Genomic DNA, 113460 nt, shown 5'->3' on the forward strand with positions numbered 1-113460 from the left:
ATGCAAAGCTAATATCACCCGGATTGGCTTCGGCGTAGGCAATGTACTCTTCGGTCGTATCAAAGGGGGCGCCGCTGTATGCTGCCAGGACGAGTGGGGTGTCGCTGATCATCGTGATCGGACGAAAGTCGGTGGCCGGGTCGTAGGGGGCGTCGTCGAACAAGTAGGGGTTGATGACGTTGACACCCATGTCGGCAACGAAGAGGGTGTGGCCGTCGGGGGCGGCCCTTGCGACCGCAGTCGCCGCGACGAAACCTGCCCCGCCGGTGCGATTGTCCACGATGACTTCCTGGCCCCAGATCGGTGTCATGGCTTCTGCCACGGTGCGTGCTGCTATATCGGCAATTCCCCCAGGTGCGTAGGGTACGACGATAGTAACGGTCTGATCAGGCCAAGCGTGTGCGGATAGCGGAACGGTGGCGAGTGCAATAGCACCGATGGCGCTGGCGAGAACCTTCTTATTATTCATGTTGTATTCCTCATTATCGTTCTAACGGTGTGCTAGGCGTGTGTCTCGGGCTTCTCATCGCGCCTGAATCGGCATGCCTGCCTCGGCGGCGTTGAGAGGCATTCTTGTCTTGCCCTCCGGTGGCTGGCCAAGAGCCAATAGGTCCTGTCTTGAGATTTGACCAATTTCCCTGATAGGTCAAGAAATGGTTGCCCAATTTTTTTTCGCCAACTAAAGTTGGGTAAGGTCGCTGTTCATGCGAGGAGATGTTATGGAAGAGCATCACGCGACGCTGGTGCAGCTGCGCGCCTATCTGTCGCAGAGTGGGAAGCGGCCCAATGATCGCCTGCCCCCCGAGCGCGAGCTGGCGGAGTATGTGGGTGTCACGCGTGGTGAGCTACGCAAGGCGCTCGCGATACTCGAGAAAGAGGGCCTGGTGTGGAGGCATGTGGGTAAAGGTACCTTCGTGGGTGATCGCTCCCCCCTCAAGGCGTTTGACCCTGCGAGCCTCCTTCATCATTGCAGTCCGTCTGATATCGTGCGGGCGCGCATGACATTTGAGCCAGGCTTGGCTGCCGAGGCCGCACTTCAGGCTACGCCTAGAGACATCGAGGCGATGTACGACGTGGCCAGGCGCAGTCGCGAAGCATCAACCTGGCGCGAGTACGAGGCGTGCGACAACCAGTTCCATAAGCTGATCGCCGACTCCACGCAGAATCTGATTACGGCCTCAATGTTCGACATGTTGTCGGGTGTAAGGCGGGCAATGGTGTGGGGACGGCGGCGCACCAACACCCTGCGCCCTGAGCCTGACCATCATTCGTTCGATGAGCACGAGAGCATTATTCACGCGATTGCCGACCGTGATCCTGCCGCGGCCTCTGCGCAGATGTTGCAGCACCTGTTGAGCGTAGAGCGCCAGTTGCTCACACCGCACACGCGCCTGGAGCTGGGCCAACCCTCTCAGCCACAAGAAGAAAAAACAGACCAATTTGACCAATATAACCAATAGTGCGCCGCTAACTGGTACGGCGCGGGAGATGCCTGCTATGACGAACCAACGATTGGATGGCAAAACCCTTGAGCGCTGCCGCGCTCTTTCGACGTCAAGCTTGAGCGATGCGCTTGATAAGCATGGCCTACCCGGGGCGGTAGAGGGGCTGAAGCCATTGATGCCAGAGGCATCCATCGCCGGGCAGGCGTTTACGCTGGCCTATATGCCCGTCGGGGCCGAGGGTGGCACCGTGGGAGACTTCCTCGATGATCTGGGCCCGGGGGATGTGGTGGTGATTGATAACCGCGGCCGCACGGACTGTACCGTCTGGGGCAATATCATGACCGAGGTGGCCAAGCGCAATAAGGTCGAGGGCACTGTGGTCGACGGGGTAAACCGTGACCTGCAGGAGAGCCTGGCGCTGACCTACCCAATCTGGTCAAGACAGGGGCATATGAGAACGGGGAAGGATCGCGTGATGCTACAAGCGATTAACGTTCCGGTCTGTCTTGGCACGGTGCGCGTTGAGCCGGGTGATCTGATCTGCGCAGACGGCAATGGCGTCGTAGTCGTGCCGCTGTCGCGAGTGGAGGCTGTACTCGCCACCGCCGAAAGCATCGAGGACAAGGAGGACGCTATTCTGGGTGACGTCCGCAATGGCCTATCCCTCGGAGAGGCGCGTGCTCGCCACGGCTACCACGCTCTACAGACTCGAGAAACTACCTGATAAGCACCATTGATCGAAGAGGTGTCGTGATGACGAGTTCATGGGTCATACCAGCCCCCGAGCTGGCGAGTGTTCCAGTGGCGGATAGCGAGCAGCGTTTTCCTGTGCATCGCATCTATTGCGTTGGCCGTAATTTTGCGGCACATGCGGTTGAGATGGGGCACGATCCAGACAAGGAGCCACCGTTCTTCTTTCAAAAGAGTGGGACGACGCTGATCACTGATGGCGGCGATTTCAGCTATCCGCCGGCGACGCAGGAAGTGCATCATGAAATTGAGCTGGTGGTTGCTCTGGCCAAAGGGGGAGAGAATATTCCTGTCGAGCAGGCGTTGGAGCATATCTACGGGTATGCGGTTGGCCTAGATATGACACGCCGGGACATCCAGGCTGAGATGAAGAAAATGGGGCGTCCATGGGACACCGCCAAGAGCTTCGAAGGTGCTGCTCCGTGCAGTGCCATCGTGCCGGCGGCGAAGATTGGCCATCCTGATAAAGCGGCGATCTGGTTGAACATCAATGGTGAAGTGCGCCAACAGGGTAATCTCGATCAGATGATCTGGAAAGTGCCTGAAATCGTTTCCCAGCTGTCACGTCTATTCCGCCTGCGTGCGGGTGACCTAATTATGACAGGCACCCCCTCTGGGGTTGGCTCGGTGTCGATCGGTGACGACTTGCAGGGAGGAATCGAGGGTGTTGGAGAGCTGCACACTCGGGTGGTGGCTGGCTAGGCCCCGGCTGCCATGCTGATACTGCTGTCAATCTTGACGCTGGTGCTGGCAGGGTTCGTCAAAGGCGCCATTGGTTCTGGAGTCCCCCTGATCGTGGTGCCCATCTTCACGGTGCTCTACGATATCCAGACCGCCATCGTCGTCCTGCTGGTGCCCAACCTGCTGAGCAATATGTTGCAGGTCTGGCGCTACCGTCGCCATCTGCTGCCGCTGCGCTTTCTGGTGTGGTTTGCCGTGGCGGGCGGGGTGGGCGTCCTGCTGGGCACCTGGGCGCTGGTGAGTATCAACGAGAAGCTGCTGTCGATCACCGTCGCGGTGACTATGCTGGCCTACCTAGGGTTGCGCGTGCTGCGCCGCGATGCCGAGCTGGGGCACGCGCTAGCCAATAAGCTGGTCATTCCTGCTGGCCTATGCGGGGGCGTGCTGCAAGGCGCGGTGGGAATGTCGGCGCCGGTGTCGGTGGCGTTTCTCAACTTCATGCGCCTGGAGCGACGGGTTTTCATTGGCTCGATTTCGACGTTCTTTGCCGCCATCACGGTGGTTCAGCTTCCTGCGCTGCTATCCGTTGGGCTCGTCACCTGGCCGCTCGCCATGGCCAGCGTGGCGGCATTCCTGGTGATCTGGCTGGCCATGCCGCTGGGAGGGCGGCTAGGCCAGTACCTGGCGCGTGACGTCTTCGACAAGGTCATCATGGCGCTGCTGTTCCTGATCGCCATGCGCATCTTGCTGGATGCCTTGCTGACCTCGGTGAACGGGTAGCCGGCAGGGTGCGGCGCTACCATTGAGTAGCACCCGCGCCAAAAAAAGCTGACCACACCATGCCAAAAACAGACCAAATCATGCCCTATGAAACGAAAAAAGCACCCGTAGGTGCTTGATTCGTATGCTTGATTGGTGGAGGCGGCGGGAATTGAACCCGCGTCCGCCGGCACTCGCTCTTCGGCTCTACATGCTTAGGTCCGTCTTTTGATTTAACGCTGCTGGCTCCGACGGGCAGGATCCAGCTACGCGATTCCTCTAAGGTTTAGCGATTGGCGAGAGGACACCACCAACCGCGATCCCATCAGTTTGCGCTCATATCCCCGCCGTGATGAATGGGCACATCACTTTGGGGCCGGACTAGAAGCTAACAGCTATTAAGCTGCCAGCGCGCCCTGAGCGTAGTTGTCGTCGTTTGCGACTATTTAATCGTGATGTTGTATTTACGAGATACATCACGCTCTCGGCATGCACCTAGGAGGTTGTCACCGGCGTCGAAGCCATGTCGCCCCCGTGGAACCTCATCATTCTATCAGGTGGGGACGGCGCGACGCCAGTTCAAGCGTGCGCCGTTCAGTGGTCGCGCATGATCCGCGCCTTCTGGCGGTTCCAGTCGCGCTCCTTCTCGGTGGCGCGCTTGTCGTGCTGCTTCTTGCCGGTCACCAGTGCCAGCTCGCACTTGATCAGGTTCTTCTTCCAGTACAGCTTGAGCGGCACGCAGGTGTGGCCCTTGTCCTGGGTGCGCGAGAAGATCTTGGCGATCTCCTTGCGATGCAGCAGCAGCTTGCGGGTGCGCGTCGGATCGGCGATCTCGTGGGTGCTGGCGGTATTGAGCGGGGTGATATGGCTGCCCAGCAGCCAGGCCTCGCCGTTCTTGATCAGGATATAGGTGTCGGTGAGCTGGGCCTTGCCGGCACGCAGGCTCTTGACCTCCCACCCGGCCAGCGCGAGGCCCGCTTCGAAGGTCTCGTCGATGTGGTACTCGAAGCGGGCCTTCTTGTTCTGGGCGATGACGGAACTGGACGGGCCTTTGCCCTTGCCTTTCTTGTTGGCCATGGAACCTCGTGTGTCGATATGCCTTGGCAGCCCCGTTCGAGATGGGGGGAAGCGTGATAAGATTCAAGGCTTGACGAAATAGCCGACCATGATACGCGTACGGCCCAGCAAAGTCAGCGGAGAGGTAAATGCCTACGGTCAATCGGTCCGCCCTGGTGCGGCACTCCCCCCAGGCGATGTTCGACCTGGTCAACGATTTCGAGCGCTATCCGGAGTTCCTGCCGGGCTGCCGGCGGGCACGCCTGATCGAGCGCGACGAGGAGCACCTGATCGGCGAGATGACCCTGGGCAGGGCGGGTATCGAGCACAGCATCATGACCCGCAACGACCTGGTCGAGCCGGAGCGTATCGAGCTATCGCTAGTCAAGGGGCCTTTCAAGCGCCTGCGCGGTCGCTGGCTGTTCACACCGATGGGCGAGGATGCCTGCAAGGTGAGCCTGGAGATGGAGTTCGAGTTCGCCAACCGGCTGCTGGGCATGGCCTTCGGCAAGCTGTTCCAGCAGGTCGCCGGGCAGCTGGTGGAGTCGTTCACGCGCCGCGCCGACGACCTCTATGGGCGCTGACGTGAAGGAGGGCGTGCCGCGATGAGCGCGACGATTGAGGTTGAAGTGGCCTTCGCGCTGCCGGAGCGGCAGCGGCTGGTGACGCTGACACTACCCGCGGGGACGACGGCCCGCCAGGCGGTGCTGCAGGCCGGGATGGCTCAGGCGTTCCCCGAGCAGGGCGAGGCGTTCTTCCGCGAAGCGCCGCTAGGCATCTTCGGCACGCTGCTCAAGCGCGACGACCTGCCTCTCAGCGAGGGCGACCGGGTCGAGGTCTACCGCCCGCTGCAGATCGATCCCAAGCAGGCGCGCAAGCGGCGCGCCTCGCAGGGCCAGGCGCGCTGAGCGAACGTCAGGCCGAGGTCAGAGCGACGGGTCCTGCTGGATCGGCTCCTGCTCGCTGGGTTCGGGCTGGCTGGGCTCCGGTGCACGCTCGGCGGGGGCGCCGCCGGCCGGCGCCGTGCCACCGCCCTGCTGTGGCTCGGGTTGGGCGTCCGGCTGCGGGCCCATGCCGTCGTCCGGGCCGACGCCCTCCGGGGCCGGGCCGGGGCCATCCTCGGGCATCAGGTCGATGTCGCGGGACAGGTCGCCGTCGCGGCTGATGTCGACCAGGCGGTCGCCGTCGAAGGTCAGGGTGACGCGCCGCTGGTCCACGCCGCCGTAGGCCTCGTCGAGGCGGAACAGATAGTCCCACTGGCTGGCGTCGAAGGGCCCCTCGAGCAGCGGGGTGCCCATTACGCCGCGCACCTGGTCGCGGCTCATGCCCGGCTGAAGCTGCCCGACCATGTCCTGGGTCACCAGATTGCCCTGGGCCAGGTCGCGCTTGTAGACGCCGAAGTAGCTGCAACCGCTGACCAGCGTGGTGAGGGCAACGGAAAGGGTGACGGTTTTGATCAGCTTTTGCATTTGAGCCTGTTCTTCACTATCGTTGAGTCGGTCGATCATACCCGACCCTACACGTTACTGCGAAGAGCGACCATGGCCGATCAGAACCATGAACTGCGCAAGGCGGGTCTGAAGGTGACCCTGCCCCGCGTGAAGATCCTGCAGATCCTGGAAAATGCCCCGGGTCAGCACCACTTGAGCGCCGAGGATGTCTACAAGGCACTGCTGGAGGCCGGCGAAGACGTGGGCCTGGCCACCGTCTATCGCGTGCTGACCCAATTCGAGTCCGCCGGCCTGGTGATCCGCCACAACTTTGACGGCGGCCACGCGCTGTTCGAGCTGTCTCAGGACGAGCATCACGACCATATGGTGTGCCTCGAGAGTGGCGAGATCATCGAGTTCTTCGATGAGACCATCGAACGTCGCCAGCAGGAGATCGCCGAAGAGCACGGCTTCGAACTGGTGGACCATGCGCTGGTGCTGTACGTGCGCCCCAAGGGCTCCAAGGCCACGCGCCAGGAAGGCATCCAGAAGAAGTAGACGCTAGCGTTGCCCGCGATAAGACTCGGCCCCGATCATGGATCGGGGCCGAGTGCGTTGTGGGGCCGCGCTACGTCATCGCGACAGCTTAGTGATGGGCGTGCTGGCTGGCGTCGAGCATCTCGCGGGCATGCGCCAGGGTCCGTTCCGATAGCTTGACCCCGCCGAGCATGCGCGCCAGTTCACGTACCCGGCCGGCACCGTCGAGCAGCACCATCTGGGTCAGAGTGGTGTCGGCCTCGGCCTGCTTCTCGATATGCAGATGCTGGTGGGCCTGGGCGGCGACCTGGGGCAGGTGGGTCACGGTCATCACCTGGCCGCCCTCGCCGAGGCGCTTGAGCAGCTGGCCGACGATCTCCGCGGTGGCACCGGAGATCCCCACGTCGACCTCGTCGAATACCAGGCTGGGAATGGTCGAGTGGCTGGCCGCTACCACCTGGATCGCCAGGCTGATCCGCGACAGTTCGCCGCCGGAGGCGACCTTGGTCAGCGGCCGCGGCGGCTGGCCGGGGTTGGCGCTGATCAGGAAGCGCACCGCGTCCATGCCGTCTGCGGCTGGCGTATCGCGGGCCTCGACCTGCACCGCGAAACTCGCTTTGCCCATGGCCAGGAAGCCCAGCTGTGCCTGCACTTCGTCGGCGAAGCGCGTGGCCGCCTTGTGGCGCGCCGCGCTGATCGCCTTGGCTTGCTGGCGCCAGGCGTCGCGTAGCTGCTCGACCTCTTGGCTGAGCGCCTCGAGGTCGTGTTCGCCGCCGTCGAGTTCGGCCAGCTCATGGTGCAGGCGCTGGTGCAGCGCGACCAGCTCGTCGGGCAGCACATGATGCTTGCGGGCGATGCGATGCACGGCACCGAGCCGCTCGTCGACCTCGGCCAGACGTGCCGGGTCGAGCTCGGTGGTGTCGACGAAGCGCTGCAGCTCGCGGCTGGCTTCCTCGACCTGGATGCGCGCCTCTTCGAGCATGCCGAGGGCCTCGGCGAGGCTGCCGCGGTCGCTGCCGGGCAGCGCGCCCAGGCGGCCGACCGCCTGGGCCAGCAACGACTGGGCGCCGCCGTCTTCGTGGTCGCAGCAGTCGGCGGCGGCCTGCGCCTCGCGCAGGGTCTCCTCGGCGTGGGCGAGGCGCGTCTGCTCCTCCTCCAGGGCGTCGAGTTCGCCCTCGGCCAGTGCCAACTGGTCGAGCTCATCGACCTGATAGCGCAGCAGCTGGCGGCGTGCCGCCAGTTCGTCGCCGTCTTCGCTCAGGCGCTTGAGGTTGCGCCGCGCCTGCTGCCAGCGACGGTGGGTCTCGCCCAGGGTGGCGACCGCCTCGCGCTGGCCGGCGTAGTCGTCGAGCAGGCGCAGGTGGGTGTCTTCGCGTAGCAGCGCCTGATGGGCGTGCTGGCCGTGAATCTCGATCAGGTGCTCACCCAGTGCCTTGAGGTCGGCGATGGTCGCCGGCTGACCGTTGATCCACGCCTTGGAGCGGCCCGCGGCGGTGATTACCCGACGCAGCAGGCAGTCGTCGCTGGGCAGCTCGCGGCTCTCCAGCCAGGCCCGCGCCTCGGGCAGGGCGGCGATATCGAAGCGTGCCGAGAGGTCGGCGCGCTCGCCGCCGTGGCGTACGCTGCCGGCGTCGGCGCGCTCGCCGAGGCACAGCCCCAAGGCGCCAAGCAGGATCGACTTGCCGGCCCCGGTCTCGCCGGTGATGGCGGTCATGCCGCCGTGAAGCTCCAGGTCGAGGCTATCGACGATGGCGTAATCACGAATCGCGAGCTGTACCAGCATGGCCGCCTGTCTCCTTGCAGTAGTCATTACTCTCTGTGCGTTTATACAGTAGTCGATTGTCGCCGACAATGCTCGCGCAGACGCCGCGCGCCTGCATGCCTTGAGATTGTCGCGGGCATCCCCATATAGGCTGCAATTCGATGCACTTAAGTCTTGCAGATACTGCATGTCGTGAAATGTTCTGGCGGCCGCGCGCCGCCTTTGGATGTCAGGAGACACTCATGGCCAAACAACCGCAGACGCCGCTGGACGATGAGCTGGCGCGTGCCGAGCAGGATGCCGAGCCGCAGAAGACACCGCTGGATGGCGATCTCGAAGAGGCCATCGAGGCCGCCGCCGACCAGGGTGAGAGCGAGCCGCTCGAAGAGCCAGCAGCCAGCGACGCCGATGTCGATGCACTCAACGCGCGCATCGAGGAGCTCGAGCAGAGCGCCGCCGAGGCCAAGGACCAGGCGCTGCGCGCCGCCGCCGAGGCGCAGAACGTGCGCCGCCGCGCCGAGCAGGAAGCCGACAAGGCGCGCAAGTTCGCGCTGGAGAAGTTCGTCAAGGAGCTGCTGCCGGTGATCGACAGCCTCGAGAAGGCGCTGGAGGCCATGGAGGACGGCGCCAGCGACGCCCACCGCGAGGGCGTATCGATGACCCTCAAGCTGCAGCTCGACGTGCTCGGCAAGTTCGGCGTCGAGGCGGTGGAGCCCCACGGCGAGCCGTTCGACCCGCAGTACCACGAAGCCATGGCGATGGTGCCCAATCCCGAGCTCGACCCCAATACCGTGATGGACGTGATGCAGAAGGGGTACCTGCTCAATGGGCGCCTGGTGCGTCCGGCCATGGTGGTGGTCAGCCAGGCGGCGAACTGACCAAACGCCGACGCGATTGGGGGCGCGGGTCTTGAAAAGCGCCAGGCGGCCCCCAGATAGACGACAACCCCGCGGCGAAGGCCGCGACGTACGAATCAAGTAACAACTTTCGAGGATTTCCTATGGGACGCATCATCGGTATTGACCTGGGGACGACCAACTCCTGTGTCGCCGTTCTCGACGGCGACAGCGCCAAAGTCATCGAGAACGCCGAAGGTGGCCGCACCACGCCGTCCATCATCGCCTACACCGATGATGGCGAGACGCTGGTCGGCCAGGCAGCCAAGCGCCAGGCGGTCACCAACCCGCACAACACCCTCTACGCCATCAAGCGCCTGATCGGTCGTCGCTTCAAGGACGACGTGGTGCAGAAGGACATCAAGATGGTGCCCTACGCCATCACCGAGGCCGACAACGGCGACGCCTGGGTGGAAGTGAAGGGCAAGAAGCTGGCCCCGCCGCAGGTCAGCGCTGAAGTGCTCAAGAAGATGAAGAAGACCGCCGAGGACTACCTGGGTGAAGAAGTCACCGAGGCGGTGATCACCGTGCCGGCCTACTTCAACGACAGCCAGCGTCAGGCCACCAAGGACGCCGGGCGCATCGCCGGCCTCGAGGTCAAGCGCATCATCAACGAGCCCACTGCGGCGGCGCTGGCCTACGGCATGGACAAGTCGCGCGGCGACAAGACCATCGCGGTCTACGACCTGGGCGGCGGTACCTTCGATATCTCGATCATCGAAGTGGCCGACGTCGACGGCGAGACCCAGTTCGAGGTGCTGGCCACCAACGGCGACACCTTCCTGGGTGGCGAAGACTTCGACATGCACCTGATCAACTACCTGGTCGATCAGTTCAAGTCTGACTCCGGCATCGATCTGTCCGGCGACAACCTGGCCATGCAGCGCCTCAAGGAAGCCGCCGAGAAGGCCAAGATCGAGCTCTCCAGCGCCCAGCAGACCGACGTCAATCTGCCCTACATCACCGCCGACAACACCGGGCCCAAGCACCTCAACGTCAAGGTCACCCGGGCCAAGCTCGAGTCGCTGGTGGAGGACCTGGTGCAGCGCTCGCTGGCGCCGTGCAAGACCGCATTGGCCGATGCCGGCCTGTCGGCCTCGGAGATCGACGACGTGATCCTGGTCGGCGGCCAGACGCGCATGCCGATGGTGCAGAAGAAGGTCGCCGAGTTCTTCGGCAAGGACGCCCGCAAGGACGTCAACCCGGACGAAGCCGTGGCCGTGGGTGCCGCCATCCAGGGCGGCGTGCTGGGCGGCGACGTCAAGGACGTGCTGCTGCTCGACGTCACCCCGCTGACCCTGGGCATCGAGACCCTGGGTGGCGTGATGACGCCGCTGATCGAGAAGAACACCACCATCCCGACCAAGAAGACCCAGACCTTCTCGACCGCGGATGACAACCAGACTGCGGTGACCATCCACGTGCTGCAGGGCGAGCGCAAGCAGTCAAGCGGCAACAAGTCGCTGGGCCGCTTCGACCTGGCCGACATTCCGCCGGCGCCGCGCGGCGTGCCGCAGATCGAGGTCGCCTTCGATCTCGACGCCAACGGCATCCTGCACGTGTCGGCCAAGGACAAGGCCACCAACAAGGAGCAGTCGATCGTCATCAAGGCCTCCAGCGGCCTGTCCGACGACGAGATCGAGCAGATGGTCCGTGATGCCGAGGCGCATGCCGACGAAGACAAGAAGTTCGAGGAGCTGGTGGCGCTGCGCAACCAGGCCGACGGCATGATCCACGCCACCCGCAAGACCCTCGAAGACGCCGGCGACAAGGCCAGCGACGAGGAGAAGCAGGCCATCGAGAGCGCCATCGGCGAACTCGAGGAGGCGTTGAAGGGCGACGACAAGGACGCCATCGAGCAGAAGCTCAGCGCCCTCACCGAAGCCTCCGGCAACCTGGCCCAGAAGATGTACGCCGAGCAGGCCGAGGCCGCTCAAGGTGAGGCTGGCGGCGAGCAGGACGCTGGCGCCAAGCCGGAAGATGACGTGGTCGACGCCGAGTACGAAGAAGTCAACGACGACCAGAAAAAGCAGTAACCACGACATCTGAGCTTCGGATGACGCCAGCGCGGGGGCCTGACTCCCGCGTTGGTGTTTCCGCAGTGTCGCTACGGAGGCGGACAGACCCATGTCCAAACGTGACTATTACGAGGTGCTCGGCGTCGAGCGCGGGGCCGATCAGAAAGAGATCAAGAAGGCCTACCGGCGCCTGGCCCAGAAATTTCATCCGGATCGCAATCCGGACGACGACAGCGCGGCGGAGAAATTCCGCGAGGTCTCCGAGGCCTACGAGGTCCTGACCGACAGCGAGAAGCGCGCCGCCTATGACCAGTTCGGCCATGCCGGCGTCGACGGCCAGGGCGGCGGCTTCGGCGGCGGCGGTTTCGGCGGTGGCGCCGGGGCCGGCGGCTTCAGCGACATCTTCGGCGACGTGTTCGGCGATATCTTCGGCGGTGGCGGCGGACGTCGCCATCCCAACGCCCCGCAGCGCGGCAGCGACCTGCGCTACAACCTCGAGCTCGACCTCGAGGATGCGGTGGCCGGCACCAGCGTCGACATCCGCGTGCCGCGCCACATCGACTGCGAGCGCTGCGACGGCGAGGGTGCCGAGCCGGGCTCCACCAAGGAGACCTGCCCGACCTGCGCCGGCCACGGCCAGGTGCGCATGCAGCAGGGCTTCTTCGCCGTGCAGCAGACCTGCCCCACCTGCCACGGCAGCGGCCAGCACATCAAGGTGCCGTGCCACAAGTGCAACGGCGAAGGCCGCGTGCGCGAGACCCGTACCCTGTCGGTGAAGATTCCTGCCGGCGTGGACACCGGCGACCGCATTCGCCTCAACGGCGAAGGCGAGAGCGGCATCAACGGCGGCCCGCCCGGTGACCTCTATGTGCAGGTGGCGATCAAGCCGCACCGCATCTTCCAGCGCGACGGCCGTCACCTGCAGTGCGAGGTGCCGATCAACTTCGTCGACGCCGCCCTGGGTGGTGAACTCGAAGTGCCGACCCTGGATGGCCGGGTCAAGCTCAAGATCCCCGCCGAGACCCAGACCGGCAAGCTGTTCCGGCTCAAGGGCAAGGGCGTAAAGCCGGTGCGCGGCGGCCCCGCCGGCGACCTGCTGTGCAAGGTCGTGCTCGAGACCCCGGTCAAGCTCAGCGAGCACCAGAAGGAGCTGCTGCGCCAGTTCCAGGACAGCCTCGGCGAGAGCAACAGCCACTCGCCCAAGAAGAGCGGCTTCTTCGACGGCGTGAAGAAGTTCTTCGAGGACATGAAGCCGTAAGGTTTCCAAGCCTCCTCGAGATGACAAGGCCCTGGCATCCCGGATGCCGGGGCCTTGCGCGTCTGGCCAAACGTACCTCGCCACGTGCGAAACGTCTCGCATTCTTGATAAGCTGCCGAGAGGGCAGAATGTGCTGCCTGGCCGTGAGCAAGGACTACCCACATGACCCGCGAGACCCTGGTGCTAGGCGCCGGCATGGTTGGCACTTCGATTGCGTACCACCTGGCGCGGCGCGGGCGCGCGGTGACGCTGCTCGACCGCTGCGGGCCGGGGGAGGAGACCTCCTTCGGCAATGCCGGGATCATCCAGCGCGAGGCGGTCAAGCCGTACCCCTTTCCCCGCGACCTGGCGACCCTGCTGCGGGTGCTGCCCAACCGCCAGATCGATATCCGTTACCGCCCCCGCGGGCTGCTCGCCGCGGCCGGGCCGCTGCTGCAGTACTGGCGGCACTCCACGCCGGCGCGCCACGCACAGGCGGTGCCGGCCTACGCCTCATTGACGGTGCGCTGCACCGAGGAGCACCAGGCGCTGATCGCCGCCGCCGGCGCCGAGTCGCTGGTGTGCAAGCAGGGCTGGCTGGACGGCTTTCGTGAGCAGGCCTCCTTGGAGGCTCAGGTCGCCAACGCCGAGGCCATCGCCGCGGCGTACGGCGTGACCCATGAGGTGCTCGACGCCGCCGCGCTCAAGGCCCGCGAGCCCCACCTGCGCGGCGGCTTGCTGGGCGCGGTGCACTGGACCAACGGCTGGACGGTGCGCGACCCCGGGGCGCTGGTCAAAGCCTATGCCGCGGCCTTTGAGGCCGCCGGCGGGCGCGTCGAGCAGGCCGAAGCCCGGCGCCTGGAGCAGACCGCCAGCGGTTGGCGGCTGCACACCGCGGCCGGCGTGCACGAGGCCGAGGAGCTGGTGCTGGCCACCGGGCCCTGGTCGTCGCGCTGGCTGGCCGCGCTTGGCTATCGCGTGCCGCTGTTTCCCAAGCGCGGCTACCATATGCACTATGCGATGCAGGACGATACCCGGCTCCACCACTGGCTGCGCGACGCCGATGCCGGCTACCTGCTGGCGCCGATGCGCGCCGGGGTGCGCCTCACCACCGGTGCCGAGCTGACCACCCTGGACGCCGCGCCGCGCTACGGCCAGCTCGACGCCGCCGAGCGCGTCGCCCGCGAGCTGCTGCCGCTCGGCGAGCGATGCGACGCCGAGCCGTGGATGGGCAGCCGCCCCTGCGTGGCCGACATGCTGCCGGTGATCGGTGCCGCACCGCGGCACGATGGGCTGTGGCTCGCTTTCGGCCACGGCCATCAGGGTTTTACGCTGGGCCCTGTCACCGGCCGCGTGCTGGCAGAGCAGATGTGTGGCGAAACGCCGGCGGTGGATCTCGCGCCCTTTCAGCTGGCGCGTTTCGCGTCGTGACGCTTTCTTACCCTGCGTTGGGCGCTATGCCCGACGCCCAACGGAGGACCCATGCCTATTTCGCGTACTGAGATCGCTACCGCCGACGGCAGCAAGCTGATCAACCGCCTGTGCAAGCACTGGGCCCATAAGCTCGAGGTCGAGCACGACGCCGAGCAGGGCCGGGTGGCGTTTGCCGATGGCACCTGCCTGATGCATGCCACGGCGGATCGCCTGACGGTGGCCATCGAGGCGCTGGATGAGCCGACCCTCGACCGCCTCGAGGGCGTGGTGAGCAGCCACCTGGATCGCATGGCCGGCGAACCGCTCGATATCGTCTGGGAAAATTGAGCTTTGCCAGTGTGCGCCGTGCCCACCTGGGCATGCTGCTATGGGCGCTGCTGGTAGGGCTGTCGTTCCCCGCCGTGGGGGTAATGAGCGAGGGCCTGCCGCCACTGCAGCTGACCGCGCTGCGCTTTGCCATCGCCTCGCTGGCGCTGTGGCCGCTGGCGCGCCGCGCCGCCGACTGGTGGCCTGCGCGGCGCGGACTGCTGCTGTACGCGCTGATGGGGCTGTGCCTGGCGGGCTTCTTCGGCGCCATGTTCTGGGCCGCGCATCGCGCCACGGCGCTGTCGATGGCCACCCTCTACGTGGTGGTGCCGCTGCTGGCGTTCAGCTTCGGCGTAGTGGCAAGCGTCGAGCGGCTGGCCTGGCGGCTGCCGCTGATCCTGGCGCTGGGCGCCTGCGGGGCGCTGGGGTTGGCGTTTGCCGAGGCGCGCAACGGCGGTGACGGGCTGCAGTTCGGCAGCGGCGAGCTGGTGTTCTTCGGCGGTTGTTTATCCACCGCGCTGTATCCGGTGCTCAGCAAGTGGGGGCTCAATCGCGGCTGGCTGTCGGGGTCGGCGGCGGCGCGCACCTTCTGGAGCCTGGCGCTGGGCGGCGCGCTGATCGGCCTGGCCGGCAGCCTGGTCGAGCCGCTGGCCGGCCTGGCGCGGATGACGGCATTCGACCTGCTGCTAGTGGTCTACCTGGGGCTGTGCTCCAGCGCCATGACCTTCTGGCTGATGCAGCGCGCCACCGCGGCGCTGACCCCGGGGGCGGTCACCGCCTATAGCTACCTGGTGCCGTTCGTCTCGATGCTGCTGCTGTTCGCCAGCGACCCGGCGCAGATCGGCTGGGCCTGGCTGCCCGGCAGCGTGCTGATCGTGGTCGCCATGGTGTTGCTGCTGCGCGGCGATCGGGCCAGCGCCTAGGCGTCTTTGCTATACTTCGCCGCCACCTTCATTGAATTGCAGGAGTCCGCATGACCCGTATCGCTATCGTCGGTGTCGCCGGCCGCATGGGCCGCACTCTGGTCGCCGCCGTGGAGCAGGATGCCGAGGCTACCCTGGCGGGTGGCCTAGTCGAGCCGGGCAGCTCGCTTGCCGGTGTGGATATCGGCGAGCTGGCCGGGCTTGGCAAGTGTGGTGTCGCGGCGGCGGCGACGCTCGACGATATCGTCGACGACTTCGATGTGCTGATCGACTTCACCGCGCCGGAGGTAACGCTGGCCAACCTGGCGTTCTGCGCCGCGCACGGCAAGCGCATCGTGATCGGCACCACCGGCCTGGATGACGCCCAGCTGGCGGAGCTCGACGGCTACCGCGACAAGCTGGCGATGGTCTTCGCGCCGAACATGAGCGTGGGGGTGAACCTCACGCTGAAGCTGCTCGAGACTGCCGCCAGGGCGCTGGGCGACGAGGGCTACGATATCGAGGTGATCGAGGCCCACCATCGCCACAAGGTGGATGCCCCCTCCGGCACGGCGCTGAAGATGGGCGAGGTGGTGGCCGATTCCCTGGGTCGCACGCTCATGGAGCACGGCGTCTTCGAGCGGGTCGGCCAGTGCGGGCCGCGGGATGCCAAGGAGATCGGCTTTGCCACCGTGCGCGCCGGCGATATCGTCGGCGAGCACACCGTAATGTTCGCCACCGAGGGCGAGCGCATCGAGATCACTCACAAGGCCTCGAGCCGCATGACCTTTGCCAAGGGCGCGGTGCGTGCCGCGCGCTGGGTGGCCGAGCAGGGTAAGGGGCGGTATAGCATGCAGGATGTGCTGGGGCTATAGGCGCTCAAATGTCCCGGGTGGCGGGGCTGATCCGGGGGCAAGCCTACGAGGTGGCGCTGTGAACCCATCCCTGGGCGCTATCTTGCGCCCTGCTGCGCTCTCGCATCCTGCTCCGCTTGCAGGACCGGTGCTGGCCATCCGTGGCCAGCCCGTTCGGAGACATGCTCCTCACCCATGGCGCAAACCACCTCTGCGGCTTGCCCCCGGCGCCCCTCGGTCGCGGCGTTAGCTGGTCTCTTCATGCGATCAGGGAGGACTAGCCGTTGGGCGGAGATTCCTGTAACATTCCAAAAATTTTGGCCGGGCGCCGGATGCTGCATCCACCATAGCGCTTGTTGAGTCGGCCACGGGCACACCGAGCAATGACAACAAGCGGGATGAAACCGGTTTTTCAGGTTTCGTCCCGCTTTTTTACGGCTCGCCTGCCGCGTGACCCAGCCTGGCGCCCGCCCTTGAAACATCTGTCGGATGAGCGTGACTCGTCGGCGGTCTCTTAAGAGCATGGGAGGAAGTTGCGTTGAACAGACCCGCGATATTGGCCTTGGAAGATGGCAGCGTATTCCACGGCACCGCGATCGGCGCCGATGGGCAAACCAGCGGTGAGGTGGTGTTCAATACGGCCATGACCGGCTATCAGGAGATTCTCACCGACCCCTCCTACACACGACAGATCGTCACTCTCACCTATCCGCATATCGGCAACACCGGCGTCAACGCTGAGGACGTCGAGTCCGACGCCATCGCCGCCGCCGGCCTGGTGATCCGCGACCTGCCGCTGCTGGCCAGCAGCTTCCGCTCCGAGCAGTCGCTCTCCGACTACCTCAAGAGCCAGAACGTGCTCGGCATCGCCGACATCGACACCCGCCGACTGACCCGCATCCTGCGCGACAAGGGCTCGCAGAACGGCGCGATCCTGGCCGGCGTTGATGCCGAAGGCGACGACGCCGTCGAGCGTGCCCTGGCCGCCGCCCGCGCCTTCCCCGGCCTCAAGGGCATGGACCTAGCCAAGGTGGTCTCCTGCCAGACGCCCTACGAGTGGAGCGAGGGCGAATGGACCCTGGGTGAGGGCTATGCCGATACCACGCAGGGCGAGCGCCCCTTCCACGTGGTGGCCTACGACTACGGCGTCAAGCGCAACATCCTGCGCATGCTGGCCAGCCGCGGCTGCCGGCTCACGGTGGTGCCGGCCCAGACCCCGGCCAGCGAGGTGCTGGCGATGAAGCCGGACGGCGTGTTCCTGGCCAACGGTCCCGGCGACCCCGAGCCCTGCGACTATGCCATCAAGGCCATCGGCGAGATCCTCGAGACCCAGCTGCCGGTGTTCGGCATCTGCCTGGGCCACCAGCTGCTGGCGCTGGCCAGCGGCGCCAAGACGCTGAAGATGAGCCACGGCCACCACGGCGCCAACCACCCGGTGCAGGACCTCGACAGCGGCCAGGTGATGATCACTAGCCAGAACCATGGCTTCGCCGCCGACGAGGCGAGCCTGCCGGCCAATCTGCGTGCCACGCACCGTTCGCTGTTCGACGGCACCCTGCAGGGGATCGAGCGTACCGACCGGCCGGCGTTCAGCTTCCAGGGCCACCCCGAGGCGAGCCCCGGGCCGCGCGATGTGTCGCCGCTGTTCGACCGCTTCGTCGAGATGATGAAGGCGCGCCGCTGAGCGCCGGCCCTCACCACCGAGTCCGTTCTTTCACCGATTTGCCGCGGGAACCGTCATGCCCAAGCGTACCGACATCAACAGCATCCTGATCATTGGCGCAGGCCCCATCGTCATCGGCCAGGCCTGCGAATTCGACTACTCCGGCGCCCAGGCCTGCAAGGCGCTGCGCGAGGAGGGTTACCGGGTCATTCTGGTCAACTCCAACCCCGCCACCATCATGACCGATCCGGCCATGGCCGACGCCACCTATATCGAGCCGATCACCTGGCAGGCGGTGGAGAAGATCATCGAGGCCGAGCGCCCCGACGCCATCCTGCCCACCATGGGCGGCCAGACCGCGCTCAACTGTGCGCTGGAACTCGACAAGCACGGCGTGCTGGAGAAGTACGGCGTGGAGATGATCGGTGCCAACGCCGATGCCATCAACAAGGCCGAAGACCGCGACCTGTTCGACCAGGCCATGCGCCGCATCGGCCTCGAGTGCCCCAAGGCCGAGGTCGCCCACAGCATGGACGAGGCCTGGCGCATCCAGGCGTCGCTGGGTTTCCCGGTGATCATTCGTCCCTCCTACACCATGGGCGGCTCCGGCGGCGGCGTAGCCTACAACAAGGAGGAGTTCGAGGAGATCTGTACCCGCGGCTTCGAGCTCTCCAACAACCATGAGCTGCTGATCGATGAGTCGCTGCTGGGCTGGAAGGAGTACGAGATGGAGGTCGTGCGCGACAAGCACGACAACTGCATCATCGTCTGCGCCATCGAGAACTTCGACCCCATGGGCGTGCACACCGGCGACTCCATCACCGTGGCCCCGGCCCAGACGCTGACCGACAAGGAGTACCAGATCATGCGCGACGCATCGCTTGCGGTGCTGCGCGAGATCGGCGTCGAGACCGGCGGCTCCAACGTGCAGTTCGGCGTCGACCCCACCACCGGGCGCATGGTGGTGATCGAGATGAACCCGCGGGTGTCGCGCTCCTCGGCGCTGGCCTCCAAGGCCACCGGCTTCCCGATCGCCAAGATCGCCGCCAAGCTGGCGATCGGCTACAGCCTGGACGAGCTGCAGAACGACATCACCGGCGGGCGCACCCCGGCCTCGTTCGAGCCGTCCATCGACTACGTAGTCACCAAGATTCCGCGCTTCACCTTCGAGAAGTTTCCCCAGGCCAACGACCGCCTGACCACCCAGATGAAGTCGGTGGGCGAGGTGATGGCCATCGGCCGCACCTTCCAGGAGTCGCTGCAGAAAGCGCTGCGCGGCATGGAGACCGGCAACGACGGCCTCGACCCCATCGTCACCGACTTCACTCCCGAGGCCATGGCGCATATCAAGGGCGAGCTGCAGGCCGCCGGCGCCGAGCGCATCTTCTTCATCGCCGATGCCATGCGCGCCGGCATGAGCGTCGACGAGATCTTCACGCTGACCAACATCGACCGCTGGTTCCTGGTCCAGCTCGAGGACCTGATCAAGAGCGAGGCCGCGGTCGCCAAGCGCTCTCTCTCCGAGTTCTCGCCCCGCGAGCTGTTCGGCCTCAAGCGCAAGGGCTTCTCCGATGCGCGCCTGGCCAGGCTGCTGGGTGTCTCCGAGAAGGAGTTCCGCAAGACCCGTCAGCGGGCCGGCATCCGCCCGGTCTACAAGCGCGTCGACACCTGTGCGGCGGAGTTCGCCTCGGATACCGCCTACATGTACTCCACCTACGAGGAGGAGTGCGAGGCCGAGGTTTCCGACCGCCAGAAGATCATGGTGCTGGGCGGCGGACCCAACCGTATCGGCCAGGGCATCGAGTTCGACTACTGCTGCGTCCATGCCGCCTTCGCCATGCGCGACGACGGCTATGAGACGATCATGGTCAACTGCAACCCGGAGACCGTCTCCACCGACTACGACACCAGCGACCGCCTCTACTTCGAGCCGGTGACCCTGGAGGACGTGCTGGAGATCGCCGACAAGGAGCAGCCGGTCGGGGTGATCGTGCAGTTCGGCGGCCAGACGCCGCTCAAGCTGGCCCGCGAACTGGAGGCCGCCGGGGTGCCGATCATCGGCACCACCCCGGACGCCATCGACCGCGCCGAGGACCGCGAGCGCTTCCAGCAGATGATCGACAAGCTGGGCCTCAAGCAGCCGCCCAACGCCACCGCGCGCAGCTTCGAGGAGGCCTTTGCCAAGGCCGAGGCGATCGGCTACCCGCTGGTGGTGCGCCCCAGCTACGTGCTCGGCGGCCGCGCCATGGAAATCGTCTACGACGCCTCGGAGCTGGAGAACTACATGACCCATGCGGTCAAGGTCTCCAACGACTCGCCGGTGCTGCTCGACCACTTCCTCAACGCCGCCATCGAGATCGATATCGACGCGGTCAGCGACGGCCACGAGGTGGTGATCGGCGGCATCATGCAGCACATCGAGCAGGCCGGGGTTCACTCCGGCGACTCGGCCTGTGCGCTACCGCCCTATTCGCTGCCCGCCGAGGTGCAGGACGAGATGCGCGAGCAGGTCAAGCGCATGGCGGTGGAGCTCGGCGTCAAGGGGCTGATGAACGTGCAGCTGGCCTGGCAGGATGGCGAGATCTACGTCATCGAGGTCAACCCGCGCGCCTCGCGCACCGTGCCCTTCGTCTCCAAGTGCATCGGCACCTCGCTGGCGCAGGTGGCGGCGCGCTGCATGGCCGGCACCACCCTCGAGGAGCAGGGCTTCACCCGCGAGATCGTGCCGCACTTCTATAGCGTCAAGGAGGCGGTGTTCCCGTTCAACAAGTTCCCCGGCGTCGACCCGATCCTGTCGCCGGAGATGAAGTCCACCGGCGAAGTGATGGGTTCCGGCGACACCTTCGCCGAGGCCTTCTACAAGGCGCAGCTCGGCGCCGGCGAGGCGATCCCGGCGCTGAGCGGCGAGCGCAAGGCGTTTCTCTCGGTGCGCGAGCCGGACAAGCCCGGCGTTATCGAGGTGGCCAAAACTCTGCTAGGATTGGGCTTTACCCTTTGTGCGACGCGCGGCACCGCCGCCGCCCTCGAGGCTGCCGGGCTCCCCGTCGAGGCCGTCAACAAGGTCTTCGAAGGTCGTCCGCATATCGTCGATATGCTCAAGAACGACGAAGTGGCCTATATCGTCAATACCACCGAGGGCCGTCAGGCCATCAATGACTCCTCGGTGATCCGCCGCACCGCTCTCGCCCGCAAGGTGCCCTACGCAACGACCCTGGCAGGGGCCAGGGCCGTGTGCATGGCATTGGAATACGGTAACGAGATCACCGTGCGGCGGCTCCAGGAACTGCATGCAGGAGCACCACAATGAACAAGGTCCCGATGACCGTCGCAGGCGAGCAGCGCCTGCGTGAAGAGCTCGAACAGCTCAAGGGCGTCGAACGGCCCAAGGTGATCAATGCCATCGCCGAGGCGCGCGAGCATGGCGATCTCAAGGAGAACGCCGAGTATCATGCCGCCCGCGAGCAGCAGGGTTTTATCGAGGGGCGTATTCAGGAGATCGAGGGCAAGCTCTCCACCGCCCAGGTGATCGACGTCACCAAGCTGCCCAAGACCGGCAAGGTGATCTTCGGCGTGACCGTGGCGCTACTCAATCTGGATACCGACGATGAGGTGACCTACCGCATCGTTGGCGAGGACGAGGCCGACATCAAGTCGGGGCGGATCTCGGTGACCTCACCCATCGCCCGCGCGCTGATCGGCAAGGAGCAGGGCGACGCGGTGGTGGTCAACACCCCGGGCGGCGAGGTCGAGTACGAGATCCTCAGCGTCGAGCACCTGTAAGCTCCGAGCGCCCAGCAGAAAGCGCCATGCCGCTCGGTGACGGGCGGCAGGTGTCGAGGCAGTAAACAGAACCCCCGCCGGATTGAATCGGGCGGGGGTTCTCGTTGTTTCCTGCCTGTCGTTGGGCATCATCCTTGCCCGGCGCTCGGCGCTTTAATGCCGCCCGTGATGCTCGGCGAAGCGCTTGACGTTGGAGAGCTTGGGGTTGGCCTTGGGGTTGTGGCGGTAGAGCAGGGCCATCTTGCCGATGGTCTGGATGCGTTCGGCGCCGCTCTGGGCCACCAGCTCCTCGAGCATGGCGGCGCGGTCGTCGCGCTCCGGCAGGGCCAGCTTGATCTTGATCAGCTCGTGGTCGTTGAGCGCCCGCTCGAGCTCGGCGATCACGCCCTCGGAGATGCCGTTCTCGGACACCGTGACCACCGGGTTGAGGTGGTGGCCGATGCTGCGGAATGCTTTCTTTTGTGCCTGTGACAAGCTCATGGTATCTTGAGGGTCCAAAGTTGCGCTGAACCCGCCATGTTACGGCGAAAGCGGCGCGTGCGAAAGCCTCCCTCCGCTACTCTTCGAACCGACATCAGATTCAGGTGATGCCGTGGGCCGCTCTACCCGTTCTAGCAAGTCCTCTTCGCCCGCTGCGGGTGCCGCGCGCAGCCCCAGCAAGACCAGCAAGGGTTGGTTGAAAGAGCACTTCGACGACCAGTACGTACAGCGCAGCTGGCAGGACGGCTACCGTAGCCGGGCCAGCTACAAGCTGCTCGAGCTGGACGCCAAGGATGCGCTGCTGCGTCCGGGCATGGCGGTGATCGACCTTGGGGCGGCGCCCGGGGGCTGGAGCCAGATCGCCGCCGAGAAGGTCGGCCCGGAGGGCGTGGTGATCGCTTCGGACATCCTCGAGATGGATGCCTTGGCCGGGGTCGACTTCGTGCACGGTGATTTCACCGAGGACGCGGTGCTCGAGGCGATACTAGCGGCACTCGACGGTCGCCCGGTCGACCTTGTGATGTCCGACATGGCCCCCAATATGAGTGGTATGGCCGCCATCGATCAGCCCCAGGCGATGTACCTCGTCGAGCTGGCGCTGGATCTGGCACAGCAGACCCTGAGACCGGGCGGCCGATTCGTGGCCAAGGTCTTTCAGGGCGAAGGATTCGATGACTACCTCAAGGCGCTGCGTGGCAGCTTCAGCAAGGTGGTCACCCGCAAGCCGGATGCCTCTCGGGCACGTTCCCGTGAAGTCTACCTGCTGGCGGAGGGATTTCGTGGTTGAGCGGATAGCGTCAGGCTACCGCCACGATAGACAGACACCCGCCGGCAAATGTGGCAGTGTCGCTCGATGCGCATGGATGTGGTTGAACGCCCGCATCTGCTGTAGTGTCGAAGGCCTATGCCCGCTTGGCAGTTCGTTTTCAGCAATGAGGGTACTCCCTTGAATGATATGGCGAAGAACCTGATTCTGTGGTTGGTCATCGCAGCAGTCCTGCTGACGGTGTTCAACAACTTCAGCGTCGACAGCTCACCCCAGGCGATGAACTATTCGCAGTTCGTCCAGCAGGTGCAGAATCAGCAGATCCGAAGCGTGACCATCGATGGCTACACCATCAATGGTGAGCGTACCGATGGTTCGCAGTTCCAGACCATCCGTCCGGCAGCGGAAGACCCGCAGCTGATCAACGACCTGCTCTCCAACGATGTCACCGTGGTGGGCCGCGAGCCCCAGGAGCAGAGCCTGTGGACGCGGCTGCTGATCGCCAGCTTCCCGATCCTGATCATCCTGGCGATCTTCCTGTTCTTCATGCGCCAGATGCAGGGCGGTGCCGGCGGCAAGGGCGGGCCGATGAGCTTCGGCAAGTCCAAGGCCAAGCTGCTCTCCCAGGATCAGATCAAGACCACCTTCGCCGACGTGGCGGGCTGTGACGAGGCCAAGGAGGAGGTCGAGGAACTGGTCGACTTCCTGCGCGACCCCTCCAAGTTCCAGCGCCTGGGCGGCACCATTCCGCGCGGCGTGCTGATGGTGGGTCCGCCGGGTACCGGTAAGACGCTGCTCGCCAAGTCGATCGCCGGCGAGGCCAAGGTGCCGTTCTTCTCGATCTCCGGTTCCGACTTCGTCGAGATGTTCGTCGGCGTGGGCGCCTCGCGGGTTCGCGATATGTTCGAGCAGGCCAAGAAGCAGGCGCCGTGCATCATCTTCATCGATGAGATCGACGCCGTGGGCCGTTCGCGCGGCGCCGGCATGGGCGGCGGCAACGACGAGCGCGAGCAGACCCTCAACCAGCTGCTGGTCGAGATGGACGGCTTCGAGGCCAACGAGGGCATCATCGTGATCGCCGCCACCAACCGGCCCGATGTGCTCGACCCGGCGCTGATGCGCCCCGGCCGCTTCGACCGCCAGGTGGTGGTCGGCCTGCCCGATATCCGCGGTCGCGAGCACATTCTCGGCGTGCACCTGCGCAAGGTGCCGCTGGCCGAGGACGTCAAGCCGTCGCTGATCGCTCGCGGCACGCCGGGCTTCTCCGGCGCCGACCTGGCCAACCTGGTCAACGAGGCAGCGCTGTTTGCGGCGCGTCGCAACAAGCGCCTGGTGAGCATGGAGGAGCTGGAGCTGGCCAAGGACAAGATCATGATGGGCGCCGAGCGCAAGTCGATGGTCATGACCGACAAGGAGAAGCTCAACACCGCCTATCACGAGTCGGGCCATGCCATCATCGGCCTGGTGATGCCGGAGCACGACCCGGTCTACAAGGTCACCATCATTCCGCGCGGCCGCGCCCTGGGTGTGACCATGTTCCTGCCCGAGCAGGATCGCTACAGCCTGTCGCGCCAGCAGATCCTCAGCCAGATCTGCTCGCTGTTCGGCGGCCGCATCGCCGAGGAGATGACGCTGGGGCCGAACGGGGTCACCACCGGGGCGTCGAACGATATCAAGCGTGCCACCGAGCTTGCCCACAACATGGTCGCCAAGTGGGGGCTGTCCGACGAGATGGGCCCGATCATGTATGACGAGGACGAGTCGCACCAGTTCATGGGAGGTCCCGGCCAGGGCGGCAAGCTCAAGTCCGGCGAGACCACCACGCGTCTCGACAAGGAAGTGCGCAAGATCATCGACGAGTGCTATGCCGAGGCCCAGCGCATTCTCGAGGAGAATCGCGACAAGCTAGACGCCATGGCCGAGGCGCTGATGCAGTACGAGACCATCGATGCCACGCAGCTCAAGGACATCATGGAAGGCCGTCCGCCGAAGCCGCCGGAAGGTTGGGAAGATCCCAGCAGCCCCAGCGGCGGTGCGCCCTCCGGCGATGCGCCAGAGGCTGAGGCCAAGCCTGAAGCCCCCGCCGATGACGTCGACGACGGTGATGAAGAGGATGACGACGAGCCGCGTCGTCGCCCCTCGGACCCGCTGGGTGGTCCGGCCGGGCACTGAGCGGTGGCTAGCCAAGCAACGAGGCGCCGTGAGGCGCCTCGTTGCGTTGTGGCTGGCTTGCGCCTTGCCGAGGGGCTGATTAGAGTGAACGCCTTTGCCTGGCCCGAATGCGGCGCCGGGGCACGAACAGCATCGGGATCACTTCATGAGCGATAGCAGCGCCGTACTGCACTGTGGGCGGCACCGTCTCGACCTCTCCTACCCCCGCGTGATGGGGATCCTCAATGTCACCCCGGACTCCTTCTCCGACGGCGGGCGCCATATCGTGGTCGACGACGCGCTGCGTCACGCCGAGCGGATGCTGGCCGAAGGCGCGGCAATCATCGACGTTGGCGGTGAGTCGACCCGGCCGGGGTCGCAGTCGATTCCCGCCCAGCAGGAGCTGGATCGGGTGGCGCCGGTGGTCGAGCGGCTGGTGCGCGAACTCGACGCACTGGTCTCGGTAGACACCAGCTGTCCTGAGGTGATGCGCGAGGCCTCGGCCCTGGGTGCCGGCATGCTCAACGACGTTCGCGCGCTGCAGCGTGATGGCGCCTTGCATGCCGCGGCGCGCAGCGGCCTGCCGGTGTGCTTGATGCACATGCAGGGTGAGCCCCGCGACATGCAGCAGGCGCCGCACTATGCTGGCCCCATAGAGGAGGCGGTGGCGGACTTTCTGGCCGAACGCATTGCCGCCTGTGAGGCGGCAGGGCTCAAGCGCGAGCGGTTGATCCTCGACCCCGGCTTCGGCTTCGGCAAGAGCGTCGAGCACAATCTCCGCCTGCTGCGGCGCATGCAACACCTCGACACCCTTGGCCTGCCGCTGCTGGTGGGCATGTCGCGCAAGAGCATGATCGGCAAGGTGCTCGAGCGGCCGGTGGAGGAGCGCCTGCCGGGCGGTCTGGCGCTGGCGGCGCTGGCCGTCGAGCGCGGCGCGCGACTCCTGCGCGTCCACGATGTGGGGCCCAGCGTGGACGCCGTCAACATGACATGGGCTGTGCTACAGGAAGGCTTGGAACCATGAGCAAACGCTATTTCGGAACCGACGGGATTCGCGGCACCGTGGGGGAGTACCCCATCACCGCCGACTTCATGCTCAAGCTCGGCTGGGCGATGGGGCGGGTGCTGACCGAGAAGGGCAGCGCCAAGGTGCTGATCGGCAAGGACACACGCATCTCTGGCTATATGTTCGAGTCGGCGCTGGAGGCCGGCCTCTCGGCGGCGGGGGTGGACGTGTCGCTGCTCGGCCCGATGCCGACGCCGGGCATCGCCTATCTGACGCGCACCTTCCGCGCCGATGCGGGGATCGTCATCTCGGCGTCGCACAACGCCTTTGCCGACAACGGCATCAAGTTCTTCTCCGCCGAGGGTACCAAGCTGCCGGACGCGGTGGAGTCACGCATCGAGGCGATGCTCGAAGAGCCGCTGACCACGGTGGACGCCGCCGAGCTCGGCAAGGCGGTGCGCATCAACGATGCCCCGGGGCGCTACATCGAGTTCTGCAAGTCGACCATCCCCGACCGCCTCAGCCTGCATGGGCTGAAGATCGTGCTCGACTGTGCCCACGGGGCCACCTACCACATCGCGCCCAGTGTGTTCCGCGAACTGGGGGCCGAGGTCAGCCTGGTCGGCGCCAGCCCCGATGGCCTGAACATCAATCAGCAGGTCGGCTCGACGCACCCGGCGGCGCTGCGTGCGGCGGTGATTCAGCAGAGCGCCGATCTGGGCATCGCCTTCGATGGCGACGGTGACCGGGTGCTGCTGGTCGACGCCGATGGTCGCGAGATCGACGGCGACGATATCCTCTACCTGATCGCCCGCGACCGTCACGCCCGTGGCGAGCTGGGTGGCGGCGTGGTCGGCACCTTGATGTCGAACTTCGGCCTGGCCGCGGCGCTGGAGTCGATGGGGGTGCCCTTCGAACGCGCCAAGGTCGGCGACCGCTACGTGATCGAGCGGCTCAATGCCAACGGTTGGCAGCTGGGCGGCGAGTCGTCCGGGCATATCGTCTGCGGCCATGTGCAGACCACCGGCGACGGCATCGTCTCGGCGCTGCAGGTGGTGGCGATCATGGTGCGCGAGGGCGTGCCGCTGGCGCGGCTGCTGGCCGGCCTGGAAAAGGCGCCCCAGGCGCTGATCAATGTGCGTTTGACGCCGGGCACCGATGCCAAGGCGATAATGGCGACCTCGGCGCTGCAGGAAGCGGTCAGTGCGGTCGAGGCTGCCCTGGGTGACGAGGGCCGGGTGCTGCTGCGGCCGTCGGGCACCGAGCCGCTGATCCGGGTGATGGTCGAGGGCCGCCCGCACCTGGACGTGGAGGGGCTGGCGCGGCGCCTGGCCGGCGACGTCGAGGCGCTGCTGGCCTGATCGGTGCCTCGGGTTGTCAAGCCGCGGTTGTCATGCTAGGGCCGCTCCTATACCATTTCGCTCCACCTTGAGGGAGGACTGCAGATGCGTTCGCCGCTGATTGCTGGCAACTGGAAGATGAACGGTTCCACTGAACTGGTCGAGGCCTTTGGTCGCGCCTTCGCCGAGGCGCGGTTGCCGGCAGGCGTCGAGGTGGTGATTCATCCGCCGTTCCCCTACCTCGAGGCGGCGCGCCGGGCGTTTGCCGCGACCCCGCTGGGGCTCGGTGCGCAGACCCTCAATCCGCTGGAGAGCGGGGCGCGCACCGGTGAGGTCAGCGGGGCGATGCTCAAGGAGTTCGACGTCGGCTATGTGCTGGTGGGGCACTCCGAACGTCGCCAGCTGTTCGGCGAGAGTGATGACGACGTCTACGATCGCCTGATCGCTGCCCTCAGCGCCGACATCCGGCCGATCCTGTGCGTCGGCGAGACCCTCGAGGAGCGCGATGACGGGCGTACCGAAGAGGTGGTGCTGCGTCAGGTCGGGCATGCCATGGCACGGCTCGAGCCGGCCCAGCGCGCACGGCTGGTGATCGCCTACGAGCCGGTCTGGGCGATCGGTACCGGGCGCACCGCGACTCCGCAGCAGGCCCAGGAGGTCATGGCGGCGATCCGTGAGTACCAAGCGGGCTATGACCGTGACCTCGCCGCGCGCCTACCGCTGCTCTACGGCGGCAGCATGAATGCCAGTAACGCGGCTGAGCTGTTGGCTCAGCCGGACATCGACGGCGGCCTGGTGGGCGGTGCTTCGCTCAAGGTCGACGATTTTCTAGCCATTTGCCAGTCAGCAGGTTGAACCCATGCAAGTTGCCATTCTCATGATTCACGTGGTGATCGCCATCACCCTGGTCGTTCTTATCCTGCTGCAGCAGGGCAAGGGCGCCGAAGCGGGGGCTGCCTTCGGTGGCGGTGCCTCCCAGACCGTATTCGGCTCGCGCGGCTCTGGAAGCTTTCTCGCCAAGTTCACCGCACTGCTTGCCTTCTCATTCTTCGTGACCTCGATGGCGCTGGCCTACTTCGCTACCCAGGCCAGCCAGGCGCCGGAAGCGGGCATTCCCGATTCGCGCTTGATCGAGCAGCAGCAGGGCGTGCCGACGCTTGACGACGAGGCCGCGGATATGGATAATACCGCGCCAGTGCTCGAGGAAAGCAGCGACTGACGCTGCCTGAATCGGTACTCCCCTGTTGCCGAAGTGGTGGAATTGGTAGACACGCTATCTTGAGGGGGTAGTGACCTTACGGTCGTGCGGGTTCAAGTCCCGCCTTCGGCACCAACCTGAAGCACATGTCCGGCATGGGTTTCAGTAGCAAGAGTGGCATCGGCGATAGCGGCCGGCCAGAGGCGAGCCAAGCATGCGCTGCCTTGACGCTGATTTGTCCGCTAGCTATACTCGCCGACCTGTGATGCGGGGTGGAGCAGTCTGGTAGCTCGTCGGGCTCATAACCCGAAGGTCATCGGTTCAAATCCGGTCCCCGCTACCATCTTGGGTCTGACGTGATCAGAGGCCGAGTTGGTATGAAAGGTTTCTTGTAAAAGGCCCCTTCCAGTGAAGGGGCTTTTTGTTAGCAGCTCATCTGTTGACCGTTCATTTGTTAACAGCCCGTGCTGATAGCACGCCAATCAGCCACCTAGCTGTCTCTTCATCTCCTGGCCAGGTGCCTGACGCAACGGCTGTAGGAGTCTTCGTCTGTGGCAATCAAGGACGCCGCGCTACATGCGCTAATCGAGCCGGTGGTGACCGCCATGGGCTTCGAGCTCTGGGGAATCGACTATCTTTCTCAGGGCAAGCACTCCCGGCTGGTGATCTATATCGACGGCCCCGATGGGGTGACGGTCGATGACTGTGCCGACATCAGCCGGCAGGTCAGCGCCGTGTTCGACGTCGAAGATCCGATCGCTGGCGAATATCGTCTCGAGGTGTCATCGCCCGGCATGGATCGGCCGCTGTTCTCCCTCGACCATTTCGAGCGCTATGCCGGGCACGTCGTGGCGCTCAAGCTGCGCGCCCCGTATGAGGGGCGGCGCAAGTACCAGGGCTTGCTGGCCGGCATCGAAGGCGATGACGTGCTGCTGCAGCTAGACGGTGAAGAGTACTGCTTTCCCATCGACGGCATCGATCAGGCACGTGTCGTGCCTCAGTTCGAGGAGTGAGGCCGATGACGATGAATAAGGACAGGTTTTCTGGCGAGGCAAAGGCATGAGCAAAGAGATTCTGACGGTCGTAGACGCGATCTCGAACGAAAAGGGCGTGCCCCGTGACGTGATCTTCGAAGCGGTGGAAGCGGCCCTGGCCAGCGCGTCGCGCAAGCGCTTCGAGCAGGAAGAGGCCACGGTGCGGGTCAAGATCGACCGCTCCACCGGGGACTACGAGACGTTCCGTTTCTGGACCGTGGTCGAGGACGACGAGTTCGAGACCCCGGACCATGAGATCAAGCAGAGCATCGCCGAGCAGCGCGATCCGCCGCTGGCGCTGGGCGACGTGGTCGAAGAGAAGATCGACAACGCCGCCTTCGGGCGCATCGCGGCACAGACCGCCAAGCAGGTCATCGTGCAGAAGGTGCGTGAAGCCGAGCGTGCCGAAGTGGTGCGGCAGTACGCGGATCGCGAGGGCGAGCTGGTCGCCGGTATCGTCAAGAAGACCACCCGCGATGGCCTGATCATTGACCTGGGTGACAATGCCGAGGCCTTCCTGCCGCGCAGCGAGATGATCCCCGGCGAGCGCTACCGCATGAACGAGCGGGTGCGTGCGCTGCTGGTCAAGGTGGACCCGGAGGCGCGCGGCTCGCAGTTGATCCTGTCGCGTACCTGCCCGGAGTTGATCATCGAGCTGTTCAAGATCGAGGTGCCGGAGATCGCCGAGCAGCTGATCGAGATCAAGGGCGCGGCGCGCGATCCGGGCTCGCGGGCCAAGATCGCGGTCAAGACCAATGACCGGCGCATCGATCCGGTCGGCGCCTGTGTCGGCATGCGCGGCTCGCGGGTGCAGGCGGTGTCCACCGAGCTGCAGAATGAGCGGGTCGACATCATCCTGTGGGACGACAATCCCGCGCAGCTGGTGATCAACGCCATGGCGCCCGCCGACGTCGGCTCGATTCTGGTCGACGAGGACAGCCACGCGATGGATGTCGCGGTGGCCGAAGACAACCTCGCTCAGGCCATCGGCCGCAGCGGTCAGAACGTACGCCTGGCGTCCGAGCTGACCGGCTGGCGGCTCAATGTGATGACCGAAGAAGAAGCCGAGGGCAAGCGCGAGCAGGAGATCGACAGCCTGGTCGAGCACTTTATCAACCACCTCGAAATCGACGAAGAGCTGGCACGCATCCTGGTCGAGGAGGGCTTCACCTCACTAGAGGAGATCGCCTATGTGCCGCTCGAGGAAATGCTCGAGATCGAGGAGTTCGACGAGGATCTCGTCGAAGAGCTGCGCGCACGCGCCAAGGACGAGTTGTTGAACCTGGCCATCGCCTCCGAAGAGCAGCTCGACGGCGCCCAGCCGGCCGATGACTTGCTCGAGATGGACGGCATGGAGCGTCACCTGGCCTTTATCCTGGCCAGCCGGGGCATCGTCACGATGGAGGACCTTGCCGAGCAATCCGTCGATGATCTCAAGGACATCGAGGGTGTGGACGAGGAGCGCGCCGCGGCACTGATCATGACTGCCCGTGCGCCTTGGTTCGAGAGCGAACAGTAATCAGGTCACGGGCTCAGGAGGGTCGTAATGTCAGAAATGACCGTTAAAGATTTCGCAGTCAAGGTGGGGCGCGACGTGCCTCGCCTGCTGGAGCAAATGAAAGAAGCCGGGCTGCCGCACAAGTCCGAGGGCGACGCCGTGTCCGAAGAGGACAAGCAGCGCCTACTCGACTACCTGACCAAGAGCCACGGCGGCAGCAGCGCCGGGGCGCGCAACCGCATCACCCTGACGCGTCAGACCAAGAGTCGCATCAGAAGCGGTGAGCGCGGCAAGACCATCGAGGTGCAGGTGCGCAAGAAGCGTACCTACGTCAAGCGCGAAGAGCCCGCCGCCGAGGAGCCCAAGGCCGAGGAAAGCGGTCCGCGTCAGCTGGTCGGCGACATGGCGGATTCCCGTCAGCAGGCCGAAGAGCAGGCCAAGGCGGCAGAGGTGGCCGAGGCTGAGCAGTCGCGTAAGGCCGCGGCGGAGGCTGAGCAGGCCAGCGCCGTCGAGGCCAAGGCTGCCGAGCCGGTCAGCGAACCGCAGATTCCGGTGCCCGATCTGAGCAGCGCAGCTGGCGACCCCGAGCAGCCGCCGGCACCGCCCAAAGAGGGCCGCGAACAGCGTCGGGTGCCCAAGAAGGCGGCCGCCAAGAAGGGCCGCGGTGGGCGCGACGAGGAAGATCGCGGTGACCGCGAGGAGCGTCGTCGCGGCGGCGGTGCCAAGAAGGTCAAGCGCGCCGAGCGTCGCGGTACGCGTCGCGGCGGTCGCGACAGCGGCGGCGGCAAGCACGGTTTCCAGAAGCCGACCCAGCCGATCGTACGCGAAGTCTCGATCCCTGAGTCGATCAGCGTGGCCGACCTGGCCGACAAGATGTCGATCAAGGCCAACGAAGTGATCAAGGCGATGTTCACCATGGGCGCCGCGGTGACCATCAACCAGACCATCGACCAGGACACCGCGGCGATCGTCGTCGAGGAGATGGGCCACACGCCCAAGCTGGTCAAGGACGATGCGCTGGAGACAGAGGTGCTTGCGGGCATCTCCTATGAAGGCGACGAGATCACCCGTGCGCCGGTGGTGACCGTGATGGGTCACGTCGACCACGGCAAGACCTCGCTGCTCGACTATATTCGCAAGGCCAAGGTCGCCACCGGCGAAGCCGGCGGCATCACCCAGCACATCGGCGCTTACCATGTGGAAGACAAGCATGGCGGCGTGACCTTCCTGGATACCCCGGGCCACGCGGCGTTTACCGCCATGCGTGCTCGCGGTGCCAAGGCCACCGACGTGGTCATCCTGGTGGTAGCCGCCGACGACGGCGTGATGCCCCAGACCATCGAGGCGATCGAGCACTCCAAGGCAGCGGAAGTGCCGATCGTGGTGGCGGTCAACAAGATCGACAAGGAAGGCGCCGACTTCGACCGGATTCGCAACGAGCTGTCGCAGCACGGGGTGATTTCCGAGGAGTGGGGCGGCGACACCCAGTTCGTCAACGTCTCGGCCAAGACCGGTGAGGGCATCGATGCGCTGCTCGAAGCGGTGCTGCTGGTCTCCGAGGTGCTCGAACTCACCGCCGTGCCGGAAGCGCCGGGCAAGGGCGTGGTGGTCGAGTCGCGTCTCGACAAGGGCCGCGGCCCGGTGGCCACGGTGCTGGTCCAGAACGGCACCCTGAAGAAGGGCGATATCGTGCTGGCCGGCCTGCACTACGGTCGCGTACGCGCCCTGACCAACGAGTTGGGCAAGCAGGTCGACAGCGTCGGCCCGGCGATGCCGGTGGAGATCCAGGGCCTCGACGGTACCCCGGATGCCGGTGACGACTTCATGGTCGTGGCCGACGAGAAGAAGGCCCGCGAGGTCGCCAACTTCCGCCAGGGCAAGTACCGCGAGGTGCGCCTGGCGCGCCAGCAGAAGGCCAAGCTGGAGAACATGTTCAGCCAGATGGGCCAGGACGAGGTGGCAAAGGTCAATATCGTGCTCAAGGCCGATGTGCAGGGCTCGCTGGAAGCCATCAAGGGCGCGCTGGAAGAGCTCTCCACCGACGAAGTGCAGGTGGCCGTGGTCTCCTCTGGGGTCGGCGGGATCACCGGTACCGACGCCAACCTGGCGCTGGCCAGTGACGCCATCGTGGTCGGCTTCAACGTGCGTGCCGACGCCTCTGCCCGCGAGATCATCGAGCGTGAAGGCCTGGATCTGCGCTACTACAGCGTCATCTACCAGCTGATCGACGAGGTCAAGCAGGCCATGAGCGGCATGCTTGCGCCGGAGTGGAAGGAAGAGATCGTCGGCGTGGCCGAGGTTCGTGACGTCTTCCGCGCACCCAAGATCGGCGCCGTGGCCGGCTGCATGGTGGTCGAGGGCAGTGTCCACCGCAACAAGAAGATCCGCGTGCTGCGCGAGAACGTGGTCATCTACGAGGGCGAACTCGAGTCGCTGCGTCGCTACAAGGATGATGTCAACGAGGTCCGTCAGGGCGTGGAGTGCGGCATTGGCGTCAAGAACTACAATGACGTCCAGGCCGGCGACAAGATCGAGGTCTTCGATCAGGTCAAGGTCGAGCGCAGCCTGTAACGGCGCGAGGAGCCAGCATGAGCGAGTTCAAGCGCACCGACAGGGTCGCCGACCAGCTGCAGCAGGAGCTGGCGGTACTCATCCAGCGCGAGGTCAAGGACCCGCGCCTGGGGATGATTACCGTCAGCGGGGTCACGGTCAGCCGTGACCTCGGCTACGCCGACGTCTACATCACCCTGCTGGGTGACAACGACGCCGAGCGGGTCAAGGAGAACCTCAAGGTGCTCAAGCGCGCCGCGGGGTTCCTGCGTAGCCAGATCGCGCGTCGCATCAAGCTGCGCCACGTCCCGGAACTGCGCTTTCACTATGATGAAAGCGTGGTGCGCGGCCAGCGGCTGTCGTCGCTGATCGACGAAGCCGTGGCCAGCGACCGTTCGCGGGATGGCGACGATGACGAGGGCCAGCGCTGATGGCGCGACGCCGTCGCGGTCTGCCGGTGGACGGGGTACTGCTGTTCGACAAGCCCCAAGGGGCCTCGAGCAACCAGATCCTGCAGCGCGTTCGGCGGCTGTTTCAGGCCCAGAAGGCCGGGCACACCGGCACCCTGGACCCGATGGCCACCGGCCTGTTGCCGATCTGCTTCGGCGAGGCGACCAAGTTCTCCTCGCACCTGCTCGACGCCGACAAGGTCTACCGCACCCGGGTCAAGCTCGGCGAGGTGACCGACAGCGGCGATGCCGAGGGCGAGGTGATCGAGCGCCATGCGGTGCCGTCATTCACGGCCGTGGATATCGAGCGGGTGGTGGCGGATTTTCGCGGCGAGATCGAGCAGCTGCCGCCGATGTACTCGGCGCTCAAGCATCAGGGGCGCAAGCTCTACGAACTGGCCCGCGAGGGCAAGACGGTGGCGCGTGCAGTGCGCCGTGTGACGGTGTATGATGCGCGCCTCCTGGCTCACGATGCCGAGGGCTTCGAGCTCGAGGTACGGGTCAGCAAGGGCACCTATATTCGCACCCTGGCCGAGGACATCGGCCGGGCGCTGGGCTGCGGAGCGCACATCACCGCGCTGCGGCGGCTCAAGACCGGCCCGTTCAGCGGCGATGCGATGCTCGACCTGGCGACCCTGGAAGCGCTGGATGACCAGGCCGCCCGCGAGGCGCAGTTGATGCCGGTGGATGTGCTGGTGGAACACCTGCCGGCACTTGGTGTCGACGCCGAGCAGGCCGGGCGCCTGCTGCACGGTCAGCCGATTCGCGCTGAGCGGCTCGAACTGGCCACCGGCAGCCTGGCAAGACTCTACCGTGACGATGCCTTTCTGGGCCTCGGCACGGTCAAGGCGGCGGGGGAAATCGCTCCCCGGCGCCTGTTGAATACCGCGGCCGCCGCCAGCGACGGCCGCGCGTAAGCAACCCGCCGAGCGTTGCCCGAGGCAGCGCCCGGCAGGCGTGGAGACTGCAAATATGCGTGGTCTTCGACATTCATCACTTAGGCATATTGCTTACTGGAGAGACAGATGGCACTGACCGCTGAAAAGAAGGCCGAGATCGTCAACGAGTTCGGCCGTGGCGACAACGACACCGGTTCCCCCGAGGTTCAGGTGGCCCTGCTGAGCGCCAACATCGATGGCCTGCAGGATCACTTCAAGACCAACAAGCAGGATCACCACTCGCGTCGTGGCCTGATCCGCATGGTCAACCAGCGCCGCAAGCTGCTGGACTACCTGAAGCGCAAGGATTTCGAGCGCTATCAGGCGCTGATTCAGCGTCTGGGACTCCGCCGCTAAGCGTCGGTGTTCGAGCGGTAACGAAACGGGCAGCCCTAGGGCTGCCCGTTTTGCGTTTATCGGCGGGAAATGTCGCCAATCGGTGGCCCCGGCGCGCCTCAACCACTAAAATGGTCGCCGAGTCAAAACGACCCAAACGACACAGACAAGTTGAAGGATGCTACCGTGAATCCGGTAAAGAAAACATTCCAGTACGGGCGCAGCACCGTCACTCTCGAGACGGGGCGCGTCGCTCGCCAGGCCACCGGCGCCGTGCAGGTGACCATGGACGATACCGTGGTGCTGTGCACCGTGGTAGCGAAGAAAGACGCCAACCCCGCACAGCCTTTTTTCCCGCTGGGCGTGTTCTATCAGGAAAAGACCTACGCCGTAGGCAAGATTCCCGGTGGCTTCTTCAAGCGCGAAGGCCGCCCCACCGAGAAGGAAACCCTCACCTCGCGGCTGATCGACCGGCCGATCCGCCCGCTGTTCCCCAAGGGGTTCATGAACGAGGTGCAGGTGGTATGTACCGTACTCTCCACCGATCGTAACCACGATCCGGACATTGCCGCGATGCTCGGCACCTCGGCGGCGCTGTGCATTTCCGGTGTGCCGTTCAACGGCCCGATTGCCGCCGCCCGCGTCGGCTTCAACGACGACCAGGGCTACTTCCTCAACCCCACCGTGGAAGAGCTGGGCAGCTCCGAGCTGGACATGGTCGTTGCAGGCACCGACAAGGCCGTGCTGATGGTCGAGTCCGAAGCCAAGGAGCTGCTCGAGGACGAGATGCTGGGCGCGGTGCTGTTCGCCCACCAGGAAATGCAGGTGGCGATCGGCGCCATCAACGAGCTGGTCGCAGAAGCGGGCAAGCCCAAGTGGGACTGGCAGCCGCCGGCCGAGAACACCGCCCTCAAGGAGGCCGTCAAGGCCGGCTTCGAGGCCAAGATCGGCGACGCCTACCGCATCACCGACAAGATGGCTCGCCAGGACGCCCTGGCCGCGGCCAAGGCCGAGGCCGTGGAGCAGCTGGCCGGCGAGGAAGAGGGCAAGTTCGAGGCCGATGAGGTCAAGGGCGCTTTTGCCAGCCTCGAGAAGAAGGTCGTGCGCGCCCGTGTCACCAGCGGCGAGCCGCGCATCGACGGCCGCGATCACAAGACCGTGCGGCCGCTGAGCATCGAGGTCGGCAACCTGCCCAAGACCCACGGCTCGGCGCTGTTCACCCGCGGCGAGACCCAGGCGATCGTCATCGCCACCCTGGGCACCCTGCGCGACGCCCAGCTGATCGAGTCGCTGGAAGGTGAGCGCAAGGATCGTTTCCTGCTGCACTACAACTTCCCTCCCTACTGCGTCGGTGAGACCGGCTTCATGGGCGGCCCCAAGCGTCGCGAGATCGGCCACGGTCGCCTGGCGCGCCGCGGCGTGCAGGCCATGCTGCCCAACGAGGACGACTTCCCCTACACCATCCGCGTGGTCTCCGAGATTACCGAATCCAACGGCTCGAGCTCGATGGCCTCGGTGTGCGGCACCTCGCTGGCGCTGATGGATGCCGGCGTGCCGCTCAAGGCACCGGTGGCGGGTATCGCCATGGGGCTGGTCAAGGACGAGGACAAATTCGCCGTCCTCACCGATATCCTGGGTGACGAGGACCACCTCGGCGACATGGACTTCAAGGTCGCGGGCTCCGCCGCCGGGGTCACGGCGCTGCAGATGGACATCAAGATCGAGGGCATCAACGAGGAGATCATGGAGCAGGCGCTGCAGCAGGCCCATGAGGCGCGCCTCAATATCCTCGAGCAGATGAACGCGGTGATCGACCAGAGCCGCAGTGAAGTCTCCGAGAACGCTCCGTCGATGGCCACCATCAAGATCGACCCGGACAAGATCCGCGACGTGATCGGCAAGGGCGGCGCTACCATCCGCAAGATCTGCGATGACACCGGCGCCTCCATCGACCTCGACGACGACGGCACCGTGCGCATCTACGCCGAGGACAAGAAGGCTGCCAAGGCGGCGATCGATATCGTGCTGGGGATCACCGCCGAGGCCGAGATCGGCAAGCTGTACATGGGCAAGGTGGTGCGCATCGCCGACTTCGGTGCCTTCATCAACATCATGCCGGGTACCGACGGCCTGGTGCATATCTCGCAGATCGTCCCCGAGCGGGTCAACGACGTGCGCGACTTCCTCAACGAGGGCGACGAGGTGATCGTCAAGGTGCTCGACATCGACAACCGCAACCGCGTCAAGCTGTCGATCAAGGAGATCACCGAGGAAGAGAAGGCAGCCTTCCAGGCCGAGGCGGCCGCTATCGAAGTCTGAGGCGCAAGCGCCAAGGATCGAGATGAAACCAAAACCGCCCCCGCAGCTCAGCTGCGGGGGCGGTTTTTTATTTCTGGCTTAGAGGAAGCGCTGATTCATGTCGCGAGCAATGAAACAGTGTTTCCTCAGCGCTCGATGGCGAGCGCCACCCCCTGCCCACCACCGATGCACAGCGTGGCCAGGCCCTTCTTGGCATCGCGGGCGATCATCTCGTGGACCAGGGTCACCAGGATACGACAGCCGGAGGCGCCGATCGGATGGCCGATGGCGATCGCGCCGCCGTTGACGTTGATCTTGGCGGCGTCCCAGCCGAGCTCCTTGTTGACCGACAGCGCCTGGGCGGCAAAGGCCTCGTTGGCCTCGATCAGGTCGAGGTCATCCAGCGACCAGCCGGCCTTCTCCAGGCAGCGGCGGGTGGCCGGTGCCGGGCCGATGCCCATAATGCTGGGGTCGACGCCGGCATTGCTGTAGGCCTTGATGCGCGCCAGCGGTTCGAGGCCGAGCTGCTTGGCCTTGTCGGCAGAGCACAGCATCACCATGGCGGCACCGTCGTTGATCGACGAGGCGTTGCCGGCAGTAACGCTGCCATCCTTCTTGAACGCCGGGCGCATGCCGCCGAGCTTCTCGGCGGTGGTGCCGCCACGCGGGCCTTCGTCTGTATCGAAGACGATCGGGTCGCCCTTGCGCTGGGGGATCTCCACCGGCACGATCTGACCCTTGAACTTGCCAGCATCGATGGCGGCGGCGGCCTTCTGCTGGGAAGCCGCGGCGAACTCGTCCATCTGCTCGCGAGTAATGCCGTACTTTTCGGCCAGGTTCTCGGCGGTGATGCCCATGTGATAGTCGTTGAAGGCGTCCCACAGGCCGTCGTGAACCATCGAGTCGATGGCCTTCCAGTCGCCCATGCGCTGGCCGTTGCGTGAGTTGGGCAGCAGGTGCGGCGAGGCCGACATGTTCTCCTGGCCGCCGGCGATGATCAGCTCGGCGTCGCCGCAGCGGATCGCCTGGGTGGCGAGATGCAGGGTCTTGAGGCCCGAGCCGCAGACCTTGTTGATGGTCATGGCAGGAACCGCCTCGGGAAGTCCGGCCTTGATAGCGGCCTGGCGCGCCGGGTTCTGGCCCGTGCCGGCGGTCAATACCTGACCCAGTAGGACTTCATCGACCTGGTCGCCGGCGACACCGGTCTGGGCGAGCAGGTCCTTGATCACCAGGGCACCGAGGTCGCTGGCGGGAATGCCGGCCAGGGCACCACCGAAGGTGCCAACGGCGGTACGGCGTGCGGCAACGATCACCACGTCTTGCATGTGAGACTCCTTGGCATTGTGAGCAATTACCCTCTCAGCATAGGGGAGTCTTGTGCGCTGCGACAATCACCAAAAAGGGCATGCCGTTAATTCGGCATGCCCTTATGCGGTGCAAGGTGCCTCTCCGCCCGCTGCCGCTAGGCGGGGAGCGTCAGGCCAAGGTTATCGATCAGTCGTGCCGGGCCGAGCTGTGCCGCGGCGAGAATCACCGCCTCGCGGCTATCGGGCCCCAGCGGGCTCAGGTCAGGGGCGCGCACTTCGAGGTAGTCCGGGGTGAAGCCGCGCTCGGCTAGGCGCAGCAGGGCGCTATTGATGGCCGCTGCACGGGGCTCGCCGGTCAGCAGCGCATCGCGCAGTTCGCACAGGGTGCGGTAGAGGCCCGGCGCCTGGGCGCGCTGCTCGGCGCTGAGATAGCCGTTGCGCGAGGAGAGCGCCAGGCCGTCGTCGGCGCGCACGATGGGGACTCCCACGATCTCGATCGGCAGGTGCAGGTCACTGACCAGGCGACGAATCACCGCCAGCTGCTGGTAGTCCTTCTCGCCGAAGCAGGCCACATCGGGTTGCACCAGGTTGAAGAGGATGCTGACCACGGTGGCCACGCCGTCGAAGTGTCCCGGGCGCGAGCCGCCGCACAGCCCTTCGCTGACCTGGGGCACGCGGATACGGGTGTGGGTCTCGAGGCCGCGGGGGTAGAGACTGGCGCTATCCGGGGTGAACAGCAGGTCGCAGCCGGCACGCGCCAGCCCGGCCTGGTCATCGGCCAGGGTGCGGGGATAGGCGTCGAGGTCCTCGCCGGGGCCGAACTGCATGGGATTGACGAAGATCGTCGCTACCACCAGGTCGACGCGCTGGCGGGCCGCCTCGACCAGCGCCAGGTGACCGGCGTGTAGGTTGCCCATGGTGGGGACGAGGGCAATACGGCGACCCTGGCGGCGCGCGGGCTCCAGCGCCGCGCGCAGGGCGCTGATGTCTGACAGGGTATTCATTAGAAGCTGTGCTCGTCGGCCGGAAAGCGGCGGGCCTTGACGTCCTCGTGGTAGCGGCGGAAGGCACCCTGGATGTCGTCGGCCTCGGCCATGAAGTTCTTGACGAAGCGCGGCGTGCGGCCGTGGGTAACGCCGAGCACGTCGTGCATCACCAGGATCTGACCGTCGACGTCGACCCCGGCGCCGATGCCGATCACCGGCACCTCGACCGCTTCGCGCACCGCGCGGCCCAGGCTCGCCGGCACGCACTCGAGCAGGATCACCGAGGCGCCGGCCGCGACCAGGGTGCGCGCATCGTCGACGATCTGCTCGGCGCGCTCGCTGTCACGGCCCTGGACCTTGTAGCCGCCGAGCTGGTAGACGGTCTGCGGGGTCAGGCCAAGATGGGCGCAGACCGGCACGCCGCGGCGGGTCAGCTCGCGAATGTCGTCGGCCATCCACGCCTCGCCCTCGAGCTTGACCATCTCGGCGCCGGCACGCATCAGCGCCCCGGCGTCCTGCAGCAGCCGCTCGCGGCCGGTGTTGCTCATGAACGGCAGGTCGACCATCAGCAGGCTGGCACCCTTGCCGCGGGCTGCGCAGCGGGTGTGGTAGCAGATGTCGTCGAGGGTGACCGGCAGGGTGCTGGCATGCCCCTGGAGCACCATGCCCAGCGAGTCACCCACCAGCAGTACCTCGACGCCGGCCTCGGAGGCGGCGCGGGCGAAGGAGGCATCGTAGGCGGTCAGGCAGCTGAACGTTTCGCCGGCACGCTTGTAGGCCTGCAGCGTGCTCAAGGTGATCGTTTTCATGGTATCCGATCTCATCATTATCGTGCCGACGGCGCTGACAACGACCGTCGTGCTGGCGTGGTTCGGCTCGGGTGTTACGCCGCCTGTTACCGCCGAGCCGGGCGTTCGCGCAAACAGGGGTGAAACAGTAACGTTGGTGCGGCAACTCTACCTTTGGGGTAACAGTGCACGCAAGCCATCACCGGCGTGCCGTGCCGCCAGGTCGGCAATGCGGCGGCCGTCCGGAAGGCATAGCGTGGGCGCGATATTGGCCAAGGGTAGCAGCACGAAGCCGCGGCTGGCCATGTGCGGGTGAGGCAGCGTGAGCCGCGGCGAGGCCAGGCAGGTGTCGTCATGCAGCAGCAGGTCGAGATCGAGGGTGCGTGGCCCCCAGTGGCGCAGGCGTTTCCTGCGCTGGCGCTGTTCCAGCGCCTGGAGCTGATCGAGCAGTGCCAGCGGTGAAAGGCGTGTCTCGAGGGCGGCCACGGCGTTGATGAAGTCGGGCTGGTCCTGAGGGCCCACCGGGCGGCTGGCATAACAAGGGGAGGCTGCCACGCGCCGGGTCAGCGGCAGGCGGCCCAGGGCCGCAAGCGCTTGCTGGATCTGGGCGAGAGGATCTTCGAGATTGCTGCCCAGGCCGATATAGGCAAGGTGTACGTCAGCCATCTTGCCCAGAGGGCGACGAGGCGCGCCGCCGCCGTTTGCGTGGCCGGCGTTTGCGCGGTCCGGGCGTGCCGGCAGGGTCGGCGTCGACCTTGCCCAGCAGGCGCCGCTGCTCGTGCTCATCGGCTTCCTGGAAGGCCGTCCACCAGGCACCAAGGCCGGGCTCGATCTCGCCGGCCTCCTCGCGCAGCAGCAGGAAATCGTAGGCCGCGCGGAAGCGTGGGTGTTCGCGGGTCTGGAAGGCGCGCTTGCCGCGGCGCTTGGGCAGCCGCTGTTGCAGGTCCCAGATATCGCGCATCGGCAGGCTGAAGCGCTTGGGGATCGAGATATGCTGCAGCTGGCGCGACACCGCCTGCTGTGATGCCGCCTGCAGCGCGGGGATCGGCGGCATGCCGTCGTCGGCTAGGTGTGCCATGCGCCGGGTGACGCCGGGCCACAGCAGCGCGGCGAACAGGAACGCCGGCGTGACCGGCCGGCCTTCCTGAATGCGTGCATCGGTGTTGGCCAGGGCCCGCTCGATCAGCGCCTCGGCCCAGGGCAGCTCGGCAATGCTCTCGTCGGCTTCCGGGAACAGCATCGCGAAAAGCCCGTATTCGCGCAGCAGCCGGAAGGTGGCCAGGGCATAGCCGGCCAGCATCAGCTTGAGCACCTCGTCGAACAGTCGCGCCGGCGGAATCTGCAGCAGCAGGGGGGCCAGTTCGCGGATCGGTGCCTCGGTGGCCTCGGCAATGGCGAAGTCGAGCTTGCCGGCGAAGCGGATGGCGCGCAGCATGCGCACCGGGTCTTCGCGGTAGCGGGTCTCGGGGTCGCCGATCAAGCGCAGGGTGCGCGATTCGATATCGCGCAGGCCGTTGGCCCAGTCGTGTATCGAGAAATCGGCGATGTTGTAGTACAGCGCATTGACCGTGAAGTCGCGGCGCAGCGCATCTTCTTCGACGTTGCCCCAGACGTTGTCGCGCAGCAGCAGGCCATCCTCGGACTGCTGCGACTGCTGGGTGCCATGGTCGTCTCCCGGGCGACCGCGGAAGGTGGTGACCTCGATCACCTCACGACCGAACCGCACGTGGACGATGCGAAAGCGCCGGCCGATGATGCGTGAATTACGAAACAGATCGCGCAGCTGCTCGGGGGTCGCGTCGGTGGCGACGTCGAAGTCCTTGGGGATCTGGCCGAGCAGCGAGTCGCGGATGCAGCCGCCCACCAGATAGGCTTCGTAGCCGGCGTTGTGCAGGCGGTACAGCACCTTGAGCGCCGGTTCGCTGAACTGGCGCCGGGAGACCGGGTGCTGGTCGCGCGGAATGATCTGGAGCCCATGGCTGACAGCGGGGCCGTCCTGGCTTCCGAAGAGACTCTTCAAACGTTCACCGGGGCGTTGGAGAAAGCGGGTAAATCCTTTGAACATGCAGCGATATCGACTCGCTATGGGCGAAAACTCCAGTGTAGCCGACCGCCGACACCTTGGAAACCATCGCGTGTGGTCGAAGGGTGGCGTAGATGGCGCGGTTGTCCCTTATGCGCACGCAGAAGGGGGAGACCCTAAGGCCTCCCCCGAAGCATGCGTTCAGCGGTCCGTGCTGATAATTTTTCTTCGTGATGGCGCATCGCCTTGAATACGCACCACAGTCAGCCAAGGGATCAGCAGGCAAGCAACGCTCTTGTTGTTGTCGATCTTCCTGGTGGCGACCGTCTCGTATTCAAAACAATAATCCAACCACGACGGTAGCAAGCTACCTTCCTCCGGTCTGTTGTTATTGTTGCCGGAGGTGCACCTCTGAGCCGCCTGTTCTTGTTATTGCGGCTGCGCGGTGCGTCGCGTCCTGGTTCGTCTTCCGGACCCTCGACCCTGTTGTGCTTGTTGTGGTCGAGTCGCGGCAGCGGTGTGTTGTTGTTGTTGTTGTTGGGCTCCTGGAGCCTACCGAATGCTCGCGTGTCTCAGCCCGACGCAGGCTTGTTATTATTGAGCGTCGGGTCGCGCTGTCATCCACCTTGTTGTTGTTACGTGGCGAGGGACAGCGTCCGGATGTTGTTTTTCTTGCCCTAAGATACTGCAGTGACCGTGCCACTAAAGATTTATCTTTTTATTTTCAGGTGGTTGCTCTCGTTGGCATAAGTTCCTGACGATGCCTGCGGCCGCTGTGTTACCGCCCCTGGGCCATGCTGGGGCAACTCCTGTGTGGGATGGTAACAACTGGTGCATGCGAGGCCGGTGGCGGGCACGAAAACGCCTTCGTCGTGGAGGACGAAGGCGCTTAGACCATGGTCGGGTTGTGTCGGCCGGGCTAGCCGGTGGCCCGGCTGCGGCTGCTCTTCTTGCGCGGGATGCCTAGCCGTTGGCGCCGCTCCCAGAGGCATTTGCGGCTGATGCCTAGCTTCTGGGCGAGCTCGGTCTCGCTCATCTGATCCTGATGCTCGAGCACGAAGTGCTGGAAATAGTCCTCCAGTGACAGGTCGTCTTCGCTGATGCTGTCGGGGGTGGCGGCAGCAGTTTGCGTCGGTGGGCTGACCGGCCGGCTGGGCCGCGCCGTGGAGGCTGGGTGCAGGCCCAGGTCGTCAGGGTGGATCAAATGCCCTTCGGCGAGGATCACGCCGCGTTCGAGGGCGTTCTCCAGTTCACGGACATTGCCGGGCCATGGGTAGTCGCGGATCTCGCGGCGTGCTGATCGCGACAGCTTGAGGCCGCGCCGCTCGTGGCGCTGGCAGGCGCTGTCGAGCAGCACATCGGCGAGGGTCAGGATGTCCTCATCGCGTTCACGCAGCGGCGGCAGGTCGATCTGCATCACGTTGAGGCGGTAGTAGAGGTCGAGGCGGAATTCGCCGGTCTTGGATAGGCTGCGCAAGTCGCGGTGGGTGGCGGCGATCAGGCGCACGTCGACGTGGCGCGTCTCCACCGAGCCGATCTTGCGGATCTCGCCCTCCTGCAGTACCCGCAGCAGGCGCGCCTGGGCGTCGAGCGGCAGTTCACCGATCTCGTCGAGGAACAGGGTGCCGCCGTCGGCAGCCTCGACCAGGCCGGTACGCGCCGCGCTGGCGCCGGTGAAGGCACCTTTCTCGTGGCCGAACAGCTCCGACTCGATCAGGGTCTCGGGAATCGCTGCACAGTTGACGCAGATCAGCGGCGCGCGGGCGCGCCGGCTCTGCTGGTGGATGGCGCGTGCGACCAGCTCCTTGCCGGTGCCCGATTCGCCCTGGATCAGCACCGTGACGTCGGCGGGGGCGGTCTTGCGGATACGGGTATATACCGCCTGCATGGCGGCACAGCTGCCGATCATGGTCTGCGCCGTACTGGCCTGGCTGGCGGTATCGCCCGGTGGGAGCGTATGGCTGGCGCTGTTTTCCAGGGCCTTGGCCACGGTGCCGAGCAGCTCATCGTGGTCGAAGGGCTTGGCGATATAGTCCAGGGCGCCCTGCTTGAGGGCATCGACGGCCGAGCGCATGCTGGCGTAGCTGGTCATGATCAGCACCGGTACCGGCGCGGCGGCGTCGATCAGCGCGGTGCCCGGCTCGCCGGGCAGGCGCAGGTCGCTGATCACCAGGTCGAAGCGCTGCGGGTCGAGGGCCAGGGCGTCGTCCACCGAACCGGCCTCGCTGACCTGGTAGTCGTGACGCTCGAGCAGGCGCTTCAGGGCGCTGCGAATGATGCTCTCGTCTTCAACAATCAGAATCCGGCTCATTGCCGTCCTCTCTGGTCATGGGCAGCCACAGGCGAATGCGGGTGCCGACGTTGCGCCCGGGGGGCGGCGAGTCGATATGAATCTGGCCGTGGTGCTCGGCGATGATGCTGTAGACCAGCGGCAGGCCCAGGCCGGTGCCCTCGCCGGGCGCCTTGGTGGTGGTGAAGGGCTCGAACAGGTGGTCGCGGATCTCGTCGGCAATGCCCGGGCCCTGGTCGCTGACCGTCAGGCTGACGCCGTCGCCGTCGCGGTAGGCATCGAGGGTCACTTCGCCTCCCGCGGGGCTGGCATCGCGGGCATTGCTGAGCAGGTTGACCAGCACCTGTACCAGCCGCTGGGCGTCGCCCTCGACCGTAAGCGCCGGCGGACACAGGTTACGATACCCCACATCCTCGCCCGAGCGTGCCAGGTGGATCAAGTGGAGCGCTTCGTCAGCGATCTCGGCAACGACCACCGGTTGGAACACGGTGCCGTGGACGTGACGACCGCCGTGGGCGAAGCCGACCAGCGAGGAGACGATGCGCGAGACACGGTCGGTGAGCTGCTGGATCTGCTCGGCGGTCTCCAGCACCTCGGGGTCGTCGGTGTCGTAGCGCAGGTTCTGGGCCAGCGACGAGATGCCGGTGATGGGATTGCCGATCTCGTGGGCGACGCCGGCCGACAGCTGGCCGATCGAGGCCAGCCGGGCAGCGTGGACCAGCTCGTCTTCGAGCCACTTCATCTCGCTATGATCCTCGACCAGGATCACGCTGCCGCCGCGCTCGGCGTCGCCGGGCTGCAGCACCGCCTTGTGCAGGGTCAGGAAGCGGGTGCCGACGGCCAGGTTCACCTGCTGCTTGTAGAGATGACTGTGCTGCTGCTCGAGGATGCGTCCCAGCAGCTCGCTCCACGGGGCCGGCAGGCTGTCGCGCCGTGCGCCGATGACGCTGGCACCGCTAATGCCGGAGAGTTCGGCCAGGGCGTCGTTCCACATCAGCAGCTCACCGTCGTCGCCGAAGGCGCACAGCCCGATAGGCAGTTGGGTCAGGGTGCGGCGGTGGTAGCGGCGCAGGCCGTCGAGCTCGCGGGCCAGGCCGGTAAGCCGCGAACGATAAGCCTCCAGGCGGCTCTCGACGAAGTGGATATCGTCGGTCTCGGCCTGGCCGTTGCGCTGGTAGGGCAGGAAGCGATCGACGATGTCCTGTGCCACCGAGGGGCCCATCAGCCCTGAGAGGTTGGCCTGGATGCGGTCGCGCAGCCGTCGCAGCGCATAGGGGCGGCTATCGTCGGCGCTCATGCGCAGCGCGCCGAGGGCGCGGGTGACTTCGCGTTCGGCGACCTCCTCGCCCAGCGCCTGGGCCAGCTGGCGCTGAAACTCGGCGCCGTTGGCGGCACTCAGCGGCAGGCGCTTGGGGCGGATCACGGCATCCACCGAGCAGGCCTCGGCGGCGGCGCGCTCGCCTGCGGAGGTGCGCGTGAGCAGCGAGACCAGAATGAAGGTCAGGATGTTGGCAGCCAGTGCCAGCAGCGTCACCACGTACCAGGGCGGCTCGCCCTCCAGCGCCTCGAGTCCTGGGGGGATGATCACCAGCCCCGGCTGGGCGGTGAGCAGTGGCAGCCATAGCCCGGCCAGCCAGATCGATACCCCCACCAGCAGTCCCGAGACCATGCCCTTGCGATTGGCTCCCGGCCAGTAGAGCACCGCCAGCATGCCGGGCAGACACTGTGCCATGCCGACGAAGGCGGTAATGCCCAGCGCGGTAAGGTCGTGGTTCACGCCGACCGTGCGATACAGCAGCCAGCCGCCGAAGATCACCGCGGCGATCAACGCACGGCGCAGCCAGCGCAGCCAGCGGTAGAGGTCGGGCTGGTAGGTCGGCGGGTGGGCGACCAGCACGATATGGTTGAGGATCATTCCCGACAGCGCCAGCGCGATGATGATCATGGTGCCGCTGGCCGCGGCCAGTCCGGCGATGAACGCCAGCGCGTCGACCCACCAGGCGTCGGCCAGGCCGAACGCCAGATAGGCGCTGCCGAGCAGCTCGGCGTCGGCGCCGACACGCTGGGCGCCCCACAGGATCAGCGGCACCGGCAGCGCCATCAGCAGCAGGTAGAGCGGCAGGCTCCAGCCGGCCTGCAGCAGGGCGCGCCGCGACAGCGTCTCGGCGAAGGTCATGTGGAACATGTGCGGCATCAGGAAGGCCGCGGCGAAGAACAGCAGCAGCAGGGTGCGCCAGTGGGCCGGGTCGAGGGGCGGAATGGCAGCCTGCTGGGCGAGGCCCGGGCCGTCGAGCCAGGCCTGCAGGTCGGCGGGACCGTCGAAGATACCGAACAGCGCCACGCCGCCGAGAGCCAGCATCGCGGCGAGCTTGACCAGCGACTCCACGGCGATGGTCGCCAGCAGGGTGTCGTGACGCGCATGGAGCCGGGTATGTCGAGCGCCGAAGAGGATCGCGAACAGCGCGATCAGCGCACAGAAGCCCAGCGCCAGCAGCCCCGGGGTGGCGCTGCCGGTCATCAGATGGATGGCGCTGCCCAGGGTCTGGACCTGCAGGGCCAGCAGCGGCAGTACCGCCAGCAGGCTGACCAGGGTGATCAGGCTGCCGACCCAGCGCGAGCGGAAGCGGAAAGCGAACAGGTCGGCCAGCGACGACAGCTGGTGGGTGCGGGTCATGCGCTGGATCGGCAGCAGCAGCACCGGCGCGAGCAGGAAGGCACCGGCCACGCCGAGGTAGTAGGCGAGGTAGCCGTAGCCCGCCTCGCTGGCCAGTTCGAGGCTGCCGTACACCGCCCAGGCGCTGGCGTAGACCCCCAGCGCCAGGGTGTAGACCGCCGGGTGGCGGGCAATGCGTGACGGCACCCAGCCGCGCTCGACGGCCAGTGCACAGAGGAACAGCAGCGCCAGATAGCCGCTGCCGAGCAGCAGCACGGCGGGGACGCTGAGACTAGCGTTCATCGAGCTTTCTCTTCTGTTCCAGCCATACCGTCAGGGCGATCAGCCCGGCCCAGATCAGGAACGGGCGATACCAGGCGGTGCCGGGGCTGGCCCAGCCGCTCATCAGCAGCGGCGATAGCAGATAGCCGCCAAACACCAGGAACAGCATGATGCGATAGACGTACATGGGCGTCCTCGAGAGGTACCGGTGTTGACGATGGTATCAGCTCGTGTCGCGGCGGTGGCGCTGGGGGCTGAGGCGGCGTGAATCCCAGCGCGGTATCGCGCTGGCCAACTGCTCGGACACCGGGGCGTCGGCCGCGGCCGGATCCGGCGCCTGGTCGAGGGCCAGCAGTGCCCGATGCAACAGGCGGCGCAGCGCGGCACCGTCAGCGTGGGGCAGCGCCGGCGCCAGGTTCTGCTTGGAGAGCTTCTGGCCGTTGGCGGCGACGATCAGCGGCAGGTGCAGGTAGCGCGGCTCGGGGTAGCCAAGGGCGTGCTGCAGCTGGCGCTGCCAGGGCGTGTTGTCGAGCAGGTCGAGGCCGCGTACCACGTCGCTGATGCCCTGGGCGGCGTCATCGACCACCACCGCCAGCTGGTAGGCCCACAGCCGGTCCTTGCGCTTGAGCACCACGTCGCCGAGCTCGGCGGGGTCGAAGCGCTGGGCGCCGAACAGCCGGTCCTGCCACGCCACCGGGCGCAGCCCGCGGTCGCTTCGCAGCCGCCAGGCCTGGGGCTTGTCGGGCTCGCGCACGCCGGTGCGGCACCAGCCGGGGTAGATGGCATAGTCGCGCCACTGCTTGCGTGAGCAGCTGCACGGGTAGGCGAGACCCGCGGCGATCAGCCGCTCCAGGGCGGCCTGGTAGGCGGCGTGGCGCTGGCTCTGGTAGTGCACGGGGCCGTCCCAGTGCAGGCCGAAGGCCTCCAACTGGCGCAGGATGGTGTCGGCGGCATCGGGCGGGCAGCGCGGCGGGTCGATATCCTCGACGCGCAGCAGCCACTCGCCGCCGACGTGGCGGGCATCCAGATAGCTGCCCAGCGCCGCCACCAGCGAGCCGAAGTGCAGTGGGCCCGAGGGCGTCGGCGCAAAGCGGCCGCGCGCAACGCTCATGACCCGCGTGCCGTCCAGATCGACAAACGGGCACCTGGAGGGTGCCCGTCGCCGTGATGGGTGTGCGCCGGGCGCATGACGTTAGCCGCCCAGCTGCTTTTCCTTGAGCTCGGCCAGCGTCTTGCAGTCGACGCATAGGGTGGCGGTGGGGCGCGCCTCGAGGCGGCGGATGCCGATCTCGACGCCGCAGGCTTCGCAGAAGCCGTAGTCGTCCTCATCGATCTTGTCGATGGTCTCGTTGATCTTCTTGAGCAGCTTGCGCTCGCGGTCGCGGGTGCGCAGTTCGAGACTGAAGCCCTCTTCCTGAGTGGCGCGGTCCGCCGGGTCGGCGTAGTTGTTGGCCTCTTCCTGCAGGTGACGCACGGTGCGGTCGACCTCTTCCATGAGCTCCTGTTTCCAGCCCAGCAGGATCTGTCGGAAGTGCTCGAGCTGCTTCTCGTTCATGTACTCTTCACCCGCCGCCGGCTCGTAGGGGGTGAATTTCTTGGGCGCTTCCGTTTTCTTGGCTGCTACTGGCATGGGGCTGCCTCGTTACTTGTGTGACTACTGAACAATACCCTGACCCAAGCTGAGAGACACTTGTGCCGAAGGTTTGCTTGTTTAGCGAAAAAACGCCGCCTTTGCAACCACTGCCTGTGACCTGATGGCCCTCCTTGATACTTTCCATGACGCTGCGCAAGGCGGGTGAGTCCGCTTACACTAAGGGTTCGACCACACAAGTGGCGCCAAGGTGCCGAAACAAGGCGTGACACAGGAGGATGGCAATGCGGTGGAGTGGCCGGCTGGCGAGCGTTCAGCCTTTTCGCGTGATGGGCCTGCTCGAGGCGGCCCAGGCCCTGGAGGCGAGAGGGGCCGACGTGATTCACCTGGAGGTCGGTGAGCCCGATTTTGCTACCCCGGCGCCGGTGGTGGCTGCCGGCCAGCAGGCGCTCGCCGACGGACGCACCCGCTATACGCCGGCGGCCGGGCTGCCGGCGCTGCGTGAGGCGATCAGCGGCCACTATCGCGAGCACTTCGACGTGGAGGTCGACCCGGCGCGGATCATCGTGACGCCCGGTGCATCCGGGGCGCTGCTGCTGGCCAGCCAACTGCTGGTGGAGCACGGCGACCGGGTGCTGATGGCCGACCCCAACTATCCCTGCAATCGCCACTTCATGAGCATGGCCGGCGCCGAACTGGACTGCGTGTCGGTGGGCGACGACAGCGGCTGGCAGCTCGACGCGGCGCTGGTCGCGCGCCACTGGCGCGACGATACACGGCTGGCGATGCTGGCCTCGCCCTCCAACCCCACCGGGCACATGCTGGATGCCGCCCAGCTCACGGCGGTGGCCCAGGCGGTGGCGGCGTGCGGCGGCGAGCTGCTGGTCGACGAGATCTACCAGGGGCTCAGCTACGACCTGGCGCCGCTGTCGGCCACCGCGCTGGCGCCCGAGGCGTTCGTGGTCAACAGCTTCTCCAAGTACTTCGGCATGACCGGCTGGCGGCTGGGCTGGCTGGTGGCGCCCGAGGCGGCAGTGGAGCCGCTCACGCGGCTGGCGCAGAATGTCTTCCTGGCCGCCCCGACGCCGTCCCAGTATGCCGCGCTGGCGGCCTTCACCCCCGAGTGCCGGGAGATTCTCGAGGCCCAGCGCCGCGAGCTCGGCCGGCGTCGCGATGCGCTGCTGGTGGGGCTGGCGCGGCTCGGTCTGGCGCCGTCGCTGGCGCCCCAGGGCGCCTTCTATGTGTGGCTCGATATCGCCCGCTACAGCCACGACAGCCAGGCCTTCTGCCGGCGGCTGCTGGCCGAGGAGGGAGTGGCGATCACCCCGGGCATCGATTTCGCCGTGCGCGGCGGCGAGCACCATGTGCGCATTGCCTTCACCACTGACGTGGCCAGGCTCGAGGAGGCGCTGCAGCGCCTCGAGCGCTTCCTGGCCCGCCAGGGGGCCTGATGGAGTATCCGGCGCTGGTGCCCGGCACCCTGCTGCGGCGCTACAAGCGTTTTCTCGCCGATATCGAGCTCGACGATGGCCGGGTGGTGGTCGCCCACTGCCCCAACACCGGCTCGATGCGTGCGGTCAACGTCCCCGGCTGCCGGGTGTGGCTGTCGCCCAGCGATAACCCCAAGCGCAAGCTGGCCTGGACCTGGGAGCTGATCGAGCTGCCCCAGCCAGATGGCAGCCTGGCCACGGCCTCGGTGCAGACCGGGCGCGCCAACGCCATCGTCGAGGAGGCGCTGCGCGATGGCGTCATCGCACCGCTGGCCGGTTTCGAGACGCTCAGGCGCGAGGCGACAGTGGCGGAGAGCCGCCTCGATTTCCGTCTCGCCGCGACTGACGGTGGCGCGACCTATGTCGAGGTCAAGCAGGTCACCCTCAAGGAGCGCGACGGCCACGGCTATTTTCCCGATGCGGTGAGCGAGCGCGGCCGCAAGCACCTCGAGACGCTGGCGCGACTCGCCGCCGAAGGGCAGCGGGCGGTGCTGCTGTTCTGCGTGGCCCACGAGGGCATCGACGCGGTGGCCCCGGCGGCACACCTCGACCCGGCCTATGCGGCGACGCTGCGCGAGGTCGCCGAGCGTGGCGTCGAGGTGCTGGCCTACCGCTGTGCGGTCGAGCGCGAGGCGGGCGTGCCGCGGGCGATCCGCCTGGCACAGCGCCTGCCGGTGACGCTGGCGCGCACGCTCGAGGCGCCGGCTTAGCGTTCGATATAGAAGCGCTGAATGAAACTGACCCGCTCTGGCTCGCGGTTACGGTCGTAGGTCACGTCGAGATCGAAGCGCAGCGCTTCGTCGTCGTGGATGCGGAAGGTGGCGATCTGCGCGCGGGTATCGTCGGGACCGCGGACGTTGCGAAACGCCAGCGCCGATTGGCTGCCCGAGAGCGGGCCGACGCTGCCACTGACCGCGACATTGACCGGGCGGGTGCTGCCGTCGTCCTGCTCCTCGACCACGCTGACGTTGAGCAGTGCATGGGCGGGACTGCGCTGGATGGCGTAGGCCTCGGCTACCTCGTCGCTGAGAAAGCTGGTGTTCACGGCGCTGTAGTGGACCTGGTAGTCACCGACTTGTTCGAACTGCTGGGCGCCGGCCAGCGGGCTCAGCAGCCATAAGGCCAGGCCCAGACCGGCGAGAGTCGCGGTGCGCATGTTCATCCTCCTTGCGTTACGGGGTGCGGCGACTGACCCGGAAGATCGCCGTCTCGCCGAACAGGTTGGGCCACAGGCGGGTGGTCCAGCTGCCCTCGCCGCCGCCGTTGCCCACGGCGCGGTCGGTGATGATCAGACCCTTGTCGCGGCACAGGCGTTCAAAGTCGTTGAAGGTCGATAGGTGAATATTGGGGGTGTCGTACCAGGCGTGGGGCAGCGTCTTGGAGACCGGCATGTAGCCCTTGAAGCCGAGGTAGCAGCGATGGCGCCAGAAGGCGAAGTTGGGGAAGGTGATGATGCACTCGCCGGCGACGCGCAGCATTTCGTCGAGCATCAGGTCGGGACGGCGCAGCGCCTGCAGCGCCTGGGTCATGATCACCAGGTCGCAGGCATCGTCGTCGAAGTTGGCCAGGCCGTCGTCGAGGTTCTGCTCGATGACGTTGACGCCCTTCTCGATACAGGCGGTGATGCCCGCCGGGTCGATCTCCAGGCCGTAGCCGGTGACGTTCTTGTCGCGGGCCAGGGCGTCGAGCAGCATACCGTCGCCGCAGCCGAGGTCGAGAATGCGAGCGCCCTCGGGCACCCAGCGGTGAATCAGCGCAAGGTCGGCGCGCATCAGTGGCCCTCCAGGTCGAGATCACGGGCCACGCGAGCCATGAAGCCGGCAAACACTGCCCGGTAGCGCGGCTCGGGCAGCAGGAAGGCGTCGTGGCCGTGGGGCGAGTCGATATTGGCATAGCTGACGCGCTTGCCGGCGCGAATCAGGGCGTTGACCAGCTCCCGCGAGCGCGACGGCGTGAAGCGCCAGTCGGTGGAGAAGCTGACCACCAGGAACGGGCAACTGGCCGGTGCCAGGGCGCGGGCCAAGTCGCCGCCGTGGCTGGCCGCAGGGTCGAAGTAGTCGAGCACCTTGGTCATCAGCAGGTAGGTGTTGGCGTCGAACGAGGTCGAGAAGGTATCGCCCTGGTAGCGCAGGTAGGACTCGACCTGGAACTCCACGTCGAAGCCGAAGTTGAGGTCGTCGCTGCGCAGGTCGCGGCCGAACTTGCTGCCCATGGCGTCTTCCGACAGGTAGGTGATATGCCCCACCATGCGCGCCAGCTTGAGACCGCGCTTGGGCACGGTGTCATGCTCGGCGTACCAGCCCTCGAAGAACTCGGGGTCGGAGCGGATCGCCTGGCGCGCGACCTCGTTGAAGGCGATGTTCTGCGCCGACAGCTTGGGCGTGGCAGCAATCACCACGGCGTTGGCAATGCGCTCGGGATAGGCCAGCGTCCACTGCAGCACCTGCATGCCGCCGAGGCTGCCGCCGACTACCGCAGCGAAGCGCTCGATGCCCAGCCGGTCGGCCAACCGCGCCTGGCTGTTCACCCAGTCCTCGACGGTGATCATGGGAAAGTCAGGCCCCCACAGGCGCCCGCTCTCGGGATTGACGCTGGTCGGGCCGGTACTGCCGTGACAGCCGCCGAAGTTGTTGAGCGAGACGACGAAGAAGCGTTCGGTGTCGATCGACTTGCCGGGGCCGATGTGTGCATCCCACCAGCCGGGCTTGCGTTCGTCGCTGCTGTGGTAGCCGGCGGCATGGTGGTGGCCGGACAGCGCATGGCAGATCAGCACGGCGTTGCTGCGTGCCGCGTTGAGGGTGCCGTAGGTCTCGTAGACCAGCTCGTAGCCGGGCAGGGTGCGCCCGCAGGCCAGTTCGAGCGGATCGTCGAAGCGCGCGGTCTGCGGCGTCACCAGGCCGACGGAATCGGGGGCGAACTCGGACATCGGACGTGTCGACTCCTTGGCTGTCACAGGCCGACCAGGGCGCCGGGAATGCCGGCGGCGCGGGTCAGCGCACCGACCACGACGCTGTCGACCAGGCTGATGCCGATGAACACCACGATTGGCGACAGATCGATCATGCCCAGTGGCGGAATCACCTTGCGCACCGGTGCCATGATCGGCTCGACCAGCTGCATGATCAGCAGCGCCCCGGGATGGCTGGCGTTGGGGGCCACCCAACTGAGGATGATCATCGCGATCAGCGCGAAGAAGTAGATCTTGAGAATGGCGTTGGCGAGTGCCGCGACGCTGGCGATGGCGGTGCCGGCGATGGGCGGCATGCCGAAACCGGCGATCTGCAGGATCACCACGATGCTCACCGCCTTGATCAGGAAGGCCGAGGCCAGCGTCGCCAGATCGAAGGGGCCCATCGGGCTGAGGAAGCCCTGGAAGGGGCGCACCGCCGGCTGGGTGATCTTGACCACCGACTGGCTGATGGGGTTGTAGTAGTCGGCGCGGGATGCCTGCAGCAGAAAGCGCAGCATCATCAGGAACAGGTAGATGTTGACCAGGGTGTTGACCAGTAGCAGTCCTGCGCTTCCCAGTTGATTGCCCATGCGGGGCTCCTTGCAGTTGGGTGTTGGTTGTTGGCGGCGGTTGCCGGGTCAGTCTCGTGGCGGGCGCTGGCCGAAGATCGCGGTGCCCAGGCGTACCAGGGTCGCGCCTTCGGCCACGGCCGCCTCCAGGTCGTCGCTCATGCCCATCGACAGAGCGTCCAGCGGCGCCTCGGGATGGCGTGCCTTGAGGTCATCGAGCGCTTCGCGCAGGCGGGCAAAGGGCTCGCGCTGGCGCTGTGGGTCGTCGCAGGGCGCAGGGATCGCCATCAAGCCGCGCAGTCGCAGGCGCGGTAGCGCCATGACGGCCTCTGCCAGCGCCGGCAGCGCGGCGAGGCTGACGCCGGCCTTGGTGGGCTCGTCGCTGACGTTCACCTGCAGGCAGATGTCCAGCGGCGGCAGCGGCTCAGGGCGCTGCTCGCTGAGCCGGCGGGCAATCTTGGCGCGGTCGACGCTGTGCACCCAGCTAAAGTGTTCGGCGACCTGGCGGGTCTTGTTGGATTGCAGTGGGCCAATGAAATGCCACACGATGTCATCGAGATCGGCTAGCGATTGCTGCTTGTCCAGCGCTTCCTGCAGGTAGTTTTCGCCGAAGGCGCGCTGCCCGCGGGCGTAGGCGGCACGAATCAGCGTTGCCGGCTTGGTCTTGCTCACGGCCAGCAGCTCGGCGGCACCAGGCGGACGCCCCGCTGCGTCCAGGGCGCGCGCCAGACGCAGGCGCGCAGCCTCGAGTGTCTCGTCAATCGCAACCTCTGTCATACTGATAACGACCTTACTGGGAGCGGGGAAAGTCCATGGATATTACCGAATTGCTGGCGTTTTCGGCAAAGCAGAACGCCTCTGATCTACACCTGTCGGCGGGGCTGCCGCCGATGATCCGTGTCGATGGCGATATTCGCCGCCTCAACGTGGCGGCCATGGACGACCGCGAGGTGCGCAAGCTGATCTACGACATCATGGGGGATCGCCAGCGCCGCGACTACGAGGAGTTCCTCGAAACCGACTTCTCCTTCGAGGTGCCGGGCGTGGCGCGTTTCCGCGTCAACGCCTTCAATCACGGCCGCGGCGCCGGTGCGGTGTTCCGTACCATCCCCTCCGAGGTGCTGACCATGGAGGACCTGGGGCTGGGCGATGTGTTCCGCCGCCTGGCCCTGCTGCCGCGCGGCCTGGTGCTGGTTACCGGCCCCACCGGCTCGGGCAAGAGTACCACGCTTGCGGCACTCATCGACTTCATCAACGACACCCGCTACGACCATATCCTGACCATCGAGGACCCGGTGGAATTCGTGCACCGCAGCAAGCGCTGCCTGATCAACCAGCGTGAAGTGCATCGTGATACCCACGGCTTTGCCCCGGCGCTGCGCAGTGCTCTGCGTGAGGACCCGGATGTCATCCTGGTCGGCGAGATGCGTGACCTGGAAACTATCCGCCTGGCGCTGACCGCCGCCGAAACCGGTCACCTGGTGTTCGGCACCCTGCACACCACGTCGGCGGCCAAGACCATCGACCGTATCATCGACGTGTTCCCCGGCGACGAGAAGGCGATGGTGCGTTCGATGCTCTCCGAGTCGCTGCAGGGGGTGGTGTCGCAGACGCTGCTCAAGCGCCAGGGCGGGGGGCGTATCGCTGCCCACGAGATATTGGTCGCCACCTCGGCGGTGCGCAACCTGATCCGTGAAGACAAGGTGGCGCAGATCTACTCGGCGATCCAGACCGGCGGCAACCTGGGCATGCAGACCCTCGACGCCTCGCTGGCCAAGCTGATTGGCGAGGGCTCGGTGACCCGCGAAGAGGCCCAGGCCAAGGCCAAGAGCACCTTGAGCACTTGACTCGACCCACAATAACGCCATGCGCAAGGGGGCACCATGACCGCCAATGAGTGGTTGCAGCAGTTGCTGCAGATTATCGTCGACCAGCAGGCGTCCGACCTGCTGATCTCGGTCGGCGCACCGCCGACGCTGAAGGTGGCCGGTAAGCTCACCGCGCTGGGCGAGCAGGGCTTGTCCCAGGCCCAGGTCACCGAGCTGGTCAAGGCCGCCATGCCCGACAACCAGCGCCAGCGCTTTGCCGCCGAGCAGGAGGCCAACTTCGCGTTGAGCCTGCCAGGGCAGGGACGCTTTCGCGTCAGCGCCTTCCAGCAGCGCAACCAGCCGGCCATGGTGCTGCGCCGGATCGCCTTCGATATCCCGCATCTCGATGAGCTGTCGCTGCCGAGTGCCCTGGGCGACCTGGCCGGCATCAAGCGTGGCCTGGTATTCGTGGTCGGCGGCACCGGTACCGGCAAGTCGACCACCCTGGCGTCGATGATTCAGCAGCGCAACGAGAGCCTGGGCGGGCATATCATCACCATCGAGGACCCCATCGAGTACATCCACCCGCACAAGAAGGCGATCATCAATCAGCGCGAGGTGGGCATCGACACCGAATCCTTCGAAGTGGCGCTGAAGAATACGCTGCGCCAGGCACCGGACGTGATCCTGATCGGCGAGGTGCGCACCCGCGAGACCATGGAGCACGCGCTGACCTTCGCCGAGACCGGCCACCTGTGCCTGGCCACGCTGCATGCCAACAATGCCAACCAGGCGCTGGACCGCATCATCAATTTCTTTCCCGCCGAGCGACACGACCAGATCTGGCTCGACCTGTCGCTCAACCTGCAGGCCATCGTCGCCCAGCAATTGCTGCCGACCCTGGACGGCGGGCGGCGCGCGGCGATCGAGATCATGCTGCGCTCGCCGCTGATCAGCGACCTGATTCGCAAGGGCGACGTAGGCGAGATCAAGAACATCATGGCGCGCTCTCGCGACCTGGGCATGCAGACCTTCGATCAGGCGCTCTATGACCTCTACCGTGAGGGCGTGATCAGCCAGGAGGTGGCGCTGGTGCACGCCGACTCGGCCAACGACCTGCGCTTGATGATCAAGTTCGGCGATAGCGGCGGCATCGAGCAGCTCAAAGAGGATGCCGGCCATCTAAAGTTACGCGACGAAGACGACTTCTAGGCGGAATAGAGGCCGCCCAGCACCCGCGGTCCGGCGGCGCCGGTCACCGAGGGCAGGTTGCCGGGGCGCTCGGCGAGGCGCCGCCAGGCCAGCCAGGCGAAGGCCGCGGCCTCGAGCCAGTCGGCCGGCCAGCCCCAGTCGCTGCTGGGTACCAGGGCGGTATCGGGCAGGTGGCGAGCCAGGCGACCGAGCAGGTCACGGTTGTGGGCACCGCCGCCGCAGGGGATGAGCGCTGACGCCGATGGCGCGGCGCTCACTTCCCGCGCCATCTCGACACCCAGCGCCACGCTGGTGGCGGTCAATTCCGCCAGGGTCGCCTGCACGTCAACCGGAGTCTCCTTGCCGGTAAGATGGCCTTCGAGCCAGGCGAGGTGAAACACCTCGCGACCGGTGCTGCGCGGCGGCGGGCGGTGAAAGAACGGCTCGCCCAGCAGGCGCTCGAGCAATGGCTCATCGACCCTTCCCGAGGCCGCCCAGGCGCCGTCGGCATCGAAGCTCCCGCCGCGGTGGCGCTGGTGCCAGGCATCTAGCAGGGCGTTGGCGGGCCCGCTATCGAAGCCGATCACCTGGGCCTCGCTGTCCAGCGGCGGCAGCAGGGTCAAGTTGGCAAAGCCGCCCAGGTTGAGCACCAGTCGCCACTCCGTGGGGTGGCGAAACACCGCCTCGTGGAAGGCCGGGGCCAGCGGGGCGGCCTGCCCACCGGCGGCCAGGTCGCGGCGGCGGAAATCGGCGACCACCGTGCAGCCGGTAAGCTCGGCCAGCAGGCTGGGGTTGTCGAGCTGCAGCGTATAGGCCGGGCCGCCGCTGTGCCCGTAGGGGGCGTGCTCGACGGTCTGGCCGTGGCTGCCGATGGCCTCGATATCACCTGCCCTCAATCCGGCCGCGGTGAGCAGCTTGTGTACGGCAGTGGCCTGGTGGCGGCAGAAGGCATCCTCGAGATAGGCCAGCTCGGCAAAGCTCACCGACTCGGCCTGGCACAGCCTGAGCAGCCGCTGGCGCAGCGCCGGCGGCAACGGTTCGGCGTGGGTCTGCTCGAGGTGCAGCCGGCCGGCGGCGTCGACGTGCAGCAGCGCCGCATCGATGGCGTCGAGGCTGGTGCCCGACATCAATCCCAGAAAACGTGGCATGCGCGGCTCCCTGCGGGCGGGTGGCGGTAGAGGGCGTCACCGATAGTGGATAAGACATGCTACCATTGCGCATCATTTTGTGAGCCAGTCTGGCTTGCCGGATTCACCGCCTTGACGGGAGTAGGAGACGATGACCGATGTCGCGAGCGCCCTGGCGCTGTTGCAACGTGGCACCCATGAGATTCTGCTGGAAGACGAGCTGAAGCAGAAGCTCGCTTCTGGCCGCAAGCTGCGCATCAAGGCGGGGTTCGATCCCACGGCGCCGGACCTGCACCTGGGCCACAGCGTACTGCTGACCAAGATGCGCCAGTTCCAGGATCTCGGGCATGAGGTCATCTTCCTGATCGGCGATTTCACTGGACGCATCGGCGATCCGACCGGCAAGAACGTCACCCGCAAGCCGCTCACCGAGGACGAGGTCAAGGCCAACGCCGATACCTATCGTGAGCAGGTGTTCAAGATCCTCGATCCCGACAAGACCGAGGTGCGCTTCAATGCCGAGTGGTTCGGCGAACTGTCGGCGGCCAAGATGATCGAGCTGGCGGCCCAGAGCACCGTGGCGCGCATGCTCGAACGCGACGACTTCGACAAGCGTTACAAGTCCGGGCAGCCGATCTCGATCCACGAGTTCCTCTACCCGCTGGTGCAGGGCTACGACTCGGTGGCGCTCGAGGCCGATATCGAGCTGGGCGGTACCGATCAGAAGTTCAACCTGCTGATGGGGCGCGAGATCCAGAAGCACTTCGGCATGGAGCCACAGGTGGTGATGACCATGCCGCTGCTCGAAGGTCTCGACGGCGTGCAGAAGATGTCCAAGTCGCTGGGCAACTATGTGGGTGTCGATGAGGCACCGGGTGTCATGTTCAACAAGCTGGTATCGCTGCCCGATAGCCTGATGTGGCGCTACTTCGAGCTGCTCTCGTTGAAGGGCAACGAGGAGATCGAGGCACTCAAGCGCGACGCCGAGCAGGGCGCCAACCCGCGCGACATCAAGATGATCCTGGCCCGGGAACTGATCGCCCGCTACCACGGCGAAGAGGCGGCGGCCAATGCCCACAAGTCGGCCGGCAACCAGCTCGCCGAGGGCGAGCTGCCGGAGGACCTGCCCGAGGTCGAGGTCGATTTCGAAGGTAGTCCCCAGGCGCCGATCGCCGCGGTACTCAATCGCTCGGGGCTCGCCAACAATAGCGCCCAGGCCAAGGACATGCTGGGCAACGGCAGGGTCAAGGTCGACGGCGACGTAGTGGCCAAGGAGCATATGCTCGATACCGGTAAGGCCTACGTCATTCAGGCCGGCAAGAAGCGCTATGCCCGGGTGGTCATCCGCTAGCCAAATCGACTGCCTTGCTGACAGCCAACGCCCGCCCTGTGAACTGCACCCCGAAAGTTGGACATCCAACCCAACCTTCGGGGTGTTTCTATGAGGAATCGATATAGCGAGCAGTTCAAGTGGCAGGTGGTGCAGCAATGTCTGCGCGTGGGGGGCAGCATAAAGGAGGTAGCCCGCCAGCTTGAGCTGGATTATTCCATGGTCCGGCGATGGCTGGAGCATTACCGGCAGCATGGTCCTTCAGGGTTACGCCAGACGCGCCACCACTACGGCTCATCGTTCAAGCGTGAGGTGCTGGAAAGGATGTGGCGCGACGGCTTGTCGATCCGTCAGGCCGAGGCCCTGTTTGATATCCGTGCCGCTGGCGCTATTGGCAGATGGGAACGCCAATATCATAGTGGGGGTCTGACCGCGTTAGCCCCAAAGCGTAAGGGACGCCGCCCCATGCCCCAGAAGCCCCCATCACCGCCCAAGCCTTGCGCCGATGAGGAGCGCTCCCATGAGGAACTGCTCGAGGAACTGGCCTATCTACGGGCAGAGAATGCCTACTTAAAAAAGCTCGATGCCTTGATCCAGGAAAAGCGGGCGACGACGCGGGGCAAAAAGCCCAAGCCGTCCAAGGATTAAGGCATGAGCACTCACTGGCGCTGCTGCTGCGTGCGGCCGAGCTGCCGCGCAGCACGTTCTACTACCAGATCAAGGCCTTGGACGCTGACGATCGGTACGCGGCTCTGAAGGCGCGTATCCGGGCGATCTACGACCGCCACAAAGGGCGCTATGGCTACCGTCGCATCACCTCCGTTCTGCGGCAGGCAGGTGAGGCGATCAACCACAAGACCGTCCAGCGGTTGATGCAACAGCTAGGCTTGAAGTCCCTGGTTCGCCCTAAGCGGTATCGTGCCTACCGAGGCGCGGAAGGCTACGCCGCCCCGAATACGTTGCAGCGTCGGTTTCAGGCTCAGCGTCCCCATCAACGGTGGGTGACAGACATCACCGAATTCAAGGTCAATGGCCAGAAGCTCTACCTGTCACCGGTCATGGATCTATATAACGGAGAGATCATTGCCTTCCAGACAGGGCCACGCCCGGTGTTCGACCTGGTGAAGGGTATGCTCAAGAAAGCCTTTAGCAGGCTGATCGCGGGGGACCGGCCGCTGCTCCACTCGGATCAGGGCTGGCATTATCGCCACCCCAGATATCGCCGCCTAGTGGTGGAGAAGCGGATACTCCGTAGCATGTCACGGAAAGGGAACTGTCTGGACAATGCTGCGATGGAGAGCTTCTTCGGCACCCTGAAGGCTGAATACTTCCATTTGAACCGGTTCGACACCATAGAGCAGCTGCAGCAAGGCCTCGACCGTTACATCCATTACTACAACCACGAGCGTATCAAGATGAAATTAAAAGGCCTGAGCCCTGTGCAGTACAGGACTCAGGCCTTGAGCGCCGACTGAATGAGCCGTCCAACTATTGGGGGTCAGTTCACCGCGCGGGCGTTGTCGTCTACAGCGCTCCCTTCGCCAGTGGTTTTGTCCACAGTCGGCGGTAGGCGGCAGGGTGTGGATAAGTTTTCTGTCAAAAAGGGCTTGCGGGCCTCACGGTAAAGCCGTAAAGTACGCATCCGCTGCTGCCGACGGGCATACGTAGGCAGCGGTAGAGAGAGGGGCAAGCAGTTGGTTTTGTTGGGTTTTTCTTGTCGAGCTGAGAAGAAAAGCGATTGACAGGCCCGCCGGAAACGGTAGAATGCGCCCCACTCGAACGGCGCGTCGCAAGACGCTCGGGCAGGCGGAGTTCGCTGCGATGTGGTCGCACTGATCGCCACCGCCGAGGCTTGACAAGCCGCACCGTTTCAGTAGAATACGCCTTCCTCGCCGGGCGCTGGCGGCTCTTCACGAGCCACGGCAACAGCGAGACGCTCTTTAACAATCGATCAGGTAATTCATGTGGGCGCTTGTCGATGACGAGGTGATCAGTCACCACATCATCAAGGCAAGCGACTCGTCACCGATCTTCGGATCGGAATTGAGTAAACGTTTGAACCTTGAGCCAAGATTGGTTCGCTTTTGCCTGGTGTCTTCGGATGCTGGGTGAGCAAGAACCGCATTGATTGAAACTGAAGAGTTTGATCATGGCTCAGATTGAACGCTGGCGGCAGGCCTAACACATGCAAGTCGAGCGGTAACAGATCCAGCTTGCTGGATGCTGACGAGCGGCGGACGGGTGAGTAATGCATAGGAATCTGCCCGATAGTGGGGGATAACCTGGGGAAACCCAGGCTAATACCGCATACGTCCTACGGGAGAAAGCAGGGGCTCTTCGGACCTTGCGCTATCGGATGAGCCTATGTCGGATTAGCTTGTTGGTGAGGTAAAGGCTCACCAAGGCGACGATCCGTAGCTGGTCTGAGAGGATGATCAGCCACATCGGGACTGAGACACGGCCCGAACTCCTACGGGAGGCAGCAGTGGGGAATATTGGACAATGGGGGCAACCCTGATCCAGCCATGCCGCGTGTGTGAAGAAGGCCTTCGGGTTGTAAAGCACTTTCAGTGAGGAAGAAGGCCTTGGGCTTAATACGCTCGAGGAAGGACATCACTCACAGAAGAAGCACCGGCTAACTCCGTGCCAGCAGCCGCGGTAATACGGAGGGTGCGAGCGTTAATCGGAATTACTGGGCGTAAAGCGCGCGTAGGTGGCGTGATAAGCCGGTTGTGAAAGCCCCGGGCTCAACCTGGGAACGGCATCCGGAACTGTCATGCTAGAGTGCAGGAGAGGAAGGTAGAATTCCCGGTGTAGCGGTGAAATGCGTAGAGATCGGGAGGAATACCAGTGGCGAAGGCGGCCTTCTGGACTGACACTGACACTGAGGTGCGAAAGCGTGGGTAGCAAACAGGATTAGATACCCTGGTAGTCCACGCCGTAAACGATGTCGACTAGCCGTTGGGAGCCTCGAGTTCTTAGTGGCGCAGTTAACGCGATAAGTCGACCGCCTGGGGAGTACGGCCGCAAGGTTAAAACTCAAATGAATTGACGGGGGCCCGCACAAGCGGTGGAGCATGTGGTTTAATTCGATGCAACGCGAAGAACCTTACCTACCCTTGACATCTTCGGAAGCCGAGAGAGATCTTGGTGTGCCTTCGGGAACCGAAAGACAGGTGCTGCATGGCTGTCGTCAGCTCGTGTTGTGAAATGTTGGGTTAAGTCCCGTAACGAGCGCAACCCCTGTCCCTATTTGCCAGCGATTCGGTCGGGAACTCTAGGGAGACTGCCGGTGACAAACCGGAGGAAGGTGGGGACGACGTCAAGTCATCATGGCCCTTACGGGTAGGGCTACACACGTGCTACAATGGCAGGTACAAAGGGTTGCAAGACGGCGACGTGGAGCTAATCCCATAAAGCCTGCCTCAGTCCGGATCGGAGTCTGCAACTCGACTCCGTGAAGTCGGAATCGCTAGTAATCGTGAATCAGAATGTCACGGTGAATACGTTCCCGGGCCTTGTACACACCGCCCGTCACACCATGGGAGTGGACTGCACCAGAAGTGGTTAGCTTAACCCTCGGGGGAGCGATCACCACGGTGTGGTTCATGACTGGGGTGAAGTCGTAACAAGGTAGCCGTAGGGGAACCTGCGGCTGGATCACCTCCTTATCGACGAATTCATCTCGTGTCGGCAAGTGCTCACAATGAATTACCTGATCGGCCAGAGCAAAGACTGTTTGGGTCGAGGACCCAGCGGTTGCAAGCGGGTCGGTAGATCAGCTGGTTAGCGCGCACCCCCTGACCTTAAGTGGAAAGCAGGGTGAGGTCGGCCAGCGGGTTGCCAGCAGCTTGCAACGGTACAGTGCCGGGTCTGTAGCTCAGTTGGTTAGAGCGCACCCCTGATAAGGGTGAGGTCGGCAGTTCAAATCTGCCCAGACCCACCAAATTTCGCCGGATACGGCGTTGCTTTGAACCTCGCATAGCAGGCTATGCGTCGGCCCAAAGCGCCTTGTCTCCGACGAAATTACATTTTCTCCTTCATCGGAGTGGATGTTGATAGGGGGCCATAGCTCAGCTGGGAGAGCGCCTGCCTTGCACGCAGGAGGTCAGCGGTTCGATCCCGCTTGGCTCCACCAAACTTCCTGATGCTACGTTGAAAGTCTCCTCGCATAGCGCACTATGCGTCGTCGCCTTTCGCCTTGCCTCAGATCGTTTGGCCGCTAGCGTCCAACAGTCGAATTACCTGATCGGATCTACAGTCATAAGCCACCATCGCATCAGACGATGACCGGTTTATGACTGTCGATTGACAGTCTGCTCTTTAACAATGTGAATCATGCTGACAAATTTCTCCGCAAGGAGAAATGCAAGATACGTTTCAAGCGTATCCGGCAATTGTCGTACGTAATCGCAGACCAGACCCTTTCGGGTTATATGGTCAAGCGATTAAGCGCACACGGTGGATGCCTAGGCAGCCAGAGGCGATGAAAGACGTGGAAGCCTGCGATAAGGCTCGGTGAGGTGGCAAACGACCTGTGACCCGGGCATTTCTGAATGGGGAAACCCACCCAGCATAAGCTGGGTATCCCACACTGAATCCATAGGTGTTGGGAGGCGAACCAGGGGAACTGAAACATCTAAGTACCCTGAGGAAAAGAAATCAACCGAGATTCCCCTAGTAGCGGCGAGCGAACGGGGACCAGCCCTTAAGCGTGTGACTGATTAGGCAAACGAGTTGGGAAACTCGACCATAGTGGGTGATAGTCCCGTAGCCGAAAATCTGATCACGTGAAATCGAGTAGGTCGGGGCACGTGAAACCTTGACTGAAGACGGGGGGACCATCCTCCAAGGCTAAATACTCCTGGCTGACCGATAGTGAACCAGTACCGTGAGGGAAAGGCGAAAAGAACCCCGGAGAGGGGAGTGAAATAGATCCTGAAACCGTGTGCGTACAAGCAGTGGGAGCCGACATGTTCGGTGACCGCGTACCTTTTGTATAATGGGTCAGCGACTTATATTCAGTGGCGAGCTTAACCGTATAGGGGAGGCGTAGGGAAACCGAGTCTTAACTGGGCGACCAGTCGCTGGATATAGACCCGAAACCGGGCGATCTATCCATGAGCAGGTTGAAGGTTGAGTAACATCAACTGGAGGACCGAACCAGGATCTGTTGAAAAAGATTTGGATGACTTGTGGATCGGAGTGAAAGGCTAATCAAGCCCGGAGATAGCTGGTTCTCCTCGAAAGCTATTTAGGTAGCGCCTCACGTATCACCGCCGGGGGTAGAGCACTGTTTCGGCTAGGGGGTCATCCCGACTTACCAACCCGAGGCAAACTCCGAATACCGGTGAGTGCGAGCGTGGGAGACACACAGCGGGTGCTAACGTCCGTTGTGAAAAGGGAAACAACCCAGACCGTCAGCTAAGGTCCCGAAATCCTGGTTAAGTGGGAAACGATGTGGGAAGGCTCAGACAGCTAGGAGGTTGGCTTAGAAGCAGCCATCCTTTAAAGAAAGCGTAATAGCTCACTAGTCGAGTCGGCCTGCGCGGAAGATGTAACGGGGCTAAACCAGGTACCGAAGCTACGGGTTCATCCTTAGGGATGAGCGGTAGAGGAGCGTCGTGTAAGCCGATGAAGGTGGATTGAGAAGTCTGCTGGAGGTATCACGAGTGCGAATGCTGACATGAGTAACGACAAGGGGAGTGAAAAACTCCCCCGCCGGAAGACCAAGGGTTTCTGTTCGATGCTAATCAGAGCAGAGTGAGTCGGCCCCTAAGGCGAGGCCGAAAGGCGTAGTCGATGGGAAACGGGTCAATATTCCCGTACCTGACATGGTTGCGATGGGGGGACGAAGAAGGCTAGGTGAGCCAGGCGTTGGTTGTCCTGGTGAAAGTCGGTAGGCTGAGGGTTTAGGCAAATCCGGATCCTCAAGGCCGAGAGACGAGACGAACAGACCACGGTCTGGAAGTCACTGATGCCACGCTTCCAGGAAAAGCCTCTAAGCTTCAGACCATGTGAGACCGTACCCCAAACCGACACAGGTGGTCAGGGTGAGAATCCTAAGGCGCTTGAGAGAACTCGGGTGAAGGAACTAGGCAAAATGGTGCCGTAACTTCGGGAGAAGGCACGCCGCGTTAGTGTGAAGGGACTTGCTCCCCGAGCACGAGGCGGTCGAAGATACCAGGTGGCTGCAACTGTTTATTAAAAACACAGCACTCTGCAAACGCGTAAGCGGACGTATAGGGTGTGACGCCTGCCCGGTGCCGGAAGGTTAATTGATGGTGTTAGCCGCAAGGCGAAGCTCTTGATCGAAGCCCCGGTAAACGGCGGCCGTAACTATAACGGTCCTAAGGTAGCGAAATTCCTTGTCGGGTAAGTTCCGACCTGCACGAATGGCGTAATGATGGCCACGCTGTCTCCACCCGAGACTCAGTGAAATTGAAATCGCAGTGAAGATGCTGTGTACCCGCGGCTAGACGGAAAGACCCCGTGAACCTTTACTATAGCTTCACACTGGATGCTGATGTTGCTTGTGTAGGATAGCTGGGAGGCTTAGAAACCCGGACGCCAGTTCGGGTGGAGCCAACCTTGAAATACCAGCCTGGCATCATTGGCGTTCTAACTCAGGCCCGTTATCCGGGTCGAGGACAGTGTGTGGTGGGTAGTTTGACTGGGGCGGTCTCCTCCCAAAGAGTAACGGAGGAGCACGAAGGTACCCTCAGCACGGTTGGAAATCGTGCATTGAGTGCAAGAGCATAAGGGTGCTTAACTGCGAGACAGACACGTCGAGCAGGTACGAAAGTAGGTTCTAGTGATCCGGTGGTTCTGTATGGAAGGGCCATCGCTCAACGGATAAAAGGTACTCCGGGGATAACAGGCTGATACCGCCCAAGAGTTCACATCGACGGCGGTGTTTGGCACCTCGATGTCGGCTCATCACATCCTGGGGCTGAAGTCGGTCCCAAGGGTATGGCTGTTCGCCATTTAAAGTGGTACGCGAGCTGGGTTTAGAACGTCGTGAGACAGTTCGGTCCCTATCTGCCGTGGGCGTCGGAAGTTTGAGAAGAGCTGCTCCTAGTACGAGAGGACCGGAGTGGACGCACCTCTGGTGTTCCGGTTGTCACGCCAGTGGCATTGCCGGGTAGCTATGTGCGGACAGGATAACCGCTGAAAGCATCTAAGCGGGAAGCCCCCTTCAAGATGAGACTTCCCTGAGGCTTTACGCCTCCTGAAGGGCCCAGCGAGACTAGCTGGTTGATAGGCACGGTGTGGAAGCACAGCAATGTGTTGAGCTAACGTGTACTAATGGCCCGTGAGGCTTGACCATATAACCCCAAGGGGTCTGTGGATTACGCGACAATTGACGGATGCGTTGAGACGTATTGGTTGGCATGATTCCCACGTTTTTCGCCTGACGACCATAGCGTGCGGGAACCACCTGATCCCATGCCGAACTCAGCAGTGAAACCGCTCAGCGCCGATGGTAGTGTGGGGTCTCCCCATGCGAGAGTAGGTCATCGTCAGGCACTTATTTAGAAGCCCCGGCCATTGGTCGGGGCTTCGTCGTTTGGGGGTCTCCCATGGACCCCGTTTGTCGGGAACAAACGGGAACCGCTTTAGCGGGCCCGAAGGGCGAGTCTCAGGATGAGACGAGTAGAGTAGCGGAAGGCCGCCCCGAACATCGTCAGGCACCTATACCGAGAAAACCCCAAGCATCCTGTGCTTGGGGTTTTTTTCATGTCCAGACGCCCCGTTCTCGCAGAGATCGGGGCTTCGTCGTTTGGGGCTAGCTCTCTTTATTCGGTGGGCTGGATACTAGGCGGGATATTTTGCTAGTCTCGGTGGCTCGCGCAATAATCGGCCGCTTGGTCAGCGTAACGAAGATCAAGGCATGCCCGATGTTCTCAGGAGGAGACCAGGATGAAGACGACGATGCTGCGGAAACTTGGACTAGCCGTGTTGATGGCCATGGTCCTTGGTGGGGTTGCGGCTTGCGACGATCAAGGCCCGGCAGAGGAAGCGGGTGAGAATATCGACGATGCCATGGAAGATGCTGGGGAAGGCATGGAGGAGCTGGGCGAGGATATTCAAGACAGCGCCGAAGACGCCCAGAACTAAGCGCATAGATTTACGCAATAGAATCATCACAAAGGCCAGGCAATGCCTGGCCTTTGTCTTGGCTAATACACTGGCATTCAGTGTCCGGCGTTCTGTTCGATACCTTGCAGGTACCAGGGGGCGCCATCACGCAGGTCGCGCGTTAGGTGCCAGGTCTCATTGAATTCGGTCTGGGTGCCGTTTTCCTCGAGAATGCCGTGGAAGATCACCGTGGCTTCAGCTTGCTTGCCAATCTCACGTACATCACCGAGTTCGGCGAATAGGCGAATGACCTCGGTTTGGTTGTTGGCCGGGTGCTGGGCGCGCTCCTCGCGCAGCAGGTTATAGAGTTCCGGCGTCACATACTCCTGAATGCCGCTTAGGTCATTGTTGTCCCAGGCTCGCTGCAGGGTCATGAAGTGCTCCTTGGCACCGCCGAGGAAGCGCTCCTTGTCAAACCAGGCCGGCAGGCTGCCCAGCTCGCTGCCACCGCCCAGCATCGCCCCGGGGGCGGCCTGGAACGCCTGAGCGCGGGCCTCGCCATGAGGGGCCGACGGGGAGTTGCCGGCCGCGGCCAGCCGACGGCGCGCCAGCAGCCTGAACAGCAGAAAGCCCAGCCCCGCCATTAGCAGGATATCCATCAGACGAAGTTCATCGAAGGCGCCGCCGAAGAACAGTGCTGCCAGGAGTCCGCCGGCCAACAGTCCGCCCATCATCCCGCCCATGCCTCCGGCGCGAGCGCCTGCCTGTGCGGCATTGGCGGGCTGTCCGGCCTGGGCCGGCGTCGAGGCGGGGCGATCGGCGGAGCGCGAAAAACTGCCGATATTACCGCCGCCGCCCATGCGGCGCGCCTCGGCATATTCAATGGCAAGGCCGAAGCCCATCATGCCCACCAGCAGCATCACAAACAGATTGCGCATCGTACGAGGTCTCTTCATCGGTCATCGGTAGGCTTCTAGAATACCCTGTTGCGGGGCTATGCTGAATGCCCGCAGGTCGAGATGAGGACGCACAATGCGCATGGTGCTGGAAGAGAGTCTGGTGATGCTGGTCGATCTGCAGGCGCGGCTGCTGCCGGTGATCGATGGCGGTGAGCAAGCGGTTACCGAGGCGGTGTGGCTGGGCCGTCTGGCTACGCAGGTGGAGGTGCCGGTTTGGTTGACCGAGCAGTATCCGGCAGGCCTTGGGCATAGCGACCCGCGCTTGCTCGAGGCGTTACCGCATGCGCAGTGCTGGCAGAAGTCACACTTCGGCGCAATGGACGAGGCGCCGCTAGCCGAGGCGCTGGCGGCCAGCGGCCGTCGCCAGGTCGTGCTGTGCGGCGCAGAGGCGCATATTTGCGTGCTGCAGACCGCCCTTGGCCTGCTCGAGGCGGGCTACGCGGTGTTCTGGCTGGATGAGGCCACGGTCAGCCGCCGTCGTGACGAGGCGCGACTGGCTCGGCAGCGGGCCGTCCAAGCGGGAGCGGTGGCGGTAAGTGCCGACATGGTCGCCTATGAGTGGCTCAAGCGCTGCGACGATGCGCGCTTCAAGGATATCCACCGCCGTTTCCTGCGTGAACGCGCAGTTCGCCCGCTGAACTTCAGCTAGCGCCCTCTTCGCGGGTGAATACCAGCGTCTTGCCTTCAGACATGGCGGCATTATAGCGATAGCCGGCGACATCGAAGTGCTTGAGGTCTTCGGCATCGTTGAGGCGCTGGCGAATGATCCAGGCGCTCATCAGCCCGCGGGCCTTCTTGGCATAGAAGCTGATGATCTTGTACTGGCCGTTCTTGGCATCCTTGAACACCGGGGTGATGACCTCGGCGTCGAGGGCCTTGGCGTCGATGGCCTTGAAGTACTCGTTGGAGGCCAGGTTGACCAGCACCCGTGAACCGCTACGCGCAATGGCCTGGTCGAGCTCGCGGGTGAGGGTCTGCTTCCAGAAGGCGTAGAGGTCCTTGCCGGCCGCATTTGGCAGGCGAGTGCCCATCTCCAGGCGATAGGGCTGGATCAGGTCGAGCGGCTTGAGCAGGCCGTAGAGGCCGGAAAGAATACGCAGATGCTCTTGCGCGAAGACGTTGTCCTCCTCACTGAAGGTCTCGGCCTCCAGGCCAGCGTAGACGTCGCCCTGGAAGGCCTGGGCGGCCTGCTTGGCGTTGTCGAGGTCGAACGGCGGCTGCCACTCGGCGAAGCGGGCGGCGTTGAGGCCGGCCAGCTTGTCACTGATACCCATCAGTTCCGAGAGCCGCTGCGGAGAGTAGTCGCGCAGGATGTCGATCAGCTGCTGGCTGTGGTCGAGGTAGTCCGGCAGGCTGTGGGTCGTGGTCGAGGGCGAGGTCTCGAAATCGAGTGTCTTGGCGGGGGATATGACGCTCAGCATGGGGCGCTCCTTGTAACCCGAAATGTTGGCGCCAGTATATCAAGCCCGCTGGGTGGGCGCGGCTATCGCGATGATAGGCCGCGCCTCGGGTCTCAGGGGCAGGGATTGGGCAAGCGGCGATGAACCGCCTCGATGGCCTCGATCACTTCCTGATCGAGCCTCAGCGACTCGCTGGCCAGGTTGGCCTCGAGCTGCTCCATGTTGGTGGCGCCGATGATATTGCTGGTCAGGAACGGACGTGAGTTGACGTAGGCCAGCGCCATTTGGGCGGGATCAAGGCCGTGTTCGCGGGCGATATGCACATAGGCGCGCGTAGCGTCTTCGGCGACCTCGGAGGTGTAGCGCTTGAAGCGTTCAAAGAGCGTCAGGCGGCCCTTGGGCGGGCGAGCACCGTCGAGGTACTTGCCGGACAGCACCCCGAAACCCAGCGGAGAATAGGCCAGCAGGCCGACACCCTCGCGGTGGGCGATCTCGGCCAGGCCCACCTCGAAGCTGCGATTGAGCAGGTTGTAGGGGTTCTGTACGCTGGCAACGCGGGGCACACCGATCGTCTCAGCCAGCCGCAGGCAGCGCATCACGCCCCACGGCGTCTCGTTGGAGAGGCCAATGGCGCGCACCTTGCCGGCATCTACCAGTTCCTTGAGCGCAGCCAGGGTCTCTTCAAGCGGGATGGCATCCTCATCCTCGTCGTGCTCATAGCCGAGGCGGCCAAAATAGTTGGTACTGCGATCCGGCCAGTGCAACTGGTAAAGGTCGATATAGTCGGTCTGCAGCCGAGCCAGGCTGGCGTCTACCGCCTTGTGAATGTGTGCGTGGGACATGCGCGGACCGCCGCGGATATGCTCGAGGCCGGGCCCCGCCGCCTTGGTGGCGATGATCACGTCGTCGCGGGCGCCGCGGCGCTTGAGCCAGCTACCGATATAGGCCTCGGTGCGGCCCTGGGTGTCGGCCTTGGGCGGCACCGGGTACATCTCGGCGGTGTCGATGAAGTTGATGCCGAACGCCACGGCGCGGTCGAGCTGCTCATGGGCTTCGGCCTCGCTGTTCTGCTCGCCAAAGGTCATGGTGCCAAGGCATAGCCGACTGACGTCGATACCGGTGTCGCCAAGGGGTCGAATCTGCATTCGTCACTCCGGGTCGGGAAAAGAACGGAACAGGTGCCAAAGGCATGGTAGCGGGGGGCTACCAAAGCGGCAAATCTCCGGGGTTGAGTCGCCTGTGCAGGGGGCGTATGCTTGCGACCCGTTGGCCCGGCGGAGCCCGAAGAGCCAGTCGTCAAGCGCGTGATGATCAGGTACAGGGTAGTGCCGGCAGGATCATCGCACCGTTTACAGGATCAAGGTTGTTTGCCATGCCGCAGGCATCTTCACTGTTCACCCGTCTTGAGTATCGCCTGGCGGAGCAGCTGTTTCATACCCGTTGGCTGCCGCGCTCGCCGCGCACTCAGCGTCTGACCATGCATCTCTTCCAGCGCTGTGCCGATGCCGGCCATACGGCAGCGCTGTCGGTGTACGGCCACATGCTGTTTCATCGTGGTGCCAGCCCCCAGGACAAGGCCAAGGGGGCGCGCTATGTGCTGCAGGCCGCCCACAGCGGCGATGAGCGCGCCCAGTACCAGGCCGGCGCGATCTACGAGCACGGTTGCGCCCAGTATCCGCGGCGTGACGACCACGCGGTGACCTGGTATGCGCGTGCCGGGGAAGCCGGTCATGCGCTGGCGGCGGCACGCTTGGCCGACGCCTATCGCCACGGGCAGCTGGGGTTGGCGGTCGACTGTCAGCGCGCCGAGTACTGGCAGCGCCTGGCTGACCAGCATGCCGGCATCGATATACCCGAGGCGGCCACCCGCCACTAGTGACCGCAGTGCGCTTAGCCCTTACCCTATAGGCCTGATCGAGCGCTCGATCGGGCCTATGCCTTTTAAGAGGATGCCTACCACGTGGCCTTGCCTACCCTGCTGGATATCGAAGCGTCCGGGTTCGGACGCGGCAGCTACCCGATCGAGGTAGGCTTGGCGCGGGCAGACGGCTCAAGCTGCGCGTTTCTGATCCAGCCGTTGGATGAGTGGACCCACTGGGATCCCAAGGCCGAGCTGCTGCACGGCATCTCGCGCAATCGGCTGAACCGCGAGGGGCATCCGGTGATCGAGGTGGCACGCTGGCTCAATGACGAGCTGGCCGAGGAGGGCGTCGCCTACAGCGACAGCTGGGGCTACGACAACACCTGGCTATCGCTGCTGTTTCACCATGCTGGGATGTTGCCGCGTTTCCGCCTCGAGGCGCTGCGCCGCCTGCTGTGCGACGAGCAGCTGGCACTGTGGCAGGCCACCAAGGAAACCCTGATCCGCGAACGTGGTATTCAGCGCCACCGTGCCGGGGAGGATGCGCGGCTGCTGCAGCTCACCTATGCCCGCACCCGGGCGCTGGTGGATGCCCGCGCGGCACATCGCCGGCGCGGGAGCTAGATCAGCCGGCCAGGTGGTTGTCCAGGTGGTCCAGCAGCGCAGCGGGTGTCTCGGCCGAGAGCAGCTTGGCGCGAGTCTCTGGATTGAGGAAGCCGTGGGCCACGGTGCTGTCGAGAAAGCCCAGCAACGGTGCATAAAAGCCCTGGGTGTCGAGTACGCCGATGGGTTTCTCGTGCAGGCCGAGATATTGCCAGGTCCAGGCCTCGAACAGCTCCTCCAGGGTGCCGATGCCGCCGGGCAGGGCGATGAAGGCGTCGGCGCGGGCCGCCATGCTGGCCTTGCGTTCATGCATGTTGGCCACGCGAATCAGTTCGGTGAGGCCGTGGTGGGCCTGCTCACGCTCGACCAGGTGGTGCGGCATCACGCCGATCACTTCCCCGCCCTCGGCCATGGCGGCATCCGCCAGTGCCCCCATCAGGCCGATGCGCGCCCCGCCGTAGACCAGCCGATGACCGCGCCGGGCGATCTCGGCGCCCAAGGCTTCGGTGGCAGTGCGAAAAGCTGGCTCGCGACCCTCGCGTGAGCCGAGATAGACACAGATATTGGCCATGACGCCCTCCTTGAATGGCCCTCTATCCTAGCATCGTCCTGGACTCAGGGCAGGCAGTCGGCGATGCCGTACTCGGCGTCCAGCCACTGGCCGATCACGTTGTGTCCGCACAGGTGGTGCGCGTACTGGGTGTGCAGGCAGCGCACCTGATCCCAGTTGGCGATACCGCCGATACCGCGCTCGCGGAGCAGCGCCGCATAGCCGAGTCGCTCGGCCTCGGCCTGCTGCTCGCTGGGCATGTGCTGCCAGCGCTGGGTGACGTAGTCGCGATGGCAGTCGTGGTAGGCGGCGAGAAAGGCCGGATCTTCCTGCAGGCGTGCCTCCAGTGACTTGATGACCCCGGCGGCCTCGAGGTGCGAAATCTCGACCTTGAGGCGCTCGGAGCTGAGCCAGTAGAGGGTCGGGAAGGGCTTGCCATCGATGATCGAGGCCATCCTCAGCACCAGCGGCGTGCCCTCGACGTCGGTGGCCGCCAGGGCCTGGATGCCACGCGGCATGCGGCCCAGCTGTTGGGTGATGGTCGTCAGCTGGCGTTCATCAGGTATCGTGTCGGGGTGGAGCACCATCGTCGGGATCTCGCAGGAATTTGTTCGAGCGGCCCACGGCGCGAAAGAATGCCTGGTTGAGCTGCACCGGGGTCGCCACGTAGCGCCACTGGCGCTCGCAGTACTCGGCGGCGCGGGCCATCAGCACGTCGTAGAGACGATTGAACGGGGCATCATAATCGTAGGGATCGGCCCCGAACAAGCGGATGTGCGGGTAGTCGGCGAAGCGCTCCATGAAGTAGCGCTCCAGGTCGGCTTCCACCGCACGGTGCTGGGCGGTGTTGTCGGGGTCCAGCCAGAGATTGTAGCGGATCACCATGGGGCTCCCGGCGCATGGGCGTGACGTTGAGACAGCATAATCCGGCGTTCGGCTCGCTTAGCGCGCCAGCGGGGCGAGCTTGGCGCCGGTCAGGGCGATCAGGTCGGCGCTGGCCAGGGCAATCTCCAGGCCGCGCCGCCCGCCGCTGACGTACAGCGGGTCAAGGCCCGCGGCGCTGGCGTCGATAAAGGTCGCCAGGCGCTTCTTCTGGCCCAGCGGACTGATGCCGCCGAGCACATAGCCGGTAGCGCGTTCAGCGTCGCCGGGCTCGGCCATGCTGGCCTTGCGCGCGCCGGCGGCCCGCGCCAGCGCCTTGAGGTCGAGCTGGGCGCTAACCGGCACCATGGCCACCACCAGGCGGCCATCGTCGAGCTGCGCCAGCAACGTCTTGAACACGCTCTGCGGAGCCAGGCCGAGCGCCTCGGCGGCCTCCAGGCCGTAGGCCGGGGCGCGTGGGTCGTGGGGGTAGTCGAGCACGCGGTGGGTCACCTTGGCGCGTGCCAGCGCCTTGATCGCCGGGGTCATGCGCGGGCCTCCCGGTTCAGCCGCTGCGTTCGCCGCCATGCCAGCCACTGCGACCAGCCCAGCAGCCACAGTGTGGCCATCACAAAGCCGATCAGCGTCCCCCAGGCCAGCCCCAGAGTAGCGTAGGTCAGCGAGACGCATAGCGTATAGCTGAGCAGCGACCCGAGGCCCGCAGGGAAGTGCTTGATCACCGTCGCCACCGGTGCTGCGCCGTGGGCCAGGTGCAGCATGATCAGGAACGGGAACAGGGTGACCGGAAAGGCAGCCATGACGCCGGCCCAGGCGGCTGGCACCCAATGTGCGAGGCCGGTAATCACCACGATGATCAGCGCAGCCAGCGCTGCCCGCAGTGCCATCACCGCCCACGAGAAGCGCCCCGGTGGCGGTGTGCGACTGTCCGGGATCTGCCGGTAGAGCCAGGCCACCATCACGATGGCCGCCAGGGTGGTCAGGGTGCCCGTGACCCGGGTGAAATCGAGCTGGGTCAGTACCAGGCTGACCGCCAGCCAGGCGCCGAAGCCGCCGAGGCAGCCACGCAGGATGCCGCCCAGGCCATCGCGGCGACCGCAGGCCAGGTAGCCGGCGCCGAGCGCCAGGGTGGCGGTGAACCCGGCCAGGGTGTGCACCGCGCTCTGGGCGGCGAACTCGGGCGAGATCTCCAGCCCGATGAACAGCAGGGCGATGGACGTGCCCAGCGGATAGCCGGCCAGCAGTCCGGCGACGCGGGCGCTGACGCGCACGGCAATCGAGGAGAGGCCCAGCACCAGGCCGATCGACAGCAGGAGTTTGGCCAGCTGCCAGCTCAGTGGCACATCCATGCGGGCTCCTCGGGCAAAGATCGGATCATATCAGGCGCAGCTGCTGATGATCGTGCCAGGCCGCCGGCAGTGCGTCGGCGAGAGGTTCCGCGAGGTGTGCCGGGAGTGCCACCTGGGCATCGGCGAGGGCGTCGAAATGGCGCAGCCTCAGCCAGCAGTACGCCCAGGCGCAGGCTTCCAGCTCATCGCGGGGTATCGGCTTGGCCGGCATCTGCAGTAGCAGGAAGGTCGCTGCGCGGGCCGCCCACAGCGGCGGCGTGGCATCGCCGCTCCAGGCGCCAAGAGTGGCGCCGCTGGGCGTCTCCTCGGGCTCACCGAGCTTGGCGACGCGGGCAGTATCGGCGAGGATCATGGCCAGGCGGTCGGGGTCGGCCTGGCCCAGCAGCAGCCAGTGGCCGACCAGCCGGGAGGCACCGCGCATGGCCTTGGCATAGAAGGGGCTTTCAGGCATGTTCAAAGGCGATTCCTTGGCTGACCAGTGAGTGGAGAGACGTCATGCAGTTCGATTTTGCCACGCCGGTAACGCGTCGGCATCCGCCCGAGGCCCGCGGCGACCAGCCTGAGTGGCCGTCGCAGAAATGGCATCGCTATGCCGGCGACGTGCTGCCGCTGTGGGTCGCCGACATGGACTTCGTGTCCCCGCCGGCGGTGATCGAGGCGCTGCAGGCGCGGGTCGAGCACGGCGTATTCGGCTACGGGCTGGTGCCCGACAGCCTGCACCGCACGCTATGCGACTGGAGTGCCCGGCACTACGATTGGCCGATCGAGCCGCACTGGCAGCTGTGGCTGCCCGGCGTGGTGCCGGCGCTGCACCTCGCCAGTATGGCACTCACCGAGCCCGGCGACGGGGTACTCACGGTGACGCCGATCTATCCGCCGTTCCTCAAGGTCGCCGAGCGCACCGGGCGCATGGCGCAGCAGGCGCCCTTGGGCGAACCGGCGGCGCCGGGAGAGCCCTGGCGGCTCGATCTCGACGCCCTGGAAGCGGCGATCACTGACGATACGCGGCTGCTGCTATGGTGTCATCCACACAACCCCACCGGGCGCGTCTGGCAGGCGCAGGAGTTGGCCGGACTGGCCGCGCTGGTGGAGAAGCACGACCTGCTGGTGGTCTCCGACGAGCTGCACTGCGACCTGCTGCTCGATGAAGGTGCCAGGCACCGGCCGCTGGCGGCCGCCTACCCCGGGCTGGCGGCACGCACCATCACCTTATGGGCACCCTCCAAGACCTTCAACCTGGCCGGCTTGACCTGCGCCTGCGCGGTGATTCCCGACCCCGAGCTGCGGCGGCGCTTCGCTGCCCAGATGAAAGGGCTGCAGTCGGATCCCAACGTGCTCGGGCTGGTGGCCGCCGAAGCGGCCTACGCCGATGGCGAAGCGTGGCGCCAGGCGCTGCTCGAGGTGCTACGCGGGCATCGTCAGCGCCTGTGCGAGCGCGTGGCGAGCTGGCCGTGGGTGAGCATGCACCCACCGCAGTCGACCTACCTGGCCTGGCTCGACATGCGCGACGCCGGCCTTGGCGACTGCCCCCAGCAGACCCTGCTGCGCGACACCGGGGTGGCGCTATCGGACGGCGCCGACTTCGGCTGGCCGGGCTTCGTACGGCTCAACTTCGGCACCACCGAGGCGCAGCTCGAGGCGGCGCTGGTGCGGCTCGACGCACGGCTAGCGCGCTAGCCGCTCAGTACATCATGGCGAACAGCCGGCGACGGTAGGCGACCGTCAGCGGGTGGTCGGCGCCCAGCGCATCGAATACCCGCAGCAGGGTCTTGCGGGCCAGGTCGTCACCATAGGCGCGATCGCGCTGCATCAGCTGCAGCAGCGCGTCGAGGCCGGTTTCGTAGTCGCCGTCGGCGACCTGACGCAGCGCACGCAGGTAAAGTGCCTCGCTGTCGTCGCGGCCCTCGAGCGCCGCCAGCGCCTCATCGCCGGGCGCTTCCTCGCCGAACTCCAGACGCGCCCGCACGCCGCGCGCCTTGGGGGCATCGCGGTCCTCCGGGGCGAGGCCGTCGAGAATGGCACGTGCGCGGTCGGGATTGCCCTCGGCGAGCAGGGCGCCGGCCAGGTCGATGCGGTAATCGACGTGATCGGGGTGCGCCTGGGAAAGCTGCTCGAAGATGCTCCGGGCGGTGGCGGGATCGCCGGCGTCCAGCGCAGCCTGGGCCTGCTCTTCAGGGCTCTGCGGCGCATCCTGCGGCGGCTGGATATACTTTGCCAGCCACTCGCGGATCTGTTTCTCGGGCAGCGCGCCCTGGAACTCATCGTACAGCTGGCCCTGCATGATCAGCTTGACGTCGGGGACCGAGCGGATGCCCAACTGGGCGGCGATCTGCTGCTGCTCCTCGATATTCAGCTTGGCGAGGATGAAGGCGCCGTTATACTCCACCGCCAGTTTTTCGAGGATCGGCATCAGGTTCTTGCACGGCTCGCACCAGGAGGCCCAGCAGTCGAGCAGCACCGGGGTCTGCATCGACCCTTCCAGCACCACCTGCTGGAAGTTGTTGATGTCGATGTCGACGATGACGTCGGCCGGCGCGGCAGCGCCGGCTTGGGAGGATTCGGTGGCGGTCAGCGGCTGGCCGCTGTGGGGATCTACGATAGGCATGCGATGACCTTGAAGCAGGCGGATTTACACGCAAGATGCGGGCCGCGGCGGCGGGATTCAAGGCCTGTGTCAGGATTTGGCTCATAGGGCAGGAGACGCCAACGATGAACTTCATGCTGCGCAGCATGGGAACCGTGCTGTTGGTGGTAGCCCTGCTGCTGGCCGGCCCGCTGTGGATGCTGGCCAGCGGCGAGGTGCCGCTGGATCGCCACTGGTCGTCGGCGGATCGCACGCCTGCCGGCTTGGCGCCGGAGACCCCAGGCACACCGGTGGTGCAGGTCTATGCCGCGCGCGCCTTCGGCTGGCGAGGTGCTTTCGGGGTGCATACCTGGATCGTGACCCGCGCCGAGGGCGAGGAGGACTTTCGCCTGCATCACGTGCTGAGCTGGCGCCGGCCTACGGTGGTATCGGGGGTGGATACCCCGGATCGCGCCTGGTTCGGCAATCCGCCGACGCTGCTGGCCGACTATCGCGGCGAAGCGGCGGCAGCGCTGGTACCACTGATCGACGCCGCCGTCGCCGACTACCCGGAGCCCGATCGCTACCGCGCCTGGCCAGGGCCCAACAGCAACTCCTTCGTGGCCTGGGTCATACGCGAGGTGCCGGGCTTCGATGTCGCACTGCCGGTGACCGCGGTGGGGCGTGATTACCTGTTCGGCGAAGGGTGGGCGCCGACCACCAGCGGCAGCGGTTACCAGCTGGCCCTTGGCGGCCTGTTCGGGGTCAGCATGGCGCGGGTCGAAGGCCTCGAGATCACCCTGCTCGGCCTGACCTTCGGCATCGACCTGCTGCGTCCGGCGCTCAAGCTGCCCGGCATCGGGCGGCTGGGCATGGCGCCGGCGGTGCTGGGCAATGATGAGGAGCAGGCAGGCAGCCTGTCGCCGCTTGGCAGTGGCGTGTCGGGTAACACGGTCCGCCGATCGTGAAACGCCGCTCACCGTAGGTGGAAGCGGCGTTTCTTTCCTCCAGGCTGGATCAGAGGGTCATGAAGGGCGAGGCCTCGCCGTCGCGGAACTTGTAGATGTCCCACTCGCCCTGCTTGGGCCCCGGCATGCCGGGGGTGCCGATGGGCATGCCGGCCAGGCCGATGCCGCGGGTGTCCGGTCGCTCCTCGAAGAGCCTCTCCAGTGCCGCGAAGGGCACGTGACCCTCGATGGCGTAGCCGCCCATCTGGGTGGTGTGGCAGGAGCCGTGGCCGACGGGCAGGCCGACGCGCTGCTTGATCTTGCCCACCTCGATATCGTCGACGAGTTTTACCTCGACCCCGCGGGCCTCCAGCTGTCGGGCGTACTCGTCGCAGCAGCCACATTGCGGATTCTTGAACATGGTCGCCTCGTCGGGCAGAGCGGCCTGGACGGTGCCGGCGCCCAGCAGCAGGGCGCCGGAGAGCATGAGAGTGGAGCCGAAACGGATCATGAGCGGGCCTCCGGGGGATGACGGGACGTGAACAGATACTTGGCGAGGGCGGCGATGCCGAGGCCGAGCAGGGTGAGCATGGCGATGGGCATGATCCAGCCCATGGAGCCCATCAGGGCGGTGCAGTGTGCAGTCATGGTGATACTCCTCAGTGGCCAACCCAGGTCACGCCGTTGGGGCCCTGGTCGGTGTCATAGCGGTTGATGACGGCGCCGGCTTCCAGGTCGATGACCGAGAGGCTGTCGTCATAAAGGCTGGTGATGAAGGCAAAGCGGCCGGTGTCTTCGACGCTGATGCCATGAGCACCGGCGCCGACCTCGTGGGTGGCCACCACCGTCAGGCTGTCGAGGGCGATGACAGAGACCCGGTTGTCGGGCTCGGCCTCACTGCCTTCGTTGGCCACCAGCATGAAGCGGCCATCCGCGGTGGCGTGTACCTGAATCGGTAGCCGGCCCACCTCGATACGCTCGATGACCTCACGGCTGGCGGTGTCGATAACGGCCACGCGGTTCTCGTCGCGCAGCGAGACGAAGACCCGGGCGCCGTCCGGGGTGAAGCCCACTTGTACCGGGGTCTGGCCCACCGGCAGGCGAGCGACCTCTTGCCGTGCCGCGGCGTCGATCACCGAGACGCTGCCGTCCAGCACGTTGGCTACGTAGAGCTCCTGGCCGTCGGGGCTAAGGCGCAGGCCGTGGGGATACTCGCCGGTGGCGATGGTAGCGACGCTCTCTCTGGCCTCGAGGTCGACGACCGAGACGCTGTCGTCTCCGGCATTGGTGACGAAGGCGAAGCGACCTTCCAGGTCACTGACCACATGGGCCGGGTGGCTGCCAACCTCGATGCTGGCCACGAGAGCACCGCTGGGATCATTGGCCGGGTAGAGCTTGAGCTTGCCGGGCGCATCACCGTGGGCATGGCCGCCGTCATGACCATGGCGATGATCGTCAGTGGCAGCTTCCCCCACGGCCATCAGGTAGTGGCCGGGGGCGCTGAGCTGGACGTTGTGGGGGGCAATGCCGATGGATTGGGTGTTGGCATCGCCGCTCGCTAGGTTGATGTGAGTCAGAGAGGCGCCGCGTTCGTTGGCGGTGACGACACTTCCCTGGGGAGCTGCCGAGGCGAGCGTCGATGCGCTGGGAAGGGCGAGACCAGCAGCCAGCAGCCAGCCAAGAAGCCGATGATTTACGTTGCGTGCAAATGAGGATTGCAGGTATACCTGGCGCGCCACTGCGGCCGATGACAAACGGATAGACATGATGAACTCCTGATGAACGGGATCTTGTAACGCGAGCGGCTCGCGATCCGACGGCCATGCCGTCTGCGTTCGATCAGGATTTGGGAGGGCGCCTGGGGGCAAGAGGGGGCTGCGGGGATGCTGCCATGGCCGGTGAATTGGCCTGGCGCAGTGGGTCAACCAAGGCAAGACGCGCCTGGCCCGCGGCGACGGAGCAGAGGGCGCACGATGAGGCGTCACGATCATGTTCGACACTGGGTCCATGATCCGAATGGCCGCCATCTGAGCTCCAGTCGGCGACCACGCCGCAGTCGGCCTGAAGGTGCTCCATGGCGCCGTGACTCGTCAGCGTGCCCATCGCCAACAGCAGCGCGAGCAGGATGGCCATAAGGCGGCCTGGCGTGCGTTGTGCTGATGATGTCCGTGTGAGCCGACGCATGATGAACTCCCTTGATACAGGCTTTCAGCTTGACCCTTAGTCGCCCGAGCTGCATTGATCCAGAGCAATATCTCGGCGCTCGACTAGGGGAGCCGTGCTGGCGCGGCATCAACCTGGGGGCTGGTCAGCGGCTGGATGCTGAGCAGTTGGACCAGAGCCGGTTCCTGCGGCCCTAGCATGTCGGCCAGGGTGTAATGATCGAGTACCGCGAGAAACGCGCCGAGCGCCTCGGCCAAGATCGGCTTGAGTCGACAGGCAGGGGTGATCCTGCACGCGTTATCCTCGCCGAAGCACTCCACCAGCTGTAGATCATGCTCGGTATCGCTCACCAGTGTGCCCAGGCGGATATCCTCGGGAGCCTTCTTGAGCAGGAGGCCACCGTTCTTGCCGCGGATAGCGGTGATGTAGCCCTTTTGGCTCAGGTCCTGAACGACCTTCATTAGATGATTGCGCGAGATGTCGAAACTCTCGGCGATCTCATGGATGGTGGATCGCTCCTCGCCCTTGACGGCTAGAAAGACGAGAACACGCAGGGAGTAGTCGGTAAAGCGGGTCAGGTGCATGGCGGTATCCGGCGCTCCATGGTTTGCCTTGGGGCAAGGCGCTGCTGGCGGAGAGGGTCACTCTATAGGGTTTGCCGGCCGAATGCTGTCGGGACTGCCGGTTGCGGCGTCAGGGCGCGTCATCAGGAAGGTGGCGACGGCCAAGAACAGCGCCGCGGTAAGCGCGAGTACCAGCGGTGCCGCGCGTCCCATCCACAGCACGAGCCAACTGGTCGCGAGCAGGGCTAGCGCCAGTCGCTTGGCGCGGCGCGGCACAGCGCGCTGCTCGCGCCAGGCCTGGAGTGTCGGGCCGAGGCGGGGATGACGGTGCAGCCAGCGAGCCAGCCGGGGCGAACCCTTGGATGCGGCCCAGGCTGCCACGAGTAGGAAAGGCGTGGTAGGCAACAAGGGCACCACCAACCCGGCGGTGCCTAGCCCGATACAGCCGTAGGCCAGGCCGCTCCAGGCGATGCGTGAAACAGGGTGCGTCATGGGGACCTCCCGCTTGGCGTGATGCCCAATAAAAAGTATTTTATATGAATCTTCACGCCTGGCGCAAAGCCCTATTCGAGTCGTCGCACGGGGGCCGATTCAATGCTGCCGGGGCAATGTCCAGTTAGCTAGCGAGGGGATTGATCTCGGTCAGCTACCTCGAGAAGGGTACCGACGAGCCGAATCCTGAATGGCATACTCGGCGGTATTGTGCGGCACCCTGGGTGGCGCCACCCCGTCAAGAGGCCGTGTTACGATGCATGATGACCTGCTGTTTGATCGCCCCCTGGTAGAGAAATACGATCGTCCGGGACCGCGCTACACCTCCTACCCCACGGCGCCCCAGTTCCATGCGGCTTTTGCCGAGGATGATTACCGTAATGCCGCCGAGCGGAGCAACCGTGCCGAGACGCCCAAGCCGCTGTCTGTCTACGTGCATATCCCGTTCTGCAAGAGCCTCTGCTACTACTGTGCCTGCAACAAGATCATCACCCACAATACCGAGCGCGCCGCCGAGTATCTCGAATGGCTCAAGAAAGAGATCCGGGTGCAGGGAGCGCTATTCGAGGAATCGCGGCGCATGACCCAGCTGCATCTGGGTGGAGGCACACCGACCTACCTGAGCAACGCCCAGCTCGGCGAGCTGATGGCCGCGCTGGATGCGGCCTTCCACTTTGCCGAGCCTGCCCAGCGCGAGTTTTCCCTGGAGGTGGACCCGCGCACCGTGACGCCCGAGCAGATCCATGAGCTTTACGCCCTGGGCTTCAATCGCCTCAGCTTCGGCGTGCAGGACTTCGACCGCGACGTGCAGGAAGCGGTGAATCGGCTGCAGAGTGAGGAGCAGGTCATGGCGCTGGTTGAGGCCGCCCGTGACGCCGGCTTCCAGTCGGTGAGCGTCGACCTGATCTACGGCCTGCCGCTGCAGACGGTGGCGAGTTTCGATACCACGCTGTCGAAGATCATTGCCCTGCGCCCGGACCGCATCGCCGCCTACAGCTACGCCCACCTGCCGGAGCTGTTCAAGTCCCAGCGGATGATACGTCCCGAGGACATGCCGCCGCCGGAGCGCAAGTTGGAACTGCTGGAGCTGACCATAAAGCGCCTCACTGCCGCCGGCTACGTCTATATCGGCATGGACCACTTCGCCCTGCCCGACGACGAGCTGGCACTGGCCAGGGAGAACGGCACCCTTCAGCGCAACTTCCAGGGTTACTCCACCCACGCCGACTGCGACATGGTCGGGCTGGGCATCACCTCCATCGGCAAGGTCGGCGACAGCTACAGCCAGAACGTCAAAGAGACCGCCCAGTACCAGCATCGCCTGGATCAGGGCCAGCTGCCGGTGTTCCGAGGCTACCGGCTCAGCGACGATGACCGGCTGCGCCGCGACGTGATCAATGCCCTGATGTGCCACAACCGCATCGACTTCGCTGCCATCGAGGCCGTCCACGGCATCGTCTTCCGCGATTACTTCGCCGACGCCCTAGAGCAGCTGCAGGAGATGGCCGAAGACGGCCTACTAGCGATCCGTGAAAATGAGATCGAGGTGCTACCCACCGGCCGTCTGATGATGCGCAACGCCGCCATGGCCTTCGATGCCTATCTGGCAAGCAGCAGTGGCCGCTACTCCCGCACCGTATAGTGGTCGCCCACGACACGACTGCGGGTGGCGATCTGCCCAGCGAATTGATGCATGTCAGTGCAGCCGCGAAAACACCGGCCTAGGATGGGTGGGCTGGCGGCGTTGGCCGCGTAGATATCTTCAGGAGAGCCGTCATGTCCCCGCCGTTACTGCCCCTGCCACGTCCGCCTGCACTGCCCCGTTTGATACGTAGCATTGACCCCCGAGTGCCACTGGTGGTCAAGCGCCAGTTGATCGAGCCAATGCTCAACCGAACCTTCGCCGTACCGCTGGCCGAGGGCGAGTTCGATGCGCTCGCAGGCCGCCGGATCTCGCTGCACGTCGAGGACCTGGGCGTGCAGCTGACCCTGACCCTCGAAGCGGAGCGCTTTCGGCTTACCCAGGAGTCGGGCGAAGCCACCATTCGCGGCGGCTGGCGCGAGTTCCTGTGCCTGGCCACCCGGCGCCAGGACCCCGACGCCCTGTTCTTTCAGCGTCGCCTGGTGATCGAGGGTGACACCGAACTTGGGCTGATGGTCAAGAACCTGCTGGATGGCCGCGAGGAGGGGCTGGCCCAGGGACCTTTCGGCGATTGGCTGGCGCGCGTCGAGCGTCTGGCCTGCGCCGAGCGTTGAGCGATGCGACGTTTCCGCCCCTCGCTGGAGATCCCTGCATGAGCCCTTCCCCCAAGGGCACGGGGCGAGGTGAGCCGGCGTGATGTTAGTGGCGTAGGGTCAGCCTTTGAAAGTTGGGGCGCAGTTCGCTGACAAGCGCTTCTATCTCTGCGGTCGTCGGGGCGCCCGGCGCTGGCTCGGCGTAGCGCGCATCCAGGCACTGGCCGGCGCGGGCCAGCTGGATCGCGTAGTGGCTGGCGCCGCGCTCGGCGAGGTCCAGGGCCAGCCGGCGCAGGCGTTCCAGGTCGAAGTCGCGCCAGTGCACCGTGGTGCGACACTCGAGGGCAATGCCGCTGTTCAGCAGCAGCGCCAGGCTTTGCTCATGCGGGGTGGCCATGCCGCGGCGCCCGACGATGCGGTCGATGTCATCGGCCAGGCCCTTTACGTCCAGGCCTACCCAGTCGAGCCAGGGCAGCAGCGCCTGCAGGCGCCGCGGGTAGACACCGGCCGTATGTAGTCCGACCTTGAAGCCGAGCGCTCTGGCCCGCTCCACCGCGCCGGCGAGCTCGGCGTGCAGGGTGGGCTCACCGCCGCTGAAGACCACGCCCTCAAGCAGGCCCCGGCGGTTTCTCAGGAAGGCCTCGATCTCGTCCCACTCGCCGTGCTCGCCCCGACGTGAGGCGAGCATGCCGGGGTTGTGGCAGTAACCGCAGCGCAGCGGACAGCCCTGCAGGAAGACCACGCAGGCCAGGTGCTCGGGGTAGTCCAGGGTGGTCATCGGCGTCAGCCCGGCCACCGGCAGGCGAAGCGTCTCCTGGGCGCTGCCGGCAGAACGGCTGACGGGAGATTCGCTGGTGAGCATGGCAGGGACTCCCTGCCGGGCCCCGAGGGGGCCCGGCCTATCGAGGGTGTGGGGCAGCTAGCGGCGGCCGGTGGCTTCGCGGAAATGGCAGCGCTCGCGATGTTCGGCGCGTTTGCCGACGTTGAATTGGCTGACCGGGCGGTGATAGCCCATAACCCGGGTCCAGACCTCGCAGCGCTGGCGCTGTGCGGTGGGCAGGGAGGTGGTATCCATCTGACGCATATCGTGCTCCTGGTTAGTTGGCAGGGGGAGAAAGCCTGCGTCAGGCCGTTGCCTCGGCCCGGCTGGCTTGTTGTGCCAGAAGCGCGTCGTCGCACTTCGGGCAGAACTCGTGTTCGCCGGCCAGGTAGCCGTGTACCGGGCAGATCGAAAAGGTGGGGGTGACGGTGATATAGGGCAGGCGGAAGCGCGACAGGGCGGTGTGCACCAGCTTGCGGCAGGCCGCGGCGCTGGAGAGCCGCTCGCGCATATACAGGTGCAGCACGGTGCCGCCGGTGTAGCGGGTCTGCAGCGGGTCCTGATGGATCAGCGCCTCGAAGGGGTCGTCGGTATGGCCCACCGGCAGCTGGCTGGAATTGGTGTAGTAGGGCGCCTCCGGCGTGCCCGCCTGCAGAATGCCGGGGAAGCGCTCGGCGTCGGCGCGGGCGAAGCGGTAGGTGGTGCCCTCCGCCGGCGTCGCCTCCAGGTTGTAGAGGTGGCCGGTCTGCTCCTGAAATTCCTGCATCCGCCCGCGTACGTGGTCGAGCAGGTCCAGGGCCAGCTGCTGCCCCTCCGCGTCGGCGATATCGAAACGGCCATCGGAGAAGTTGCGCACCATCTCATTGAGGCCGTTCACCCCCAGGGTCGAGAAGTGGTTGCGCAGGGTGCCCAGGTAGCGCTGGCTGTAGGGGTAGAGCCCCTCGTCCATCCACTGCTGGATGCATCCTCGCTTGAGCTCCAGGCTGTCGCGGCCCAGTGCCAGCAGCCGGTCAAGCTCGTGTAAAAGTCCCGCCTGGTCGCCGGCGAAGCGATAGCCCAGCCGCGCGCAGTTGACGGTTACCACGCCTAGCGAGCCGGTCTGCTCGGCGCTGCCGAACAGGCCGTTGCCGCGCTTGAGCAGCTCGGTGAGATCGAGCTGCAGGCGGCAGCACATGGAGCGCACCATGTGCGGCTCGAGGTCCGAGTTTAGGAAGTTCTGGAAGTAGGGCAGGCCGTACTTTGCGGTCAGCGCGAACAGCCGCTCGGCGTTGTCGCTCTCCCAGTCGAAGTCGGTGGTGATGTTGTAGGTGGGAATCGGGAAGGTGAACACTCGCCCGTGGCGGTCGCCCGCTTCCATCACTTCCAGGTAGGCGCGGTTGAGCAGGTCCATTTCGGCCTGCAGCTCGCCGTAGCTGAAGGGCTGCTCCTCGCCGCCGATGATCGGCACCTGGTCGCGCAGGTCCGCCGGGCACACCCAGTCGAAGGTGAGGTTGGTGAAGGGCGTTTGGCTGCCCCAGCGCGACGGCACGTTGAGGTTGTAGATGAACTCCTGCACCGCCTGCTTGATCGCTTGGTAGTCCAGCCCGTCCTTGCGCACGTAGGGCGCCAGGTAGGTATCGAAGGAGCTGAAGGCCTGGGCGCCGGCCCACTCGTTCTGCAGGGTGCCGAGGAAGTTGACCATCTGCCCCAGGGCGCTGGTGAGATGGCGCGGCGGGGCGCTCTCGGCGCGGCCCGGTACGCCGTTGAAGCCTTCGATCAGCAGGGTGCGTAGCGACCAGCCGGCGCAGTAGCCGCCGAGCATGTCGAGGTCGTGGATATGCAGGTCACCCTCGCGGTGGGCAGTGCCCACCGCCGCCGGATAGACCTCGTCGAGCCAGTAGTTGGCGATCAGCTTGCCCGACACGTTGAGGATCAACCCGCCCAGGGAGTAGCCCTGGTTGGCGTTGGCGTGCACGCGCCAGTCGGCACGTTCGAGGTATTCATTGACGGTCGAGGCGACCTCGACGTGGCGCTTGCCGGCCTGACGGGTGGAGGGGCTAATCACCGCTTTCTCCCTATATATGGTATATGCGTTTCTATTTGGCGCTATATATTGTGTTTTTAAGGCTAGTGCCTTCGATGGCGGGAGGAAATGATCCAGATCAGAAAACGGTGAATTGCCACCATCGCAAACGACAAGCCCCGGCGGTTGGCGGGGCTCGAATGGGTCCTGATTAGCCGACGGGCAGGCGGGTGTTATCCATGCCCGGGCGGCCGTGCCAGTAGCCGTCGCAGACCTCGGCCTCGACCAGCGCCAGCGGATCGGCGGCGGGCAGCTCGCTGCGGCGGGCGGCGTCGAAGGCGGCGACGACTTCGGCCATGGCCTTGGCGCGGGGGCTCAGGCGCGCCACGGCGACGCCCATCGCGGCCATGTCGCTCACCTCGTGGCGCAGGTCCTGGCAGGCCCCCGAGAGGGTCTGGATGCCGTTCAGGGTGAACACCTCCTTCGATTCCTGGGAGCGCAGCGGCAGACCTTCGGGATACGTCTGGCAGACGAACTGGCAGCGATCCTTGGGCTTCTGGTGACGCCGGGCGGTGAAGCAGCGCGACGACCAGGCCAGTGGCAGGTGGCCGTAGGCGAACACCTCGCAGGGTTGGTCTAGCCCCTCAGTGGCGCAGTCGGCAAGCAGCCGGGTGAGATCGTCGCGGGACATCTCCACCGGCGCCTGCCAGCGCTGCATCCCGGCGCGGGCCATCACGCCGATGGAAGCGGGGTTGTAGAGGTTCAGCGCAGCACCGGCGACGAAGGGCAGGCCGGCGGCAGAGAGGCGCTGCAGCGCGCTCTGGTCGTTGGCCTCGACGGTGAACTCGCCGTTGTCGCACAGCTTGCGCAGGTCGCGCAGGTCGGCTTCGGACTCGATCAGGGTCTGGCTGGCGATGACGACCTGCTTGCCGCTCTGGGCCAGTTCGCGGCCGATGCCGAGCCAGTCGTCGAGCTTCATGTCGCGGCGGCGCGAGCAGACGGACTCGCCGAGATAGACGATTTCCACCGGCCAGTCGGCGGCCTCGCGGTAGAAGTCGGCATAGCGCTCGCGGGTCCAGTAGAACAGCACCGGGCCCAGCGACAGCTGCAGGGTAGGGGAAGTCGACATGACGTATCTGCTCCTATTTCCAGCGGCGTTCGTAGGCGCCCAGGGTGGTGGTGGCGCCTTCGGAGACCTCGCCGAGGCCGGCCATCCAGGCGGGGTCGGGGTGGAAGCGCTCGGGGGCTCGTTCGAGGCGGTCCAGCGCCTGGCGCCAGATCCCGGCTACCTTGGACACGTAGGCCGGGCTGCGCTGGCGGCCCTCGATCTTCACCGCGCTGATGCCGAGTTCGCGCAACTCGGGCAGCAGCTCCAGGGTGTTGAGGCTGGTGGGCTCCTCGATGGCGTGATAGATCTCGCCGCCGACCTCGAAGCGCCCCTTGCACAGGGTGGGGTAGCCGGCCCGCTCGCCCTCGCCGTAGCGGTCGATCAGCACGCCGTTGAGGCGTGATTCCAGCCCCTCAGGGGTTTCCTCCCAGCGCACATGGGCCGCCGGCGAGCAGACGCCGCGGGTATTGGGCGACTCGCCGGTGAGGTAGGAGGAGAGGTAGCAGCGCCCTTCGGCCATGATGCACAGGCTGCCGAAGGCGAACACCTCGAGCTCCACCGGGCTCTGCTTGGCCAGGTCGCGCACCTGGGTGATGGAGAGCACCCGCGGCAGCACGGCGCGCTTGATGCCGAAATGGTCGTGGTAGAAGCGCAGGGCCTCGTGGCTGGTGGCCGAGCCCTGCACCGAGAGGTGGCGGGCGAGGTCGGGATGGCGCCGTGCGGCGTAGTCGAGCAGGCCCATGTCGGCCATGATCAGGGCGTCGACGCCAAGGTCCGCGGCCTGGTCCACGGCGCGGGTCCACTGCCCCCAGCCGTCGGGCTGCGGATAGGTGTTGATGGCGCAGAACACCCGCTTGCCGCGGGTGTGGGCGTAGTCGATGCCTTCGCGGGCACGCTTGTCGGTGAAGTTGAGGCCGGCGAACTGCCGGGCATTGGTGGCATTCTGGAAGCCGAAGTAGACGGCATCGGCTCCCTCATCCACGGCGCGCTTGAGGGCGGGCAGGCTGCCGGCGGGGCAGACGAGTTCCATGGTGAGCCTCCTGTCGTGGGAAACCCGACCATGCTAGTCGACTATCGAGGTCACGCTTTTGATACGCGTCATGGCATGGCGAAATGGTCGAGGAATGAAGAGCTTGGCGCCCTGGTGAGCCAGGGCGCGCTTGCAGGCGTTCAGGCAGCGTCGAGGGGGCGAGAGGGGCCGAAGTGCTCGTGGTGGCGACGTTCGGCTGGTACGCCCAGCTCGGCCAGGGCCTTGTCGACGGCGCTCATGAAACCCTGGGGTCCCACGGTGTAGCAGCGTACGTTCTCCGGTAGCAGTCGCGCCAGCAGCGTGCGGTCGACCCGGCCGGTATGGTCGGCCTGGTCGCCGTGCTCGTGGACGCTCACCGTTTGCAGCTGTCCCGGGTGCGCCTCTGCCAGGGCCGCCACCTCATCGCGGAAGGCGTGGTGCTCGGCATCCAGGGCGGCGTGCAGGTAGACCACCCGGCGGCCTTGAGCGAGTGCCTGGCGAGCCAAGGGTAGCATCGGCGTCTGGCCCACGCCGCCGGAAGCCAGCAGTAGGGGCTCGTCACCCTCGGCGAGGGTCAGGTCGCCGGCCGGTGGAAGCAGTTCCAGGGTATCGCCACGCGCCATTGCGTCGTGCAAGTGGCGGCTGGCGCGCCCCTGGGGCTCGCGCTTCACCGAGATGCGGTAGTGCCTGCCGTTGGGAACATCGGAGAGGCTGTAGTGGCGATACAGCGGCTTGCCGTCGATGGTCAACCTGACGCCAATGTACTGGCCTGGGGCGTGGTCGGCTACCGGGCCGCCGTCCACCGGCTCGAGCACGAAAGAGCGAATCACCGCACTCTCCTGCCGGGTCTCGGCGATGCGGAATTCGCGCGGGCCGCGCCAGCCGCCGCGACGCTGCTCGAACTCCTGGTAGCGGCGGTCCTCCAGCTCGATCAGCAGGCCGGCGAGCTCCTCGTAGAGGCTACTCCAGGCCGCGGCAATCTCTGGCGTGACAGCATCTCCCAGTACCTCGCCAATGGCCGCCATCAGGCACTCACCGACGATCGGGTACTGATCGGGCTGGATGTCGAGGGAGACATGCTTGCTGACCACCGTGGCCAGGGCGCCGCGGGCCTGCTGGGAGTCCTGGCGGAGCTGGACATAGGCCAGCACGGATCGCGCCAGTGCCCGGGGCTGGCCACCGTCCTGCTGGTGGGCCTGGTTGAACAGTGGCTCGACGTCCGGATAGCGCGCGAACATCAGCGGATAGAAGCGGCGGGTGATGTCATCCAGATGGGCGGCAACCACCGGGGCTGTTTCCTCGATTAGCAGTTCCTGGTCACGACTGAGCATAGGGAGTAAGTCCTTGATCATGGGTCTTGATTTATAACATTCATGTAAAATACATGTTACTGTTCCGTCTGTCATGAGGCGAGCTGTCGCAGTTGGCCGAGATTGACACGTTCCACCGCTGAAGCTTTCCCTCTAACCTGAGGGCGTCAGCCGAGCAATGAATCCCAAGGAGACTTCATGGCCATTTCAAACTTTGCCGACCTGCTCTCCGAAGCGCGTAAACAGCCCGAGCCGCAGCGCCTGCTGTTGGTGTGCACTCGGGCCGAACTACCCGACTACCCCAGCGAAGAGCAGCGCCGCCGCTTCGAGCAGGGCGAGGGCGGGGCACTGACACCGGTCACCTGTGTCGACAGGACCCCCGAGGAGCTCAGCGACATGGCCACCTTCGTCGAGCAGTCGCGTGAGACTGGCCAGGACTGGGACCTCGTCTTCGCGGCTGCCATGGCCGATCCCGGCGATGATGGGATCATTGAGCAGCAGTTGCGGCGCATGGTGGAGTCGCTGCAGATGGGCAGTATCGAGTCCTTCCTGGCCTTCAATCGTCGCGGTGAGGTGGTGAGCTTCCAGTGACCCTGCCGGCGTCTCAGCAGGCCCAAGCAGTGCGGGCCCGGCAAGCGCCTGAGCGCTCGGCGAACCGGGACAAGACCCGCACCGGCCGCTGACATGCTGCTGATAAGAAGTATTCTTGATGCCTGTCATGGTTCCGGCGTTGTCGGGCGAGGCACAATGGGGAAAGTCCAAGTGCAACTGTCGGGATGCCTGCCATGACCTTACCCCCACCCGAGCCGTCCGGGGCGCCCATTGCCCGGCTCGCTTTTCGCCCGTTCTTCCTGCTGGCCTCGCTGTTCGGGGTGCTGTCGCTGATGGTGTGGCTCGCCTTCTGGCACGGCGGTTTGCTGCTGCGTCCCCACGGAGGCTCGATGTGGTGGCACCAGCACGAGATGCTCTTTGGGTTTGGCGCGGCCGTGGTGGTGGGGTTTTTGCTGACCGCAGCACAGAACTGGACCGGGCAGCGCAGCCTGCAGGGCTGGCTTCTGCTGGGACTGGTCGGCGTCTGGCTAGCCGCGCGGCTGCTGCTTGCGTTTCCCATGGGGCTGCCGGCTGGGCTTTTGATGGTCATCGACCTGGCCTTCCTGCCGCTGGCCGCGCTAGCCCTGGGGCAGATGGTGCTGGCGGTTCGTCAGTGGCGCAACCTGGTGTTCGTGCCCATCCTGCTGCTGCTGGCGGTGGCCAACCTGGCCATGCACATCGGGGTAATGCGCGGGCAGTGGCTGCTGATCCGCGAAGGCGGCTATCTTGCGGTGTTGCTGATCGCCGCCCTGATGGTGATGCTCGGTGGCCGTGTGATCCCCTTCTTTACCTCGCGCAAGCTGGGACGCCAGCGGCCAGCCGACTGGCCGATGCTCGAGCGTCTCTCGCTGTGGTCCATCTACGCCGTGGTGCTGGTGCAGCTGGCAATTCTGCTCTCGATCGAGCTGCCGCCCGGTCTGCTGGGGTGGGCCATGCTGGTGGCCGCTGGCGCCAATGGCGTGCGGCTTGCGCGCTGGGAAGGGTGGCGGACCCTGCATGAACCCCTGCTGTGGGGGTTGCATTTTAGCTACGCCTTCATCGTGGTAGGACTGGTGATGTGGGCCCTTGCTCATACTGGCGTATTTCGGGTGGAGTTGGCTGTCCACGCGCTGGCCATCGGTGGCATCGGCAGCATGATGCTGGCGATGATGGCCCGGGTCGCCCTCGGCCATACCGGGCGGGAGATTCGCACCCTGCCAGGCATCGGGATCGGGCTCATGCTGATGTTTGCAGGGGCGCTGCTGCGCTCGCCAGTGCTGGCGATGTTCCCGCAGATCACGCACTGGACCTACAGCGTCAGCATCCTGTTCTGGTGCATCGCTTTTCTGATCTTCCTGTTTCACTACACGGTACCGCTGCTGACCACTCGCGTGGACGGCAAGGACGGCTAAGCTTTCTGCGAGGTCCGAGATGATCGAGCACTACTTCCTGATCAAGCACCTGCACATCACCGCCGCAACGCTCAGCCTGGCGCTGTTCGCGCTGAGGGCCTGGTGGTCGGTACGCGAGTCGCCCTGGCTGCAGCGCCGCTGGGTGAAGGTGCTGCCGCATATCAACGACACTCTGCTGCTGGCCCTCGGTGTGCTGCTGATGGTCATGCTGCGGATGTGGCCCCATCAGCATCCCTGGCTAGCCGCCAAGCTGATCGCCTTGCTTGTCTACATCGGCCTTGGCACGCTGGCGATCAAGCGCGGGCGAAGCCCCGCCGTGCGCGGCGGCGCGGCGATAGCTGCAATGGCTGCCTTCGTCTATATGCTGGGGGCGGCACTGCAAAAGAGCCCGCTCTCCTGGTTGGCGGTCGCCTGAGGCAGGATATGACTCGTGCAACCGGCACTCCATGTTCTTGCGGCTATACTGCCGGACACCCCATCACACAAGGAGCGATTCGATGAGCCAAGAGCAACTTCCCTCCGGCGCGGGCAAGGTCGCCGAGCAATACCCCGAGGTGTGGAGCGCCTACGCGGAGTTGGGTAAAGCATGCGCCGAGGCCGGCCCCTTGGATGAGCGAACGCGCCGGCTGGTCAAGCTGGCACTCGCCGTGGGTGCGCGCTCCGAGGGGGCGGTGCACTCCCATGCCCGCCGCGGCCTGGAGGAGGGCGAGTCCCCCGAGGCGCTGAAGCAGGTGGCCATGCTGGCCATTCCGACCCTGGGGCTGCCAGCAGGCGTGGCATCACTGACCTGGATAGAAGACCTCACCGAGGGCTGATTTCCCACCGCCGGCAGTGCGCTGCCGGCTTGTATCCCCTGACGTGTGAGATGAGCCCCGCGGTGTTGCCCTGGGCGTTATGGCTCAGCTCAGACTTCCCGGATCTTGGAATTGACCACCGTGGGTTGGTGATACGCGTCGCGAGTAAAGATCGGCATGCGTCGCTCGGTCCACCACATCCAGATGATCGATACCAGGGTCACGCCGAAGCAGAGCATCCACACCGATGTGGCGACGCCGGTGTAGTCGACCAGTGCGCCGAACATGATCGGTAGAAGGAAGCCACCGACACCGCCCGCCAGGCCGACAATGCCGGAGACCAGGCCAAGATTGCGGTCGAACTCGTCAGACAGGTACTTGAACACCGAGGCTTTGCCGATGCCCCAGGCGATGCCCACCACGAACAGCGCCAGCGTGAACAGCCAGATCGGAATGCCAAAGCCGAACTCGATGGTGCCCTCGCCACCAGCGGCCTGCACCGCGTACTGGGTCTCCGGGTAGGACATGATGAACAGTGCGATCAGGCTGGCCCACATACAGGCCCAGGTCACGGTGTGGGCGCCGAAGCGGTCCGAGAGCCAGCCGCCGAAGGCACGTACCACCCCGGAAGGCAGCACGAAGATGGTGGCGATCAGCGCCGCCAGCTGGATGCCCATGCCGTACTCGTTCATGTAGTAACGGGTCAGCCACAGCGACACGCCCACATAGCCACCGAACACCACCGAGTAGTACTGGCAGTACTTCCATACCTTGGGGTCGCGCAGCACGGCAACCTGCTCGCTCAGCGAGGGGCGGTCGGGGTTGCGGTGCGCCGGATCGGAAAAGGTGAAGAACCAGAAGAGGACGGCGGTAATGAGCATGATCGCCGCATAGATATTGGGCACTGCCTGCCAGCCGAGCAAGATGATCACCGTCGGGGCAATGTACTTGGTCACGGCGGCCCCGGCGTTGCCAGCGCCGAAGATCCCCATGGCCAGCCCCTGGCGGTCGCGATCAAACCACTTGGCGGTGTAGGTGATGCCAACCGAGAAGCCACTGCCGGCCAACCCGACCACGGCGCCAAGCAGGATCAGTTGCCAGAACTGGGTCGCGAACTGCACCGCCCAGATGGCCGGTACCGTAGCCAGCATCAGTGCCATGAATACCGGCCGTCCGCCGATACGGTCAGTCAAGGCTCCCAGAGGCAGGCGCATCAGTGCGCCAGTCAGGATGGGCACCGATGTCAGCAGCCCGAACTGGGTGCCGTTGAGGTCGAGCTCTTCGGCGATAGGTACGCCGATCTCGCCGAACATGGTCCACACCATGAAGCACATGGTGAAGGCGAAGGTATTGGCGGTGAGAACCGAGTACTGCTTGAAGCGTACAGTTGCCATGCTGCCCCCTGCTAGCGATGCCGGTGACCGGCCAGAGCCGGCCATCGGGGCGAGGTGTTACGGTGAGGCTCTGCCTTCGGCCTTGAGCTGCTCCTGCTCGGCGATCATCCGGTCCACGGAAGAAATGTGGTACTCCTCAGCGAAGGCGTTCTCTGGCTCCTTGAGCCAGATGAAGCAGACCAGCCAGCTGAAGAAGGCGCCCGTCGCCAAGATATAGAAGAACTGGGTCGGGGTGACGAAGGTGAAGATGGTCAGATAGACCACCGCCCCCACGTTGCCGTAGGCCCCGGCCATGCCGGAAATCTGGCCGGTGATACGGCGTTTGATCGATGGGATGATGCCGAAGGTGGCTCCCTCGGAGCCTTGCACGAAAAAGGAGGTGAAGATGGTGATAGCGATCGCCACGATCAGTGGCCAGCTAGCATTCATCATCGCCATCAGGGTGAAACCGATGCCGATGCCGAACATGTAGCTGAGCATCACGAAGCGGCGATTGCCCATGCGGTCCGAAACGGCCCCTCCCATCGGACGCGCCACCAGGTTGACGAAGGCAAACGAGGCTGCGATCAGGCCTGCGGCGGCGGCGGACAGTCCCCAGGTCTGCTCGAAGAACATCGGCAGCATGGAGATCACCGCGAGTTCGGCGCCGAAGTTGGCGAAGTAGGTGGTGTTTAGTGCCGCCACGCTATTGAAGTGGTACTTGTCGTCATCCGGTACCCCCTTCTTCAGGATCGGCACGTTGACGCGGATGATCTGTACCACCTGGTAGACGACCACGGCGAGGATGGCCAGGTAGGCGAAGACGGCGGTGGTGGTGGACATGAAGCCCATGTCCTGGATACGCCATACCAGGATGGCCAGGCAGCCCACCAGTGGGATGGTCCACAGGATCAGCTTGATCATGTCGGCCCAGGTGCTCACCTCCATGGCCAGCGCCTTGCGGGTCTTGCGGTGTGAAGTGGCATCTGGACCATCGCTGATGGCGAACCAGTAATAGATGCCGTAGGCAGCCATCACCAAGGCGCTTTGCGCGATCGCCCAGCGCCAGCCCTCGTCGCCGCCGTACCAGACGAGGGCGATGGTGGGCAGGGTCATGGCAGCGGCGGCAGAGCCGAAGTTGCCCCAGCCGGCGTAGAAGCCCTCGGCGAAACCGATATGCTTGGGCTTGAACCACAGCGCGGTCATGTGGATACCGACCACGAAGCTGGCGCCGATAGAGCTCAGGACCAGGCGCGCGACCAGCAGCTGGGTCATGGTATTGCCGAATGCGAAGGCCAGGGCGGGCACCGCCATCGTCACCATCAGGATGGAGAAGACTCGCCGGGGCCCGAAGCGGTCAAGAGCCATGCCGACGATGATCCGTGCCGGAATGGTCAGGGCCACGTTGGCGATGGCGAAGAGGCGGATATGGTCCTGGGTCAGCCAGTCAATGTCGCGCAGCATGCTTGTGGCCAGCGGCGCCATGTTGAACCAGACGTAAAAGGTGATGAAGAAGGCGATCCAGGTCAGGTGCAGGGCCTTGATCTCCGGGGAACGTACCTTGAACAGGTCGGCGACTTTCATGGTGAAATCATCCTATTAAAGAAGGACGTGATGACGGTGGCTAATCGATGCGTCCGTCTCATGGGCTCGGGAAGATCAGCAGCGGCACCTCGACGCGTCTGGCCAGGAAAGAGCTGACGCTGCCGAAGGTCATGTAGTCGAGCTCATCGACGAAGTAGCTCAGCGATTGCGCGATAATGCCCCCGTCGGGCTTCTGGCTGTGGCGAGCTATCACCAGCAGGTCGGGCTGGAGACTGCGAGTCGCATGAAGCAGCTGCTTGCGGGCGTCACCCTCCGCCATGTGGGTCTGCACGGCGAAGCCTTCGTTCTCGGCGAATGTCTTCGCTTCTGCCAAGGCTGCGTGCAATTCCTCGACCTCCTCCTGGAAGAGATCCTCATTGGCGTCGGTGGAGTGCCGGGGGTTCTCGGCAACGGCAACAAGCATCAGCGTCGGGACATTGCAGCGGAACATCTCCACGGCCTGGGCCAAGGCGAGCTTGGCGTTACGCGAGCCGTCATAGGCGAGCATGATCTTCATGGTGCACCTTGCGTGTGTAGGGGGGAGGCGACCTAGGCGGCCGCCTTGCCGAATGCAGGAATTGTCATGGGTTCTTCACGTAGGCGTTCTTGCGCAGGTAGAACCACCAGTTGATCACCAGGCAAATCGCATAGAAGGCTGCGAATCCGTACATGGCAACCTCGGGGGATCCCGCCCGAATCTGGTTGCCGATCATCACCGGCGCGATAAAGGAGCCGTAGCCCGCTACTGCAGCCGTCCAGCCCAGCACCGGTCCCTTTTTCTGGGCATCGAAGATGAAGCCGATGCTGCGGAAGGTGGAGCCATTGCCGATACCGCTGGCGGTAAACAGGACGATGAACAGCAGCATGAATATCCAGAAATACGGGTTGGGGTCGGCGGCGTTATAGGCCAGCATCATCACGTAACCGGCTGCGATAGCGGCGACGACCATGACGATGGTGATGACCTGTGTGACAAATGAGCCGCCCAGCTTGTCCGAGACCCAGCCGCCGATGGGGCGAACCAGGGCGCCAATAAAGGGGCCGATCCAGGACCAGGTCAGCGCGCTGGGGGCATCGGGGTTGGCGACGCGAGTCACACTGCCGTCTGCGGCAACCTCGACCAAGCTGCCGAAGATGATAGTGATAGAGAGCGGTAGCGCCGCTGAGAAGCCGATGAAGGATCCGAAGGTTAGGATATAGAGCAGGGTCATCGACCAGGTATGCTTGTCCCTGAAGATGGCGAACTGCTTCTGAATATTTGGCTTGATATCCTCGCCGGGCAAGAGTCGCAGCATGACGAGCGTCAGCACAACGGTTAGCGGAAGCGCAAGCCACATGTTGAGCCATTCAAGTGCCATTAGACCAAGCACGGTGGCCAGTATTCCGACGCCATAGAGGCCGAGGATCTTTCCAAAAGCCTGCAAGGGAGTGCCCGGGTTTGGAGTAATGGGGCGCAGGTTATTCATGCCGAACCAGCCAGCGAATGCCAGTGGGATCAGGAACAGTAGCCATACGAATCCGGCATTCTGGATCCAGGTGTCGGTGCCTGCTTCTATGCGACCTATCAGGGTGCCGCTTGAACTCTCAAGCGCCAGGGGGGCGCCGGCAATAGCACCGAAGAGGCCCACTGTCATCACCAGCGGTACTAGAATCTGCATGGTAGTGACCCCGAAATTGCCGAGGCCTGCATTCATGCCAAGGGCGTAGCCCTGCTGGCTCTTCGGATAGAAGCTTGAGATGTTGCTCATCGAACAGGCGAAGTTGCCGCCACCGATTCCGGAGAGCAGGGCCATTGCCTGGAATATCCAGAAGGGCGTTTCTGGGTTCATCAAGGCGATGCCGGTTCCCAGGGCGGGGATCATCAATAGTGCGGTGGTCAGGAAGATCGTGTTGCGCCCACCGGCGATACGGATCATGAACGAGGCCGGAATGCGCAGAGTGGCACCGGCGAGGCCGGCAGTAGCGGTCAGAGTGAACAGCTGGTCGGTGGTGAAGGGAAAGCCAAGATTTTGCATCTGGGTGGTGATCATGCCCCACATCATCCAGACAGCGAACCCCATCAGCAGGCTGGGAATGGAGATCCACAGGTTGCGGTTGGCGACCCGTTTGCCCTCCCTTTCCCAGAACTCCTGGTTCTCGACATCCCAGTGTTCGATGTCGGCATTCTTCCTGGTCATGGCGTACCCCCTTGATGTACAGCGCAGCGCTCGCAGTGCCAGATACCGGTTGACTGGTATCAAGGCATGGAGCTTTGGGGGGAAAGATACGCCTGTGTACGGGGGGGCGAAACGTGGCGAAAAGCGCCAGATTAGGGCGGTATACCTCCAGGGAGGTAGCAGGGGTTAATTGCCAGGTTTCTGTATTTAAAGAAGTTTCATTGTGATGTCATTAGCCGGGTGGGGCGCGGCGGCGCCCGGGGAATATTTGGAGGTATCCATACAGAACCGTCGGCGGCTAGCGGTCGATGCCTTCCTGTACCGCCCACACGGCTGCTTCCACGCGAGAGCGCAGGTTGAGCTTCTTGAGTAGATGCTTGACGTGGACCTTTACCGTGCCTTCGGTGATATCCAGCTTACGGGCGATCATCTTGTTGGAAAGGCCGCCAGCCAGCTCGCGCAGTATTTCGCGCTCGCGCTGAGTCAGGCTGTGTATATCCGGGGCGGCGGGCTGGTTGCGCTGGCTGCGCAGCGCCTCGGCGAGCAGGGCGGTGAGGCTCTCGCTGATGACCATGCGCCCCAGCGAGGCCTGGCGTAGCTGGCGAATCATCTCCTCGGGGTCCATGTCCTTTAGCAGGTAGCCGTCGGCGCCTGCCTGCAGGGCATCTACCACGTCCTCCTCCTGGTCGGAGACGGTGAACATCACGACCCTGCCGGCGAAGCCCCTCTCGCGGAGCTGCTTGAGTGTCTCGATGCCGTTCATGCCGGGCATGTTGAGGTCGAGCAGCACCATATCGGGATCGAGCTCCAACGCCAGGCGGATGCCTGCTTCGGGCTCGCCGGCCTCTCCGCTCAACGTCATGTCATCCTCCAGCTCGAGCAGCTGGGAGACGCCGCGGCGCAGCAGCGGATGGTCGTCGATGATCAGGATGCTGGCGGGGGTGTTGGGGGTCTTGGCTGTCATCCTGGTTTATTCCCTGTTCCCATGGTCATCGGTGGTGGGGGTGTCGACCTGCGGGTCGAGCGTCGTGGTGGGGGACGGCGTTTCCACGGCGTGCTGGCTGATGAGCCTTGCTGTCTGCGGAGTGAAGATCAGCGTAACGCGTGTGCCGCCTTCGGGGCGGTTGCACAGGGTCAACTGGCCTCCGAGGGTCTCGGCCCGGTCGCGCATGATCACCAGCCCGTAGTGCATGGGCGGCGAGCTGTCGTCCTCGAGGCCCACGCCGTCGTCCTCGATGACCACATGTAGCTGGGCGGTCCGGAAGGCAACGGATACGGCCGCACTGTGGGCGTTGGCGTGCTTGACCACGTTGGCCAACGACTCACGCACGATCTGCAGTACGTGGATCTCTTCATTGGGATTGAGCAGGTGCGGCGGCAGGTCGACGTCCAGTGCAATGGGGCTTTCCAGCCGCTCGCTGAATTCTGCAACCGTCTGGCGAAGCGCACCGTTTAGACCTGGGCCCTCGAGCTTTAGACGGAAGGTGGTGAGCAGCTCGCGCAGCTGGCGATAGGCGCTGTCCAGCCCGGTACGAAGTTCACCAAATACTTCCCCCTGGGTCGCTTGGGGCACGCCCTTGGCCTGCATGCGCTCTAGTCTTGCGACTTGCATCTTCAGGTATGAGAGCGACTGGGCCAGGGAGTCGTGGAGTTCCCGAGCGATGATAGTGCGCTCGTTCATCAGGGTGACCTGTTGCTGCTCCTCGATACGCCGCTGCAGATATACCGCAGTGGCCAGCTGGTCGGCCAAGGCGTTGAGTAGACGCCTGACGTTGTCGGGCAGCGCGATGTCCTTCGGGTACCACACCTCCAAGGTGCCGAGCATCAAGTCCCCCACGCTGACCGGCAGCAACAGGCATTCGCCAGCTTCGGTCTGCTGGAGGGAGAGGGGCTGGGGGTCGATCAGGCAGGCATGACAGTCATAGTCGCGACAGTACTCGGGGCGGCGTGCCGAGTGGGTGGCGAGTATCGGGATCTGGCGGTCGTCGTAGGGATCGTTGAGGGACAGGCGGATTGGGCCGATCTCCAGCAGCTGCTCCAAGCGCCGCAGCATGGGCGCAGCACTGGCACAGAGGTCATTGCCACCACCGTAGAGGGCGCGGCTGCCGTCGTGCATCACCTGCATGGCGCGGTTGCTGCGCTCCAACTCGGCCTGCTTGCGCGATACCCGCTCCTCGAGCTCGGCATAGCTGGTACCGAGCTCCTCGGCCATGGTGTCGAAGGTGCGTCCCAGCAGGGCCAGCTCGTCGTTACCGGAGAGTTTCGTGCGGTGACCGAAATTGCGGTGAGCGGCTTCCCGAGCCAGCACCACCAGGTGGCGGAGCGGCATCACCAGGTTGTGGCGGATATCGTAGAGAGAGATCACCACCACCACGGCGATCAGCGCCAGGAAGATGATCTGCAGGACGCTGAGCAGCTGAATCTTGGATTCGCTGTTCTGCTCCAGCAGAGTGACCATGACGTCGATTTCGGCGACCAGGTCATCAAGGGTCTCGCGCAGGGCGTCGGAATCCACGCCTCTCCCGTCGGTGGCCTGGGCTACCTGAGGGGCAAGATCCTGCTCCCAGCGTGTCTGGATCAAACGGTGCTGGCGCTGCAGCGAATGGTCCTGAGCCTGGGGCATGGCGCCGGTGAGTTCGGCGCTGACCAGGCGCTGCTCGAAGCGCTCGGCCAGTTCGCTCACCCTGCCGCGTTCCCCAGCGCCGGGCTGCTGCTCGTAGCGCTGCAGGGCGCTGACGATCTGGTAGGTGTTCATGCGCAGCGAGCCGGCCATGTTGATGGCAGCGGCGTCACCGCGGCTGTGGGCAGCCACGATCATGGTGACCACGATGCTGATCAGCGCCATGGCGCTGATGGCCAGCAGCGAGGCGATGATCCGGGCCACCAGGGAGTGTCGCAGGAGTTTCATTGCGCCTCATGATAGTTGGGCCTGGGCCCAGTCTACTACCCCATTGGGGTAAAGCGCATACCTCTTATGCTCCTTTGACCTCGGGGGGCGCGCTCCCGAGACTTTCCCGAGGCCCACACCGATTCCTTACCCCCATGATGACAGCTGCCCAGCAACTCGACCAGGACCCGACCGGCGGCTATCGGCGCCTGGTTGTCGTGCTGCTCTCGCCCCTGGCCTTTGCACTGGTGTTCGCCAGTTGGACCATCTTTGCGGTGCTTGGGGTAGAGCTCAAGGCGCTGCTCGGCTTCGGTGAGGGGCACTTTGCCCTGCTATTAGCCGCGCCCATGTTGATTGGCGCGCTGGCGTCGTTACCTACGGCCCTGCTGGCGCAGAGGTTCGGCGGCCGGCGGGTAATGATTGCCTGCCTGTTGATAATCTGCCCCTTCCTGTGGGGGCTCTCCCACTCCCGCGACTACCACCACCTTCTGCTGGCGGGTGCCGGCCTTGGCCTGGGGGCCGGCTCTCTCGCAGCGGGGCTGGTTTACGTGGCAGGGCTGTGCCCAAGACGCCACACCGGCCTGGCGCTGGGGCTGTATGGCGCCGGCATGCTTGGCGCCGGGCTCAGCTATTTGCTGCTGCCGCTGGTCAGCCAGGCCTATGGCTGGAGAGTCGCACCGCTGATCTACCTGCTGCCGGTGCTGCTGGTGGCCGCCCTGCTGTGGCTGTTTGCCGACGACCGCGACGCTGCGCCGAACCTGACGGAGGAAATGTCGCCGTCTGGCCAGGCGCTGCTGCGCCGCCTGACTTGCTGGGCGCTATGGCGCCTGGCGCTGGTCTACAGCTTCTTCTTCGGCGCCTTCGTGGCGTTGGCGCTATGGCTACCTGCCTACTTCAGCGCCCAGTTTCAACTTCCCCTCAAAGAGGCTGCCCTGGCTGCCTTGCCCTTCACGGTGGCGGTGGGCATCGGTCAGGTAGTCGGTGGTGCCTGGGCAGACCGCCGTGATTTCCGCGCCCTGCGATGGTGGGTCAGCGCCTTCACATTAGTCTGTCTGTTCCTGCTCTCCTACCCCCCCTTCACCATGCAGGTGCAGGGCGTCCACGGCGTGGTCGCAGTGCGCTATGAGGCGCCTCTGTGGGGCTTGCTGTTACTGCTATCTCTGATGGGCGCGGCGATGGGGGTCGGCAAGGGCAGCCTGATGCGTCTGCTGCACCGCGATCACGCAAACGAGATGCCGCTAGTGGGCGGGTTGGCGCTGACCCTGGGTGGACTGTTCGCTGCCCTGCTTCCGCTGATGTTCGTACTCGGCAACGAGTGGGTCGGCATCCGCACGGCGGGCTTCATGTTCCTCTATGCCTCGCTTGTGGTGTGCATGCTGGTAATGATCTGGGACCACGCCAGCGGGCAATCCGGTGCGGCCTGAGCGAGGGGTATATCCCCCTGGTTCGGCGGGCCTATCACCTTGGGGGTAGGGGGGCGGTATATGGAGGTAACCAGGCAGTATTCCACCCTCTGATCGCCCAGAATGCCTCCAAGATTCCTGCCTGACGTTAAGTCCTTCGCACTCGACAAGACGGCAGGCCGGGTGACCCGGGACGGTCACGCCCTACTTTCCAAGAAGCCTGGAGATCGACCATGAGTCACTTCATTGATCGGCTGAATTTCTTCCGCAAGGCGCGCGAGCCCTTCGCCAACGAGCATGGCGAGACTCGCGAGGAGTCGCGCGGCTGGGAACACAGCTATCGTCAGCGCTGGCAGCATGACAAGGTCGTGCGCTCCACCCACGGTGTGAACTGCACCGGCTCCTGCAGCTGGAAGATCTACGTCAAGAACGGCCTGGTCACCTGGGAGACCCAGCAGACCGACTACCCGCGCACCCGCCCTGACCTGCCCAATCATGAGCCGCGCGGCTGCCCGCGGGGTGCCAGCTACTCCTGGTACCTCTACAGCGCCAATCGCCTCAAGTACCCGCTGATCAGAAAGCCGCTGCTCAAGCTGTGGCGCGACGCCCTCGAGGAGAAGAAGGATCCGGTCGACGCCTGGGCCTCGATCGTCGAGGACCCGGCCAAGACCAAGCAGTACAAGCGCGCCCGCGGCATGGGCGGCTTCGTGCGGGCCAACTGGGACGAACTCAACGAGCTGGTCGCCGCCTCCAACGTCTACACCGCCAAGCAGTACGGCCCGGACCGTATCATCGGCTTCTCGCCGATTCCCGCCATGTCGATGGTCAGCTACGCCGCGGGCAGCCGCTACCTGTCGCTGATCGGCGGCGTCTGCATGAGCTTCTATGACTGGTACTGCGACCTGCCGCCGGCCTCGCCGATGACCTGGGGCGAACAGACCGACGTGCCCGAGTCCGCCGACTGGTACAACTCCGGCTACATCATCGCCTGGGGCTCCAACGTGCCCCAGACCCGGACCCCGGACGCCCACTTCTTCACCGAGGTGCGCTACAAGGGCACCAAGACCGTCTCGATCACCCCGGACTATGCCGAGGTCTCCAAGCTCACCGACGAGTGGCTCTCCGCCAAACAGGGCACCGATGCTGCCCTGGCCATGGCCATGGGTCACGTCATCCTCAAGGAGTTCCACCTCGACAAGCCCAGCACGTACTTCACCGAGTACGTGCGCCAGTACACTGACATGCCCTGCCTGGTAGAGCTTGAGGCCCGCGAGGACGGCAGCTATGCCCCGGGCAGGCAGCTGCGCGCTAGCGATTTCGACGCCAGCCTGGGCCAGGCGAACAACCCGGAGTGGAAGACCGTGGCCTGGGACGAGACCCGCGACCAGCTGGTGGTGCCCCGGGGGTCCATCGGCTTCCGCTGGGGTGAGACCGGTGCTGAGGTAGGCAAGTGGAACCTCGAGCCGCTGGACGCCGAGGGCACCGAGATCAAGCCACTGCTGAGCCTCGCCGATCGCCATGACGACGTGGCCCGGGTGGCCTTTCCCTACTTCGGTGGCATCGAGCACGAGCACTTCGAGCATGTCAAAGGCGAAGGCGTGGGAGCCGTCGATGACCTGCTGTTCCACAACCTGCCCGTCAAGCGGATGAAGAAGGCCGACGGCAGCGAGATGCTGGCGGTCACCGTGTTCGACCTGATGTGCGCCAACTACGGCATCGACCGTGGCTTCACCGGTCCCGGCGACGATGACGGTGCGACGTCCTACGACCAGGTTCGTCCCTACACCCCGGCCTGGCAGGAGAAGATCACCGGCGTATCCGCCGAGCAGGCCACCCGCATCGCCCGTGAGTTCGCCGACAATGCCGACAAGACTCGGGGCCGCTCCATGATCATCGTGGGTGCCGGCATGAATCACTGGTACCACATGGACATGAACTACCGCGGCCTGATCAACATGCTGGTCATGTGCGGTTGCATCGGCCAGAGCGGCGGCGGCTGGGCGCACTACGTGGGGCAGGAGAAACTGCGCCCGCAGACCGGCTGGACCCCGCTGGCCTTCGGCCTCGACTGGCAGCGCCCGCCGCGCCATATGAACTCCACCTCCTTCTTCTACAACCACTCCTCCCAGTGGCGCTACGAGAAGCTCGAGATCAAGGAGATCCTCTCCCCGCTGGCCAAGGCCGAGGACTATCCGGGCAGCCTGATCGACTTCAACGTGCGCTCCGAGCGTATGGGCTGGCTGCCCTCCGCCCCGCAGTTGGGCACCAACCCGCTGAGCCTGGCGAAGAAGGCCGAGGCTGCCGGACTGTCCACCCAGGACTATGCCGTTCAGCAGCTCAAGAGTGGAGAGCTGCGTTTTGCCTCGGAAGACCCGGATGCCCCGGAGAACTTCCCGCGCAACATGTTCATCTGGCGCTCCAACCTGCTGGGCAGTTCTGGCAAGGGTCACGAGTACATGCTCAAGTATCTGCTGGGCACCCGCCACGGCATCCAGGGCAAGGACCTGGGCGATTTCGGCGGCCACAAGCCGCAAGAGGTCAAGTGGCATGACGAGGCGCCGGAAGGCAAGCTCGACCTGCTGGTGACGCTGGACTTCCGCATGTCCACCACCTGCCTCTACTCGGACATCGTGCTGCCGACGGCCACCTGGTACGAGAAGGACGACCTCAACACCTCGGATATGCACCCCTTCATCCACCCGCTGACCGCGGCCACCGACCCGGCGTGGGAGTCGCGCAGCGACTGGGATATCTACAAAGGCATCGCCAAGGCGTTCTCCAAGGCGTGCGTGGGGCACCTGGGTGAGGAGACCGACCTGGTCACCCTGCCGCATCAGCATGATTCCCCGGCTGAGCTGGCCCAGCCTGACGTGCTGGACTGGAAGAAGGGCGAGTGCGAGCCGATCCCCGGCAAGACCATGCCGGCGTTGATCGAGGTCAAGCGCAACTACCCCGAGACCTATGAGCGCTTCACCTCCGTGGGTCCGCTGCTGGAGAGCATCGGCAACGGCGGCAAGGGCATCGCCTGGAACACCGAGAGCGAGGTCGCGCTGCTGGGCAATCTCAACCACCGCAAGCAGGACGGCCCGCACAAGGGACGCCCGCAGATCGAGAGCGCTGTCGATGCCGCCGAGATGATCCTGACCCTGGCGCCGGAAACCAACGGCCAGGTGGCGGTGAAAGCCTGGGGGGCGCTCTCCAAGATCACCGGGCGGGATCATACCCACCTCGCGCATCCCAAGCAGGAGGAGAAGATCCGCTTCCGCGACATCGTCGCCCAGCCGCGCAAGATCATCTCCAGCCCGACCTGGTCCGGCCTCGAAGACGAACACGTCTCCTACAACGCGGGCTATACCAACGTCCACGAGATGATCCCCTGGCGCACCGTCAGCGGCCGCCAGCAGTTCTATCAGGATCACGCCTGGATGCGTGCCTTCGGCGAGAGCCTGCTGGTCTATCGTCCGCCGATCGATACCAAGGCGGCCAAGGGCTTCAAGCTGCCCGAAGACAACGGTTACCCGAGCAAGGCGCTGAACTTCATCACGCCGCACCAGAAGTGGGGGATTCACTCCACCTACAGCGACAACCTGATGATGCTGACCCTCAACCGCGGCGGCCCGGTGGTCTGGCTCTCCGAACCCGATGCGGCGTCGATCGGGGTCGAGGACAACGACTGGATCGAGGTCTACAACGCCAACGGCGCCATCGCGGCGCGGGCGGTGGTCAGCCAGCGGGTCAAGGACGGCATGGTGATGATGTACCACGCCCAGGAGCGCAACGTGAACGTACCCGGCTCGGAGATCACCGGGACACGTGGCGGGATTCACAACTCCGTGACCCGGGTATGCCCCAAGCCGACCCATATGATCGGCGGCTACGCGCAGCTCTCCTATAGCTTCAACTACTACGGCACCGTCGGTTCCAACCGCGATGAATTCGTCCTGGTGCGCAAGATGAAGCACGTCGACTGGCTGGATGAAGAGGGCAATGACTACGTGCAGGAGGCGGTGAAATGAAGATTCGTTCCCAGGTAGGCATGGTCCTGAACCTCGACAAATGCATCGGTTGCCACACCTGTTCGGTGACCTGCAAGAACGTCTGGACCAGCCGCGAAGGCGTCGAGTACGCCTGGTTCAACAACGTCGAGACCAAGCCCGGCATCGGCTATCCCAAGGAGTGGGAGAACCAGAACAAGTGGAAGGGCGGCTGGATGCGCCGCAAGGATGGCAAGATCGAGCCGCGCATCGGTGGCAAGTGGCGGGTGCTGGCGAATATCTTCGCCAATCCCGACCTGCCGGAGATCGACGACTACTATGAGCCGTTCACCTTCGACTACCAGCACCTGCACACCGCCAAGATCGGCAAGCATCAGCCGGTGGCGCGTCCGCGTTCGCTGATCTCCGGTGAGCGCATGAAGAAGATCGAGTGGGGGCCGAACTGGGAGGAGATCCTCGGCACCGAGTTTGCCAAGCGCCGCAAGGACATGAACTTCGAGAAGGTGCAGGCCGATATCTACGGCCAGTTCGAGAACACCTTCATGATGTATCTGCCACGGCTGTGCGAGCACTGCCTCAACCCCACCTGCGTGGCATCGTGCCCCTCCGGCGCGATCTACAAGCGCGAGGAGGACGGCATCGTCCTGATCGACCAGGACAAGTGCCGCGGCTGGCGGATGTGCATTTCCGGCTGCCCCTACAAGAAGATCTACTACAACTGGAAGACTGGGAAGTCCGAGAAGTGCATCTTCTGCTACCCGCGCATCGAGGCCGGCCAGCCGACCATCTGCTCCGAGACCTGCGTGGGGCGCATCCGCTACCTCGGCGTGCTGCTCTACGATGCCGACCGTATCGAAGAAGTGGCCAGCTCCCCGGATGAGCGCGACCTCTACCATCGCCAGTGCGAGATCTTCCTGGATCCCAACGACCCGGAGGTGATCGCCCAGGCCAAGGCGGACGGCGTACCGGACAACGTCATCGCCGCCGCCCAGGCGTCACCGGTCTACAAGATGGCCATGGAGTGGGGGCTGGCGCTGCCGCTGCATCCGGAATATCGCACCCTGCCGATGGTCTGGTACGTGCCGCCGCTCTCGCCGATCCAGTCTGCTGCCGAGGCGGGCAAGATCGAGTTCGACGGCGTGATGCCCAAGATCGAGTCGCTGCGCATTCCGGTGCGCTACCTGGCCAACATGCTCACCGCCGGCGAGGAGGCCCCCGTGGTGCTGGCGCTCAAGCGGCTGATGGCCATGCGCCTGTATATGCGCGGCAAGCACGTCGACGGCAAGCCCAATACCGAGGTGCTCGATGACGTCGAGCTCTCTGAGGCCCAGGTTGAAGAGATGTATCGCTACCTGGCCATCGCCAACTACGAGGATCGCTTCGTGATCCCCACCAGCCATCGCGAGATGGCGACCGAGGCCTTCCCCGAGCGTGGCGGCTGTGGCTTCAGCTTTGGCGACGGTTGCCACGGCGAGAGCAAGCCGAGTCTGTTCAACGGCCGGCCCCAGACCACCACTCTGGTCAAGCCAGTGGAATCCTATGATCCGCAGCACGAGGGGCGGCGCGAAGAGCAAGCAGAGGAGGTGCGTCATGACTGAGGCCGCGATGAAGATGGCCGAGCCTGTCGTCGGCATGCGCAGCCTGCGCGTGCTGGCCCGTCTGCTCGACTACCCCACCCCGGCGCTCCAGGCGGCGGCCGGCGAACTCATCGACATCATCGACCAGGAGCGCCGCCTCGCGGCGCCCCTGCGCACCGCCCTGATGGACTGGTGCCAACGCATCCATGACGGCGACTTGCTGGAGTTGCAGTCCGAGTACGTGGCGCTGTTCGACAAGGGGCGTGCGACCTCGCTGCTGCTGTTCGAGCACGTCCACGGCGAGTCACGTGATCGTGGCCAGGCGATGGTCGACCTGATGGACGAGTATAACGCCGCGGGCTTCGAGCTCGATGCCCGCGAGCTGCCGGACTATCTGCCGGTGTTCCTTGAGTACCTATCTACTCGCTCCGAGGAAGAAATCGGCCGCTGGCTGGGCGAGATCCGCCATATCCTTGGCCTGCTCACCGCGCGTCTCGAGGAGCGCGGCGCCGATCATGCCCTGGTGCCGCGTGGGCTGCTGGCGCTGATCGGTGCCGAGGCCCAGGCCGAGGCCCACCGCGAGGCGGTTCAGGCCGAGGAGCCGGACCACACCCCTGAGGCGCTGGATGCCGTCTGGGAAGAGGAGGCGGTGCGCTTTTCCGCCAAGTCCGATGAGGATTGCGCGCTGCAGTCCGCCGAGGGCCGCCGCCTGGCCGAGCGCAAGCAAGGCGTGCAGAGCGAGGCCGTTCGCATTCTCTCACCCGAGGCGATGCCTTCGGTGAAGGGCCGTTAACAGGAGAATCACCATGTCTGCGATTGGTACCTATCTCGACCACCTGATCTACGGCTACTACCCGTATCTGGTCGGCACCGTCTTCCTGGTCGGCAGCCTGCTGCGCTATGACCACGGTCAGTTCACCTGGAAGACCGGCTCCAGCCAGATGCTCTCGTCGAAGCACATGCGCCTGGGCAGCAACCTCTTCCATATCGGCATCATCGTGATCTTCTTCGGTCACCTGTTCGGCATGCTGACGCCGCACTGGGTCTACTCGCCCTTCCTGCACGCCGGCACCAAGCAGCTGCTGGCCATCGTGGTGGGCGGCATTGCGGGCGCCATGTGCCTGGTGGGCGGTGCGATGCTGCTGCATCGTCGCATCTTCAACCCGCGGGTGCGGGCCTCCTCCAGCACCATGGATACGGTGATCCTCGGGCTGATCGTCTTCCAGGCCTTCCTGGGCATGATCACCATCATCTTCTCGCTGGGCCACATGGATGGCGAAATGATGATCACCCTGTCGAGCTGGGCCCAGGCCATCGTCTTCTTCGGCGGCGGCGCTGCCCAGTACATGGACGGTGTCTCCTGGATCTACAAGCTCCATATCTTCCTCGGCCTGACCATCATCCTGCTGTTTCCCTTCTCACGCCTGGTGCACGTGTGGAGCATCCCGCTCGGCTATATCACGCGTCGTTACCAGCTGGTGCGTAAAAAAGGCTAAGGAGTCATCACCATGCAGATGATCGAGATCGAGCAGATCCCGGGGGGCGCGAGCCCCCCTCCCATCCGGGTCGGCGGCGCCACCATCGAGGAATCCGCCATCGCCCAGGAGATGCAGTATCACCCGGCGGACTCCGCGGGTACCGCTCAGCTCAAGGCGGCCCGGGCGCTGGTGGTTCGCGAGCTGCTTAGCCAGCGTGCCGCGGCACTGGGCCTCGGCGACGATTCTGGCGACGCGCTAGACGAAGGCGATGCCGCGATTGCCGCCCTGCTGGAACAGGAGCTGGACGTGCCGGCACCCTCCGAGGAGGACTGCCGCCGCTTCCATGCCGCCCATGCCGAGCGCTTCAGCGAGCCGACCCTCGTGAAAGTGCGCCATATCCTGCTGCCGGCGGCGCCGGATGACGCCGAGGCCCGGGATGCCGGCTATCGCCAGGGCGAAAAGCTGCTCAAGGGCCTGGCCGAGATCCCCGAGCGCTTTGCCGAGTTCGCCATGCGCCACTCCGCCTGCCCCTCCAGGGAGCAGGGCGGCGAACTGGGCTGGCTGGCGCCGGGCCAGACCGTGGCCGAGCTGGACCGCGCCCTGCAGCACCTGCCCGAGGGCCTGCACGACCGTCCCCTGGCCTCGCGCTACGGCTGGCACCTGGTGGCCGTCGACGAGCGCGTCGAGGGGCGCGCGCTGCCCTATGAGCAGGTCGCCGAGCGTGTGCGACACAGCCTTCGCGAGCAGTCCACTCGCCGAGCCCTGCGCCACTACCTGCTGGTGCTGGAGTCGGAGATCGGCGTCGAGGGGGTGGCCCTGGATGATGACGCCGCCGGCAGCCTGATGCAGTAGAAATGCCTGCGCGGGCGAATCGCTGTGTTGCAAGGCGCTGGAGCGCCAGCCCGGTCGAATCCTCACCTAGAAACCACTAGGCTCCGGTTGCTGCGCGCCTTGCGCCTTGCGCTTCATCCCGCTCGGCGATTTCTACACCTTGCTGATATTTCATATGCATGTTGCCGCCCGATCTGCGGGCGGTCAGGAGGACCCCATGGCCCACGTTCACGCTAACACCGCCTTCGCCCCGCTGGGCATCGCCGTACTGACCGTCTCCGACACCCGCGGGTTCGATGAGGACGGTAGCGGTGACCTGCTCAGCGAGCGGCTCACTGAAGCCGGCCACGCCCTGGTGGAGCGGCGTATCGTCCCCGATGACGTCTACCGTATCCGCGCCGTGGTCTCGAAGTGGGTGGTGCGTGACGATATCCAGGTGGTGCTGGTCAACGGCGGCACCGGCTTTACCCGGCGCGACACCACGCCGGAGGCGCTCATGCCGCTGTTCGACAAGGCCATCGATGGCTACGGCGAGCTGTTCCGCCAGCTGTCGCGGGAGAGCATCGGTACCTCGACGGTTCAGTCGCGTGCCGTGGGTGGGGTGATCGACCGGACCCTGGTCTTTGCCATGCCCGGCTCACCGAAGGCTTGCGCTACCGCCTGGGACGGCATCCTGGCGGCTCAGCTCGATGCCCGCACTCGGCCCTGCAACTTCGTGGCCATGGTGCTCCCCGAGGCGGCCCAGCGCTGCGCCAGCCGTCAGGCTCCGGCCGCAGAGCACGAGGCGTACCGCCAGGCGGTGGAGTCATGAGCGGCTGCGGCTGCGCCGAGGTCGTCACGTCGGGCCTGCTGGACCTCTTCGATGCCCGCGGGCGCATGATCGCGGCGGCCCGGCCCGTCACCGGCAGCGAACGGGTGGCGCTGGCCGAGGCCGCCCGCCGGGTACTGGCCGAGGATGTCCGGGCGGCTCTGGACATGCCTGGCGTCGACAACAGCGCCATGGACGGCTACGCCCTGCGCCTGGCCGAGCGCTCTGACCAGGGCCTGCCGGTGGCGCTGCGTGTTCCCGCCGGGGCCGGCGTGATGCACCTGCCGGCGGGGAGCTGTGCGCGTATCTTCACCGGCGCGCCACTACCGCTGGGCGCCGATGCCGTGGTGCCCCAGGAGCGCGTGACCCTGGATGACCGCGGCCGCATGCACATCGAGGGCGAGCTCACCGAGGGGGCCAATATCCGCCGCCGCGGCGAGGAGACCCGAGAGGGCGAGCTGCTGCTGCCCGCGGGAGCGCGTCTGGACGCAGCGGCCATCGCCCTGCTCGCCAGCCACGGCATCGACGAGGTGGTGGTGGTACGCCGCCTGACGGTAGCGCTGCTCTCCACCGGCGACGAGTTGATCGAGCCCGGCACCGCCCGGGTGCCCGGCCAGGTCTACGACAGCAACCGCGCGCTGCTGCGCGCCCTGCTGGATCAGGCCGGCTGCGAGGTGCTCGATCTGGGGGTGATTGCGGACGCTCGCGTTGATCTGCATCAGGCTTTTGGCCTGGCTCGCGACGATGCCGATCTGGTGATATGTACCGGCGGAGTATCGGTGGGGGAAGAGGATCATGTGCGACCGGTTATCGAACGGCTGGGTGGGATTGCCTTTCACGGCGTGGCCATGAAGCCCGGCAAGCCTTTCGCCCTCGGCTACCTGGGCGATTCGCTGGCCGACGGTACGCCGTTGATCGCGCTCCCCGGCAACCCGGTGGCATCGCTGGTGGGTTGGCAGCTGCTGGCGCTACCTTTCGTGCAGATTCGCCAAGGCGGCGAGGCGGGCGCGCTGCAGCGCTTCCCGGTCACCGCTGGCTTCTCCCGGCGCGGTCCCAAGGGACGGCGCGAGCTACTCCGGGTGGTGCTCGACTGGGCGCCGGGAGCGCCGGTAGCCCATCTGGCCGGCGGCCAGGGCTCGCACATGCTCAGTGCGGCGAGCCAGGCGCATGGCTATCTGGTGGTCGATGCCAATCAACATGTGGAGGAGGGCCATGCCTACCAATACTGTCCCATCGCCCAGTTCCTCGACTGAGCGGCTCTTCACCCCTTGCAAGCTGCGCAAGCTGGTAGTCGGGGTGCCCTGGCTAGCAGACCTGGGCACACAAGAGGTCGATGCGCTGCTGGACGCGTCGGAGCTGCGAGCCCTGGCACCGCGTGAATGGCTCTTTCGTCAGCAGACCCCGGCCGACTGGCTGCATATCGTCATTAGCGGTGCTACGCGGCTGGTGCGCGTCACCGGTGTCGGACGCACGGCAACCATCCGCTGTGTGGAGCGCGGCGGCACCCTTGGCGAGCTGAGCATGGTCTCCAGTGCCGGCGTCTATCTCTACTCATCCCAGGCGCTGCTGCCCACCCACTTGCTATCCATTCCGGCGCCGCTGTGTCGTGACATCATGGATCGCCAGCCGACCTGTCGAGCCGAGTTCATGAGCCGCCTGGCGCTGGAGCTCACCGACCGGCTGGAAGATTTGGCGCAGCTTACGCAAGGCGACGCCATGTCACGATTGATTGGCTATGTGCTGCGTCAGCTGCCGTCG

The 113460-nt window shown here is 65.0% G+C and carries 102 protein-coding genes, 4 tRNA genes, 3 rRNA genes, 1 other RNA gene and 2 pseudogenes (2 of these 112 only partly in view); 65 read left to right on the forward strand and 47 right to left on the reverse strand.

Features of this window, described 5'->3' with window-relative positions:
- On the reverse strand, positions 1-469 hold the 5' portion of the coding sequence (locus BWR19_01080; protein APX91655.1) for a hypothetical protein. The gene continues 503 nt to the left of window position 1, outside the view; 469 of the gene's 972 nt are visible here — the first part of the coding sequence; it begins with the start codon at positions 467-469; the stop codon falls past the left edge of the window.
- A 250-nt stretch (positions 470-719) separates the two neighbouring features.
- Here BWR19_01080 and BWR19_01085 point away from each other — a divergent pair, with 250 nt between their 5' ends.
- From BWR19_01085 to BWR19_01100, 4 genes are read left to right on the forward strand one after another with little or no spacing between them, the layout of a single operon-like run.
- On the forward strand, positions 720-1460 hold the full coding sequence (locus BWR19_01085) for a hypothetical protein (GenBank protein APX91656.1): 741 nt from the start codon (positions 720-722) through the stop codon (positions 1458-1460).
- Positions 1461-1497: 37 nt separating this feature from the next.
- Positions 1498-2169, forward strand: a complete 672-nt coding sequence (locus BWR19_01090; GenBank protein APX91657.1) for a diguanylate cyclase — start codon at positions 1498-1500, stop codon at positions 2167-2169.
- Positions 2170-2198: 29 nt separating this feature from the next.
- The gene (locus BWR19_01095; protein APX91658.1) at positions 2199-2897 is read left to right on the forward strand and encodes a hypothetical protein; all 699 of its coding nucleotides are present in this window, start codon (positions 2199-2201) and stop codon (positions 2895-2897) included.
- Between the two features lie 18 nt (positions 2898-2915).
- Positions 2916-3656: a hypothetical protein gene (locus BWR19_01100; GenBank protein ID APX94851.1), complete on the forward strand. Its 741-nt coding sequence runs from the start codon at positions 2916-2918 to the stop codon at positions 3654-3656.
- A 133-nt stretch (positions 3657-3789) separates the two neighbouring features.
- Here BWR19_01100 and ssrA read toward each other — a convergent pair.
- Both ssrA and BWR19_01110 read right to left on the reverse strand, forming a co-directional pair.
- Positions 3790-4169, reverse strand: a transfer-messenger RNA (tmRNA) gene (ssrA, locus tag BWR19_01105).
- Positions 4170-4229: 60 nt separating this feature from the next.
- The gene (locus BWR19_01110) at positions 4230-4712 is read right to left on the reverse strand and encodes an SsrA-binding protein (GenBank protein ID APX91659.1); all 483 of its coding nucleotides are present in this window, start codon (positions 4710-4712) and stop codon (positions 4230-4232) included.
- Between the two features lie 128 nt (positions 4713-4840).
- Between BWR19_01110 and BWR19_01115 the strand changes: the two genes are divergently transcribed.
- Both BWR19_01115 and BWR19_01120 read left to right on the forward strand, forming a co-directional pair.
- A complete protein-coding gene (locus BWR19_01115; protein ID APX91660.1) occupies positions 4841-5275 on the forward strand; it encodes a ubiquinone-binding protein in 435 nt (144 codons plus the stop codon).
- A 21-nt stretch (positions 5276-5296) separates the two neighbouring features.
- Positions 5297-5599, forward strand: coding sequence for an RnfH family protein (locus BWR19_01120; protein APX91661.1), 303 nt, complete (start codon positions 5297-5299; stop codon positions 5597-5599).
- A 195-nt stretch (positions 5600-5794) separates the two neighbouring features.
- Here BWR19_01120 and BWR19_01125 read toward each other — a convergent pair.
- Positions 5795-6199: pseudogene (locus BWR19_01125) on the reverse strand (outer membrane assembly protein BamE).
- Positions 6200-6232: 33 nt separating this feature from the next.
- Between BWR19_01125 and BWR19_01130 the strand changes: the two are divergent.
- The gene (locus BWR19_01130) at positions 6233-6679 is read left to right on the forward strand and encodes a ferric iron uptake transcriptional regulator (protein APX91662.1); all 447 of its coding nucleotides are present in this window, start codon (positions 6233-6235) and stop codon (positions 6677-6679) included.
- A gap of 88 nt (positions 6680-6767) precedes the next feature.
- Here the strand turns inward: BWR19_01130 and BWR19_01135 are convergent, their stop codons facing one another.
- Positions 6768-8441 (reverse strand): DNA repair protein RecN, encoded by a 1674-nt coding sequence (locus BWR19_01135; GenBank protein ID APX91663.1) that lies wholly within the window; start codon positions 8439-8441, stop codon positions 6768-6770.
- Positions 8442-8662: 221 nt separating this feature from the next.
- Here BWR19_01135 and BWR19_01140 point away from each other — a divergent pair, with 221 nt between their 5' ends.
- The 10 genes from BWR19_01140 to BWR19_01185 all read left to right on the forward strand — a co-directional run bounded on the left by BWR19_01140 (position 8663) and on the right by BWR19_01185 (position 21510).
- The gene (locus BWR19_01140) at positions 8663-9298 is read left to right on the forward strand and encodes a nucleotide exchange factor GrpE (protein APX91664.1); all 636 of its coding nucleotides are present in this window, start codon (positions 8663-8665) and stop codon (positions 9296-9298) included.
- 122 nt (positions 9299-9420) lie between these two features.
- Positions 9421-11352, forward strand: a complete 1932-nt coding sequence (locus tag BWR19_01145; GenBank protein APX91665.1) for a molecular chaperone DnaK — start codon at positions 9421-9423, stop codon at positions 11350-11352.
- A gap of 91 nt (positions 11353-11443) precedes the next feature.
- A complete protein-coding gene (locus BWR19_01150) occupies positions 11444-12592 on the forward strand; it encodes a molecular chaperone DnaJ (protein APX91666.1) in 1149 nt (382 codons plus the stop codon).
- A gap of 162 nt (positions 12593-12754) precedes the next feature.
- Entirely contained in the window at positions 12755-14002 is a 1248-nt protein-coding gene (locus tag BWR19_01155) for an amino acid dehydrogenase (protein ID APX91667.1), read from the forward strand.
- 51 nt (positions 14003-14053) lie between these two features.
- Positions 14054-14332, forward strand: a complete 279-nt coding sequence (locus tag BWR19_01160) for a hypothetical protein (GenBank protein APX91668.1) — start codon at positions 14054-14056, stop codon at positions 14330-14332.
- 32 nt (positions 14333-14364) lie between these two features.
- Positions 14365-15234: an EamA family transporter gene (locus BWR19_01165; protein APX94852.1), complete on the forward strand. Its 870-nt coding sequence runs from the start codon at positions 14365-14367 to the stop codon at positions 15232-15234.
- Positions 15235-15284: 50 nt separating this feature from the next.
- Entirely contained in the window at positions 15285-16088 is an 804-nt protein-coding gene (locus BWR19_01170) for a 4-hydroxy-tetrahydrodipicolinate reductase (protein ID APX91669.1), read from the forward strand.
- Positions 16089-16605: 517 nt separating this feature from the next.
- A complete protein-coding gene (locus BWR19_01175) occupies positions 16606-17751 on the forward strand; it encodes a carbamoyl-phosphate synthase small subunit (protein APX91670.1) in 1146 nt (381 codons plus the stop codon).
- A 55-nt stretch (positions 17752-17806) separates the two neighbouring features.
- Positions 17807-21037: a carbamoyl phosphate synthase large subunit gene (gene carB / locus BWR19_01180; GenBank protein ID APX91671.1), complete on the forward strand. Its 3231-nt coding sequence runs from the start codon at positions 17807-17809 to the stop codon at positions 21035-21037.
- Positions 21034-21510 carry a transcription elongation factor GreA gene (locus tag BWR19_01185; GenBank protein ID APX91672.1) on the forward strand — a complete coding sequence of 159 codons (477 nt, stop codon included), beginning with the start codon at positions 21034-21036 and terminating at the stop codon, positions 21508-21510. Before carB ends, BWR19_01185 begins: the two co-directional genes overlap by 4 nt.
- 153 nt (positions 21511-21663) lie before the next feature.
- Here BWR19_01185 and BWR19_01190 read toward each other — a convergent pair whose 3' ends face one another.
- A complete protein-coding gene (locus tag BWR19_01190; GenBank protein APX91673.1) occupies positions 21664-21990 on the reverse strand; it encodes a ribosome assembly protein YhbY in 327 nt (108 codons plus the stop codon).
- A gap of 112 nt (positions 21991-22102) precedes the next feature.
- Between BWR19_01190 and BWR19_01195 the strand changes: the two genes are divergently transcribed.
- The 15 genes from BWR19_01195 (at position 22103) to BWR19_01265 (ending at position 37575) form a co-directional block, all read left to right on the forward strand.
- Positions 22103-22777: a 23S rRNA (uridine(2552)-2'-O)-methyltransferase gene (locus tag BWR19_01195; protein ID APX91674.1), complete on the forward strand. Its 675-nt coding sequence runs from the start codon at positions 22103-22105 to the stop codon at positions 22775-22777.
- Positions 22778-22936: 159 nt separating this feature from the next.
- Positions 22937-24928: an ATP-dependent metalloprotease gene (gene hflB / locus BWR19_01200; GenBank protein ID APX91675.1), complete on the forward strand. Its 1992-nt coding sequence runs from the start codon at positions 22937-22939 to the stop codon at positions 24926-24928.
- Positions 24929-25073: 145 nt separating this feature from the next.
- Positions 25074-25931, forward strand: a complete 858-nt coding sequence (locus tag BWR19_01205) for a dihydropteroate synthase (protein APX91676.1) — start codon at positions 25074-25076, stop codon at positions 25929-25931.
- On the forward strand, positions 25928-27274 hold the full coding sequence (locus BWR19_01210; protein APX91677.1) for a phosphoglucosamine mutase: 1347 nt from the start codon (positions 25928-25930) through the stop codon (positions 27272-27274). The genes BWR19_01205 and BWR19_01210 overlap by 4 nt, the downstream gene beginning before the upstream one ends.
- Positions 27275-27358: 84 nt before the next feature.
- On the forward strand, positions 27359-28108 hold the full coding sequence (locus tag BWR19_01215) for a triose-phosphate isomerase (GenBank protein ID APX91678.1): 750 nt from the start codon (positions 27359-27361) through the stop codon (positions 28106-28108).
- A gap of 4 nt (positions 28109-28112) precedes the next feature.
- On the forward strand, positions 28113-28472 hold the full coding sequence (locus tag BWR19_01220) for a preprotein translocase subunit SecG (GenBank protein ID APX91679.1): 360 nt from the start codon (positions 28113-28115) through the stop codon (positions 28470-28472).
- Between the two features lie 27 nt (positions 28473-28499).
- A tRNA-Leu gene (locus tag BWR19_01225) sits at positions 28500-28586 on the forward strand.
- A 131-nt stretch (positions 28587-28717) separates the two neighbouring features.
- Positions 28718-28794: transfer RNA gene (locus BWR19_01230), tRNA-Met, on the forward strand.
- 208 nt (positions 28795-29002) lie between these two features.
- On the forward strand, positions 29003-29464 hold the full coding sequence (locus BWR19_01235) for a ribosome maturation factor RimP (GenBank protein ID APX91680.1): 462 nt from the start codon (positions 29003-29005) through the stop codon (positions 29462-29464).
- A 46-nt stretch (positions 29465-29510) separates the two neighbouring features.
- On the forward strand, positions 29511-31004 hold the full coding sequence (gene nusA, locus BWR19_01240; protein APX91681.1) for a transcription termination/antitermination protein NusA: 1494 nt from the start codon (positions 29511-29513) through the stop codon (positions 31002-31004).
- 27 nt (positions 31005-31031) lie between these two features.
- Complete coding sequence (locus tag BWR19_01245) at positions 31032-33554, forward strand: translation initiation factor IF-2 (GenBank protein APX91682.1); 2523 nt, start codon at positions 31032-31034, stop codon at positions 33552-33554.
- A 17-nt stretch (positions 33555-33571) separates the two neighbouring features.
- Positions 33572-33964: a ribosome-binding factor A gene (locus BWR19_01250; GenBank protein ID APX91683.1), complete on the forward strand. Its 393-nt coding sequence runs from the start codon at positions 33572-33574 to the stop codon at positions 33962-33964.
- A complete protein-coding gene (locus BWR19_01255) occupies positions 33964-34899 on the forward strand; it encodes a tRNA pseudouridine(55) synthase TruB (protein ID APX91684.1) in 936 nt (311 codons plus the stop codon). The genes BWR19_01250 and BWR19_01255 overlap by 1 nt, the downstream gene beginning before the upstream one ends.
- 108 nt (positions 34900-35007) lie before the next feature.
- Positions 35008-35277, forward strand: a complete 270-nt coding sequence (locus BWR19_01260) for a 30S ribosomal protein S15 (protein ID APX91685.1) — start codon at positions 35008-35010, stop codon at positions 35275-35277.
- 150 nt (positions 35278-35427) lie between these two features.
- A complete protein-coding gene (locus BWR19_01265) occupies positions 35428-37575 on the forward strand; it encodes a polyribonucleotide nucleotidyltransferase (protein ID APX91686.1) in 2148 nt (715 codons plus the stop codon).
- Between the two features lie 125 nt (positions 37576-37700).
- On the opposite strand, the gene BWR19_01270 is transcribed toward BWR19_01265, so the two are convergent.
- The 9 genes from BWR19_01270 to BWR19_01310 form a co-directional block, all read right to left on the reverse strand.
- Positions 37701-38879, reverse strand: coding sequence for an acetyl-CoA acetyltransferase (locus BWR19_01270; protein APX91687.1), 1179 nt, complete (start codon positions 38877-38879; stop codon positions 37701-37703).
- 137 nt (positions 38880-39016) lie between these two features.
- Entirely contained in the window at positions 39017-39865 is an 849-nt protein-coding gene (locus tag BWR19_01275; protein ID APX91688.1) for a pantoate--beta-alanine ligase, read from the reverse strand.
- Positions 39865-40656 carry a 3-methyl-2-oxobutanoate hydroxymethyltransferase gene (locus BWR19_01280; protein ID APX91689.1) on the reverse strand — a complete coding sequence of 264 codons (792 nt, stop codon included), beginning with the start codon at positions 40654-40656 and terminating at the stop codon, positions 39865-39867. Before BWR19_01280 ends, BWR19_01275 begins: the two co-directional genes overlap by 1 nt.
- 147 nt (positions 40657-40803) lie before the next feature.
- A complete protein-coding gene (locus BWR19_01285; GenBank protein ID APX91690.1) occupies positions 40804-41301 on the reverse strand; it encodes a 2-amino-4-hydroxy-6-hydroxymethyldihydropteridine diphosphokinase in 498 nt (165 codons plus the stop codon).
- On the reverse strand, positions 41294-42700 hold the full coding sequence (locus BWR19_01290; protein ID APX91691.1) for a poly(A) polymerase: 1407 nt from the start codon (positions 42698-42700) through the stop codon (positions 41294-41296). The genes BWR19_01285 and BWR19_01290 overlap by 8 nt, the downstream gene beginning before the upstream one ends.
- A gap of 877 nt (positions 42701-43577) precedes the next feature.
- A complete protein-coding gene (locus BWR19_01295; protein APX91692.1) occupies positions 43578-44969 on the reverse strand; it encodes a response regulator in 1392 nt (463 codons plus the stop codon).
- Positions 44947-47904: an ATPase gene (locus BWR19_01300; protein APX91693.1), complete on the reverse strand. Its 2958-nt coding sequence runs from the start codon at positions 47902-47904 to the stop codon at positions 44947-44949. The genes BWR19_01295 and BWR19_01300 overlap by 23 nt, the downstream gene beginning before the upstream one ends.
- Before the next feature lie 202 nt (positions 47905-48106).
- Positions 48107-48994 carry a tRNA glutamyl-Q(34) synthetase GluQRS gene (locus BWR19_01305; protein APX91694.1) on the reverse strand — a complete coding sequence of 296 codons (888 nt, stop codon included), beginning with the start codon at positions 48992-48994 and terminating at the stop codon, positions 48107-48109.
- An 81-nt stretch (positions 48995-49075) separates the two neighbouring features.
- Entirely contained in the window at positions 49076-49513 is a 438-nt protein-coding gene (locus BWR19_01310; GenBank protein ID APX91695.1) for an RNA polymerase-binding protein DksA, read from the reverse strand.
- A gap of 245 nt (positions 49514-49758) precedes the next feature.
- On the opposite strand from BWR19_01310, the gene BWR19_01315 reads away from it, so the two are divergent.
- On the forward strand, positions 49759-50925 hold the full coding sequence (locus BWR19_01315) for an aminotransferase (protein ID APX91696.1): 1167 nt from the start codon (positions 49759-49761) through the stop codon (positions 50923-50925).
- Complete coding sequence (locus BWR19_01320; protein ID APX91697.1) at positions 50925-51674, forward strand: sugar fermentation stimulation protein SfsA; 750 nt, start codon at positions 50925-50927, stop codon at positions 51672-51674. Before BWR19_01315 ends, BWR19_01320 begins: the two co-directional genes overlap by 1 nt.
- Here the strand turns inward: BWR19_01320 and BWR19_01325 are convergent.
- Genes BWR19_01325 through BWR19_01345 form a run of 5 tightly spaced genes read right to left on the reverse strand, consistent with a single transcriptional unit; the run spans position 51671 to position 55260 of the window.
- Positions 51671-52120 carry a hypothetical protein gene (locus BWR19_01325; protein ID APX91698.1) on the reverse strand — a complete coding sequence of 150 codons (450 nt, stop codon included), beginning with the start codon at positions 52118-52120 and terminating at the stop codon, positions 51671-51673. The two genes, BWR19_01320 and BWR19_01325, sit on opposite strands and share 4 nt — an antisense overlap.
- Positions 52121-52136: 16 nt before the next feature.
- Complete coding sequence (locus tag BWR19_01330; GenBank protein APX91699.1) at positions 52137-52736, reverse strand: methionine biosynthesis protein MetW; 600 nt, start codon at positions 52734-52736, stop codon at positions 52137-52139.
- A complete protein-coding gene (locus BWR19_01335; GenBank protein ID APX91700.1) occupies positions 52736-53890 on the reverse strand; it encodes a homoserine O-acetyltransferase in 1155 nt (384 codons plus the stop codon). The genes BWR19_01330 and BWR19_01335 overlap by 1 nt, the downstream gene beginning before the upstream one ends.
- A gap of 23 nt (positions 53891-53913) precedes the next feature.
- Positions 53914-54504 (reverse strand): YggT family protein, encoded by a 591-nt coding sequence (locus tag BWR19_01340; GenBank protein APX91701.1) that lies wholly within the window; start codon positions 54502-54504, stop codon positions 53914-53916.
- 48 nt (positions 54505-54552) lie between these two features.
- On the reverse strand, positions 54553-55260 hold the full coding sequence (locus BWR19_01345) for a YggS family pyridoxal phosphate enzyme (protein ID APX91702.1): 708 nt from the start codon (positions 55258-55260) through the stop codon (positions 54553-54555).
- 35 nt (positions 55261-55295) lie between these two features.
- Between BWR19_01345 and BWR19_01350 the strand changes: the two genes are divergently transcribed.
- Complete coding sequence (locus BWR19_01350; protein APX91703.1) at positions 55296-56330, forward strand: twitching motility protein PilT; 1035 nt, start codon at positions 55296-55298, stop codon at positions 56328-56330.
- Positions 56331-56366: 36 nt separating this feature from the next.
- A complete protein-coding gene (locus BWR19_01355) occupies positions 56367-57503 on the forward strand; it encodes a type IV pili twitching motility protein PilT (GenBank protein ID APX91704.1) in 1137 nt (378 codons plus the stop codon).
- Here the strand turns inward: BWR19_01355 and BWR19_01360 are convergent.
- A complete protein-coding gene (locus tag BWR19_01360) occupies positions 57500-58630 on the reverse strand; it encodes an anhydro-N-acetylmuramic acid kinase (GenBank protein ID APX91705.1) in 1131 nt (376 codons plus the stop codon). The two genes, BWR19_01355 and BWR19_01360, sit on opposite strands and share 4 nt — an antisense overlap.
- Before the next feature lie 130 nt (positions 58631-58760).
- On the opposite strand from BWR19_01360, the gene BWR19_01365 reads away from it, so the two are divergent.
- The 9 genes from BWR19_01365 to BWR19_01405 all read left to right on the forward strand — a co-directional run bounded on the left by BWR19_01365 (position 58761) and on the right by BWR19_01405 (position 68060).
- Positions 58761-59960: a tyrosine--tRNA ligase gene (locus BWR19_01365; protein APX91706.1), complete on the forward strand. Its 1200-nt coding sequence runs from the start codon at positions 58761-58763 to the stop codon at positions 59958-59960.
- A gap of 90 nt (positions 59961-60050) precedes the next feature.
- Complete coding sequence (locus tag BWR19_01370; GenBank protein APX91707.1) at positions 60051-60587, forward strand: transposase; 537 nt, start codon at positions 60051-60053, stop codon at positions 60585-60587.
- A gap of 20 nt (positions 60588-60607) precedes the next feature.
- Positions 60608-61414, forward strand: coding sequence for a transposase (locus BWR19_01375; protein ID APX91708.1), 807 nt, complete (start codon positions 60608-60610; stop codon positions 61412-61414).
- Positions 61415-62070: 656 nt separating this feature from the next.
- A 16S ribosomal RNA gene (locus tag BWR19_01380) occupies positions 62071-63617 on the forward strand.
- Positions 63618-63808: 191 nt separating this feature from the next.
- Positions 63809-63885: transfer RNA gene (locus BWR19_01385), tRNA-Ile, on the forward strand.
- 116 nt (positions 63886-64001) lie between these two features.
- Positions 64002-64077: transfer RNA gene (locus BWR19_01390), tRNA-Ala, on the forward strand.
- A gap of 293 nt (positions 64078-64370) precedes the next feature.
- A 23S ribosomal RNA gene (locus BWR19_01395) occupies positions 64371-67284 on the forward strand.
- A 68-nt stretch (positions 67285-67352) separates the two neighbouring features.
- A 5S ribosomal RNA gene (rrf, locus tag BWR19_01400) occupies positions 67353-67468 on the forward strand.
- Together the 16S, 23S and 5S rRNA genes with 2 tRNA genes alongside form the textbook arrangement of a ribosomal RNA operon.
- Positions 67469-67862: 394 nt before the next feature.
- Positions 67863-68060 carry a hypothetical protein gene (locus BWR19_01405; GenBank protein ID APX91709.1) on the forward strand — a complete coding sequence of 66 codons (198 nt, stop codon included), beginning with the start codon at positions 67863-67865 and terminating at the stop codon, positions 68058-68060.
- Between the two features lie 77 nt (positions 68061-68137).
- Here the strand turns inward: BWR19_01405 and BWR19_01410 are convergent, their stop codons facing one another.
- Entirely contained in the window at positions 68138-68959 is an 822-nt protein-coding gene (locus BWR19_01410; GenBank protein APX91710.1) for a transporter, read from the reverse strand.
- 94 nt (positions 68960-69053) lie between these two features.
- On the opposite strand from BWR19_01410, the gene BWR19_01415 reads away from it, so the two are divergent.
- A complete protein-coding gene (locus tag BWR19_01415) occupies positions 69054-69629 on the forward strand; it encodes an isochorismatase (GenBank protein ID APX91711.1) in 576 nt (191 codons plus the stop codon).
- On the opposite strand, the gene BWR19_01420 is transcribed toward BWR19_01415, so the two are convergent.
- Together BWR19_01420 and BWR19_01425 are read right to left on the reverse strand one after the other, a co-directional pair.
- Entirely contained in the window at positions 69622-70401 is a 780-nt protein-coding gene (locus BWR19_01420) for a peroxide stress protein YaaA (protein ID APX91712.1), read from the reverse strand. The genes BWR19_01415 and BWR19_01420 overlap by 8 nt on opposite strands.
- Positions 70402-70493: 92 nt before the next feature.
- Positions 70494-71525 carry an NADP(H)-dependent aldo-keto reductase gene (locus BWR19_01425; protein ID APX91713.1) on the reverse strand — a complete coding sequence of 344 codons (1032 nt, stop codon included), beginning with the start codon at positions 71523-71525 and terminating at the stop codon, positions 70494-70496.
- Between the two features lie 227 nt (positions 71526-71752).
- Between BWR19_01425 and BWR19_01430 the strand changes: the two genes are divergently transcribed.
- Positions 71753-72256, forward strand: coding sequence for a hypothetical protein (locus tag BWR19_01430; protein ID APX94853.1), 504 nt, complete (start codon positions 71753-71755; stop codon positions 72254-72256).
- An 84-nt stretch (positions 72257-72340) separates the two neighbouring features.
- Positions 72341-72865, forward strand: coding sequence for a hypothetical protein (locus BWR19_01435; GenBank protein ID APX91714.1), 525 nt, complete (start codon positions 72341-72343; stop codon positions 72863-72865).
- Between the two features lies 1 nt (position 72866).
- On the opposite strand, the gene BWR19_01440 is transcribed toward BWR19_01435, so the two are convergent.
- The 6 genes from BWR19_01440 to BWR19_01465 are packed head-to-tail and all read right to left on the reverse strand — an operon-like array spanning position 72867 to position 76073.
- Positions 72867-73415 (reverse strand): Rossman fold protein, TIGR00730 family, encoded by a 549-nt coding sequence (locus tag BWR19_01440; GenBank protein APX91715.1) that lies wholly within the window; start codon positions 73413-73415, stop codon positions 72867-72869.
- 44 nt (positions 73416-73459) lie between these two features.
- Entirely contained in the window at positions 73460-73981 is a 522-nt protein-coding gene (locus BWR19_01445; protein APX91716.1) for a hypothetical protein, read from the reverse strand.
- Positions 73953-74279 (reverse strand): hypothetical protein, encoded by a 327-nt coding sequence (locus BWR19_01450; protein ID APX91717.1) that lies wholly within the window; start codon positions 74277-74279, stop codon positions 73953-73955. The genes BWR19_01445 and BWR19_01450 overlap by 29 nt, the downstream gene beginning before the upstream one ends.
- A 57-nt stretch (positions 74280-74336) precedes the next feature.
- Positions 74337-74804 carry an aminoacyl-tRNA deacylase gene (locus tag BWR19_01455; protein ID APX91718.1) on the reverse strand — a complete coding sequence of 156 codons (468 nt, stop codon included), beginning with the start codon at positions 74802-74804 and terminating at the stop codon, positions 74337-74339.
- Positions 74801-75622 carry a hypothetical protein gene (locus BWR19_01460; GenBank protein APX91719.1) on the reverse strand — a complete coding sequence of 274 codons (822 nt, stop codon included), beginning with the start codon at positions 75620-75622 and terminating at the stop codon, positions 74801-74803. Before BWR19_01460 ends, BWR19_01455 begins: the two co-directional genes overlap by 4 nt.
- 25 nt (positions 75623-75647) lie before the next feature.
- Positions 75648-76073: a hypothetical protein gene (locus tag BWR19_01465; protein ID APX94854.1), complete on the reverse strand. Its 426-nt coding sequence runs from the start codon at positions 76071-76073 to the stop codon at positions 75648-75650.
- A 44-nt stretch (positions 76074-76117) separates the two neighbouring features.
- On the opposite strand from BWR19_01465, the gene BWR19_01470 reads away from it, so the two are divergent.
- Positions 76118-77299, forward strand: coding sequence for an aspartate aminotransferase (locus BWR19_01470; GenBank protein ID APX91720.1), 1182 nt, complete (start codon positions 76118-76120; stop codon positions 77297-77299).
- 4 nt (positions 77300-77303) lie between these two features.
- Here BWR19_01470 and BWR19_01475 read toward each other — a convergent pair whose 3' ends face one another.
- On the reverse strand, positions 77304-78227 hold the full coding sequence (locus tag BWR19_01475) for a co-chaperone YbbN (GenBank protein APX91721.1): 924 nt from the start codon (positions 78225-78227) through the stop codon (positions 77304-77306).
- 104 nt (positions 78228-78331) lie between these two features.
- Between BWR19_01475 and BWR19_01480 the strand changes: the two genes are divergently transcribed.
- Complete coding sequence (locus BWR19_01480) at positions 78332-79153, forward strand: hypothetical protein (GenBank protein ID APX91722.1); 822 nt, start codon at positions 78332-78334, stop codon at positions 79151-79153.
- A gap of 49 nt (positions 79154-79202) precedes the next feature.
- Here BWR19_01480 and BWR19_01485 read toward each other — a convergent pair whose 3' ends face one another.
- The 4 genes from BWR19_01485 to BWR19_01500 form a co-directional block, all read right to left on the reverse strand.
- Positions 79203-79643 (reverse strand): hypothetical protein, encoded by a 441-nt coding sequence (locus BWR19_01485; GenBank protein ID APX91723.1) that lies wholly within the window; start codon positions 79641-79643, stop codon positions 79203-79205.
- Positions 79644-79791: 148 nt separating this feature from the next.
- Complete coding sequence (locus BWR19_01490) at positions 79792-80805, reverse strand: hypothetical protein (GenBank protein ID APX94855.1); 1014 nt, start codon at positions 80803-80805, stop codon at positions 79792-79794.
- A 594-nt stretch (positions 80806-81399) separates the two neighbouring features.
- The gene (locus BWR19_01495; protein ID APX91724.1) at positions 81400-81879 is read right to left on the reverse strand and encodes an Rrf2 family transcriptional regulator; all 480 of its coding nucleotides are present in this window, start codon (positions 81877-81879) and stop codon (positions 81400-81402) included.
- Between the two features lie 57 nt (positions 81880-81936).
- The gene (locus BWR19_01500; GenBank protein ID APX91725.1) at positions 81937-82350 is read right to left on the reverse strand and encodes a hypothetical protein; all 414 of its coding nucleotides are present in this window, start codon (positions 82348-82350) and stop codon (positions 81937-81939) included.
- 256 nt (positions 82351-82606) lie between these two features.
- On the opposite strand from BWR19_01500, the gene BWR19_01505 reads away from it, so the two are divergent.
- Positions 82607-83992, forward strand: a complete 1386-nt coding sequence (locus tag BWR19_01505; protein ID APX91726.1) for an oxygen-independent coproporphyrinogen III oxidase — start codon at positions 82607-82609, stop codon at positions 83990-83992.
- A gap of 134 nt (positions 83993-84126) precedes the next feature.
- Positions 84127-84606 carry a sterol-binding protein gene (locus BWR19_01510; GenBank protein APX91727.1) on the forward strand — a complete coding sequence of 160 codons (480 nt, stop codon included), beginning with the start codon at positions 84127-84129 and terminating at the stop codon, positions 84604-84606.
- A gap of 85 nt (positions 84607-84691) precedes the next feature.
- Here BWR19_01510 and BWR19_01515 read toward each other — a convergent pair whose 3' ends face one another.
- The 6 genes from BWR19_01515 to BWR19_01540 all read right to left on the reverse strand — a co-directional run bounded on the left by BWR19_01515 (position 84692) and on the right by BWR19_01540 (position 90855).
- Complete coding sequence (locus tag BWR19_01515; GenBank protein ID APX91728.1) at positions 84692-85447, reverse strand: anaerobic ribonucleoside-triphosphate reductase activating protein; 756 nt, start codon at positions 85445-85447, stop codon at positions 84692-84694.
- Positions 85448-85504: 57 nt separating this feature from the next.
- On the reverse strand, positions 85505-85660 hold the full coding sequence (locus BWR19_01520) for an oxidoreductase (GenBank protein APX94856.1): 156 nt from the start codon (positions 85658-85660) through the stop codon (positions 85505-85507).
- 49 nt (positions 85661-85709) lie between these two features.
- Positions 85710-87494, reverse strand: a complete 1785-nt coding sequence (locus tag BWR19_01525; GenBank protein ID APX91729.1) for a ribonucleoside triphosphate reductase — start codon at positions 87492-87494, stop codon at positions 85710-85712.
- Between the two features lie 124 nt (positions 87495-87618).
- Positions 87619-88536 carry a U32 family peptidase gene (locus BWR19_01530; protein APX91730.1) on the reverse strand — a complete coding sequence of 306 codons (918 nt, stop codon included), beginning with the start codon at positions 88534-88536 and terminating at the stop codon, positions 87619-87621.
- A gap of 13 nt (positions 88537-88549) precedes the next feature.
- Positions 88550-89545, reverse strand: a complete 996-nt coding sequence (locus tag BWR19_01535; protein APX91731.1) for a protease — start codon at positions 89543-89545, stop codon at positions 88550-88552.
- Positions 89546-89685: 140 nt separating this feature from the next.
- Complete coding sequence (locus tag BWR19_01540) at positions 89686-90855, reverse strand: nitric oxide dioxygenase (GenBank protein APX91732.1); 1170 nt, start codon at positions 90853-90855, stop codon at positions 89686-89688.
- Positions 90856-91032: 177 nt separating this feature from the next.
- On the opposite strand from BWR19_01540, the gene BWR19_01545 reads away from it, so the two are divergent.
- From BWR19_01545 to BWR19_01560, 4 genes are all read left to right on the forward strand, one after another.
- On the forward strand, positions 91033-91425 hold the full coding sequence (locus BWR19_01545) for a ribonucleotide reductase subunit alpha (protein APX91733.1): 393 nt from the start codon (positions 91033-91035) through the stop codon (positions 91423-91425).
- Positions 91426-91619: 194 nt separating this feature from the next.
- On the forward strand, positions 91620-92816 hold the full coding sequence (locus BWR19_01550; GenBank protein APX91734.1) for an NnrS: 1197 nt from the start codon (positions 91620-91622) through the stop codon (positions 92814-92816).
- A 22-nt stretch (positions 92817-92838) separates the two neighbouring features.
- Entirely contained in the window at positions 92839-93231 is a 393-nt protein-coding gene (locus tag BWR19_01555; protein ID APX94857.1) for a regulator SirB, read from the forward strand.
- A gap of 31 nt (positions 93232-93262) precedes the next feature.
- Positions 93263-93631 (forward strand): carboxymuconolactone decarboxylase, encoded by a 369-nt coding sequence (locus BWR19_01560; GenBank protein APX91735.1) that lies wholly within the window; start codon positions 93263-93265, stop codon positions 93629-93631.
- Between the two features lie 89 nt (positions 93632-93720).
- Here the strand turns inward: BWR19_01560 and BWR19_01565 are convergent, their stop codons facing one another.
- From BWR19_01565 to BWR19_01590, 6 genes and pseudogenes are all read right to left on the reverse strand, one after another.
- Positions 93721-95004 carry an MFS transporter gene (locus BWR19_01565; protein ID APX91736.1) on the reverse strand — a complete coding sequence of 428 codons (1284 nt, stop codon included), beginning with the start codon at positions 95002-95004 and terminating at the stop codon, positions 93721-93723.
- Positions 95005-95061: 57 nt separating this feature from the next.
- The gene (locus tag BWR19_01570; GenBank protein APX91737.1) at positions 95062-96567 is read right to left on the reverse strand and encodes an MFS transporter; all 1506 of its coding nucleotides are present in this window, start codon (positions 96565-96567) and stop codon (positions 95062-95064) included.
- Positions 96568-96625: 58 nt separating this feature from the next.
- Complete coding sequence (locus tag BWR19_01575; protein APX91738.1) at positions 96626-97084, reverse strand: universal stress protein UspA; 459 nt, start codon at positions 97082-97084, stop codon at positions 96626-96628.
- A gap of 64 nt (positions 97085-97148) precedes the next feature.
- A complete protein-coding gene (locus tag BWR19_01580) occupies positions 97149-98744 on the reverse strand; it encodes an antiporter (GenBank protein APX91739.1) in 1596 nt (531 codons plus the stop codon).
- Between the two features lie 277 nt (positions 98745-99021).
- Positions 99022-99687, reverse strand: a complete 666-nt coding sequence (locus BWR19_01585) for a two-component system response regulator NarL (GenBank protein APX91740.1) — start codon at positions 99685-99687, stop codon at positions 99022-99024.
- A gap of 81 nt (positions 99688-99768) precedes the next feature.
- A pseudogene (locus tag BWR19_01590) lies at positions 99769-101631 on the reverse strand (nitrate/nitrite sensor protein NarX).
- 134 nt (positions 101632-101765) lie between these two features.
- Between BWR19_01590 and BWR19_01595 the strand changes: the two are divergent.
- From BWR19_01595 to BWR19_01635, 9 genes are all read left to right on the forward strand, one after another.
- The gene (locus BWR19_01595) at positions 101766-103034 is read left to right on the forward strand and encodes a hypothetical protein (GenBank protein ID APX91741.1); all 1269 of its coding nucleotides are present in this window, start codon (positions 101766-101768) and stop codon (positions 103032-103034) included.
- 212 nt (positions 103035-103246) lie between these two features.
- A complete protein-coding gene (locus BWR19_01600; GenBank protein APX91742.1) occupies positions 103247-107029 on the forward strand; it encodes a nitrate reductase subunit alpha in 3783 nt (1260 codons plus the stop codon).
- Entirely contained in the window at positions 107026-108606 is a 1581-nt protein-coding gene (locus BWR19_01605; GenBank protein ID APX91743.1) for a nitrate reductase subunit beta, read from the forward strand. Before BWR19_01600 ends, BWR19_01605 begins: the two co-directional genes overlap by 4 nt.
- Positions 108599-109378, forward strand: a complete 780-nt coding sequence (locus BWR19_01610) for a nitrate reductase molybdenum cofactor assembly chaperone (GenBank protein ID APX91744.1) — start codon at positions 108599-108601, stop codon at positions 109376-109378. The genes BWR19_01605 and BWR19_01610 overlap by 8 nt, the downstream gene beginning before the upstream one ends.
- A gap of 13 nt (positions 109379-109391) precedes the next feature.
- Complete coding sequence (locus BWR19_01615; protein ID APX91745.1) at positions 109392-110081, forward strand: respiratory nitrate reductase subunit gamma; 690 nt, start codon at positions 109392-109394, stop codon at positions 110079-110081.
- Between the two features lie 12 nt (positions 110082-110093).
- Positions 110094-110915, forward strand: a complete 822-nt coding sequence (locus BWR19_01620; protein ID APX91746.1) for a peptidylprolyl isomerase — start codon at positions 110094-110096, stop codon at positions 110913-110915.
- Positions 110916-111111: 196 nt separating this feature from the next.
- Positions 111112-111705, forward strand: a complete 594-nt coding sequence (locus BWR19_01625; GenBank protein APX91747.1) for a molybdenum cofactor biosynthesis protein B — start codon at positions 111112-111114, stop codon at positions 111703-111705.
- Complete coding sequence (locus tag BWR19_01630; protein APX91748.1) at positions 111702-112955, forward strand: molybdopterin molybdenumtransferase MoeA; 1254 nt, start codon at positions 111702-111704, stop codon at positions 112953-112955. The genes BWR19_01625 and BWR19_01630 overlap by 4 nt, the downstream gene beginning before the upstream one ends.
- On the forward strand, positions 112915-113460 hold the 5' portion of the coding sequence (locus BWR19_01635) for a cyclic nucleotide-binding protein (protein ID APX91749.1). Its footprint extends 198 nt past the window's final position; only the first 546 of its 744 coding nucleotides appear in the window; it begins with the start codon at positions 112915-112917; the stop codon falls past the right edge of the window. The genes BWR19_01630 and BWR19_01635 overlap by 41 nt, the downstream gene beginning before the upstream one ends.

The organism is Halomonas sp. 1513 (assembly GCA_001971685.1).
In the GTDB taxonomy this organism is placed as follows: domain Bacteria; phylum Pseudomonadota; class Gammaproteobacteria; order Pseudomonadales; family Halomonadaceae; genus Franzmannia.

Bases quoted from the DNA above. Each gene is read 5' to 3' on its own strand.
- BWR19_01085 (APX91656.1), top strand. From the start codon at position 720: ATGGAAGAGCATCACGCGACGCTGGTGCAGCTGCGCGCCTATCTGTCG.
- BWR19_01090 (APX91657.1), top strand. From the start codon at position 1,498: ATGACGAACCAACGATTGGATGGCAAAACCCTTGAGCGCTGCCGCGCT.
- BWR19_01095 (APX91658.1), top strand. From the start codon at position 2,199: ATGACGAGTTCATGGGTCATACCAGCCCCCGAGCTGGCGAGTGTTCCA.
- BWR19_01110 (APX91659.1), bottom strand. From the start codon at position 4,712: ATGGCCAACAAGAAAGGCAAGGGCAAAGGCCCGTCCAGTTCCGTCATC.
- BWR19_01115 (APX91660.1), top strand. From the start codon at position 4,841: ATGCCTACGGTCAATCGGTCCGCCCTGGTGCGGCACTCCCCCCAGGCG.
- BWR19_01120 (APX91661.1), top strand. From the start codon at position 5,297: ATGAGCGCGACGATTGAGGTTGAAGTGGCCTTCGCGCTGCCGGAGCGG.
- BWR19_01130 (APX91662.1), top strand. From the start codon at position 6,233: ATGGCCGATCAGAACCATGAACTGCGCAAGGCGGGTCTGAAGGTGACC.
- BWR19_01135 (APX91663.1), bottom strand. From the start codon at position 8,441: ATGCTGGTACAGCTCGCGATTCGTGATTACGCCATCGTCGATAGCCTC.
- BWR19_01140 (APX91664.1), top strand. From the start codon at position 8,663: ATGGCCAAACAACCGCAGACGCCGCTGGACGATGAGCTGGCGCGTGCC.
- BWR19_01145 (APX91665.1), top strand. From the start codon at position 9,421: ATGGGACGCATCATCGGTATTGACCTGGGGACGACCAACTCCTGTGTC.
- BWR19_01150 (APX91666.1), top strand. From the start codon at position 11,444: ATGTCCAAACGTGACTATTACGAGGTGCTCGGCGTCGAGCGCGGGGCC.
- BWR19_01155 (APX91667.1), top strand. From the start codon at position 12,755: ATGACCCGCGAGACCCTGGTGCTAGGCGCCGGCATGGTTGGCACTTCG.
- BWR19_01160 (APX91668.1), top strand. From the start codon at position 14,054: ATGCCTATTTCGCGTACTGAGATCGCTACCGCCGACGGCAGCAAGCTG.
- BWR19_01165 (APX94852.1), top strand. From the start codon at position 14,365: ATGCTGCTATGGGCGCTGCTGGTAGGGCTGTCGTTCCCCGCCGTGGGG.
- BWR19_01170 (APX91669.1), top strand. From the start codon at position 15,285: ATGACCCGTATCGCTATCGTCGGTGTCGCCGGCCGCATGGGCCGCACT.
- carB (APX91671.1), top strand. From the start codon at position 17,807: ATGCCCAAGCGTACCGACATCAACAGCATCCTGATCATTGGCGCAGGC.
- BWR19_01185 (APX91672.1), top strand. From the start codon at position 21,034: ATGAACAAGGTCCCGATGACCGTCGCAGGCGAGCAGCGCCTGCGTGAA.
- BWR19_01190 (APX91673.1), bottom strand. From the start codon at position 21,990: ATGAGCTTGTCACAGGCACAAAAGAAAGCATTCCGCAGCATCGGCCAC.
- BWR19_01205 (APX91676.1), top strand. From the start codon at position 25,074: ATGAGCGATAGCAGCGCCGTACTGCACTGTGGGCGGCACCGTCTCGAC.
- BWR19_01210 (APX91677.1), top strand. From the start codon at position 25,928: ATGAGCAAACGCTATTTCGGAACCGACGGGATTCGCGGCACCGTGGGG.
- BWR19_01215 (APX91678.1), top strand. From the start codon at position 27,359: ATGCGTTCGCCGCTGATTGCTGGCAACTGGAAGATGAACGGTTCCACT.
- BWR19_01220 (APX91679.1), top strand. From the start codon at position 28,113: ATGCAAGTTGCCATTCTCATGATTCACGTGGTGATCGCCATCACCCTG.
- nusA (APX91681.1), top strand. From the start codon at position 29,511: ATGAGCAAAGAGATTCTGACGGTCGTAGACGCGATCTCGAACGAAAAG.
- BWR19_01245 (APX91682.1), top strand. From the start codon at position 31,032: ATGTCAGAAATGACCGTTAAAGATTTCGCAGTCAAGGTGGGGCGCGAC.
- BWR19_01250 (APX91683.1), top strand. From the start codon at position 33,572: ATGAGCGAGTTCAAGCGCACCGACAGGGTCGCCGACCAGCTGCAGCAG.
- BWR19_01255 (APX91684.1), top strand. From the start codon at position 33,964: ATGGCGCGACGCCGTCGCGGTCTGCCGGTGGACGGGGTACTGCTGTTC.
- BWR19_01260 (APX91685.1), top strand. From the start codon at position 35,008: ATGGCACTGACCGCTGAAAAGAAGGCCGAGATCGTCAACGAGTTCGGC.
- BWR19_01270 (APX91687.1), bottom strand. From the start codon at position 38,879: ATGCAAGACGTGGTGATCGTTGCCGCACGCCGTACCGCCGTTGGCACC.
- BWR19_01275 (APX91688.1), bottom strand. From the start codon at position 39,865: ATGAATACCCTGTCAGACATCAGCGCCCTGCGCGCGGCGCTGGAGCCC.
- BWR19_01280 (APX91689.1), bottom strand. From the start codon at position 40,656: ATGAAAACGATCACCTTGAGCACGCTGCAGGCCTACAAGCGTGCCGGC.
- BWR19_01285 (APX91690.1), bottom strand. From the start codon at position 41,301: ATGGCTGACGTACACCTTGCCTATATCGGCCTGGGCAGCAATCTCGAA.
- BWR19_01290 (APX91691.1), bottom strand. From the start codon at position 42,700: ATGTTCAAAGGATTTACCCGCTTTCTCCAACGCCCCGGTGAACGTTTG.
- BWR19_01295 (APX91692.1), bottom strand. From the start codon at position 44,969: ATGAGCCGGATTCTGATTGTTGAAGACGAGAGCATCATTCGCAGCGCC.
- BWR19_01300 (APX91693.1), bottom strand. From the start codon at position 47,904: ATGAACGCTAGTCTCAGCGTCCCCGCCGTGCTGCTGCTCGGCAGCGGC.
- BWR19_01305 (APX91694.1), bottom strand. From the start codon at position 48,994: ATGAGCGTTGCGCGCGGCCGCTTTGCGCCGACGCCCTCGGGCCCACTG.
- BWR19_01310 (APX91695.1), bottom strand. From the start codon at position 49,513: ATGCCAGTAGCAGCCAAGAAAACGGAAGCGCCCAAGAAATTCACCCCC.
- BWR19_01315 (APX91696.1), top strand. From the start codon at position 49,759: ATGCGGTGGAGTGGCCGGCTGGCGAGCGTTCAGCCTTTTCGCGTGATG.
- BWR19_01320 (APX91697.1), top strand. From the start codon at position 50,925: ATGGAGTATCCGGCGCTGGTGCCCGGCACCCTGCTGCGGCGCTACAAG.
- BWR19_01325 (APX91698.1), bottom strand. From the start codon at position 52,120: ATGCGCACCGCGACTCTCGCCGGTCTGGGCCTGGCCTTATGGCTGCTG.
- BWR19_01330 (APX91699.1), bottom strand. From the start codon at position 52,736: ATGCGCGCCGACCTTGCGCTGATTCACCGCTGGGTGCCCGAGGGCGCT.
- BWR19_01335 (APX91700.1), bottom strand. From the start codon at position 53,890: ATGTCCGAGTTCGCCCCCGATTCCGTCGGCCTGGTGACGCCGCAGACC.
- BWR19_01340 (APX91701.1), bottom strand. From the start codon at position 54,504: ATGGGCAATCAACTGGGAAGCGCAGGACTGCTACTGGTCAACACCCTG.
- BWR19_01345 (APX91702.1), bottom strand. From the start codon at position 55,260: ATGACAGAGGTTGCGATTGACGAGACACTCGAGGCTGCGCGCCTGCGT.
- BWR19_01350 (APX91703.1), top strand. From the start codon at position 55,296: ATGGATATTACCGAATTGCTGGCGTTTTCGGCAAAGCAGAACGCCTCT.
- BWR19_01355 (APX91704.1), top strand. From the start codon at position 56,367: ATGACCGCCAATGAGTGGTTGCAGCAGTTGCTGCAGATTATCGTCGAC.
- BWR19_01360 (APX91705.1), bottom strand. From the start codon at position 58,630: ATGCCACGTTTTCTGGGATTGATGTCGGGCACCAGCCTCGACGCCATC.
- BWR19_01365 (APX91706.1), top strand. From the start codon at position 58,761: ATGACCGATGTCGCGAGCGCCCTGGCGCTGTTGCAACGTGGCACCCAT.
- BWR19_01370 (APX91707.1), top strand. From the start codon at position 60,051: ATGAGGAATCGATATAGCGAGCAGTTCAAGTGGCAGGTGGTGCAGCAA.
- BWR19_01405 (APX91709.1), top strand. From the start codon at position 67,863: ATGAAGACGACGATGCTGCGGAAACTTGGACTAGCCGTGTTGATGGCC.
- BWR19_01410 (APX91710.1), bottom strand. From the start codon at position 68,959: ATGCGCAATCTGTTTGTGATGCTGCTGGTGGGCATGATGGGCTTCGGC.
- BWR19_01415 (APX91711.1), top strand. From the start codon at position 69,054: ATGCGCATGGTGCTGGAAGAGAGTCTGGTGATGCTGGTCGATCTGCAG.
- BWR19_01420 (APX91712.1), bottom strand. From the start codon at position 70,401: ATGCTGAGCGTCATATCCCCCGCCAAGACACTCGATTTCGAGACCTCG.
- BWR19_01425 (APX91713.1), bottom strand. From the start codon at position 71,525: ATGCAGATTCGACCCCTTGGCGACACCGGTATCGACGTCAGTCGGCTA.
- BWR19_01430 (APX94853.1), top strand. From the start codon at position 71,753: ATGCCGCAGGCATCTTCACTGTTCACCCGTCTTGAGTATCGCCTGGCG.
- BWR19_01440 (APX91715.1), bottom strand. From the start codon at position 73,415: ATGGCCAATATCTGTGTCTATCTCGGCTCACGCGAGGGTCGCGAGCCA.
- BWR19_01445 (APX91716.1), bottom strand. From the start codon at position 73,981: ATGGTGCTCCACCCCGACACGATACCTGATGAACGCCAGCTGACGACC.
- BWR19_01450 (APX91717.1), bottom strand. From the start codon at position 74,279: ATGGTGATCCGCTACAATCTCTGGCTGGACCCCGACAACACCGCCCAG.
- BWR19_01455 (APX91718.1), bottom strand. From the start codon at position 74,804: ATGACCCCGGCGATCAAGGCGCTGGCACGCGCCAAGGTGACCCACCGC.
- BWR19_01460 (APX91719.1), bottom strand. From the start codon at position 75,622: ATGGATGTGCCACTGAGCTGGCAGCTGGCCAAACTCCTGCTGTCGATC.
- BWR19_01465 (APX94854.1), bottom strand. From the start codon at position 76,073: ATGCCTGAAAGCCCCTTCTATGCCAAGGCCATGCGCGGTGCCTCCCGG.
- BWR19_01470 (APX91720.1), top strand. From the start codon at position 76,118: ATGCAGTTCGATTTTGCCACGCCGGTAACGCGTCGGCATCCGCCCGAG.
- BWR19_01475 (APX91721.1), bottom strand. From the start codon at position 78,227: ATGCCTATCGTAGATCCCCACAGCGGCCAGCCGCTGACCGCCACCGAA.
- BWR19_01480 (APX91722.1), top strand. From the start codon at position 78,332: ATGAACTTCATGCTGCGCAGCATGGGAACCGTGCTGTTGGTGGTAGCC.
- BWR19_01485 (APX91723.1), bottom strand. From the start codon at position 79,643: ATGATCCGTTTCGGCTCCACTCTCATGCTCTCCGGCGCCCTGCTGCTG.
- BWR19_01495 (APX91724.1), bottom strand. From the start codon at position 81,879: ATGCACCTGACCCGCTTTACCGACTACTCCCTGCGTGTTCTCGTCTTT.
- BWR19_01500 (APX91725.1), bottom strand. From the start codon at position 82,350: ATGACGCACCCTGTTTCACGCATCGCCTGGAGCGGCCTGGCCTACGGC.
- BWR19_01505 (APX91726.1), top strand. From the start codon at position 82,607: ATGCATGATGACCTGCTGTTTGATCGCCCCCTGGTAGAGAAATACGAT.
- BWR19_01510 (APX91727.1), top strand. From the start codon at position 84,127: ATGTCCCCGCCGTTACTGCCCCTGCCACGTCCGCCTGCACTGCCCCGT.
- BWR19_01515 (APX91728.1), bottom strand. From the start codon at position 85,447: ATGCTCACCAGCGAATCTCCCGTCAGCCGTTCTGCCGGCAGCGCCCAG.
- BWR19_01520 (APX94856.1), bottom strand. From the start codon at position 85,660: ATGGATACCACCTCCCTGCCCACCGCACAGCGCCAGCGCTGCGAGGTC.
- BWR19_01530 (APX91730.1), bottom strand. From the start codon at position 88,536: ATGTCGACTTCCCCTACCCTGCAGCTGTCGCTGGGCCCGGTGCTGTTC.
- BWR19_01535 (APX91731.1), bottom strand. From the start codon at position 89,545: ATGGAACTCGTCTGCCCCGCCGGCAGCCTGCCCGCCCTCAAGCGCGCC.
- BWR19_01540 (APX91732.1), bottom strand. From the start codon at position 90,855: ATGCTCAGTCGTGACCAGGAACTGCTAATCGAGGAAACAGCCCCGGTG.
- BWR19_01545 (APX91733.1), top strand. From the start codon at position 91,033: ATGGCCATTTCAAACTTTGCCGACCTGCTCTCCGAAGCGCGTAAACAG.
- BWR19_01550 (APX91734.1), top strand. From the start codon at position 91,620: ATGACCTTACCCCCACCCGAGCCGTCCGGGGCGCCCATTGCCCGGCTC.
- BWR19_01560 (APX91735.1), top strand. From the start codon at position 93,263: ATGTTCTTGCGGCTATACTGCCGGACACCCCATCACACAAGGAGCGAT.
- BWR19_01565 (APX91736.1), bottom strand. From the start codon at position 95,004: ATGGCAACTGTACGCTTCAAGCAGTACTCGGTTCTCACCGCCAATACC.
- BWR19_01570 (APX91737.1), bottom strand. From the start codon at position 96,567: ATGAAAGTCGCCGACCTGTTCAAGGTACGTTCCCCGGAGATCAAGGCC.
- BWR19_01575 (APX91738.1), bottom strand. From the start codon at position 97,084: ATGAAGATCATGCTCGCCTATGACGGCTCGCGTAACGCCAAGCTCGCC.
- BWR19_01580 (APX91739.1), bottom strand. From the start codon at position 98,744: ATGACCAGGAAGAATGCCGACATCGAACACTGGGATGTCGAGAACCAG.
- BWR19_01585 (APX91740.1), bottom strand. From the start codon at position 99,687: ATGACAGCCAAGACCCCCAACACCCCCGCCAGCATCCTGATCATCGAC.
- BWR19_01595 (APX91741.1), top strand. From the start codon at position 101,766: ATGATGACAGCTGCCCAGCAACTCGACCAGGACCCGACCGGCGGCTAT.
- BWR19_01600 (APX91742.1), top strand. From the start codon at position 103,247: ATGAGTCACTTCATTGATCGGCTGAATTTCTTCCGCAAGGCGCGCGAG.
- BWR19_01605 (APX91743.1), top strand. From the start codon at position 107,026: ATGAAGATTCGTTCCCAGGTAGGCATGGTCCTGAACCTCGACAAATGC.
- BWR19_01610 (APX91744.1), top strand. From the start codon at position 108,599: ATGACTGAGGCCGCGATGAAGATGGCCGAGCCTGTCGTCGGCATGCGC.
- BWR19_01615 (APX91745.1), top strand. From the start codon at position 109,392: ATGTCTGCGATTGGTACCTATCTCGACCACCTGATCTACGGCTACTAC.
- BWR19_01620 (APX91746.1), top strand. From the start codon at position 110,094: ATGCAGATGATCGAGATCGAGCAGATCCCGGGGGGCGCGAGCCCCCCT.
- BWR19_01625 (APX91747.1), top strand. From the start codon at position 111,112: ATGGCCCACGTTCACGCTAACACCGCCTTCGCCCCGCTGGGCATCGCC.
- BWR19_01630 (APX91748.1), top strand. From the start codon at position 111,702: ATGAGCGGCTGCGGCTGCGCCGAGGTCGTCACGTCGGGCCTGCTGGAC.